Source organism: Planobispora rosea (assembly GCF_014648175.1).
Taxonomy (GTDB): domain Bacteria; phylum Actinomycetota; class Actinomycetes; order Streptosporangiales; family Streptosporangiaceae; genus Planobispora; species Planobispora rosea.
Genome location: NZ_BMQP01000023.1, coordinates 57,014 through 138,233, shown reverse-complemented (window position 1 = coordinate 138,233; position 81,220 = coordinate 57,014). Strand labels below are relative to the sequence as shown.

The following is an 81,220-nucleotide window of genomic DNA, read 5'->3' as shown; positions in this document are numbered from 1 at the left end:
CTCCAAGGCGATCTTGCGTGAGGCGGGGTACGTGGGCGCGGGCACGTGTGAGTTCCTGGTCGGCCAGGACGGCACGGTCTCCTTCCTGGAGGTCAACACCCGGCTGCAGGTCGAGCATCCGGTCACCGAGGAGGTCGCCGGGATCGACCTGGTCCGGGAGATGTTCCGGATCGCCGCCGGGGAGGAGCTCGGCTACGGCGATCCGGTGTTGCGCGGCCACTCGATCGAGTTCCGGATCAACGCCGAGGACGCCGGACGCGGCTTCCTGCCCGCCCCCGGGACCATCACGCGCATGACCACCCCCTCGGGGCCGGGTGTACGGCTGGACTCCGGCTACGAGACCGGGATGACCGTGCCGCAGTCGTTCGACTCGCTCGTGGCCAAGCTGATCGTGACCGGGGCCTCCCGGCGGCAGGCACTCGAGCGTTCCCGGCGGGCGCTGGCCGAGTTCGAGATCGAGGGAATGCCGACGGTCCTCCCCTTCCACCGGGTGGTCGTCGAGGACCCCGCCTTCGCCCCGGCCGCCGAGGGCGAGCCGTTCTCCGTGCACACCCGGTGGATCGAGACCGAGTTCGACAACACCATCGCGCCGTACGCCGGGGAGGCCGGCGCCGCCGACGAGCCCGCCGCGCGCGAGCGGATCACGGTCGAGGTGGGCGGCAAGCGGCTGGAGGTCGTGCTCCCCGCCGAACTCGGCGCGGCGGGTGCGAGCCGTACCACCACGGCGGCGGCTCCCCGGCGGCGCGGCGGCGGGACGGCGAAGAAGGCGGCGGCCAGCGGGGACGCGCTGGTCAGCCCGATGCAGGGCACGATCGTGAAGGTCGTCGCCGGCGACGGGGACACCGTCGCGGCCGGGGACACCGTCGTCGTGCTGGAGGCGATGAAGATGGAGCAGCCGCTGGCCGCGCACAAGGCCGGCACGGTCACCGGGCTGACGGCGGTCGTCGGCCAGACCGTCACCGCCGGGGCCACGATCTGCGACATCAAGGACGCCTGACGGCGGCCGGGTACGCGTTGTCGTTCCGCGGCCTCTCCCGTTGTCCCGCGGTCTCCCGCCAGGAGGACCGGTGAGGGCCCCCCGAGGGGCCGCGGAACGACCCCTGGGAGCTCCGTGAAGGAGCCTTCAGACGATCACAGGTGTTCATCGGTTCCCCACCGTGCGCAGACGTGTCCCGTGCCGTACCCGCCAGAGCAAAAGACGTCCATTCCGAATGGATGAATGTTTCCGGGGATGTTCCACCCCAATGGTCAAGCTCAGCACCAAATCCAGGGGTGAAGGGGATACGGTCGGGTAAGAGGGAACTCCGATGTCCACTCATTCGTCCTAATCGGGCGAAGGAGGCTTTCTGCCGTGACCACCATACAAACCATGCCAGGTCGTCTCGGTGCCGCGGTCGCCGCGCTGATCGCCGGGGTGCTGGCCGTCTTCCTGATCGCTCCTGTCCTCCCTGCCCACGCCGCGGCGCCACCCGACCCCGGGAAGATCGCGTCACAGTTGGAGAGCGGGGGCCGCTTCTACGCTGATTCCGCCGCCGGTGCGCCCGCCGCCTCGTTGGACGCCATGCGCTCGGCCGTTCAGCGCGCTTCCAATGTCTACGTGGCGGTGCTGCCGTCAGAATCGATCCAGAATCAGTCCGAGGCCCGGACCTTCCTCAAGGCGTTGAATCGCGAGATCGACGGCAAGGACGTCGTGGCGGTGGTCAACGGCAGGGAACAGCTGCTCTACAGCACCGACGTCCCCGGTCTGAACCTGGACCGGGTCTTCCGGCAGGCCGAGAGAGAGTCGTCCGGCATGACTGAGGGTGTCGTCAACTTCGTGCGGCTGGCCGACGCCGCCGTCGACACCCCCGGCGGCGCGGCAGCGCCGAGCTCCGGTTCCTCCGGCGGTGGCGGTCTCGGCGTGCTGGTCGGCATCCTGGTGCTGGCTCTGGCGGGCGGCACCGGCATCTTCCTCTACTCCCGCAAGAAGCGGAAGGACCGCGAGGCCCGCGAGGCCGCCGAACTGGCCGCGGTCAAGAAGACCGTGGACGAGGACGTCACCAAGCTCGGCGAGGAGATCACCGCGCTGGACATGGACGTCAGGATGATGGCCGACGGCGGCGACCACCAGGACGACTGGACCCGTGCGCTCGACGCCTACGAGCGGGCCAAGGCGGAACTCGACGCGGTCAGGCGCCCCGACGATCTCCGGGGCGTGACCACCGCGCTGGAGGAGGGACGCTACGCCCTGGCCTGTGTGAAGGCCCGCGTCAACCGCGAGCCGCTGCCCGAGCGCCGTTCCCCGTGCTTCTTCAACCCCCAGCACGGGCCATCGGTCCGCGACGTGCGCTGGGCCCCGCCCGGCGGTGCGGTGCGCGACGTCCCGGCCTGCGCGGCCGACGCCGAGGCCGTCGAACGCGGCTTCGAGCCGCAGACGCGCCAGGTCATGGTCAACGGCGGTTACCGTCCCTACTACGAGGCGGGCCCCGCCTACCAGCCCTACGCCTACGGCTACTACGGCGGCTTCGGCGACGTCATGACCGGCATGCTCGTCGGCACCATGCTCGGCAGCATGATGGGCGGCTGGGGCATGGGCGGCTACGGCATGGGCTACGGCGCCGGCTATCAGGAAGGCATGTCCGACGCCGGTGGCGACATGGGCATGGGCGGCGGAGACTTCGGCGGAGGCGGCTGGGGCGACTTCGGCGGCGGAGACTTCGGTGGAGGCGGTGACTTCGGCGGAGGCGACTGGTAGTCACCGGTAATCGCATAGTCGCGAGGTACGGCGGGGCCGTACGGATTCCTCAGCCAGAATCCGTACGGCCTCAAACTTTTCCGTCGCCTCCCGGCAATTATCCCTACTCGGACAACCGATTCACTCGGTACAGCGGGAAACGGTGGACCGGTGTGTGTGACGGTGCGACGATGACGATCGGTTCGTCGATCACCCGGTGACGCGTGGGGAGGCGGATGGTGCCCGATTCCGGTCGGCTGAACGCGAGTGACCCACGGCAGATCGGCGCATACCGGCTGCTGGGAGTGCTGGGCGAGGGCGGTCAGGGCACGGTCTATCTCGGCGAGTCCCCCTCCGGGCAGCGGGTCGCCGTCAAGGTTCTGCACGGCCGGATGGCCGGTGAGGCCGCCGCCCGCGAACGGTTCGAGCGGGAGGCCGACCTCGCCCGCCGGGTGGCGGTGTTCTGCACCGCCCAGGTGCTGGAGGCCGGGATCAGCGACGGCCGCCCCTACCTGGTGAGCGAGTACGTCCCCGGACCGTCGCTGCAGCAGTTGGTCACCGCCGGAGGCTCCGTACCGGCAGCGGACTGGAGCGCCTGGCGGTCACCACCGCGACCGCGCTGGAGGCGATCCACCGGGTCGGGATCGTGCACCGCGACTTCAAACCGTCCAACGTCATCATGGGGCCGGAAGGCCCGGTGGTGATCGACTTCGGCATCGCCCGCATCCTGGAGGCCGGCGTCACCAGCTCGGCACTGGTCGGCAGCCCCGGGTACATGGCCCCCGAGCAGCTCTCCGACCAACCGGCCGGCCCGGCCTCCGACATGTTCTCCTGGGCCGCCACCATGGTGTACGCCGCGACCGGGCACGCGGCCTTCACCGGGCAACATCCGGCGGCGGTGATGAACGTCGTGCTCCGCGGCCTGCCGGATCTGACCGGGGTGCCGGACGGGCTCCGCCCCCTGCTGGAGGCGTGCCTCGCCAAGGATCCCGCCGCCCGGCCCACGGCGGGGCAGGTGCTGGCCACCCTGACCGGCCACGGCACCGTTCCCGTCCCCCGTGACGCGGACGGGTCACGGGCGGCGGAACACGACGTTCCCGGCCCGGCGATCGCGCGCGGTTCGTTCCGGCAGGCTCCGTACGGCCACCGGTCCGCCGAGCCCTCACGAGGTCAGGAATCCGCCGCGACGATCCCCGCCCGCGGCGGTGACGTGACCAGATACGGCTTCCCTGGGGACCACGGCTCGGACTCCTCCGGGGATCGCGGCTCGGGCTCCTCCGAGGGCCGTGGCTCGGACTTCGCCGGGGGCCACGGCTCGGATCCGCCCGTGCAACCGGCCTTCCCGCCTCCTCCGGTGCCGCGCCGCCGACGCCGGTTCCTCTGGCCCGCCGTCGTCGCGGCGGTGTTCGCGGCCGGAGTCGCCGTGGCCTTCGTGTTCCCCTCACGCGTTCCGTTCCTCGGCCCCGGCTCCGCCACGACACCGTCCATCGCGACCCCTTCGGTGACGCCGTCCACCGGTACGGGTTCCTCCCGCGCGCTGTACACCGGGCACGCCCGGGCGGTCAACGCGGTGGCGGTGACGGAACTCGACGGCAAGCCGGTCGCCGTCACAGGGAGTGGCCAATACGAGCGTGAAAGTGCCGTATGGGTGTGGGACCTGACCACAAGGGCTCCCGTCGGCCAGCCGTTCAGGGGCCACACCGATGTGGTGGGGTCAATAGCAGTCACGCAGGTCGACAGCCGTCCGATCGCCATCTCCGGCAGCAATGACAAGACCGTGCGGATCTGGGACCTGGCCACGCGGGAAGAGATCGCCCCGCCGCTGACCGGTCATGCCCGCGGGATCCACGCGATGGCGCTGACGGAGCTGAACGGCGAGCCGGTCATCGTCACCGGCGGCGGGGACGGCCAGATACGCGTCTGGGACCTTCCGGCCTCCCTCAAGCGCGACTGACCCCCAGCGAACCTTGCTCGCCGTACGACGGCGCCGGAAACGACCGCACACCACCCCGCCGTACCGGCGCCATCGAAAGCGCCGGTAGTGCGGGGCGGAAGCCGGTGGCGATCACGGGGAGCCGGAGTCGGCGCCGGGGGCAGAGGCGGGGCGGTCAAGGGAGGCCGGGGCGGGTGCTGGCGCAGGCCGTCAGGCAGGGTCGGGGCGGGTGCTGCCGCGGGTGGTCAGGCGGGGTTCCAGGAGGGTGCCCTCGGGTACGGCGCGGCCTTCGAGCTTGTCCATCAGCAGCCGTACCGCCTCGCGACCGACGTCCTCGGCCGGGACGAGCACGGAGGTGAGCGGAGGGCTGGAGCGTTCCGCGATGTCGTCCGGGCAGATCGCCACCACCGCGACGTCCTCCGGGACCCGCCTGCCGTACAGGCGCAGCGCCCCGAGCACGTGGTTGACCGCCGTCTCGTTGTGCACCACCAGCGCGGTCAGGTCCGGGTTGTGCTCCAGCAGACCGCCCACGGTCGCCGCCACCTCCTCGAAGGTCTCCTCGCAGGGCAGCGCGACGCCGGTCAGGCCGTACCGGTCCACGGCCTCGGTGAAGCCCTCCCAGGTACGGCGGGCGAAACCGGTACCGCGCTCGTAGACCACCGAGGGGGCGCCGAGCAGCGCCAGTTTCCGGTGCCCGAGTCCGGCCAGGTGCTCGACGCAGAGGGCGCCCGCCCGGGTGAAGTCGAGGTCCACGCAGGTCAGGCCGGAGGGGTCGGCGGGGAACCCGATGAGCACGCTCGGTTCGGCCAGCTCGCGCAGGAACGGCACCCTGTCGTCGTGGAGTTCCACGTCCATGAGCACCAGCCCGTCCACCAGCGCGCTGGCCGCGGCCCGGCGGAGGCCGTCGGATCCCTCGTCGGCGGTGAGCAGCAGCACGTCGTGGTCGTACCGCCGGGCGGCGGTCACCACCGACGTGGCGAACTGCATCAGCACCGGCACGTGCATCCCGGCGCGCAGGGGCAGCACCAGCGCGATCACGTTCGCCCGTCTGCTGGCCAGCGCCCTGGCTCCGGCGTTGGGGTGGTAGCCGAGCATCTGGACACTGTCGAGCACCCGGCGCCGGGTGTCGGCGGAGATGGCCCGCTTCCCGCTGAGCACGTACGACACGGTGCTCACCGCCACCCCCGCGTGCCGGGCGACCTCGGCGATCGTCACGGCCCGGCCGCTCATGCACCACCCTCCACGGGCTCGAAGGCGAGGCGGGAGACGGTGATTCCGGCGTTCTCGAACACCAGATAAAGATCGTGGACGCCGTGCGCCTCCGCAAGCACGGCGCGGACACGGTCGAGGTCGTACCGGCCCGCGCGGGGGACGGGGAAGGTCGCGGCGGCCTGGCCGTACAGCGGGTCGTCCAGCCGAAGGGTGAGCACCCCGCCCTCGGTGCTGGTGGCCTCGATCGCGCAGGCCGCGGCGCCGGACCCGAGGTCGACCTCGCGGAACAGGATCCACGCGCCGTCCACGGCGGACCGCACGGCGTCGCCGGAGACCTTGGCGGCGTCCACCAGCGTCACCCCGTCGTACTCGTCGTGGTTGACCGCCGGGATCGGGCCGGTCCGGGCGCCGCGCGGCGGGATGCGTTCGCCGGAGACGTGGAACGGCGCGCACAGTCGGATGTCGCGGGCGGAGCGGCCGACCATGACCTTGTGCGGCGCGTCCTCGACCACGAACCGGTCGCGGGTCACGTCCCAGAAGGCCAGCTCGCGCACGTCGACGGTCCAGGTGACCGTCTCGCTCTCCCCGGGCGCCAGCCGTACCTTGGTGAAGCCGCGCAGGCGGCGCAGCGGCTGCTTGACCCGGGAGCGCTGCTGGTGGGTGTAGAGCTGGACGACCTCCACGCCGGGCCGGGAGCCGGTGTTGGTCACGGTGGCCGAGACGGTGACCGCGCCGCCCCCTCCGGTGCCGCCCCCTCCGGTGCCGTCCGCTCCGGTACCCCCCTCTCCGGAGCCGCCGTCGTCCACGGTGACGGTCAGCCCGGAGTAGTCGAAGGTCGTGTAGGACAGGCCGTGGCCGAAGGGGTGCAGCGGCATGCCCCGGTAGTACTGGTAGGTGGCGTCGGCGGCGATGATGTCGTAGTCGAGCAGGTCGGGCAGCTCGCACGCCGAGCGGTACCACGTCTGGGTGAGGCGCCCCTCGGGGTCGGCGTCGCCGAAGAGCACGTCGGCGAGGGCGTGGCCGTACTCCTGGCCGCCGTGCGAGGACCACAGCACCGCGGGCAGTCCCTCGGCGGTCCAGGCCATCGGGTACCCGCTGCTGATCACCATGACGGTCCGGGGGTTGGCCTCCCGCACCGCCCTGACCACGGCCTCCTGCGCCGGGGGCAGCGCGATGTCGAGCCGGTCCTCGGTCTCGCGCCCGTTGACCAGCGGGTGGTCCCCCACCACGACGATCGCCACGTCGGCGGTCGCCGCCAGGGCCGCGGCGTTCTCCGCGCCGCTCGCGACCACCTCCATGCCCAGCCAGACCGCGCGGTCGGCGTCGTCCACCAGCCGGAAGACACCCCGGAAGACGCCCCGGGAAGCGCCGTCGTCCGTCCCGGCGCCCGGCTGATGACCGTCCGCCCCGGGGTCCGGGGCGGCCAGCCCGATGTAGCGCCCGGTGGAGATGTGCCGGAGCGCGACCGTGCCGCGCGGCCGGTCCTCCATCCGGAACGTCTGGCGGACCTCCCAGCCGTTCGGGCCCGGCTGGTCGTTGACCAGTACGCCGTCCTCGCCGATCGACAGGTAGCGGCCGGTCGTCACCGCCCGCAGCGCGTAGGACCCGCCGCCCCAGTCGAACAGGTCGAACAGGTCCGGCTCCGTCCCGACCGCGAGCGGTCCTCCGCCGGGGTCCGCGACGACGTGTCCGCTGTACCCGCTCTCCTGGCCGTTCTCCACGGAGAACGAGATCCGGTCCACGGCCTCACAGAACACGGTCTCGCACCGCTCGGCGATCCCGGCGCGGGCGGTGACGGCGTACGGCAGCGTGCCGGAGTACCAGTCCTCCATGAGGGTGTCGCCCAGCTGTCCGATGACCGCCACCCGCCGTACACCGGAGAGCGGGAGGATTCCGTCGTTCTCCAGGAGCACGATCGAGCGGCGGGCGGCCTCGCGGGCCAGCGCCTGGTGCTCGGGGCAGTTGACGACGGCCTCGGTGATGTCGTCGTACGGCGTGGCGGGGTCGAACTCGCCGAGCCGGAACCGGATGGACAGCGCGTGCCGCACCGCCGCGTCCACGTCCGCCTCCGTCAGCAGGCCGCGCTCCAGCGCCCGGCGGATGTGCCCGAGCGTCGCCTCGGTGCGGTCGTCGTCCTGGGTGAAGCTGTCCAACCCCGCCCTGATCGCGTGGGCGTAGGCCTCGGCGTCGTCGTCGTAGTAGGCCTGCAGGCCGGTGAGGTTGCCGGGGGCGTAGGCGTCGCTGACCACGAGGATGTCGTCGGGGGCCCAGCCCCGGAGCACCTCCCCGATCAGCGGGCTGAGGTGCGCCGGGCGGCCGTTGACGAGGTTGTAGGAGGGCATCACGGCCACGGCCGCGCCCTGCTCCAGGGCGGGCCGGTAGGCGGGCAGCTCGTACTCGTGCAGGACCCGGGGCGGCAGGTTGCTGGAGGTGACGCAGCGGTCGGTCTCGTTGTTGTAGCCGAGGAAGTGCTTGAGGGTCGGTGCGGTCTTCAGAATCCTGGGGTCGCTCCCGCGGAGGCCGGAGGCGTACGCCGCCGCCATGACGCCGGTCAGCCACGGGTCCTCGGAGTAGCCCTCCTCGTTCCGGCCCCAGCGGGGGTCGCGCAGCGGGTTGACCACCGGGGCCCACACGTTCCGCCCGGCCCCGGAGGGGTCCTTGTGGTGGAAGGCGAGGACCTCGTCGCCCGTCGCCTCCCCCACCCTCCGGACCAGGTCGGGGTCCCACGTGCTGGCCAGGCCGATCGCCTGCGGGAAGACCGTGGCCGGGCCGAGCCAGGCCAGGCCGTGCAGGGCCTCGGTGCCGGTACGGAACGCCTCCACGCCCAGCCGCTCGATCGGAGCCTGGTACTGGTGGAGCAGCCCGATCTTCTCCTCCGGCGTCAGCCTGTCCCTCAGGTCGGCGATGCGGTCGGGGAGTGGGAGCCGCGGGTCGCGGAACGGTTCGTTCATGGGGGGGACCATCCCTCTGGATGAGCGCTGGGTGAGCGTCGAAGCGCTTCGACAACGGGGCGAGAGAACGCGCCTCTGTCGAAGCGCTTCGATAGTCGGTCCAGGAAAACTCCGCCCGTTACGCGCAGGTTTCAAGCGGAGTTTTCCTGAAGGGTGCCCGGATGTGAGATCCGGGTCAAGGGGTGCGGGGAAAATCGCGGATCATTCTTCGGTCCCGGGCCGTCCGCGGGAACCCCGGCGGAGACGCGGGAGAGGGGCGCCGGGAGATCACGAGGAGAGGGGCACCGGGAATCACGGGGAGAGCGGCACCGGGAGATCACGAGGAGAGCGGCGTCAGGAGACGCGGGGCAGGCGGCCCGAGTCGACCGAGTCGAGCACCCGGGCGGCGCCGCCCAGGGCCGCCGCGCCGTATCCGAGGCCGGAGGCGACGACCTGGCAGCCGCCGGAGTCCGGGGCGATGGTCCGCCCGCTCATCTCCGCGGCGACCGCGGGCAGCAGCCACGGCGCCAGCGGCACGTAGTAGCCGCCGAGGATGACCACCTCGGGGTTGAGCAGGTTGGCGATCACGGAGACGCCCTTGCCCAGGTGGCGGCCGACCCCGGCGAGCAGGTCGAGGGTGCGGTCGTCGCCGGAGCGGGCCAGCCGTACCACCTCCTCCAGCTCGATCTCGACCTCGGCCGGGGAGAGCGCCGAGTGCTGGAGAACCGCGCCGATCCCGGCGACGGCCTCCAGGCAGCCGAGCCGCCCGCAGCGGCACTCGGCGCCGAGCGGGTCGAGCTGGATGTGGCCGATCTCTCCGCTGTATCCCCGGGCTCCCCGGCGCAGCCGCCCGTCCAGGATGACCCCGGCGCCGACCCCGATCTCCCCGGTGAGGTAGACCAGGTTGGCCGTGCCCGCCTGGGGGCCGAAGCGGTGCTCGGCCAGGGCGGCGAGGTTGGCGTCGTTGTCGATCTGGACGGGGAAGCCCGGGTCGCGCAGCGCCTTGGCGAGGTCGCCGGACAGGTCCACGTCGCGCCAGCCGAGGTTGGGCGCGATGAGCACGGTGCCGTCCGTGCCGACCAGTCCGGGGACGCCCACGGTCAGCCCGAGGACCTGGCGCTCCTCCTTGGCCATCCGCCCCGTCACCCGGCGCACGAGCGCCGCGACGGCGGCGACGGCCTGGTTGACCGTGCTGGTCGTGCCGGGGAAGGAGCGCCGCCAGGACAGCAGCCGCTCACCCGACAGGTCCACCGCGACCGCGGTGACGTAGTCGACGTTGATCTCGACCCCGATCGCGGCGTACGGCGAGCCGTCGAGCACCAGCATCGTGGCCGGGCGGCCGACGCGGTTCTCGGTCAGCCCGGTCTCGCGGACCAGGCGGCGATCGATAAGGTCGGCGACCAGACTCGATACGGTCGCCTTGTTGAGCCCGGTGGAGGCCGCGATGTCCGCACGGGAACACGGTGCGTGCTCCCGCACGAACCTCAGCACCACGGCGAGGTTGGTCGCCCGCACGTCGGCGAAGTCGGCCGGCTGCGGGTTCGTCGTAGATGTGATCAAGGTCAGTCCCGTCCTGATCGGCCCAGGTGATGTCCGCGGACGCCCCCGGCTGGCCCCATCATGCCCCACCCGCCCCGGTACCCGCGATCGACGGACCCTTGTGGCGGGAGTCGCCCTCGACTAATTTGTTTGGTCAAAAGACGAACTAACTCTATCGCGAGCCGTCCTCAACCGACACCCCCGATCCAAGACCTACGAAGGGAACGCGCCGTGAACAACTCCCCCGAGGGCGCGACCACCAGCCGCCGGGGCTTCCTCGGCCTGGTCGGACTCAGCGCGGTCGCCGTCGCGAGCGGCGGCCTGCTGGCCGGCTGCTCCACCCCGGCCGGCCCCCGGCCCGGTTCCGGCGGCGCCACCGCGGCCGCCCTCGACAAGCTGACCTCGCTGACGCCGGCCCACGTCCCCTACGCGGGCGTCACCCCCGACATCGTCGGGCAGAACGGCGCACCCGGAGGCTTCACCAAATACCCCGCCTCCCTCGTCGACGCGATCACCGCCAAACCCGGCAAGGGCGGCCACTACAAGGCCATGACCCCGCTGTGGGGCCCGCTCCCGCCGCCGCTGGGCAAGAACTCCTACTTCGAGGCCGTCAACGCCGACCTCGGCGCGACCATCGAGTTCAACATCCTCGACGGTATGACGATCATCGAGAAGATGAACGCGGTCATCGCCGGCGGCGACGTCGTCGACATCACGATGATCCCGAGCTGGACCGTCAACCAGATCCCCCAGTTCGGCGAGGCCGTGGACCAGCTCTTCGAGGACCTCACCCCCCACCTGCAGGGCGACGCCGTCAAGAAGTACCCGATGCTGGCCAACATCGCCACCGACGCCTGGAAGTGGGGGGTCTTCAACGGCAAGCTGATCGGCATCCCCGGCAGCTACACCTTCCCGATGGGCCTGATCCTCCTCTACCGCAAGGACCTCTTCGACGCAGGCGGCTGGACCGCCCCCAAGACCGCCGACGAACTGCTCGCCCTGGGCAAGGAGATCACCGACCCCAAGAAGAAGCGCTGGGCCTTCGGCGACATCAAGCTGATGACCTACCAGCTCTTCCGCGCTCCCAAGGAGTGGGCCCTGTCCGGCGGCAAGCTGGTCCACCGGTACGAGACACCGGAGTTCGAGGCCGCGGTCGCCTTCATGCGCAAGCTCTACGAGGGCAAGCTGATCCACCCCGACATCGTCGGCAGCAAGGGCGCCAACGCCAAGGAGCTGTTCAAGTCCGGCCAGATCCTCATCACCCAGGACGGCTTCGGCGGCTGGAAGGAGATGCTGGAGCAGATGCTCCCGACCAAGCCCGACTTCTGGATCGAGGGACTGCCGCACTTCGGCCACGACGGCGGCGCTCCCGGCTACCACAAGAACGAGGAGCCGGGGCAGTACACCTTCATCAAGAAGGGCCTGGGCAAGGAGAAGGTCGAGGAGATCCTGTCCCTGCTGAACTACCTGGCCGCGCCGTTCGGCACGCAGGAGAACATGCTGTCCGTCTACGGCGTCGAGGGCAAGCACTACACCAAGACCGACGCCGGGGCCCCCAAGCGGACCGACCTCGGCCTCAAGGAGGCCCCGCCGACCTACTTCTTCCTCAGCGGCCGGCCCGACGCGATCACCGAGAGCGAGCTCCCCAGGTACGTGGAGACCGCGGCCACCTGGTACAACGAGGCCGCCAAGCACTGGGCGCCCAATCCGCACGAGGGCATCCGCATCCAGCGGCCCGCCAAGTACGCCGCCCTGGAGCAGCCCACCGAGGACAAGATCCAGGACGTCGTCCGCGGCCGCCGCCCGCTCAGCGAGCTGAAGCAGGTCGTCGAGGAGTGGCGCAAGGACGGCGGCGACGAGAGCCGCGAGTTCTACATGAAGGTGCTGCAGGACAACGGCCGTGCCTGAGAACCGCACCGACGACGTCCCGGCGGGCGACCTGTCCTCGCCCGCCGGGTCGGGAACCACCACCCCGCTCGCCTCGGCCACGCAGCCCGCTCCGACCACGCGGTCCGCTCCGGCCACGCAGTCCGCTCCGGCCACGCAGTCCGCCTCGGCTGCGCAGCCCCGGCCCGCCGCGCCGGTCGCCGCCCGCCGTACCGGTGGCGGGCTCCGCGGCGGCGGCGGCAAGTCCCGCACCGGCGGCAAGCCCCGCGCCCCGATACGGCAGCGGCTGCTGCGCGACTGGCAGCTGCTGCTGATGGCCCTGCCCGCGGTCGGGCTGCTGGCGCTGTTCCACTACGTCCCGCTGCTCGGCAACGTCATCGCCTTCCAGGACTACTCCCCCCACGTCGGGATCGCGGAGAGCCCCTGGATCGGCTTGACCAACTTCCAGTGGCTGCTCACCGACCAGAGCTTCTGGGACGCCACGCTGAACACGCTCACCATCACGGCGTTCCAGCTGGTGTTCTACTTCCCGATCCCGGTCTTCCTGGCGATCCTGCTCGACAGCGTGATGAGCCCCCGGATCCGGTTGTTCGTCCAGAGCATCGTCTACATGCCGCACTTCTTCTCCTGGGTGCTGGTCGTCACGCTGTTCCAGCAGATCCTGGGCGGCGCGGGCCTGATCTCCCAGTTGCTCCGGGCCAACGGCTACGACGGCATCGACATCATGACCAACCCGGACACCTTCCTGCTGCTGGTGACGGCGGAGTCGGTGTGGAAGGACGCCGGCTGGGGGACGATCATCTTCCTGGCCGCGCTGGCGGCGATCAACCCGAACCTCTACGAGGCGGCGGCGGTGGACGGCGCCGGCCGGTGGCGGCGGATGTGGCACATCACCCTGCCCGGGCTGCGCCCGGTCATCGTGCTGCTGTTGATCCTCCGCCTCGGCGACGCGCTCAACGTCGGCTTCGAGCAGTTCTTCCTCCAGCGTGACGCGGTGGGCCGGGAGGCCGCCGAGGTGCTGGACACGTTCATCTTCTGGCGCACGCTCGTCACCGGGGAGTGGAGCTACGGCGCCGCGGCCGGCCTGGTCAAGGGCGTGGTCGGCCTGGTCCTCATCCTCGTGGCCAACAAGGTCGCCCACCGGTTCGGCGAACAGGGAATCTACAAACGATCATGAGTACACGTCCCGTCTGGGAGGAGCGGCCCAGCCTGCCGGGCAGGCTGGCCAAGGGCCTGACCCTGTCCTTCATCGCGCTCATCGTCCTCTTCCCGATCTACATCGTGACGCTCACGAGCCTGTCCCCCGCCGACGCGGTGAACGAGGCCGGCGGCCTGGTGGTGGTGCCCGACGGGTTCTCCCTCGCCGCCTACCGGGAGCTGTTCTCCGGCGGCGTGGTCACCCAGTCCGTGCTGGTGAGCCTCGGCATCACCGCGGTGGGCACGGCGGTGAGCCTGGTCTGCACGGTGCTCGCAGCCTACGGCCTGTCCCGGCCGGGCTCGCTGTTCCACCGGCCGCTGCTGTTCATGATCCTGCTGACGTTCCTGTTCACGCCGGGCATGATCCCCAGCTACCTGCTGGTCAAGTCGCTCGGCCTGATCGACAGCTACTGGTCGCTGATCCTGCCGGGCGCGATCAACGCGTTCAACCTCGTGGTGATGCGGGCCTTCTTCATGAACATCCCGGAGGAGGTGCCGGACAGCGCCCGCATCGACGGGGCGAGCGAGTTCCGCATCCTGACCCGGATCGTGCTGCCCATGTCCAGGGGCGTCATCGCGGTCATCGGCCTGTTCTACGCCGTGGGCTACTGGAACGCCTTCTTCAACGCGATCCTGTACCTGAACGACAACGCCAAGTGGCCGCTCCAGCTGGTGATGCGGCAGTACGTCCAGCAGGGCCAGTCGCTCACCCTCGGCGCCGCGGTGGACACCTCGTCCGGCGGCGCGCTCCCGCCCAACCTGGCGATCCAGATGGCCATCGTGGTGCTCGCACTGCTGCCCGTGCTGTTCATCTACCCGTTCGTCCAGCGCCACTTCACCAAGGGCGTCATCATCGGCGCCGTCAAGGGCTGAACTCCCGATGACCTGCGCACCCGCCTTACGCTTTCCCTCGCCACCCAATGGTGCCAATGTACAATGTGTTTATAGTTAACCAACAAAGGAGGGCGGACATGAGCGTCACCCAGATCGACATCGACGACGAGGCCCTCGCCGAGGCCATGCGCATGCTCGGGACCACGACGAAGAAGGACACCGTGAATGCGGCGCTGCGGGAATACGTCGCCCGCGTCAAGCGCATCGAGGCCTTGGAGAAGCTCTCCGCCCGGGCGGCACGCGGGGAGTTCGACGAGGCCGTCGCGGCCCACGAGAAGGCAAAGCAGGCGCGGAAGGACGCCTTCTCTTGAGGGGTTACCTCATCGACGCCTCCGCGCTGTGGTACCTGCTCCGCACGCCGGAAACACAGGAAGCCTGGACGGACCGGATCACCTCCAGAGCTCTGAACATCTGCGAACCCACCCGGACTGAATTCCTCTACTCGGCGACCGGCCCCGATCATCGGGATGAGCTGGAGACGGAGCTGAACGATCTATGTCGGCTCGCCACCGTTCCCAAGACCGCATGGCGTTGGGTTGAGCAGGCACAGTACAAACTCACCCTGAAGGGGCAACATCGCTCAGCAGGAGCAATCGACCTCCTGCTCTGCGCCACCGCCGTCCACCACGGACTCACGTTGCTTCATGTCGACAACGACTTCGTCACGGTCTCGGCGGTCATGACCGAGCTCCAGCAGCGCGACATTCGCATCCCCTGAGTCATCTCAGAGCGCCTGCACGCGCGGCGGTCATTCCTCCTCGGGGGCGCGGGCGGCGCGTTCGCGGGCGAGTTCGGCCCTCAGTTCCCGGACCTGCTGCTGGAGCTCGAAGATCCGGCGGACGGCGGCCAGGCTCATGCCCTCGCCGATGAGCCGGACGGCGTCCTGGACCGCGCCGATCTCGTGGCGGCTGTAGCGGCGCTGCCCGCCGGAGGAGCGGGAGGGACGCACGACGTCGTGTTCGTCGAGGCGGCGCAGGAACGCCTGCTGGACCTGGAGCATCTCGGCCACCTGGCCCACGGAGTACAGCGCCGCGTGCTCGTCGTCGAACGGCAGGCGGGCCATCGTTCCTCCCTCTCTGACGATCCTTCACCGAAGACGACGAGGTGGGCGCCGCGTTTCCCGGCGCCCACCTCACTGTCGTCCCCTCAGGCCTTGATGGATCTCTGCTCGGCCTTCTGGATCTCGATCTTACGGGGCCTGGCCTTCTCGATCACCGGGATGCGGACCGCGAGAACCCCGTTGGAGTAGGCGGCGTCGATCTTCTCGCTGTCGAGGTGCTCGGACAGGTAGACGCGGCGGGTGAAGGTGCCCATCTGGCGCTCGCGGACGAACAGCCGGTCCTCCTGGCCGTACTCCTCCTCGCGGCGGGCGCTCACCGACAGGACGCCGCGGTCGACGGTCACCTCGATGCTCTCGGGGTCGATGCCGGGCAGGTCGAACTTGAGGAGGACGTCGTCCTTGCGGCGGACGCCGTCCAGAGGCATGGCGGCACCCGTGTTGCCTTCACGCCACCCGAGGGTCTGACGCGCGAGCCGGTCGAACTGACGGTCGAACTCCTGGACGAAGGGGTCGATCGACGTCAGCAGCATGGAGAACCACCTCCGTATGTACAGGCAGGTTTCCTCAGGTCTGCCTTCTCGAAAACCTCTTACTGAAGTTATAAGTTATCGGCAGCCGCGGATGCAAGTCTTCACCGGAAAAATCTTGTACGGCCGCGCCCCGCGTTCCCGTACGGACCCGCCCCTTCCCGTACAGACCCATCAGTTCCTGTATGAGCAGGTACGGACACGTACGGCCCGCACTCCGCAGCTGCGGGGTGCGGGCCGTACGGAGGACGACGTCACGGGGTCAGGACGAGATCCCTGATCCGCAGGTCGCCCCTGGCCACCAGGTAGACGTCGTGCCTGCCGGAGGTCCGGGCGAGGGCGGCGGTGGCGGTGGACCACCGGTAGATCCCGCCGGTGGCGGGCACCGCGACCGTGCCGACGAGCCTGCCGGTCGGTGAGCCCAGGCGGACCTCCACCGACGCGGCGGTGTCCGTGGCGACGCCGAGGGTCACCCCGGTCACGCCCCGGCCGAGGTCGGCGCCGGAGAAGGCGATCCACTCACCGGGGGCCGCCTCGACCGCGTCCCCGCTCGCCTTGGTCTCGTCGACCAGCTCCACCCCGGCGTAGTCGTCGAAGTCGGCGGCCCGGACGGTCCGGGTCAGGTCGCGTGCGGGGATGCGCTCGCCGTCCACCCGGATCGTCGTGCGCTGACGGATGTGGTCGGAGGCCGAACCGACGAGCACGTCGTGGGTGGACGTCTCGACCGCGAAACGGTTGCGGGTCACGTCCCACAGCGCCAGGTCGGCGGTCTTCACCCGGAACGTCACCGTCTTCGACGCGCCCGGGGCGAGGCTCACCCGCTCGAACCCGCGCAGCTGCCTGACCGGCTGCTTCACCCGGGAGGAGTGCTGGCGGGTGTAGAGCTGCACGACCTCGTCGCCGGCGCGCGATCCGGTGTTGGTCACCTTCACGCTCACCCGGTGGCCGTCGCCGTCGCGTACCGCGCGCAGCCCCTGGTAGCCGAAGGTGGTGTAGCTCAGGCCGTGGCCGAAGGCGTACAGCGGCTCGTCGGTGGAGTAGAGATACGTCGAGCCGGTCTTGATGATGTCGTAGTCGAGGATGTCCGGCAGCTCGGTCCCGGCGCGGGGCCAGGTCTGGGTGAGGCGGCCGGCCGGGTTGGCGGTGCCGTACAGGATGTCGGCCAGGGCGTGGCCGGTCTCGGCGCCCGCGTGGGTGGTCCACAGGATCGCCGGGACCTTCTCCGCCAGGCGGTCGATCGTCGTCGGGTAGCTGTTCTCCAGGACCACCACGGTGCGGGGGTTGGCCGCGTGCACGGCCTCGACCAGGGCCCGCTGGCCCTCGGCGAGGTTCAGGTCCGTGCGGTCGTGGGCCTCGCGGCCGTTGATGAACGGCATGCTGCCGACCACGACCACCGCCACGTCGGCGCTCTTGGCCGCCGCGACCGCCTCGTCGATCCCGCTGCGCACCGTCTCCTTGGTGAAGCGGGTGGCGTTCTCGGCGGTGGTGAGCGAGAGGGCGCCGTCGGCGGCGGCCCTGACGTAGACGTCCGGGCCGAACCACGGCTCGGCGGTCTCGTAGCCCGCGTAGCGCAGCAGCGTCGCCCCGTCGGCCTGGGCCTCCAGTTTGAACTGCTCCTGCACGAACCAGCCGGCGGGCTGGTCCTGGGTGTTGGCCAGGGTGGACCAGTTGGCGCGGCTGACGTACTTGCCGTTGGCGACGCTGCGCAGCGTCACGATGCCCGCGCCCCAGTCGAAGACGTCGAACTGCTCGGCCTGTCCCGCCGTGGTCGCCGAGAGCCTCAGGTCGCCGCCCGCGCCGGCCTGGGCGGTGAGGTACCTCCCGTCGGCCTTGAGCGCGATCCGGTCGACGCCCTCGGTGCCGACCGTGCCCGCGGCCCGCTCCCTGATCCCGTCGAGCGGGGTGACCTGGTACGGCAGTTTGCCGGAGTACCAGTCCGTGTAGAGGGTGTCCGCCAGCGGGCCGACGACCGCGACCTTCTCCGTGGCGTCCAGCGGGAGAGCCGGGGGCTCGTTCCCGGATCGGGAGTTCTTCAGGAGCACCATCGCCTCGGTGGCGGCGCGCCGGTTCAGCGCGCGGTGCCCGGGGCTGTCCACCACCGCCTTGGTGATCTTCCCGTACGGCCCGCCGTCCGGATCGAACTCGCCCAGCCGGAAGCGCACGCTGAGGATGTTGCGCACCGTCCGGTCGATGTCGGCCTCGGTGAGCAGGCCTTGGTCGAGGGCGGCGTTGACCGAGGCGACGGTCGGGGCGCCGTTGGTGTCGTCCACCGTGAAGCTGTCCACCCCCGCCTTGACCATCGCCGCGGCGGCCTCGGGCTTGGTGGCGAAGTAGCGCTGGGAGCCGGTCAGGTTGTTGGGACCTCCGGCGTCGGAGACGGTGAACAGGGTCCGGTCCGTCCAGGTCCGCACGCTCGCGTTGAGGTCGGTGACCGTGGCGGGGCGGCCGTTGACGAGGTTGTAGGCGGTCATCACGCCGGTGGCGGCGTCGGCCGAGATCGCGGTCCTGAACGCCGGGATCTCGTACTCGTTCATGACCCGGGGCCGCAGGCTGGAGTTGGCGGTGTCCCGGCGGACCTCGTTGTTGTTGGCCATGTAGTGCTTGAGCACCGGGGCGGTCTTGAGGTGGTCGGGATCGTCGCCCTGCAGGCCCCGGCCGTACGCCGTGGAGATCGCCCCGGTGAGCAGCGGGTCCTCGGAGTAACCCTCCTCGTTGCGGCCCCAGCGCGGGTCGCGCAGCAGGTTGACCACGGGCGCCCAGAGCTGCAGGCCCCACACCCGCGGGTTCTCGGAGTGGTATCCGCGGGCCTCGTCGCCGACGGCGGAGCCGATCCTCTTGACCAGGTCCGGGTTCCAGGTGCTGGCCAGACCGACGGCCTGCGGGAAGACCGTGCCCCGGGCGGTGACGACGTTGCCGCGGTTGTCGATGTCGGTGGACCAGGCGACACCGTGCAGCGCCTCGGTGCCGGTTTTGAACAGCCCGATGCCGAGCCGGTCCACGGCGGGCTGGTACTGGTGCAGCCAGGAGACCTTCTCGGCCAGGGTCAACCGGCCGAGCAGGTCGTCGATCCGCTGCTGGAGCGGGAGTGAGGGGTCGCGGAAGGGGTACTCGGCCTGGGCCTGGGCCTGGGCCTGGGCCTGGGCCTGGGCCGGGGCCGCGCACAGCCCCAGAGCCAGGGCCAGTGCGGCGGCGGCCGCCGCGGGTGTGCGAAGGGGCATCGCTCGACGTCCTTACTTGATCGCTCCCACGGTCACGCCGCGGGTCAGGGTGCGCTGGAAGATCAGGAAGAAGACGACCGCCGGGAGCACGCCGAGCAGCGCCGAGGCGCTGGACATGGTGGCGTCCATCATCTTGTCGCCCTGCAGGACACCCAGCGCGACGGGGACGGTCTGGTTCTCGTTGGAGATCAGGAAGATCAGCGGGAGGAAGAACTCGTTCCAGGTCCAGATGAAGAAGAAGATCAGCAGTACGGAGAGCGTCGGGCGGCTGACCGGGACCACGATCCGCCACAGCGCCCGCCACTTCCCGGCCCCGTCGATCGCGGCGGCCTCCAGGATCTCGTGCGGGAACCGGCCGAGCACCGAGGCGAGCAGGTAGGTCCCGAACGCGCTCTGGATCACCGTGAAGATGATGATCATGCTGAGCCGGGTGTCGTAGAGGCCGGCCTCCTTGGCCAGGTAGTACAGCGGGTAGACCAGCGCCTCCTGCGGGAGCGTGTTGGCCACCAGGAAGACGACCATGATCCAGACACGGCCGCGTACCCGGCCGACGCCGAGCGCGTAGGCGTTGAGGACCGACAGGACCACCGCGAGCACCGCCACCGAGCCGCTGATCAGCAGGCTGTTCCAGAGCTTGCCGCCGAAGTCGACCCGGTTCCAGAACTCGACGATCCCGTCGAAGTGGAGCCCGTCGGGCAGGCTCAGCGGCCCGTTGGCGGAGTAGTCCTCCGGGGACCGCACGGCGTTGAGGGTGACGACGGCGAACGGCACCAGCATCACGACGGCCAGCACGGCCAGCGAGATCAGGACCGAGTACTTCCGGATCATGATTGCCTGTCCTCGTTGTCCTGGATCCGCAGGAAGAGCGCCGTGACCATGATGATCAGCAGGGTGAGCACGGTGGCGATGGCGGCGCCGTACCCGACGTTGGCCTTCTCGAAGAAGTTCTGGTAGCTGAAGTACGACGGCACGAGCGTGGCCCCACCGGGGCCGCCGCGGGTCAGCACGAAGATCGGGCCGAACACCTTGAGCGCCGCGATCGTGCAGGTCAGCAGGACGACGTAGATCTCCGGCCGGATCTGCGGGATCGTGATGTGCACGAACCGCCGCCACCATGACGCCCCGTCCATCTCCGCGGCCTCGTACAGCGCGGGGTCCACCCGCTGCAGGCCCGCCATGAAGATGACGACGGGATACCCGATCTGGAACCAGACCATGATCATCATCACGCTCGGCAGCGCCCAGCCGGGGTCGCCCAGCCAGCTGCGCGGTTCCGCGCCGAACAATCCGAGGAAGGCGTTGAGCGCGCCGAACCGGGGGTGCATGATCCACCCCCAGACGATGCCGGCGACCGCGACCGGCAGCACCTGCGGCAGGTAGTAGGCGGCCCGCAGCACGCTGGCCGTGCGGGGGCCGAACTTCTTGCCCACGTAGTCGAAGAGCGTCGACGCCAGGACCAGCCCGATGATCGTGGGGATGATCGCCATCGCCACGATCAGCGCGACGTTGTTGCGGAACGACGCCCAGAACCGCTCGTCGGCGAAGAGCCGCGTGTAGTTGTCGATGCCCAGCCACCGCGGGTCGCCGATCCCCCGCCACCGGGTGAAGGAGATCCCGATGTTCATCAGGAACGGCACCACGATCACCGCGGTGAACAGCACCGCGCTGGGCAGCAGGAACACCCAGTAGCCACCGGTACGGCGACGCCGGGGGCGCGGCTCCGGCTCGCGGACCGCCTTCGGCCGCGCGGCCGGAGCGTGCACTGCCATCTGTCTCTCCGGGATGTCAGCCGCCGATGTCGGCGAGGTTCTCCTCGTACGGCGCCGCGATCTCGTCGAGCACCTGGGCGGGCGTCCTGCTGCCGTTGATCAGGTTCTGCACCCCGGCGACCAGCACGTCGTAGTAGCCCGGCGCGGGCCAGTCGGGGTAGAACGCCAGCCCGTCGCCGGACGAGAGCTTCGTGAAGTTCTCGATCAGTTCCTTGCTCTTCGGGTCGGTGATCGCGGCGGGGTCGGCCGCCACCGGGACGCCGCCGGAGTTGCCGAGCAGGTTCTGGATCTCCTTCTTCATCGTGATGTCGATGAAGTCGTAGGCCAGGTCCTTGTTCTTGGCGTTCTCCGGGACCACCCAGATGTTCCCGCTCGACCCGGCGCTCATGGTGTTGCCCGGCCACAGGAACGAGCCCCACTCGAAGTCCTTGATCTCGGAGGCGAACCGGCCGTACCACCACGAGCCGGTGACCACGATCGGGTACTTGCCGCCCATGAACGACACGCCCATGTCCTCGGCCTTGATGGCCGCCGAGTCCTTGGCGATGTAGCCCTTCTTCACCCAGTCGGCCATGGTCTCGGCCGCGTAGGTGAACTCGGGTCCGCGGAAGTCGACCTTGCCCTTGTAGAGCTGGAAGCTGTCCACCCACGGGCGCTGCGCCTTGGACAGGGCGAGCTGGTAGAAGATCTGCTGGGCCGGGTACTCGGCGCCGCCGACCGCCAGCGGGGTCACCCCGGCCTCGACGAAGGTGTCCATGGCGGCGGTGAACTCGTCGAAGGTCTTCGGGACCTCGACCTTGTGCTTGGTGAACAGGTCCTTGTTGTAGTAGACCATCACGTACTCGGCGTAGTTCGGGATGCCGAACCACTTGCCGGCGCCCATGATGCCCCGGTCGTCATACTTCGCGGTGGTCTGCAGCGACGGACTGAGCAGCTTGTCCCAGCCGCGCTTGGCCACCTCGGGCGTCAGGTCGGTCAGCAGCCCCTGCTGGGAGAGCAGACCCGCGGTGGCGTTGCCCTTGTTGTACTCCATCACGTCCGGCGCCTCGTCCGAGTTGAGGATCATGCCGGCCGACTGGCGGATCTGCTCGAACGCCTTCTCCTCGAACTGGACTCTGACCCCGGGGTGCGAGGCCTCGAACTGCTTGATCGCCTCGGCCCAGGCCTTGCCCATCGCGCCGTCGGCGCTCTCGTAGTGCCAGAGCTTCAGCACGCGGGGACCGTCGGAGGCGGCGGGCTTGCCCGCCTCCGGCTCGCTGTTCCCGCAGGCGGCCAGGGCCGCGAGCGCGGCCGCCGTGACCAGCGCGACCGCGCCGGTTCTCACCTTGGACATCGTTCTCTCTTCTCCTGTGGGATCCCCCGAGATTTCCTGCGGGCGCCGGGAGTCCTCCCCGGGCGCCGGGAGGCGCGGCTACCGGCCGCCGACCCGCTCGACGCCGGTGATCCGCGCCGGTCCGTCCGCCCGGATTCCGCCGGCGGTCACGGTGACGGTGGTGTCGCCGTCGACGTCGGAGATCACGGCGGTGCCGGTGGCGGTGCCGTACCCGATGAGGGTGATCTCCCCGAACGGGCCGTCGCCGACGGTCTCGCCGGGCTCGGTGAGGACCGGGATGAGCGCGCCGTGCCGGACGAACAGCGGGATCTCCTCCAGCGGCGCCGAGACCGTGACGTACCGCCCGCCCGCGTGCACCTCGCCGGTCCAGTGGTCCACCCAGTCCCCGGCCGGGAGGTAGACCCTCCGGGTCCCGTCCGGCGAGATCATCGGGGCCACCAGCAGGTCGCGGCCGAGCAGGTACTCCAGGTCGGCCTGCCAGGCGACCGGGTCGTCCGGGTAGTCCACGCACAGGGCCCGCATCATCGGCGCGCCGGTCCGGGCGGCCTCGACGGCGGCGGTGTAGAGGTACGGCATGAGCCGGTAGCGCAGCTTCAGCGCGGCCACCGCCTCGGCCTCCACCTCGGGGAACTCCCACGGCTCCCGACTGGTGGTGCCGTGCAGCCGCAGCAGCGGGGAGAGGGCGCCGAACTGGGTCCAGCGGACGTACAGGTCGTCGGTCGGGCGACCGGTGAACCCGCCCGCGTCGTGGCTCCAGAACGGGATGCCGGACAGGCCGTGGGCGAGGCCGCCGCGCAGCGTGCTGCCCATCGCGGGATAGCCGGTGTAGGTGTCGCCGCTCCACTGGGCCGAGTGCCGCTGCCCGCCGAGGAAGGACGAGCGCGCCCAGACCATGCCGTGCCCGGCGACCTCGCGGGTCACCTCCGAGACCACGTCGTTGAAGAGCAGCGTGTAGACGTTGTGCAGGTCGGTGCCGGTCATCCCGTTGAAGGCGACGGCGTCGTGCGGGACGCCCTCGGCGAAGTCGGTCTTGAAGACCTGCACGCCCTGCTCCAGCAGCGGGCGGAGCAGCCCGCGGAACCACTCGGCGGCGTCCGGGTTGGTGAAGTCGACGATGCCGCAGGCCGGGTAGGAGCCGTGCCAGGAGTCGGCCACGTAGACCTCGCCATCCGGCTTCTTCAGGAAATATCCGGCTTCGGCGGCGGCGGGGAAGGCCGGGCTCAGGTGGGAGATGTACGGGTTCATCCAGAGGCAGACCTTGAAGCCCATCTCCTTCAGCTCGGCCAGCATGCCGGCCGGGTCGGGGAAGTTGCCCTCGTCCCAGCGCAGGTCGGACCAGTGCCCGTCGGTCTGCCAGTAGGTGTCCAGGTGGAGCACGTCGCACGGGATGCCGCGCTCGCGGATGGTCCGCGCCCGGTTCATCACCCGCTCCTGGGTGTCCACGAAGAACCCGGAGGAGATCCAGGTGCCGAACGCCCACTTCGGCGGGAGGAGGGGGCGGCAGGTCAGCCGGTCGAACCGGTCGAGGATCTCCGGTGGGGTCGGCCCGGCGATCACGTAGTAGTCGATCAGGTCGTCCGGGACGACGATCTGCACGCAGCTGTGGGTGGTCTGGCAGACGTCGAACTCCACCGGCGCCCCGCTGTCGACCAGCACGCCGTACCCCCGGCTGGACAGGTAGAACGGCACGTTCTTGTAGGCGCGCTGGGACTCGGCCCCGAAGGCGTCGAAGTTCCACATCAGCGGCCGCTGGCCGCGCTTGTTCAGCGGGGTGAAGGACTCGCCGAAGCCGGTGAACGCCTCGTCGGCGGGGGCGGCGAAGCTCTCGTGGTAACCGGCCACCGCGCCGCCGGCCAGGGAGCGGCCGAACGGGAGCGTGCGCAGCCGGCCGCTGATGTCGGTGTGGCCGGGGTCCTGCTCCAGGAGCGTCACCCCGGAGGCGTCGGTGAAGCGCAGGTGCCACGGGGACAGGGTGATCTCCGCCCGGATCGGGCCCGCGTCGACGAGGATCGTCCCGGGCGCGCCACCGCTCCCGTCCGGACCGCCACCCGCGCCGAGCGCGCTCCCGCTCACGCTCACGCTCACCCCGAGCACGTCACCGCCGCCGTCCCCGGCCGGGCCCCGGTGCTCCACCCGCGCCCCGGCGAAGGCGCCCGGGGTGACCATGGAGATGGCCCGCGCCGAACGGGTCCGCGCGTCGGCGTCCTGGCCGAGCCGGACCCGGATCACCCCCTCGCCCGCCACGCCCACCTGGACCACCAGCGTCTCACCGGCCGAGGTCGAGGCCTTCAACGTCACTCCGGCCTCGTCGGCCGCCACCGGCTCCGCCGAGGTCAGCGCAGACAGACCGCCCTCGCCGTGCGCGCGCACGGGCAGTTCCGGCGGGTCGGCGACGAAGTACTCATGCGCGATCAGAGGGGGACGGTAGGGCATGGGGGCTCCAGCGCTCAGACTTTCTGTTCCCGAGTTAGTTTTGCGTCCAAACCAACAAACGTCAATGGCACCGTCTCTCCCGGAAGCACCCGGGCCCGCTGCGCACCCCAGGTGACCAGGAGCGGCGTCCAGGCCGTGATCACGGCCTCCGCCCGGCCCGGTTCCCAGGTCAGGCGTTCGACCCTGCCGCCGCGCACGACCAGCCCGTGCGCCTCGCCGTACGGCCACTCCCGCGGCAGGGCGGGCAGCAGGTCCAGCCGGCCGTACCCGGAGGCCGGGAGCGAGGACCGCACGAGCATGGCGGCCACCACCGCGGGCAGCCCGCCGCAGACGTCCACGTTGAAGATCGCGTCCCGGTTGTGGGTGGAGACCAGGTTCTCCTCGCGCCAGTAGCGGGTGGCCAGCAGCGTCACCGTCTCGTACGCCTCCTCGGCCAGCCCGAGCGCCGCCGCCGCCAGCCCGAGCTGGACGAGCCCGAACGCCATCTCGTCGCTGTCCGATCCCCGCCACCACTCCAGCCGCCGCCGGACCGCGAGCGCCGCTGCGGCCTCCAGCCGGGGATCGGCGAAGGCCGGGTCCCGCTCGTACCAGAGGGGATACAGGTGGGAGGCGTGCCGGTGAGCATGGTTGTCCGCACCGGGACCCGCCGGACCGTCCGCGCCGGGCCCCCCCGCGTCGCCCGTACGGAAGCCCGTCGCGCCGATCCACTCGGCCAGCTCCCCGGTCGGCGCGATCCGGTAGTCCGGGAGCCGGTCCAGGAGCCGCCGCCACCGGGCATGGTCCGTCCCGAGGAGTCCGCCCGCGTGGACGAGGTTGCGCAGCACGTCCCGGGCGACCGCGACGTCCATCGTCGCGTTGACGCACGCCTGGGAGTCGCCCCCGGCGGGAGTGTTCTCCGGCGAGTAGGACGGGACGAAGTCACCGTTCCCCGCCAGGAAGTCCTCATAGAACAGGGCCGTCTCGACCATGAACGGCCAGGCCCGGTCCCGGAGGAAGGCCAGGTCCCCGGTGTGGGCGTAGTAGTCGTAGTAGAGCCTGGCCAGCCAGCCCGCCCCGGCCGTCCAGAAGGTCAGGCACCAGACCGGCCCGAAGTGGTTGTGCAGGCCGTGCGTCGACATGTGGGCGGGGACCAGGATCCCGCGGCAGCCGTACAGCCTGCGGGCGTTCTCCCTGAAGTCCGCCAGCTTGGCCTCCAGCAGGTCGAACACCGGCGTCATCAGCTCCGGCGCCCCGGTCACCGCCAGCCCCGCCACCGCCGAGGCCAGGTTCCCGTCCAGGGTGAAACCGCTGCACCAGGGCGGGCTGTAGGTCCCGCTCCACACTCCCTGCAGGGTCGGCGGCAGCTGCCCCGAACTGCAGATCACCGCGTACCGCCCCGCCTCGACCAGCCGTGTGACCGCCTCCTCCGCGTCCACCCGCACCACGCTCCCCACGACCCCCACGCCCCCCGCCTCCGTACGGCGGCCCAGGCGGATGGAGGAACGGGCGAACAGTTCGCCGTGGACGGCCGCGTGCTCGCGCAGCAGGACGTCGAAATCGGGAAGGACCTCGTCGATCGGGCCCGGTCCGCTGCCGTGGATCACCGTCCGGGCGAGGACGAGCGCCTCACCGTCGATCACGAGACCGTCGGCGCGCGGCTCGGACCCGCCGACGACCCGGCACTCGACCGTGTATCCCCTGATCGCCCCGGGCCACGGCGCGGTGAACTCCGCCTCAAGGAGGAGACGGCCTGGGCCGGTGCTCCGGGCGAACCGGATGGGAACCGGCGGCTCCTCCTCGATCGGAGCCAGCCTCAGCGACCCCCCGGCTCCCGAGTAGCGGATCACCACCACGTCGGCCGGACGGGAGACGAACACCTCCTGCCGCGCCTCCCCCCACTCCTGGGTCACCAGACCCGTCGCGAAGTCACACGCTCTGCGGTAGTCCCCGGACGCGGAGAGGGGAACGAAGGCGAGGGTGGCGGAGGGGACGAGGGGGTCGATCCAGCGGGTGGTCGCGTAGCCGGGGTGTTCCCCGGCGGCGAGTTCGACGACCCGTTCGGCCGCCTCCCGCGGGCGCCCGCCGTACAGCGACGCCCGCAGCCCGGGCAGGGCGGAGGCGGTGGACGGGGGCGGCAGCGGTTCGGTGACCGGCAGGAACAGGCGCTCGTGGGAGAACGTCACCCGCAGGTCTCCCGGCCCGCGGTCCAGACCGCCCGGCCCGCCGGGACCGCCGTAGACGAGGGCTCCCTGGCGGCCGTTGCCGGTGATCAGCGCCTTCTCCCAGTCCCCGGTCGCGTGCCTTGAGACGAATCCGTGATCCATGGATAATTAGTTTAGATATCGTACTAACAAAGGAACCAGAGTGCGCTGGCCGAAAGGGCTCGACGGGTTGTGTTACGGCGGGGACTACAACCCCGAGCAGTGGCCGGAGGAGGTGTGGCACGAGGACGTCCGCCTGATGCGCGAGGCCGGGGTCAACCTGGTCAGTCTCGGCGTGTTCTCCTGGGCGCGGCTCGAACCGGCCGAGGGCGTCCACGACTTCGGCTGGCTGGACCGCGTCCTGGACCTGCTCCACGACGGCGGGATCAGGGTCAACCTGGCCACCCCCACCGCCTCCCCTCCCCCCTGGTTCTCCCTCGCCCATCCCGACGCGCTCACCGTCACCGCCGGCGGGTCCCGGCTCACCCACGGCAGCCGCGACACCTACTGCGTCGCCGCCCCGCCGTACCGCGCCGCCTCCGTCCGCATCGCCCGCGCGCTGGCCGAGCGCTACGCGGACCACCCCGCGCTGGCCATGTGGCACGTGCACAACGAGTACGGCACCTGGTGCCACTGCGACCACGTCGCCGCCGCCTTCCGCGCCTGGCTCCGGCGCCGGCACGGCGCCCTGGAGGCGCTCAACGACGCCTGGACCACTGCGTTCTGGAGCCAGCACTACTCGGCGTGGGAGCAGGTCATGCCGCCCCGCGCCACCCAGTACCTGCCCAATCCCTCCCAGGTCCTCGACTTCCGCCGCTTCCTCTCCGACGAGATGCTCGACCACTTCCGCGAGCAGAAGGCGATCCTGCGTGAGCTGACCCCCGACGTCCCCGTCACCACGAACTTCGTCTTCGGCGACTGGGTCCCGGTCGACCAGTGGAAGTGGGCGCAGGAGGTCGATCTCGTCGCGATCGACCACTACCCGGGCGAGAACCCCCCGGAGGAGACGGCCTTCGCCGCCGACCTCGCGCGCGGCTGGGCGCGGGGCAGGCCCTGGCTGCTGATGGAGCAGGCGGTGGTGACCTACACCGGCCCCCGGATGGTGGCCAAGCGGCCCGGGGAGATCACCCGGCTGAGCCTGTCGCACGTCGCCCGGGGCTCGCGCGGGGTGATGTTCTTCCAGTGGCGGGCCTCGCGGGGCGGGGCCGAGCTCTGGCACAACGGGATGGTCCCGCACGCCGGGCCGGACTCGCGGATCTTCCGCGAGATCCGCGACCTCGGCGCGCTCCTGCCCACGCTCGCCGAGGCCTGCGAGGCGCCGGTCACCGCGACGGCCGCGATCCTGTGGGACACCGAGGCGGGCTGGGCGCTCCAGTCGCCCGGCTTCCCCTCCACGGAGGTGAACTACCTGGATGCCGTACGGCAGGCGCACCGGGTGCTCTACCGGCACGGCGTCACCGCGGACATGGTCCACCCCTCGGCGGACCTGTCCTCCTACGACCTGGTGATCGTCCCCAGTCTCTATCTCGTCTCCGACGAGACCGCCGCCGGTCTGCGCCGCTACGCGGAGACCGGCCCGGGAACCCTCCTGGTCTCCTTCCTCAGCGGGATCGCCGACGAGCACGCGCGGATCCGGCTCGGCGGCTACCCCGGAGCCCTGCGCGACCTGCTCGGCATCCGGGTGGAGGAGTTCCACCCGATCGGCGACCCGGTGACCCTGGACACCGGTGACACCGCCTCCGTCTGGACCGAGCACGTCCACCTGGCGGGGGCCGAGGCCCTGGCGCGCTACCCGGACGGCACCCCCGCGATCACCCGCCACGGCCGGGCCCTCTACCTGTCCACCCGGCTCGACGACGACGCCTACGCCCGTCTGCTCGGGCTCGGCCCCGCCGTCACGGTCGAGACGGTACGGCGCGGCGACCGGCTGTTCGTCATCAACCACGGCGACGAGGAACGGGAGATCCCCGGTAGTCTGCTGCTGCCCCCCGGAGGCTACGCGGTGGTCGGGATTCCCGGTGGCTCCCCGGCGATCCCCCCGTCCGAGACGATGTAGCCGACGTTCAAGTCAGTGTCCAGCCGGATGAAATGATCTGCTGGCACGCTCGGGGCTGCTCGTGAAGGAGGCAACCCGTGCGTCGTCCCACTCCCCTGACGTTCATCCCGCTGACCCTGGCCACCGCGGCCTTCGCCCTGTCGGCGCTGGCCGCCGCGCCCGCCCACGCCGCGACGGCGCCGGCCGCGACCGGCAAGGCCGCAGCGGGGCCCTGCAAGCCCGGTGAGGGTCCCGACCTGCGGGGCCGGGACTTCACCAAGGGCGCCCAGCTCCCCGACAACCTGCGCTGCGCCGACCTGACGGGGGCGAAGCTGGACGACATCGAGTTCGTCCAGGAGGACATGACCGGGGCGGTCCTGCGCGGGGCCTCGCTCAAGCGGACCCGGTTCACCCAGGCCACGCTGAAGTACGCCGATCTGCGCGAGGCCGACTTCACCGAGGCCGACCTCGGGCAGGCGCGCTTCCACCACGCCGACCTGCGCAAGGCGATCATGGTCGACGCCGAGGCGGGGCAGGCCGAGTTCCCGTACGCGAACCTGACGGGCGCCGACCTGACCCGCGCCGTGCTCACCCAGGCCAACTTCACCAGCGCCAAGCTCATCGACGCCGACCTCACCGACAGCACCCCCGGTCAGCTCAAGGGACGCAAGGCCGACTTCACCCGCGCCAAGCTCCACGAGGCCAAGATGGGCCAGGCGAACCTGCAGAACGCCACGTTCAAGGACGCCGACCTGACCGAGGTCGTGTTCACCCAGGCGGAGCTGGACGGGGTCGACTTCACCGGGGCGACGGTCCAGGACGCCGACTTCACCCAGGCCGACGACGCGAACCTGGCGGGCGCCAAGGGCAGCCCGAAGGGCATCGAGCTGCCCGAGCTGCCGGACCCGTCGCCGGCCGGGACGGACCCCGGAACCGAGCCCGCGTCGGCCGATCTGCCGGACGAGAAGGGCGGCTTCTCCGTGGGGCTCGTCATGGTCGTGCTCAGCGCGGTGGGCCTGGCGCTCACCGTGGTGGCCTGGGGCGTCAGCGCCCAGCGGCGGGCCAGGGGGCAGGCGCGGTTCGCCCTCATGCGGCGCGGCGCCGAGGAGGACATCACCCGGCTCGGCGAGGAGATCGACCAGCTCGACTACGAGTTCCAGGTCAGCGGGCACAGCGGCATGACGGCCGACCAGGACTGGCGGCTGGCCATCGACGCCTACGAGGCCGCCAAGAACGCCCTGGTCATGGCCAGGCGCGAGCAGGAGCTGCACGGTGTGGCGCGGGCCATCCAGGACGGCAGGAACGCGCTGACCCGCCTGCGCGCCCGGGTGCGCTGAAGTCCCCGTGTGGCGCCCCAGCTCACCGGGGGTCCGAGGATTGTTACCCATACGTAACTTCTTCCTCCGTTACCAGCGGTAACACCGCGGGATACCGTCGGGTCACTTTTCCCGCACGCGTACCGGCCGCCATCGGCCGGCAAGGACGTGAGGAGACGGCCCGTGAACCACTCCCGCACCCCGCCACGCGCCTCCACCGCCATCACCGCCATCACCGCCGTCGTCACCGCCTCGGCGGTGGTGCTCGCCGGAACCGCCCCCGCCCACGCCGCCGGTCCTGCGACCCCCGCCGCTCACACCACCGCCGTCACCGCCGAATCCTCCGGGACGGCCTCCGGCGCGACCGCGCCCTCCATCCGGTTCGTCACCATCTCCGGCCACGGCGGCACGAAGCTCGCGGCCAACGTCGTCGCCCCCGGCGGCCGGGACGGCGGGCGCCGCCTTCCCCTCGTCGTCCTGCCCACCAGCTGGTCCGTGCCGCAGGTCGAGTATCTCGTCCAGGCGCAGAAACTGGCCTCCGCCGGTTACGTCGTGGTGAGTTACAACTCGCGCGGTTTCTGGCAGTCCGGCGGGAGGATCGAGGTCGCCGGTCCGCGGGACGTCGCCGACGCCTCGAAGGTCATCGACTGGGCGCTGCGGCACACGCCCGCCGACCCCCGGAAGATCGGCATGGCGGGCATCTCCTACGGCGCCGGCATCAGCCTGCTCGCCTCCGCCTTCGACCGCCGCATCAAGGCCGTCGTCGCGATGAGCGGCTGGGCGGACCTCGTCGACTCCATCTACAGCGGACGGACCCAGCACTCCCAGGCCTCGGCCCTCCTCGTCGGCAGCGGTTACCTCACCGGCCGCCCCAGCGCGGACCTCCAGCGGTACATGGAGGCCTTCTTCACCTCGGACCTGAGCCGGGAGTCCGAGATGATCGCGTGGGGGCGGAAGCGCTCTCCCAGCACCTACGTGTCCAGGATCAACGCCAACGGCGCCGCGATCATGCTGGGCAACGCCTGGGGCGACTCGATCTTCCCGCCCAACCAGTACGCCGACTTCTACGACAGGCTCACCGTCCCCAAACGCCTGGAGCTCCGCCCGGGCGACCACGCGACCCCCGAGGCGACCGGCCTGCTGGGGCTCCCGAACGACGTGTGGCGGAACTGCCGCCGCTGGCTCGACCACCATCTCAAGGGCGCGGACAACGGCATCGACCGGGAGCAGCCCGTACGGCTCACGCCTCGCACCGGCGGCCGCGGCGAGGGGTATCCCAGCTGGCGGGCCGTACCGTCCGGGACCCGGAAGATCCCACTCGCCGGCACCCGGCGGATCTCCGCCGGCCTCGACTCGGGGGCGAACGGCGGGCTGATCTTCCTCTCCAGCGCCCTCGACCAGTTCGCCAAGGCCCCGCCGGAGGTCGCGGTCCCCCTGCTCCCGCGCGCCCACACCGCCGTCTGGCAGTCGCGGCCGTACCCGGGCAGGCAGCGCGTGCGCGGCACGGTCACGCTGCGCACCACGGTGACGAGCACCCGGGCCCGCGGCACGGTCATCGCCCACCTCTACGACGTCGGCCCGCTCGGCAGGGGGAAACTGATCACCCACGCGCCGTTCACCTTCCACGGCAAGCGCCCCGGCAGGCCGTTCCCCGTCCACCTGGAGCTGTTCTCCACGGCCTACGACGTCCCCGCCGGTCACCGGCTGGCCCTGGTCGTCGACACCGTCGACTCGCTCTACATCGAGCACAACCCGGACGGGGCCAGGCTCACCTTCTCCTCCCCGGCGGGGAACCCCTCGTACGTCTCGGTCCCCCTGCGCCGCCCGTAACGCTCAGCTCCGCCGGCGCGCTGCCGATGTGACCCGTTGTCAGCTGTGGGCAACGGAGGGGGACGGAGACATCATGCTCCTGGTGGTTCCGCTGTTCGGCCTGTCCGCCATGATCGCCGCCTCCGTGGCCGCCATGGGCTGGGCCCGGCGGCGCCAGGCACCGCTGTTCGGCCTGCTGTCGTTCTTCTCCGCGGGTGTCGCGCTGTGGGCGATCTCCGATGTGATCTCCTTCCTGGTCGGCGACCCCGGCAAGGCGCTGCTGTGGGGCAGCGTCCTGCTCCCGGCGGAGTCCGTCGTCACCGCCGGGTTCTTCTGCCTGGCGGCGACGGTGGCCGACCGCGCCTGGCGGGTCTCGTGGCGCACGGTGGCGCCGCTCCTGATCGAGCCCACGACCTTGATCGTCCTGCTCGCCACCAACCCGTGGCACCGGTTGTTCATCCCCGGAGTCGCCAGAGGGGCCTGGCAGGGCGAGCTCATCCTCCAGCTCGGACCGCTCTACTGGCCGCACGTCGTCTACGGCTACGTCCTGGTGCTCATCTCCCTGGTCCGGGTGGCCCGGGCCCGGCGCCGGGTCCCGCGCGAGCAGCGCTGGATCTACAACTGGACGCTCACCACCGCGCTGCCGCCGATGCTGATCAACCTGGTCGGCCTCCCGCTGGAGAACCAGTACTCGGACATGACGTCCGTCGGGTTCGCCATCACGGTGATCATCGCCTACCGGATGGTGGCGCACCCGACCCTGCCCGAGCAGATCCCGGTGGCACGCCAGCAGGTGTTCGACACGCTCTCCGACGCGGTCATCGTGACCGACCAGCACGGCCGGGTCCTGGACCACAACCCCGCCGCCCGCCGGCTGGTGGAGCGGATCCGCCCGGCCGCGGCGCACCCGCCCGCCGGACCTCGGGCCTCCCACGCCGAACCTCAGGCGTCCCACGCCGGACCTCGGGCCTCCGACGGCGGAACGCAGCCCTCCGCCGCCGAGCCGCGGGCGTCCTTCACCGGATCGTCGATCACCGAGGTGTTCGGCGCGGACCTGCCGCTGCGGGAGACGGCCCAGACCGAACAGTCCCTGCTCGACGTGGGCGGCAGCGGCCTCGACCTGCACCTGCGGATCAGCCCGCTGCACGACCGCAGGGGCGGCTGCATCGGCTGGGCCCTGGCGGCGCACGACGTCACCGAGGCCAACCGGCTCCGCCGGGAGATCGAGGCGGCCAACGCGCTCCTGCGCGAGCAGGTTCTCCGGGACGCGCTGACCGGCCTGTACAACCGCAGGTACCTGATGGACACGCTGCCGGACATGCTGGACGGGGCCGTCGCCTCCGGCGCCCCGCTGAGCCTGGCCGTCGTCGACATCGACCACTTCAAGCAGGTCAACGACACCTACGGCCACGCCGCCGGCGACGCCGTCCTGATCCGCGTCGGCCAGGCGCTCAGCGCCGGCGTCCGGCACGACGACATCGTCGCCCGGATGGGCGGGGAGGAGTTCGTGATCGTCCTGCCCGGCATGAGCGCCGAGGCGGCCCGTACCCGCCTGAACGAGATCCGCGAGGCGGTGGCGGAGGCCCGGACCCGGGCCGGTGAGCACCGGCTCTCGGTCACGGTCAGCATCGGCTTCGCGACCTTCCCCGCCGTCCGGACCGTCACCGAGCTGGTCGACAGCGCCGACGAGGCCCTCTACGCCGCCAAGGGGCTGGGCCGCGACCGCGTCGAGCAGGCCGTGACGCCCGCCCCCGGCGGCACCGTCGTCCCGTTCGGGGCGGACGAGCGCCGGACGGCGTGACCCGGCGCCCGGCGGCGGGCACCGGGGACGGACGCGTCAGATGCCGGTGGGCGTCATCGGCTGCATGAGCCGGCGGGCGGCCTCGGTGATGGAGCCCGACAGGGACGGGTAGACCGCGAAGGTGTGGGCGAGCTGGTCCACGGTGAGACGCTGCTGCACGGCCACCGAGACGGCCAGGATCAGCTCGGAGGCGCGCGGGGCGACCACGACGCCGCCCAGGATGATGCCGGTGTGCGGGCGGCAGAACAGCTTCACGAAGCCGTCGTGGAAGCCCTGCATCTTCGCGCGGGCGTTCGTGGCGAGCGGGAGCTTGACCACGTTGGCGTCGATCTCCCCGGACTCGATCGCCTTCTGCGCGATGCCCACGGCGGCGATCTCGGGGTCGGTGAAGATGTTGGAGGCGACGGTGGCCAGGCGGAGCGGCTGCACGGCCTCGCCCAGGGCGTGCCAGACGGCGATGCGGCCCTGCATGGCGGCGACCGAGGCGAGCATCAGCACACCGGTGCAGTCACCGGCCGCGTAGACGCCGGGCGCGGAGGTGCGGGAGACCTTGTCCACCTGGACGAACCCGCCCCGGTCGAGGGTGACCCCGGCCTCCTCCAGGCCGATCCCGGCGGTGTTGGGGACCATGCCGACGGTCATCAGGCAGTGGCTGCCCTCGGCGGTACGGCCGTCCTCCAGGGTGACGACCACGCCGTGGGGGGTGCGCTTGACCGACTCGGCGCGGGAGCGGCCCATGACGTTCATCCCGCGGCGCCGGTAGACCTCCTCCAGGACCTCGGCGGCGTCGGCGTCCTCGTTCGGCATCATCCGGTCACGCGAGGAGACCAGGGTGACCTCGGAACCCAGCGAACGGTAGGCGCCGGCGAACTCGGCGCCGGTGACGCCGGAGCCGACCACGATGAGGTGCTCGGGCAGCTCCTCCAGGTCGTACATCTGCCGCCAGGTGAGGATGCGCTCCCCGTCGGGCTCGGCGGCCGGCAGGATGCGCGGGGTCGCGCCGGTGGCCACGATGACCACGTCGGCCCGGATCGTCCGGTCGCCCGCCCGGACCACCTGCGGGTCCACCAGCCGCCCGGGAGCCCGGACCACCTCGACGCCCTCGGCGGCGAGCCGCGCCGCGATGTCGGCGGACTGCGCCTGCGCCAGCTCCTTCACCCGCCGGTTCACCAGCGGCAGGTCGGCGACGGGGGTCCCGGCGTCGCCGTCGGGGCCTCCGGAGTAGTGCAGGCCCAGGGTGGCGGCGTCCAGCAGCGCCTGTTTGCGCACGGAGGTCGCGATCAGGGTCTTGGAGGGCACGCAGTCGGTGAGCACGCAGGCCCCGCCGGGGCCTTCCCGCTCGACCACGGTGACCTGTGCACCGAGTTGCGCGGCCACCAGCGCCGCCTCGTATCCGCCGGGCCCGCCACCGATGATCACGATCCTTGTCACTACCCCATTGTCCCGCATCCCGGGAGCGGTCCGCCGCCAGGTCCCGTGGAACACACCCGTGATCTCGGCCGACGGGTGAGTTTTCGGTTGATCGTGGATTAGGCTTGGATGCCGTGCCTGTCTACGCCGCCTACGGCAGCAACATGGACCCCAAGCTGATGGCCCAGCGGGCCCCGCACTCCCCCATGCGGGGGACGGGATGGCTCCAGGGCTGGCGCCTGACGTTCGGCGGGGACGACCTCGGCTGGGGAGGCGCGCTCGCCACCATCGTCGAGGACCCCGCCGAGGAGGTCTTCGTCGTCCTCTACGACGTCCCCGAGTGGGACGAGACCTCCCTGGACCAGTGGGAGGCCGCCACGCGCGGGCTCTACCACAAGGTGCGCCTGCGGGTGCAGACCCTGGACGGCGAGATCGTGGCCTGGTTCTACGTGCTCGACGGCTACGAGGGCGGCCTGCCCTCGGCGCTCTACCTCGGCACCCTGGCCGACGCCGCCGAGAGCGCCGGAGCCCCCGACGACTACGTCAAGGCCCTGCGCATCCGCCCCTGCACGTCCCTGGGCGGGCAGGGCCTCGACTGAGCCCGGGCCGGGGCCGGGACCCGGTCAAGAACCCGGATCGGGGCCTGTCCCTGGCGTGATCCGCAGGCCCCGGCGAGTAATCTCGGTGGGATGACCAATGACCCATATGCACTCGCCACGGACGCCGCGGTCGCGCTGAAGGGCGCGACCGGGATCGATTCCTTCGATGTCGCGCTGGTGATGGGATCGGGCTGGGTCCCGGCCGCCGACGCGCTCGGCGAGACCGTCGCCGAGATCCCGGTGACCGACCTGCCCGGTTTCACGCCCGCCGCCGTGGCCGGTCACGCGGGCCGGATCCGTGCCGTGCGGACCGGTTCCGGCAAGAACGCGCTGATCTTCCTCGGCCGCACCCACCTGTACGAGGGGCGGGGGGTCGAGCCGGTCGTGCACGGGGTACGGACCGCGATCAAGGCGGGAGTGGGCACGGTCGTGCTGACCAACGCCGCAGGCGGCCTGCGCCCGGAGACCCAGAAGGTCGGCGAGGCGATCCTGATCAGCGACCACATCAACCTGACCGGCGCCAACCCGCTCACCGGGGCCACCTTCATCGACCTCACCGAGGTCTACTCGCGGCGGTTGCGCGCCCTGGTCCGCGAGGTGGAGCCGGCCATGGCCGAGGGCGTCTACATCGCCTTCCGCGGCCCGACCTACGAGACCCCGGCCGAGATCCAGATGTGCCGGACCATCGGCGGCGACATGGTCGGCATGTCCACCGTGCTGGAGGCCGTCGCGGCCCGCGAGGGCGGGGCGGAGGTCCTCGGCATCTCCCTGGTCACCAACCCCGGGGCCGGTCTGGTCGGCGAGCCGCTGAACCACCAGGAGGTGCTGGAGGTCGGCCGCGCCACGGCCACCCGGATGGGCGCCCTCCTCGCCCAGGTCGTCAACAAGCTGTAGGCGGAGCGATCATGAGCAGCGATCTCGTACGGCTCGCGCGGGCCTGGCTGGACCAGGACCCGGACCCGGAGACCCGGGGCGAGCTGGAGGCACTCCTGTCCGGCGGCGACGAGGCGGCGCTGCGCGACCGGTTCCGGGCCAAGCTGGAGTTCGGCACGGCGGGGCTCCGCGGTGAGCTCGGCGCCGGTCCCAACCGGATGAACCGGGTCACCGTCATGCGCGCCGCCGCCGGCCTGGCCGCGGTCCTCGGCCCGGGGCGGCACGTCGTCATCGGCTACGACGCGCGGCACAACTCCGACGTCTTCGCCCGCGACACCGCCGCCGTGCTCACCGGCGCGGGGCTGCGCGCCTCGGTGCTGCCCGCGCCGCTGCCCACCCCCGTGCTCGCCTTCGCCGTCCGCCACCTGGGGGCGGACGCGGGCGTGACCGTCACCGCCAGCCACAACCCGCCCCGCGACAACGGTTACAAGGTCTACTGGGGCGACGGCTCCCAGATCGTGCCGCCGATCGACGTGGAGATCTCCACGGCCATCGACGCCGTCGGCCCGGTCTCGGAGCTGCCCCTCGGCTCGCCGGACGATCCCGCCTGGACCGAGCTGGGCGAGGAGATCACGGCGGCCTACCTGGAGGCGGTGACCGCCCTCCCGCTCGGTGACGCCCGCGACCTGCGGGTGGCCTACACCCCGCTGCACGGCGTCGGCGGCGCCACGCTCGCCGCCGCCTTCCGCGCCGCCGGATTCGACGCCCCCGAGGTGGTCGAGGCCCAGGCCGCCCCGGACCCGGATTTCCCGACCGTCGCCTTCCCCAATCCCGAGGAGCCCGGCGCGATGGACCTCGCGCTGGAGCTGGCCGGACGGATCGGCGCGGACCTGGTCCTGGCCAACGACCCGGACGCGGACCGCTGCGCGGTGGGCGTGCCGCTGCCCGGGGGCGGCCACCGGATGCTCACCGGTGACGAGGTCGGCGCCCTGCTGGGCGAGCACGTGATCCGGCACACCTCCGGCGAGCGCCTGGTGGCCACCACCATCGTCTCGTCGTCCCTGCTCGGCAGGATCGCCGCCGAGTACGGCGTGCGCTACGCCGAGACCCTCACCGGCTTCAAGTGGATCATGAAGGCGGGTTCCGGGCCGGACGGGCACGGTGGGGCCGGGGCCCGCCTGGTCTACGGCTACGAGGAGGCCCTGGGCTACAGCGTCGGCTCGGACGCGGGCCTGCCCGTCCACGACAAGGACGGCATCGGCGCGGCCCTCACCGTCGCCGGCATCGCCGCCGGGGCCAAGCGGGACGGCCGCACCCTGCTCGACCTCCTCGACGACCAGGCCCGCCGGTACGGCCTGCACGCCACCTCCCAGCTCTCGGTCCGGGTGAGCGACCTCTCCCTGATCGCCGGCGCCATGGCCCGCCTGCGCGCCGCCCCGCCGGCGGAGCTGGGCGGGCGGAAGGTCGAGTCGGCAGAGGACCTGAGCCTCGGCGCGGGGGGCCTGCCGCCCACCGACGGCCTGCGTTACCTGCTGTCCGGCGGCACCCGCGTCGTGGTCCGGCCCTCGGGCACCGAGCCCAAGCTCAAGTGCTATCTGGAGGTCGTGGTCCCGGTGACCGGTGACGTCGCCGACGCGCGGGCGCGTGCCGTACGGGACCTGGAGGCGTTGAAGCTGGATCTGGCGGCCGCGCTGGACCTCCAGGGCGTCTGAGGGACGGTTCCCGCGCCGGAGGGGCCCGGTCCGGACCGTCCCAAGCATGGGACAACCACGACCGATGGTTTCATCCGTGATGGTCTCGCGGCTGACAGTCTCATGGATGAGACTGTTGGAGGGCGATGGACCGTTTCTTGGAAAGGGCCCCTGAGCTGGAGAGACTCCAGCGGGCCCTGGCCCGGGTGGAGTCGGGCGGGCGGGGCGGCCGGCCGGGACGGGCCGTCCTGCTGCGGGGCCGCCGCCGCGTCGGCAAGTCCAGGCTGGTGGAGGAGTTCGTCCGGCGGTCGGACGTGCCGCACCTGTTCTACTCCGTCATCCCCGGGTCGCCGGACCGGCAACGCCGGGAGTTCCTGGAGGCGGCTGCCGCCTCCACGCTGCCCGGCGCCCCGTCTCTCGCCGGCCGGACGGCCGGGTCCTGGGAGGAGGCGCTGCGGCTCGTGGCGGAGGCCGTCCCCCGGGACTCCCCCGGCGTCATCGTCGTGGACGAGTTCCCCAGCCTGCTCGCGAGCGACCCCGGCGTCGAAGGCGTCCTGCAGCTGGTGTTCGCCCGGGAACTGTCCCGCCGCCCCGTCCTGCTCATCCTCGTCGGGTCGGACGCCGCGACGATGGAGGCGGTCAACCAGCCCGGCAGGCCTTTCTACATGCGGGCCGCCGAGATGGTGCTCCACCCGCTCACGCCCGCCGATCTGGCCTCGGTCCTGGAGCTGCCCGCGGCCGAGGCCGTCGACGCCCACCTGGTCTCCGGCGGCCTGCCGATGATCTGCGCGCGCTGGCCCCGGGGCCTCGCCGTCCGGGACCACCTCCGCCCGGCCCTGGCCGACCCGGCGTCCGCGCTGCTGGTGACCGGCGAACGCGCCCTCTCCGCGGAGCTGGCGCCGGACACGCAGGCCCGGACCGTCCTGGAGGCCGTCGCCTCGGGGGCGCGCACCCACTCCGCGATCGGCCGCGCCGTACCCGAGGTGCCCAGGGCCTCGCTCAACCGCGCGTTGCAGTCCCTGGTGGAGCGGCGCCTCCTCGTCGCCGAGCTGCCCCTGTCCGTCCGGCCCTCGCGCGAGACCCGCTACCGGCTCGCGGACACGCACCTGTGGTTCTGGCTCGCCTTCGCCGGTCCCCGGCTCCCGGAGATCGAGCGGGGCCGGGGCGACCTGGCCCTGACCCGCGTGCTCCGGTCGTGGGAGGCGTGGCGGAGCGCCGCCGTGGTGCCCCTGGTCCGGGAGTCCCTGCGGCGGATGGACGGACTGCCGCGCGGGACCGGGGCGGTCGGCGGCTACTGGACCCGCGCCGGCGGCCCGGAGATCGACGTCGTCGGGACGGACCGCGAGCCGGTCGGCGAGAGGATCACCATGACCGGCGCGGTCGCGTGGCGGGAGGACCGGCCGTTCGACCGGCGCGACCTGGACGCGCTCATCGTCCGCCGGTCCAAGCTGCCGGGCGCCGACGCCGGGGTCCCCCTGTTCGCCGTCTCCCGGAGCGGCTCGGCGACCGCGGAGGTGACCCTGGTCACCCCCGAGGACCTCGTGGCGGCCTGGCGCCCCCGTGACGCCTGACGCCTGACGTCGACGCCTGACGCGGAACGGCCGGGGAGCCGCGGCGGCGACTCGCGGGACGTCTCTCAGGAGACGACGACGGCCGCCACCACCAGGGCGATCGCGGCGCCCAGCACGGCCAGGGCGAGCGGCGCCCAGGTGACCCGCATGGCGCCCGGACCCGGCGCCACCCCGGGTCCGGAGCCGGGGCCGGAACCGGGCACGGCTCCGGCGTCCGCCGGGGTTCCCGATGCCCGGCCGGGACCTCTCGCCGCACGCTTGGCGGCCTCGGCCCGCTCGGTGATCTGCTCGGCCACCCAGTCGGTGTGCGTCCTGCCCGCCAGGGCCTCGGCCGCGGCCTGCTCCGCCGCGGTCCGGACGGGCTCGGTGGCGAGCCCGCGTGCGGAGGCGGGCCGCTGTGCGCGCCGTACGGCCGACGCCCGCTCCCTGGAGGTGGTCTGCGGCGTCCAGCACCGCACGGCACGGCCGCCGGACGAGATCGTGATCGCGTGCGAGACCGTGACGTCGTCCACCGCCGTCCAGGGGACGGAGACGTTCCTGAATGGGTTGCGGACCAGCACGCCCTCCTCGGTGAGGACGATCGCGGGGCGCAGGCAGGTGACGACGACCACCGCCGTCAGCACCCCCAGGACCGCCGCCGCGACCAGCGACGGCGGCCCGCTGTAACGGACGACCAGGTCGACCGCGTTGAACGCGGCGAACGCCACCCACACCCAGCCGAGGATCAGTGCGAACTTCGACCGGAAGACCTGTTTCACCGGATCACCCCATCCGCCGGCCGGCCCGCCCCGGCTCGCGCGGGCTCGCTCACCCCTGCCACTTCAGCTGCGCGAAGCCGGGCTTGATGACCCCGTTGATGAGCGCCAGCCGCTCGTCGAACGGGAGGAACGCCGACTTCATCGCGTTGATGGTGAACCACTGCATGTCGTCCCAGCCGTAGCCGAACGCCTCCGAGAGCTTGGCGAACTCCTCCGAGACCGTGGTCGCGCTCATCAGGCGGTTGTCGGTGTTGACCGTCACCCGGAAGTTCAGTCGGCGCAGCAGGCCGATCGGGTGCTCGGCGATGGACGGCGCCGCGCCGGTCTGCAGGTTCGACGTCGGGCACATCTCCAGGGGGATGCGCTTGTCCCGGACGTAGGCCGCCAGGCGGCCGAGCTTGGCCTCGCCGTTCGCGGACACCGCGATGTCGTCGATGATCCGGACGCCGTGGCCGAGCCGGTCGGCGCCGCACCACTGGATCGCCTGCCAGATCGACGGCAGGCCGAAGGCCTCGCCGGCGTGGATGGTGAAGTGGGCGTTCTCCCGCTGGAGGTACTCGAAGGCGTCGAGGTGGCGCGTGGGCGGATAACCCGCCTCGGCCCCGGCGATGTCGAACCCGGCGACGCCGACGTCGCGGTAGCGGACCGCGAGCTCGGCGATCTCCATGGACCTCGCCTGGTGGCGCATCGCCGTCAGCAGGGTGCCCACCCGGATGCCGCGGCCCTCCGACCCGATCCTGAACCCCTCCAGGACGGCCTCGATGACCTCTTCGAGGCTCAGGCCCGCGGAGGTGTGCTGCTCGGGTGCGTAACGCACCTCGGCGTAGACCACCCCGTCGGCCGCGAGGTCCTCGGCGCACTCGGCGGCGACCCGGATCAGCGACTCGCGCGTCTGCATGACGCCGACCGTGTGGTCGAAGGTCTCCAGGTAACGCTCCAGCGAGCCGGAGTCGGAGGCCTCCTGGAACCAGGTCCGCAGGGAGCCCGGGTCCGTCGTGGGCAGCTTGTCGTAGCCGGTCTCGCGAGCCAGGTCGACGATGGTCTCGGGCCGCAGACCACCGTCGAGGTGATCGTGGAGCAAGACCTTGGGAGCCCGGCGGATCTCCTCAAGAGTGGGTAGCTGACTCATTTCGTAATCCTACTGCTCCGGGCCTGATCAGCCGTCTCGTGTGAGATGTGGTGATTCCGCGAGCCGCCCGGCGGCCGGGCGTCCCGGGACGGGGACTATTCTTCGCGGTTGACCGTCTCCGGAGAGAAGGCCGGCAGGCAGACCGCGACGTACTCGGCGCCCTCGGGACCGCAGCTGTAACGGACCTTCTCCCCGGGCTCGCTCACGAACGCCTGCCCGGCGTGGACCTCGGTGCTTCCCTCCGCGTGCTCCACCACAACCGTGCCCGCCAGCACCAGGGTGTACTCGGCGAACTGCGGCGTCTGGGCGGGCTCGTCCCATCCGGCCGGGGCCTTCATGTGCGCGATCGAGATCTGCGCGTCACCGCTGTTGACCCGGCCGACGTACTCCTCGATGACCTTGCCGCCGGGGACCGGGATCCGTGTCGCGCTGTCGATTTTCCGTACCATCAGCCCATTCTGTCACCGGCCCCGGCGGCGGTCTCAGTTGGCCACGTCGATGACCAGCCGGTTCGGCTGCTTCTGCTCCAGCACGCGGAAGCCGGCCTTGCGGTCCAGCACGATGCCGACGCCCACCACGGCCTCGAAGTCGCCGGTCCTGACGACGTTGCGCACGTTGCCCAGGTCGGCCTGGAAGATCGGCCCGCCGGTCCAGGTGGGCTTGCCCGACTCGGTGTGCGCGTTGGCCGGGGTGATCGTCACCTGGAGGTAGGCGCCGCCGGTGACGTCGATGGGCTCTCCGGAGCCGTCCTGGACGAGCTCGGGGACCCACTCGACCCGGTATCCCGGGAGGCTCCCCTTGAAGTCGACCACCACGCGGTCGAACCCCCGGTGCCGGGCGAACCGCACGCCGGTGACGAGGGGCGGGGCGTCGGGGCTCCGCTCGACCTCGACCCCCTTGGTGCTCGTCGGCGGCTTCAGCCGGGTCGCCGCGGACGGATCGGACCCCGCCGGGGAGGCGGAGGCGGGCGGAGAGCCGGCCGGGGCCCGCGACGGGGAGTCGTCCCGCGGGGGCACCGTCCCGGTGACCGCCGCGGGCGGGGCGTCCGAGGGAACGGCCTGGCTCGTCCCGCTGCCGCACCCGGCCAGCAGGACGAGCGGGACGACCAGGGAGAGAGCGGCGCGGGAACGGTTCATCGTATGCCTCCTACCTGGTAGGACGCCTGACGACCCGGAATGGTTCAGCCCCGTCCGGCCGGATCGCGGAAGCCGCCGCCGTGGGGCCCCGGAATCCCACGGCGGCGGGGCTCGCGCCTCCGGCGGATCCCAGGTGTCCGCCGGAGACGCGAGGGCTCTCGGAGGGTGGTCTCAGACGGCCTCCAGGACCTTCTCCTCCTCTACCGCGGCGGCCCGCCGGGACCCGCGCAGCCCGGTGAGGGCGATGACGAGGCCGAGCACGCCCAGGACGGCGGAGACCGTGATCGCGGAGCGGAAGCCGTCGAGCGGGTCGGCGCTCGTGCTGGAGGTCAGCACCGCCGTCACGATCGCCAGCACGACCGCGCCGCCGACCTGGCCGGAGGTGTTGAGCAGGCCGGAGGCCAGGCCCTGCTCGTCGTCCACGACACCGTTGGTGGCCTGGATGTTGAGCGAGGGGAAGGACAGCGCGAAGGCGACGCCCAGCAGGACCATGCCGGGGATGACCAGCGTGGCCAGGCTGGGATGGGCGTCGATCTGCAGGAAGAACACGTATCCCCCGGCCAGGGCCGCCGAACCGATCGCGATCAGCCGTCCGGTGCCGAAGCGGTCGGCCAGGCCGCCCATCTTGGTGGAGGTCACCGCCACCAGCAGACCGGCGGGCAGGAAGGCCAGTGCGGTCTCCAAGGCGGACCAGTGCAGGAAGTTCTGGAAGTACTGCATGGCGACGAACTGGAATCCGACGTAGGAGCCGAACAGGATCACCAGGCCGAGGTTGGCGCGGACGATCGGGCCCGAGCGCAGGATGCCGAGCCGTACCAGCGGGTGCTTCACCTTCCGCTCGGCCAGCACGAACAGGGCCAGCAGCACGGCGGCGCCGATCAGCGAGCCGACGGTGCGGGCCGAGCCCCAGCCCGCCTCGGGGGCCTCCACCACGGCGAAGACCAGCAGCAGCATCGAGGCGGTGATGGTCACGGCGCCGATGAGGTCGTAGCCGCCCGGGGCCCGCTCCTCCCGGTTCTTGGGCAGGAACTTCAGGGCCGCGACCAGGGCGATGATCGCCACGGGCGCGGGCATGAGGAACGTCCAGCGCCAGCCGAGGCTGGTGAGCAGGCCGGACAGGACCAGGCCCAGGGAGAAGCCGCTGGCGCCGGAGGCGGTGAAGATGCTGAGGGCCCGATTGCGGGCCGGGCCCTCGGCGAAGGTGGTGGTGATGATCGACAGGGCGGCGGGGGCGGTGAAGGCGGCGCTGATGCCCTTGACGAACCGGGCCGCGATCAGCAGGGTGCCGTCGCTGACCAGACCGCCCAGGAGGGAGGCCACGGCGAAGACCGCCAGCGCGACCAGGAAGACCCTGCGCCGCCCGAGCAGGTCGGCGGTCCGGCCCCCGAGCAGGAGCAGACCGCCGTATCCGAGCACGTAGCCGCTGACCACCCACTGGAGGGCGGAGGTGGACAGACCGAGGTCCGCCTGGATGGACGGCAGGGCGACGCCCACCATCGAGACGTCCAGCGCGTCAAGGAAGACCACTGCGCACAGCACCGTGAGCGCCGCCCAGAGACGGCCGTTCCAGCGCTCGTCGTGCATGCGCTCATCGTGTGTCGAGGAGATCATGTCGTCAGACAATACATGCACACGCATCTAATGCAAAGGCATTTAATTCGAATGCATCTAATGTTCACGCATGGTACGATCCGCCGCATGAGCGAGGAGTCCGCCGTCCAGGCCTGGCGCGAGGTGCTGGCCAGGCACGCCTCGATCTCCTGCGCCCTGGAGCGGGAGCTCTCCGACAAGCACGATCTCGGCGTGAGCGAGTTCGAGGTCCTGGAGCGCATGGTGGAGCGCGACCAGGAGAAGTACCGCGCCCAGGAGATCGCCGACGCCGTGCATCTCAGCCAGAGCGCGTGCTCCCGGGTGATCGCCCGCCTGGAGAAGGCCGGTCTGGTGCGCCGCGGGATGTGCGAGGCCGACCGGCGGGGCATCTACGTGGTCATCACCGAGGAGGGCCGGGCCCGCCACGCGGAGGCGCGGCCCACCCACCGCGCGGTGGTCCTGCGCGCCTTCTCTCCCGACGCTCCCCCGCTTCCGCCCTGCCCCCTCCCCGGCGAGGCGCCGGTCCCGGAGACGGCCGACGCCCTCTGAACGCGCGCGTTCCCGGCCGCCCGCCGTACGGCGGGCGGCCGGGAACGCGGATCAGGCGGTGATGCGGTCGATCACCAGGGGGAGCATGTCCTGGTCGCCGGAGTCCCCGACCGCGTAGGCGCCCTCCAGCGCGGCCAGCGCCCGCTCGAAGCGGGAGGTCTCGTCGGCGTGCAGGGTCATCAGCGGCTGGCCCTCGCGGACCAGGTCGCCCGGCTTGGCGTGCAGCATGATGCCGGCGCCGAAGGACACCGGGTCCTCCTTGCGCTCCCGGCCGGCCCCCAGCCGCCAGGCGGCCAGGCCCACGCCGTACGCGTCGAGCCTGGTCAGCACGCCCGACGAGGGCGCGGTGATCTCCATGGTCTCGGCGGCCCGGGGCAGCAGGGCGTCCGGGTCACCGCCCTGAGCGGTGATCATCCGGCGCCAGGCGTCCATCGCCGAGCCGTCCTTCAGCGCCTCCTCCGGATCCTTGCCCCCGGTCACGCCCGCCGCCTGGAGCATCTCGCGCGCCAGCCGCACGGTCAGCTCGACCACGTCCGCGGGCCCGCCGCCGGCGAGCACCTCCACGGACTCGGTCACCTCCAGCGCGTTGCCCACCGCGCAGCCCAGCGGGCGGTCCATCGCGGTGAGCAGGGCGACGGTGGTCACCCCGGCGTCGGTGCCCAGCTCGACCATGGTCGTGGCCAGCTCGCGGGCCCGGTCCACGGTCTTCATGAACGCCCCGGAACCGACCTTCACGTCCAGGACCAGCGCGCCGGTGCCCTCCGCGATCTTCTTGGACATGATCGAGGAGGCGATCAGCGGGATCGACTCGACCGTGCCGGTCACGTCCCGCAGCGCGTAGAGCTTCTTGTCGGCCGGGGCGAGACCGTCGCCCGCCGCGCAGATGACCGCGCCGGCCCTGCCCAGCACGTCGAGCATCTCGTCGTTGGAGAGCGAGGCCCGCCAGCCCGGGATGGACTCCAGCTTGTCCAGCGTGCCGCCGGTGTGGCCCAGGCCGCGCCCCGACAGCTGCGGGACGTAGCCGCCGCACGCGGCGACCAGCGGGGCCAGCGGCAGGGTGATCTTGTCGCCGACGCCGCCGGTGGAGTGCTTGTCGGTGGTACGGCCCGGCAGCGCGGACCAGTCCATCCGCGACCCGGAGCGGATCATCGCCTGGGTCCACTCGGCGATCTCCCGCCGGGTCATCCCGTTGAGCAGGATCGCCATCGCGAGCGCGGACATCTGCTCGTCGGCGACCACACCCCCGGTGTAGGCGTCGATCACCCAGTCGATCTGCTCCCGGGACAGCTCGCGGCCGTCCCGCTTGGTGACGATGACGTCGATGGCATCCATGATCAGGTCCCCCGGCTCAGATCATCGGGACCGAAGGCGTACGGCAGGATCTCCGCCATCGGCTTCGGCCCGTCCACGGTCTCCACGAGCAGGTCGTTCCCGCCGAACTCGAACAGCAGCTGGCGGCAGCGCCCGCACGGCATGAGCAGCTCCTCGTGCCCGTCCACGCAGGTGAACGCGACCAGGCGGCCGCCCCCGCCCGCCTGGAGCGCGGAGACCAGCCCGCACTCGGCGCACAGGCCGACCCCGTAGGAGGCGTTCTCCACGTTGCAGCCGGACACGATCCGCCCGTCGTCCACCAGCGCGGCGGCGCCCACCGGGAACTTGGAGTACGGCGCGTAGGCGTTGCCCATCGCCCGTACGGCCTCGGCACGCAGCGCGTCCCAGTCGATGTCGGTGGCGTCCGTCATTTCGCCTGGCCCTTCCGGTACGGCAGGCCGTCGGCGGCCGGCATCCGCAGACGCTGGGCGGCCAGCGACAGCACCAGCAACGTGGTGATGTGCGGGGTGACCGAGGTGAACTGCGCCGGGATGCTGTCGGTCAGGGCGAAGAGCACGAACACGATGACCGCCGCGGAGCCGGTGATGATCGCCGCCTGGGTGCGCTGCTGCCGTACGAGCTGGTAGACCGCCACGGCGGCGATCAGGATCGCCACGAGCAGCAGGAGCGCGTGCACGGACTCGCCGCCCCGGCGCAGCTGGAGCGCGTCGGTGTAACCGAACAGCCCCGCGCCGGCCGCCAGGCCGCCCGGCCGCCAGTTACCGAAGATCATGGCCGCGAGACCGATGAAGCCGCGCCCGCCGGTCTGGCCCTCCCGGTAGGCGCTGGAGGCCACCAGCGACAGGAACGCCCCGCCCAGACCCGCGAGCGCGCCGGAGACGACGACCGCCACGTACTTGTAGGTGTAGACGTTGACGCCGAGCGACTCGGCCGCGACCGGCCGTTCGCCGCAGGAGCGCAGCCGCAGGCCGAAGGCCGTCCGCCAGAGCACGTAGAACGTCAGCGGGACCAGCAGGATCGCCAGGATGGTGAAGAGCGAGACATTGGTCAGCAGACCCCGGAGGATCCCGGCCAGGTCGGACACCAGGAACCAGTGCCTGGCCTCCAGATCGGCCAGCGGCCCGCCGATGCCCGGCACGCTCACGACCCCGGGCTTGGGCACGGGCGGCGACTGGGTGTCGCCGCCGCCCGGCATCTCGGCGAAGGTCACCTTGGACAGGAAGACGGTGATGCCCCCGCCCAGGATGTTGATCGCGACGCCGGAGATGATGTGGTCGACGCCGAAGCTCACGGTGGCCACCGCGTGCAGCAGGCCGCCGATCAGGCCGCCGACCGCACCGGCGAGCACGCCCGCCCACGGGTTGGCGAACTGGATCGCGCCCCAGGCGCCGGCCCAGGTGCCCAGGATCATCATGCCTTCCAGGCCGATGTTGACCACGCCGGCCCGCTCCGACCACAGGCCGCCCAGGCCCGCCAGGCCGATCGGCACCGCCAGCGCGACGGCCGCGTTGATCGCGCCCGCCGAGGTGAGGTCCTCGGCGCCGGTGAAGAACCGGGTGACCGAGAGCAGCAGGACCAGCGCGCCCAGGCCGATCAGCAGGAGCCGCCAGGTGAGCTTGAACTTCCCGGCGGTCGCGACCGGCTCCACCGGAACCTGGCCCGTCTTCAGGCCGCTTGCGCTCATACCGACGCTCCTTCAGCTCGCGGCGGGGTCCCGCTCGCCAGTTCCCTGCTCACCCGGCGCTGCTCCGCCGTGATCTGGTAACGGTGGACCAGCTCGTAGGCGATGATCACCGAGAGCACGATCGTGCCCTGCATGATCTGGACGATCTCGGGGGCGATCTCGTGGATCTGGAGGATCTCCGACGAGGTGCCCAGGAAGGCCCAGAGCAGGGCGCCGAAGGCGATGCCCACCGGGTGGTTGCGGCCCAGCAGCGCGATGGCGATGCCGGTGAAGCCCAGCCCGGTGGGAAAGTCCAGGCTGTAGGTGTAGGACGCGCCGAGCAGCTGCGGCATGCCGATCAGGCCCGCCGCCGCGCCGGACATGATCATCGCGATCAGGACCATCTTCTTGACGTTCACGCCGCTGGCGACCGCGGCCGACTCCGAGCGGCCGGTGGCCCGCAGGTCGAAGCCGAAACGCGTCCGGTTGAGCAGCACGTGGTAGCCGACGCCCACGACGACCGCGAGGATGATCAGGCCGAACACCTTGTACTCGGTGCCCGGGATGATCGCCATACCGGGCACCTGCCCGGACTCGGGGATCGGCTTGGTGCCGATGTTGTTGCCGACCTGGACCGCCAGGCGCTCCCGGTTGAGCAGCCACGAGCCGAGGCTGGTGGCGATGGCGTTCAGCATGATCGTCGAGATGACCTCGCTGACCCCGCGCTTGACCTTGAGCAGCGCCGCGATCGAGGCCCAGCCCGCGCCGACCAGCATCGCCACGAAGATGATCAGGGCGACGTGCAGCGGGCCGGGCAGGACGACCGCCCCGCCCACCGCGGCGGCGATCAGCGCCGCCAGGCGGTACTGGCCGTCGACGCCGATGTTGAACAGGTTCATCCGGAACCCGATCGCCACCGCGATCGCGGCCAGGTAGAAGGTCGTCGCGGAGTTCAGCATCAGCCCGATCGAGCGCGGCTGCGTGCCGTAGTCGATCATGACGCCCAGCGTCTCCAGCGGCGGGTCACCGCTGACCAGCAGGACGATCGAAGTGACCGCCCCGGCGAAGACGACGGCCAGGACCGGCGCGGCGAGCGAGAGCAGGCCGCTCAGCCGTACCCGTCCGAGCAGGCGGTCGGTGAAGGTCGACTCTGCGGAATTCATGCGATGGCTCCGGGGGCTCCGGGGGCTCCGGGTACGGCGTGCGCCGCGGGGATGTTCATGCGGCCTCTCCAGCGCCGGTCATCGCCGAGCCGAGCTGCTCGGGGGTGACGTTCTGCGGGTCCACGTCGGCGACGATGCGTCCGCGGAGGATCACCTTCAGGGTGTCGGACAGGCCGATGAGCTCGTCCAGGTCGGCCGAGATCAGCAGGACGGCCAGGCCGGCGGCGCGGGCCGCGCGCAGGTGGTCCCAGATCGCAGCCTGGGCGCCGACGTCCACGCCGCGGGTGGGGTGCGAGGCGATGAGGAACACCGGGTCCCCGCTCATCTCCCGGCCGACGATCAACTTCTGCTGGTTGCCGCCGGACAGGGCGGCGGCGTCCACCTCGATGCCGGGGGTGCGCACGTCGTACTGCTCGACGATGCGCTGGGTGTCCCGGCGGGCTCCGGCGCGGTCGATCCACGGGCCCTTGACGTTGGGCCTGCGGGTCTGGTGGCCGAGGATGCGGTTCTCCCAGAGCGGGGCCTCCAGCAGCAGTCCGTGCCGGTGCCGGTCCTCGGGGATGTAACCGATCCCGGCCTCGCGGCGGCGCAAGGTGGACCAGGTGGAGATGTCCTCCTGACCCAGCCGGATCTCCCCGTCGGCGGGGCGCATGCCCATGATGGCCTCGACGAGCTCGGCCTGGCCGTTGCCCTCGACGCCGGCGATGCCGAGCACCTCGCCCTTGCGGATGTCGAAGCTGACGCCGTCCACGACGCAGCGCTCGCCCGGCGAGTGCACCGACAGGTTCCGCACCGACAGCGCCACCACGTCGGTGACGGTGGACTCGCGCGTCTCCGGGCTGGGCAGCTCGCTGCCGACCATGAGCTCGGCCAGCTGGCGGGCGGTGACGTCCCTGGGATTCACGCTCGCCACGGTGGTGCCGCGCCGGATGACGGTGATGGCGTCGGCGACCGAGAGGACCTCGTCCAGCTTGTGCGAGATGAAGATGATCGTCAGGCCCTCGCGGACCAGCTCGCGCAGGTTGCCGAAGAGCTCGTCGACCTCCTGCGGGACGAGGACCGCGGTCGGCTCGTCGAGGATGAGGATGCGTGCGCCCCGGTAGAGGACCTTGAGGATCTCCACCCGCTGCCGTGCGCCGACGCCCAGGTCCTCGACCAGGACGTCGGGGTCGACGCCCAGGCTGTAGGTGTCGGAGATCTCTTTGATCTTCTTGCGCGCGGAGCCGAAGTCGAGGGCGATGCCGCCCTTGCGGGGCTCGCTGCCGAGGACCACGTTCTCCAGGACGGTGAGGTTGTCGGCCAGCATGAAGTGCTGGTGGACCATGCCGATGCCGGCGGCGATGGCGTCCGAGGGAGAGCGGAAGTGCACGCCGTTCCCGTTGATGCGGATCTCGCCCTCGTCGGGACGCTGCATGCCGTACAGGATCTTCATGAGGGTGGACTTGCCCGCGCCGTTCTCACCGACGATGGCGTGCACGTGCCCCTGCCGGACGGACATGGCGATGTCGCGGTTGGCCACGACGCCGGGGAACCGTTTGGTGATCCCCGTGAGCTCGACGGCCGGTGTCGAGGTGCTGATGACGGCCCCCTCCATGCGGATGGCCACGGTTACGTGAGTGAATGAGAGCGAAGGGCCCGGAGGACGCGCCGCCGGGCCCTTCACCGAATATCAGGTCAGGAGGTCTTGTCCGGCACGGTGATCTCGCCGGAGACGATCTTCTGCTTGTACTCGTCGAGCTTGGTCTTGATGTCGTCGACCTGGCCGCCGGTGGTGGAGTAGTCGACACCGCCCGCCTTGAGGTCGTAGACCTTCGGCCCGGAGGCCACGCTGCCGTCGGAGACGCTCTTGAGGAAGTCGAAGACCGCCACGTCGACCTTCTTGATCATCGAGGTCATGATGACGTCCCGCACGCCCTCGGCGGCAGTCTTGGCCTGGTCGGAGTCGACGCCGATGGCCTTGCCGTTCGCGGCCTTGGCGGCCTCGAACACACCGCCGCCGGAACCGCCCGCGGCGTGGTAGACCACGTCGGCGCCCGCGTCGAACATGCCCTCGGCCGCGGTCTTGCCCTTGGCCGGGTCGTTGAAGCCGCTGAACTCCGGCGGCTCCGACAGATAGGTGCTCTCGATCTTGATGTCGGGCTTGACGGCCTTGGCGCCGGCCTCGAAACCCGCCTCGAACTTGTCGATCAGCGGCACGCGCACGCCGCCGACGAAACCGACGTGGTTCTTCTCCGACTTCAGCGCCGCGGCGGCGCCGACCAGGAAGGAACCCTCGTGCTCGGCGAAGAGCAGGTTGGTGATGTTGGCGGCCTTGGCCTCGGCGTCGTCCACGATCGCGAACTTGACGTCGGGGAACTCGGCGGCGACCTTCGCCAGCGGCTTGGAGTAGGCGAAGCCCACGGCGATGATCGGGTTGAAGCCGCCCTGGGCGAGCAGGCGGAGCCGCTCCTCCTTGGCCGCCTCGGTCTCACCGCTCCCGGCCTCCAGCTCCTTGGCCTCGGCCAGTCCCAGCTCGGTCTTGGCCTTGTCGAGACCGGCGGCGGCGGCGTCGTTGAACGACTGGTCACCGCGGCCACCGATGTCGTAGGCCAGGCCGACCTTCGTCGTGCCGCCGCCCGGGGCGGCGCTGGTCGCGCCGGTGCCCGGAGACGCCGTCGTGGTCGGCTCCTCGCTGCCCCCGCACGCGGCGGCGCCCATGAGCATGGTGCCGGCCAGTGCGGACGCGGCCAGCCTGCCGAATCGGTTGTGAAGCAAGATGGACTCCCTTCGCGTTGTCAGTGCACGCGCGAAGAGACGCACGGCAACTCTGCACGGAAGATAGTTGTTCGGTGAGTACTGACCAAACCGGCGCACAGCTCCGCAATAGGTCCGTTACTCAGCTCACGCCACCTTGTGACACACGGAGGCGGCCGACGCTACCAGCGGGTAGGATCGACCGCCCCCGAGAACGGCCCGGGAGGGCGCCGACTCACGCCGGCCACCAGTCCACGCCTGTCCTACAGACGGCGACTACCTCATTACGCGATGCACTTTTTAGTCACTACGTGACCGTTCCGGCGTAAGGGGAAATCCAGTCGCCGGTGCTAGTTGTCCAAATTCGCCATCACGGCGGGCTCGCCCGTCACGGTCCGCTGCCCCTCCCACAGGGCCGTCAGCGCGGTCGCCACCATGAACCGCACGCCCATGCCGATGCAGGCCTCGTCGACGTCGAAGGTGCCCTGGTGGATGTCGCCCGCGTGCGCCTCGCCCGGGGTGCGCGTGCCGAGCCGGGCGAACGCCCCGGGGACGGACTCGAGATACCAGCCGAAGTCCTCGCCGCCCAGGCTCTGCTGGGTGGGCACCGAGGAGCCCTCACCGAGCACGCCCTCCGCCGCCTCGATCAGCATCTGCACGCTGACCTCTTCGTTGACCACCGGCGGCACCCCGCGGGCGTAGTCCATCTGCGCCTCGACGCCGTACGCCCCGGCGACCGACTCCAGCAGCGCCTTGATCATGTCGGGGGCCGCGTGCCACGCCTCCTCGTCCAGGCAGCGCACGGTGCCCTCGGCGACGCCGTCGTCGGGGATCGCGTTGGCCGCGGAGCCCGCCTCGACCCGTCCCCAGACCAGGCTGAGCGACGAGCGCGGGTCCACCCGGCGGGAGAGCGCGGCGGGCAGCTCGGTGAGGATCTTCGCCAGCGCGAAGACCAGGTCCGCGGTGAGGTGCGGCCGGGCGGTGTGCCCGCCGGGGCCGCTGACCCGCACGGTGACCCGGTCGCAGGCGGAGGTGATCGGGCCGGTCTTGAGCCCGACCTTGCCGACGTCCACCCGGGGGTCGCAGTGCAGGCCGAAGATGCGGTCCACGCCGCTGAGGCCGCCGGCCGCCATGACCTCCAGCGCCCCGCCGGGGACCTCCTCGGCGGGCTGGAAGATCAGCCGGACCCGGCCGGGGAGCAGCCCGGCCTCCGCCTGGCGGGCGAGGAACATGGACGCGCCGAGCAGGATCGTGGTGTGCACGTCGTGGCCGCAGGCGTGGCACACGCCGGGCACCGTCGAGCTGTAGGGCACGTCCTTCTCGTCGGGCACGGGGAGTGCGTCGATGTCGGCGCGTAGCGCCACGGTCGGCCCGTCCCCGCTGCCGACCTCGCAGATCACGCCGGTGCCGCGCGGCAGCACCGCCGGAACGAGCCCGATCGCCCCCAGACGCTCGGCGATGCGCTGCGTCGTGCGGTATTCGGCGAACCCGAGCTCGGGGTTCATGTGCAGGTCACGGCGGAAACTGATCAGCTCCCGCTCGAACCCGGCGAGGAACGCGTCGAGCTCCCCTCGGAGATTACGCCCCCGCATCGGTCACCGTCCCATCCGCGCCGGTAGTTGGAAATATTCGACGCATGTGCCACTGCCCAGAATCGCCTGATCCATGAGCCAGGCCCATGAGACAGCCTCAGCCCAGAAAAGCGATCACCGCACCGGGGCCGGAGTGGGTGTCACGGGCCGTGCCTGTGCGGATGACGACGCGCCGGCACGGAACCGGCGGGCCGAGGTGCGACCGCCGACGCGTCGACGTATGCCATTGACTTTATCTCTCTTCCAGTGGCGCTGACCGACATCTCAGCCAAATGTTTTGTCGCCCCATGCCCCTCTTCTGCCTCTTCTGACCCATGGGGACCACCGGCGATGGCCTGGAGTGACTAAGAGGTGCTAGCCATACCGAGGCCGTACCCGGTCTCCCCCAACCGGCCACTGACCGCTCCGCGGCGGTTGAAACCTCGCTGAACTGGCAATTTACGTGACTTCAGGTGCTACTCATCGCACCCGACGGAGTGATGCACGCCGAAAGAATGCGTGGTTCACTCCGCATATGATCACTACTATCCCATTTGGGGAGAAGCACTCCAGGTTGAGCATCTTCGAACCGAACGAGGGAACCCTGGTGGTCATCCCTTCCCTCTCGCTCCCCCAGGACGAACTGCGGCGGATAACCGGCGCACGCTGCTACGAGGAGCGGTTGCTCTTCCTCCTGCTCACCCTGAAGCGGCCCGGAGTGAAGGTCGTCTACCTCACCTCCACCCCGGTGGACCCGGCGATTGTGGATTACTACCTTGACTTCCTCGACGACCCCGCGGAGGCGCGCACCCGCCTAAAAATGATCACTTTGGGTGATCGGAGCCTCCGCCCGCTCACCGAGAAGATCCTCCACGGTCCCGGTACGCTCACCCGCATCCGGCAGGCCCTGGACGGCACGGCGGACGCCTGGCTGGTCCCCTTCGTGGTCAGCCAGGCCGAGGAACGGCTCTCCGTGATGCTCGGGCTGCCGATCTACGGTCCCGCCACCGCCCTGGCCCACCTCGGCTCCAAGAGCGGCGGCCGGATGGTCGCCGAGGAGGCCAAGGTCCCGCTGGCCCGCGGCTTCGCCGACCTGCGGTCGCTGACCGAGGTGGAGCACGCGGCCCGCGCCCTGGCCCCGCTGAGCCACGGCGGCAGGATGATGGTGAAGCTCAACAACAGCTACTCCGGCCTGGGCAACGCCATCGTGATCAAGGACGACCGGCCGCTCACCGCCTGCCACACCAGCTTCTCCGCCGCCGACGAGGACTGGACGACCTTCGCCGAGAAGATCGCCGAACGGGGGGCTGTGATCGAGGAGTTCATCGACCAGCGGCCCCTGTACTCCCCCAGCGCCCTGGCGAGGATCACCCCCGGCGGCCTCTACGACGTGGTGGCCACGCACGAACAGGTCCTCGGCGGGCCGAACGGCGACGTCTACCAGGGCTGCGTCTTCCCCGCCCGGCCGGAGTACCGGGCCGAGGTGGGCGAGTGCGCCGAGCGGATCGCCGGCGTCCTGGCGGGCCGGGGCGCGGTGGGGCTGTTCGGGATGGACTTCTTCGCCCTCAAGACCGACGGCGGCTACCGGGCCCTGCTGTGCGAGATCAACCTGCGCATCGGCGGCACCACCCACCCGTTCGGCGCCGCGCTGCTGACCACCGGCGCCGTCTACGATCCCGGCACCGGGACGCTCAGATGCGGCGACCAGTCGAAGTACTACGTCGCGACGGACAACTGCGCCGCGGGCTGCCTGCGGGGCCGTACGCCGGGGGAGATCGTCGCGCGGATCCGCGCCGAAGGGCTCGGCTTCGACCGCGAGACCCGCACCGGGAACGTGCTGCACCTGCTCGGCGCGCTCCCGGAGTACGGCAAGCTCGGCTTCACCAGCATCGGGAACTCCGCGGAGGAGGCGGCCGAGCTACACCGGCGAACGCTCCGATTCCTCTGCCCCGCCCTGTAGGCCGTGCGGACTCCCAGAGGCCCGCGGGGCTTGCGGAGGCCGTGCGGCCTGCGGAGACCGTGCGGGCCGCGGAGGCCACGAAGCCTGTGAGCCCCGCAGCCCGCGCAGGCCGATCACCGCGAGCACGATCGCGAGGCCGATGTTGACCGCGATCAGGATGCCGTGGACGACGTAGAAAGATCGCGGATGACCGTCCGCGAGATTGAACCCAAGGTTGACCCACTCAAAGATCATGAAGCCGGCAAGGGCCAGTAGAAATCCGGCGATCTTTCGTGACATTTGCATTATGTCGGTATCCCGTCGCGTGCTCCGCCCCTGGTGAGGGGATGTGCAAACACATGCGAATCGGTACGAAGCTACCCTGAGATCACTATGGGGACGAAACACACCGCACCCATCGTGGTGCTGCTCGCGGCGACCACCTTCCTCGGTGCTCCCGCCCACGCCGGCGTTCCCGCGCCCGCCAGCGCTCCCGCCGCTCCCACGACCGTCGGCGGCCTCGCGCCCGCCGAGCCTGTGGGCGGCGGACGACTCGGCGAGCGGGGGCTCATCCTCCCCACCGAGATCAAGGCTCCGCCCAAGACCTCCGCGAAGGCATACGTGATCGCGGACGCCGGCACCGGAGAGATTCTCGCCGCCAAGCATCCGCACGGACGCTACCGCCCGGCGAGCACTCTCAAGGCCCTGACCGCCCTGACGCTCATCCCGAAGCTCGACAAGACCATGAAGGTCCGGCCGAGCAGGAACGCCGTCAACCAGGAGGGCAGCGCGGTCGGACTGGTGAACAGGCCCATCTACACGGTGGAGGACCTGTTCAAGGCGCTGATGCTGGTCTCGGGCAACGACTCGGCGATGGCTCTGGCCGAGGCCAACGGCGGCCTCGACAAGACGCTCGCGGACATGAACACCGAGGCCCGGCGGATCCAGGCGTTCGACACGGTGGCCAAGACGCCCAGCGGCCTGGACAAGCCCGGCCAGAGCAGTTCGGCCTACGACCTCGCATTGATCGCGCGGGCCGGGCTCGCCAACGCTGATTTCCGACGATATGTCAGCCTCAAGACCGACAAGTTCCCTGCGCCCAAGGGCTACTACGAGATCGGCAACCACAACAAGCTGCTGTGGCGCTACAAGGGCATGATCGGCGTCAAGAACGGCTGGACCTCCAAGGCCCAGGCCAGTTTCGTCGGCGCGGCCCGGCGGAACGGGCACACGATCATCGTGTCGATCATGCGGCACGACGGATACTTCTGGGAGGACGTCGCCGGCCTGCTCGACTGGGGCTTCACCGCCCGCGGCAAGGTCACCCCGGTCGGCCACCTCGTGGACCCGGCCCCCGAACCGGCTCCGCTGCCGTCCGAGGCCGCCGACGCGGCGGCAGCCCCCCGCGGACCGGCACCGGCCGCCGCCGACGCGGCAGCCACCAAGACCACGGAGCGATCCACCTCCCTGGCCCCCTACCTGGTCGGCGCCGCCGCCCTCGGCGGCCTCGCCTGGCTCGGCTACGGCCTGCGCCGCCGCTTCCGCTAGGTCGCGCCCACGGCCCGGGTCGGGCCGGTAGGCACGCACCCGGGCCGAGAGCCCGGCGCCGTACCGGGTGCGGACCGCAGCGACGCCAGCCTCCTCCGCGAAGATCAAAGCATGACGGACAAGGCGAAGCGCACCGCCCCCGACCGGATCACGGGACGGGCGTCATGGGACCGGTGATCACTGCGATGACGGTGGTTCCGGGGGCGAATGCCCTGCGTTCCGCCAGGCTGAGGATGCCCCACATCATCTTCGCGGTGTAGGTCGGGTCGAGCGGCATGCCGTGCCGGTCGGCGAAGTCGGTGATGAACGTGTCGAGTTCGCGGTTGCGTCTGGCGTAGCCGCCCGCGTGAAAATCGCAGTCGATGGTCCAGTTGCCCGACGGCCGGCCGTAGGCGGCGATCTGGAGTCCGGTGACGTCTCCGCGGAGGAATTCTCCGCCGCGCAGGACCGAGAATCCCAAGGCCCGGGGGCCGGGGCCCAGCCCGGCGGCGATGCCCGCGAGGGTGCCCCCGGTGCCGACGGGGCAGCAGATGACGTCGAACGGCACGTCGATCTCCGTCGGCAGTTCGGCGCAGCCGTGTACGGCCAGCGCGTTGCTGCCGCCTTCGGGCAGCAGGTAGAAGCGGCCGAACTCCTTCCGGAGGCCCTCGACGACGGACGGTGAGTTCTTGGCGCGATAGGTGGTGCGGTCCAGATAGGTCAGCCGCATCCCGTGCTCGGCGGCGAAGGTCAGCGTGTCGTTGAGCGGCAGGTGCTCCTCTCCGCGGATGACGCCGATGGTCGTGAAACCGAAGCGGGCACCGGCTGCGGCCACGGCCCGCACGTGATTGGAGTAGGCGCCGCCGAAGGTCAGCAGTGTGTCGTGACCCAGTTCGGCGGCGCACACCAGGTTGTGCCTCAGCTTGCGCCACTTGTTGCCCGGCAGGAGCGGATGGATGAGATCGTCGCGCTTCAGGATCAGGCGCACGCCTGGGCGGGCGAGCCGGGCGTCGTGCAGCTCCGTCAGGGGCGAGGAGAGCGCCTGGTGGAGCTCGCTCCGGTTCTGCCGCGGTCGGTTCATGGTCCCCAGCATGCCGGTCCGGTGGGTGCCCCGGTAGGTGCCGGAGTCTCTCCCCGGGGCGGTACGGCGATCCCGGTGGTCACGGCTTCGCCTGCGGCGCGGCGAGGCCATGGCCCGGCTCGAGGACGTCGTGCTCGATCCGTCATCCAGCCCCGCTCCCTCGGTTCCCGGCCGCCAGGCGACGGCGACCAGCCCTGAGCGGTCCCGCGTTCGCGCTTCAGCGGCGGTGAGCCCACCGAAGCGCGACGCTCCGGACCGGGGTGCCCGCCGTACCGGCGCGGCACGTCGTACGGGATCAGGCGTTGCCGGTTCCGGGCACGGGGGTGGGTTCGGGGGGAGGGCCGAAGGAGGCGGTGGCGGTCCAGGCGGCGGCGTACATGATGATCCGGGCGGAGAAGTTGATCCAGACCAGGAGACCCACCATCACCGCGAACACCCCGTACACGGGGTTGCCGAGGGTGAACGAGAGCAGGAACGCGGCGACCTGCTTGAGCAGGGCGAAGGCGATCGCACCCAGCAGGGCGCCGCGGATCAGGACCCGGAACGGCTGGGTGGAGCGTCCCAGCCAGCCCAGCAGGATCAGGAAGACCACGGTGTCGGCGGCCACGCTGACCGCCAGGCCGGCGAGCCAGACCGTGCCGGTGCCGAGGAACGACTTCGACAGGCCCAGCCATCCGGCGACGGTCTCGCTGGCCTGGGTGGCGAAGCCGCCGATCACCACCGAGGTGATCATCGTGATGCCGACCAGGAGCAGCGCGGACAGGTCGCGGAGCTTGCCGAGGGCGAAGCTCAGCGGAGGGTCGGTGGTCATGGACATCTGCCGCAGGGCCCCGCGCAGGACGTCGATCGCGCCGAGGCCGGAGTAGAGGAGGCCGATGAGGCCGATGATCCCGGCGGTGGCCTTGGATTCGGCGATCTGGTCGATCGGGAGCTTGCCGGCCAGGCCGGGGAGGTAGCCGTTGATGGCCGCCCGCAGGGTGTCGTCGGCCTCCGGTGTGACGGACAGGAAGAACCCGACCGCCGCGAAGGACAGCACGATGATCGGGAAGAAGGACAGGAAGGCGAAGTAGGTCACCGCTCCGGCCAGCCGGTCGCCGAACTGGAGCTGGTAGCGCTGCACGGTCCTGAGCAGGTGGTCGAACCAGGGCCACCGCACCCGGTCGGTCTCGATCCGGGTGTGGCGCCACACCCGGAACGCCTCGACGCGCTCCTCCAGTCCCGACACCTGCCACCGCCTCCCCGGGCGCCACTGTGCGCGACGATTCCGGTACCCGGCGGCATTGTCGGCAAACAGGAGGAATCCCTGCTGGGCAGAGGATTCCGAGGGGGATCAGAGGGAGGGCAGGAAGCCCGCGTGGTCGCGGACCTTCTCCATGGTCTCGGCGGCCACCGCACGGGCCTTGACGGCTCCGGCGGCGAGCATCTTGTCGAGCGCGGCCTCGTCGGCGAGGAGCTTCTCCGTCCGCTCCCGGATCGGCGTGAAGGTCTCGACCACGACCTCGGCGACCTCCTTCTTGAAGGTGCCGTAGCCCTGGCCGACGTAACGCGCCTCCAGCTCGGGGATCGGCGTGCCGGTCAGCGCGGACTGGATGCGCAGGAGGTTGGCGATGCCGGGCTTGTTCTCCTCGTCGAACACGATCTCGGAGCCGGTGTCGGTGACGGCGCGCATGACCTTCTTGCGCAGCGGTCCGGGCTGCTCCAGCAGGTCGAGGATGCCACCGGGCGAGGAGGACGACTTCGACATCTTGGCCGTCGGGTCCTGCAGGTCGGTGATCTTCTCGACGCCCTTGACGATGTGCGGCTCGGGCAGCGTGAAGGTCTCGCCGAAGCGGTGGTTGAAGCGCTGGGCCAGGTCGCGGGTGAGCTCCAGGTGCTGCTTCTGGTCGGCTCCGACCGGGACCTTGTTCGCCTGGTAGAGCAGGATGTCGGCGGCCTGGAGGATCGGGTAGGTGAACAGGCCGACCCCGGCCGAGCTCTCGCCGTACCGGGCCGACTTGTCCTTGAACTGCGTCATCCGGCCGGCCTCGCCCATGCCGGTGAGGCAGATCAGGATCCAGGCCAGCTCGGTGTGCTCGCGCACGTGGCTCTGGACGAAGACGGTGGAGCGCTCGGGGTCCAGGCCGGCGGCGAAGAGCTGGGCCGCGGCGACCCGGGAACGGCGGCGCAGGGCCTCGGGCTGGTAGTCCACCGTGATCGCGTGCAGGTCGACGACGCAGTAGAAGGCGTCGTAGCCCTCCTGCATGGAGACGTACTGCCGCACCGCGCCCAGGTAGTTGCCCAGGTGGAAGGAGTCTGCGGTGGGCTGGATGCCGGACAGAACACGGGGACTCGCCATAACACGCAATTCTGTCAGCTGTCCGGAGTGGTCGGTCCCTCCTCCGTGGAAGACGCGCCGGGCGCGGCCGAGGAGGCGGGGTCAGAGGAGCCGGTGTCAGAGGAGCCGGCGCCGGAGGCGCCGGGCTCCCGGGCGGCCCGCGCGCCTTCCTCGACCGGCTCCTCCGGGCGGCGTTTGATGCGGACCCTGGAGATCCTGCGGCCGTCCAGCTCCGTGACGGACATCTCGAAGCCGGGGATCTCCACCCGCTCCCCCAGGACCGGCAGGTGGCCCAGGGCGGCCATCACGAACCCGCCGAGGGTCTCGTAGGGGCCGTCGGGCAGCCGGATGCCGGTCTCGTCGATCACTTCACCGAGGTTGCTCAGTCCGTCGAGCTCGACCTCTCCGGCGGGCAGGACGACATGCTTGTCCTCGATGTCGTGCTCATCACGGATGTCGCCGATGAGCTCCTCGACCAGGTCCTCCAGGGTGACGATCCCTGCGGTGCCGCCGTACTCGTCCACCACGATCGCCAGGTGGTGCCCCTCGTCGCGCATCTCCGACAGCGTGGTCAGCACCTGCTTGCTGGTGGGCACCAGCTTGACCGGCCGGATCGGCACCACCTCGCTGATCGGTTCGACGGACCCGGTGAGGACCGGGTCGAGCAGGTCGCGGATGTGGACGAAGCCGATGACGTCGTCGTAGGTGTCGCGGTAGACCGGGAAGCGGGAGTGCGGCATGGCCGCGGCCAGCACGGCGGCCTCGGCGAGCAGGGTGTCGGCGGACATGAACTCCACCTCGGTGCGGGGCAGCATCACCTCGCGCAGCTGCCGCTTGCCGGCCGCGAAGACCTCGGCGATCAGGCTGCGCTCGTCCTCGGTGAGCTCCTGGTGGCCGACCACCATGTCCCGGAGCTCTTCGGTGGAGATCTCCTCCCGGTCGGCCTCGGGGTTCCCGCCGAGCAGCTTGACCACGCCGTCGGTGGACTTCGACAGCGCCCAGATGATCGGCCGGGAGAGCGCGGCCAGCCGGTCCAGGAACGGCGCCACCAGGAGCGAGAGCCCTTCGGCCCGCTGCCGGGCCAGCCGCTTGGGCACCAGCTCGCCCAGGACCAGCGAGAAGTAGGAGATCACCAGGGTCACCGCCACCAGCGAGAGCGGGTCGGCGACGGCGCCCGGCACTCCCCAGCCGGCCAGCAGGGGGACCAGGTCTTTGGCGAGGGTGTCGGCGCCGAACGCGGCCGACAGCATGGTGGCCACGGTGACGCCGATCTGCACGGCCGACAGGAAGCGGTTGGGATCGCGGGCGAGCCTGGCCGCCCTGGTCCCCCTGCGTCCCCGGGTGCTGAGCCTGCGGACCTGGCTCTCCCGGAGGGAGACCAGGGCCATCTCCGCTCCGGCGAAGAACCCGCCGATCAGAACGAAGAGCAGGACCAGCGAGATGTTAGCCAGGACACTGTTCACCGGAGCGTCTCCGTCATGGCCGTCGCCCGTTCTGACCGGGATCGATAGGTGGTGGGCTGACAGCATATGCTGGCAGTAGCCTTACAGAAGTAAACATCTATCAACACGAACCAACAGGAGGGCTTGTGAAGCTGCTGGTCACCGGGGGTGCCGGCTATATCGGAAGCGTCGTGGCCGCCCAGCTCGTCGAGGCGGGCCACCAGGTCACGGTCCTGGACGACCTGTCCACCGGCCACGCGGACGCGGTGCCGGAGGGGGCGCGCTTCGTCGAGGCGTCGATCACCGAGGCCGCCGCCGTACTGGACGGGATGGACGGCGTGCTGCACTTCGCGGCCAAGTCCCTGGTAGGTGAGTCCGTGCAGAAGCCGGCGCTCTACTGGGAGCACAACCTGGGCGGCACCCTCGCCCTGCTGGACGCCATGCGCGCCGCCGGCGTCGGGCGCGTCGTGTTCTCCTCCACCGCCGCCACGTACGGCGAGCCGGAGCGCTCCCCGATCGTGGAGACCGACCCGACCCGCCCGACCAACCCCTACGGCGCGTCCAAGCTCGCGGTCGACACCGCGCTCGGCGCGTTCGCCGGGCTGTACGGCCTTGCCGCGGTGAGCCTGCGCTACTTCAACGTGGGAGGCGCCTACACCGCCGCCGACGGCCGCGTCTACCGCGAGCGCCACACCGTGGAGACCCATCTGATCCCCAACGTCCTGGCCGTGCCGCTCGGGCAGCGCGAGGCGGTCAGCGTGTTCGGCACGGACTACCCCACTCCCGACGGGACGTGCGTGCGCGACTACATCCACGTGGCCGACCTGGCCCGCGCGCACCTGCTCGCGCTGGACGCCTGCGCCCCGGGCGAGCACAAGATCTACAACCTGGGCAGCGGGACCGGCTTCTCGGTCCAGGAGGTCCTGTCGGTCTGCCGCGAGGTCACCGGGCACGAGATCCCCGCGGTCGTCGCCGAGCGCCGCCCCGGCGATCCGGCGGTGCTGGTGGCCTCCTCGGAGAAGATCAAGAGCGAGCTCGGCTGGAAGCCGGAGCACCCGTCCCTGCGGGACATCGTCGCCGACGCCTGGGACGCGGTGCCGCGCTGAGCGCGGCAGGGTCCCGGCGCCCACGCGCGGGCCTCAGCGCATCAGCAGGCGGGCCACGTTGTTGCGCGGCCGGCGGTCTCCCAGGTGAGCGGAGTAGACGGCCGCCTCCGCGCGCACCGTCCGGCCGTTCGTGCGGAAGGAGAGCCGGAGCCTGACCCGCTCGCCGGAGCCCACGGCGCGCAGCGCGCAGCCGACGTAGACGGGGTAGGGGCGGCAGCGCGCGCCCCGGGCCGCCACGAAGCGCGCCCGCCCGGCCCGGAAGAGGACCAGTGCGTCGCGGACGGTCCTCGGCCCCCGGTTGTGGACGGTCGCGTCCATGGTGACGGTCCGGCCGGCGCGTGAGCTGTCCGTCAGCCGGATGCCCAGGTCCGCGCCCTCGGCCACCGGGGTGAGCAGTCGCGCCGAGTCGTTCGCGGCGTTGTCGTCCACCACCTCGGAGGTGATCGAGGCGGTGGCGGTCAGCGGGCCGCGCGCCCCGGGCCGGACCACCCCCGTGATCGTCACCCCCCCGGTGCTCCCGGCCGGGACGTCGGCGTCCGAGGCGCAGACCACCACGCGGGGGCCCGGACCCGGCCGGCACTCGGCCACGTCGGCGTTGAAAATCTTCACCCCGGCCGGGAGGCGTACGGTGAGCACGGGCAGCACCGCGTCACCCGGGCCCGCGTTGCGCACGTCCACCCGGTAGAGCAGCGGCTGTCCCGGCTGCGCGCGCTTCGGCGACGCCTCCAGCCGCACGGACAGATCCGCCCCGCCCCAGTCCGGCTGCCGTGGCTCCGCCAGCACCGCCGTACCGGGCAGCATGGCGAGAACAACACTGATCAATCCAGCGGCGAGTCGCGCCGCACCACGCGTCATGAACACCGATCCCCCGACCTTCAGAGGTCATTGAACGCGCAGATCGCCCCTTCCCGCCCGACCGACACGCCGTTAACCGCACTCTCCGCGTTCACGCCGTATGGCGCCGGAGCGCACCCCGTACGGCAAAAGCCCCCCGCCCGCCGGAACTCCGGCGGGCGGGGGGCCAGGGGGCCAGGGGGCCAGGGGGCCGAGTCCGGGATCCCGGACGGGGACCACCGGTCAGATCAGGCCGAGCTGGCGGACCGCGTCGCGCTCCTCCTCCAGCTCGCGCACCGAGGCGTCGATGCGCTCGCGGGAGAAGGCGTCGATCTCCAGACCCTGGATGATCTCCCACTTGCCGTCGCGGGAGGCGACGGGGAAGGAGGAGATGATCCCCTCGGGCACGCCGTACGAGCCGTCGGACGGGATGGCGGCGGAGGTCCACTCGGTGCCGTTGACCCAGTCGTAGACGTGGTCGATCGCGGCGTTGGCGGCGGAGGCGGCCGAGGACGCGCCCCGGGCCTCGATGATCGCGGCGCCGCGCTTGGCCACGGTCGGGATGAAGGTGTCGCGCAGCCAGCCCTCGTCCACCAGCTCAGCGGCGATCTTGCCGCCGACCTCGGCGTGGAACAGGTCGGGGTACTGCGTGGCGGAGTGGTTGCCCCAGATCGTCATCTTCTTGATCTCGGTGACCGGGACCTGGAGCTTGGCGGCGAGCTGGGAGAGCGCGCGGTTGTGGTCCAGGCGGGTCATCGCGGTGAAGCGCTCGGCCGGGACGTCCGGCGCGTGCTGCTGGGCGATCAGCGCGTTGGTGTTGGCGGGGTTGCCCACGACCAGGACGCGGATGTCGCCGGCCGCGTGGTCGTTGATGGCCTTGCCCTGCGGGCCGAAGATGCCGCCGTTGGCCTCCAGCAGGTCACCGCGCTCCATGCCGGCCTTGCGCGGCATGGCGCCGACCAGCAGCGCGACGTTGGCGCCGTCGAACGCGACGTTCGGGTCGTCGGTGATCTCGATGCCGCTCAGCAGCGGGAACGCGCAGTCGTCGAGCTCCATCGCGGTGCCCTCGGCGGCCTTGACGGCCTGCGGGATCTCCAGCAGGCTCAGCTTGACCGGGACGTCAGCGCCCAGCAACTGGCCCGACGCGATGCGGAAAAGCAGCGCGTAGCCGATCTGACCGGCGGCGCCGGTGACGGTGACCTTTACGGGAGTCTGGGCCATGACCTTCCCCCACTCGAAGCGTGAATTCTGACGGACGGGATGTTACCCCTCGGCCTGCGGCGGTCTCCCGGCGAGTGCCCCGATCCGCCCTCCGGGCAGCGCGAGGAGCGCCAGGAGGGCGAGCAGGGCCCCGGTGACGGCGAGCCAGGGGACGACCGTGGCCGTCGCCGCGGCGTGCGCCGCCTGCGGGCCGTGGATCGGAGCCCGGTCCCCGATGACGGAAGCGTAGAGGGATCCGGCCAGGGCCAGGGCGACCGAACCGCCGATCTGCCGGAAGAAGGTGAGGTTCGCGCTGGCGGTGCCGGCGAACCGGGGCGGGACCGAGAACTGGACCGCCACGGTGAGCCCGGACAACATGGGCCCCAGGCCCAGGCCGAGCAGCGCCATCCAGGCGGCGAGGGCCACGCCGGAGGTGCCGGTCGTGAGCCCGGAGCACAGCAGCGCCCCGACGGCGATCAGGAACGGCCCGGCCACCAGCCACGGCTTGTAGCGCCGGGTCTTCGAGATGAGCACGCCGGTGACCATGCTTCCGGCGACCATGCCGAGCATGAGCGGGTAGATCCGCAGGCCGGAGTCCGTCGCGCTGAGCCCCAGGGACTCCTGGAAGTAACGCGGCAGGAAGACCACGCCGGCGTAGAGGCAGGCCGCGGTCAGGAACGAGGCCGCGTTCGCCAGGGCGTAGGTCCGGTCGCGGAACAGCTCCAGCGGGATGATCGGCGCTGAGGCGCGCCGTTCGACCCGGATGAACACCGCCAGCAGGACGGCCGCCGCCGCGATCGGCCACAGCACCGGGCCGCTGGTCCACGAGTGGTCGTCCAGGCCCTTCTCGGTGAGGCCGACGAGCAGGGCGCCGATCGCCGCCGTGAACACGGCGATGCCCGCGTAGTCGGGGCGGGTGCCGCGGCCCTGCCCCGCCGTGTGCGGCAGCCGCGCCACGACGACCGCGACGACGGCCAGGCCGATCGGCACGTTGACCAGGAACGCCCAGCGCCAGCCGGCCGTGTCGGTGAACAGCCCGCCGAGGAACGGTCCGGCGATGTAGCTCAGCGCCATCACACCGCCGAGGGCGCCCTGCACCCGTCCGCTCCTGTCGGGCGGGAACAGGTCCATCACCAGGGCCAGCGAGAGCGGGAGGAGGGCGCCCGCGCCGAGCCCCTGCACCGCTCGGAAGGCGATGAGCTGGCCCATGTCCTGGGCCGCCCCGCACAGCACCGAGCCGAGCAGGAACAGCGCGACGCCGACGAGCAGCAGCGGCTTGCGGCCGTAGATGTCGGACAGCCTGCCGTACAGCGGGACGGTGATCGTCGAGGTCAGCAGGTAGGACGTCACGACCCAGGTGTAGAGGCCGGCGCCGCCGAGGTCCTGGACGATCCGGGGCAGGGCGGTGCCGACGATCGTCTGGTCGAGCATCGCCAGGAACATCCCGCCGAGTACGGCGAGCAGGAGCAACCCGTTGCCGGTGCGGGTCTGCGGGGGAGGGGTGGAAACGTCGATAGCCACATGTCGATATTTACGTGTTGATTTCAACATGTCAATCCGCACCTAAGATGGAGGCATGTCCCTGCGCATGGCACTGCTCGGCCTGCTGACCATCTCGGGCCCGGCGAGCGGTTACGACCTCACGAAGCTCTTCGAGAGCTCGATCAACCACGCCTGGCAGGCCCGGCACAGCCAGATCTATCCGGAGCTCAACAAGATGACCGCCGACGGCCTGGTGACCGTCGAGGAAGAAGGACCCCGGGGCCGCAAGACCTACGCCGTCACCGAGGAGGGGTCCCGGCTGCTGCGCGAATGGCTGCTCGCGGGAGAGCCGTCCCGGCTGGCCCGCCACGAGGAGTCGCTGCGTGCCTTCCTGGTGCCCGCGCTGGAGCCTGAGGAGGCCGTGGCGCTGCTGCGGGAGCAGGCCCGCGGCTACGACGCCAGGCTGGCCGAGCTGGAGGCGCTCGGAGCGGCCAAGTCCCTGGAGCGGGAGAGGCGCACCGCGGGTTTCGGCAGGTACGCCCTGGACCTGGGGCTGCGCCACATGCGGATGATGCGGGACTGGGCCCGCGACACCGCCGACGAGATCGAGCGGTCTAGCCGCAGTCGGCCATAGCGGGCAGCTCGTCCTCGCGGGTGGTGAAGTCGACGTTGGAGAAGTGCTTGTCGAGCAGCTGCCTGACGGTGCCGTTCTCGTAGAGGTCCGCGATCACGCCCTGGATCGCCTTGCAGGCGCGCTCGTCGCCCTCGCGCAGGGCCACGGCGTAGCGCTCGTCGGTGAGTTCGAGCCCGACGACCTCGTAGCGGGTGGACTCCCGGTTGGCGTATCCGGCCAGCAGGAGGTCGTCGCCCGGCACCGCGTCGACCTCCCCGGCCCGGAGCTTGTCCATGCACTGGGCGTAGTTCTCGGCCGGGACCAGCTCCAGGTCGCCGTCCACCTCCCGGCTCACCCGGTCCGTCGAGCCGCTGCCCCTCGGCTGGCACAGCCGCTTGCCCCGGAGGTCGGCCGCGGCGCCGATCGCGGCGCCGTCCTTGACGAGCACGTCGACGTGGGCCAGGTAGTACGGCCCGGCGAAGGTGACCTTGTCCTGGTCGTTGATGGAGTAGGTGGAGACGACCATGTCGACGCCGCCGCTCGCCAGCAGGCCGGGCCGTTCCTCCCGGGCGGTCTCCCGGAAGGTGATGTTGGCCGCGGGGACGTCGAGCGCCTTGGCGATCTCGGTGGCGAGGTCCACCTCGAACCCGCTCCACGTTCCGTCGGTGTTCCTCAGGGCGATGCCCGGCAGGAAGTTGCGCATCCCGACGGTGAGCTTCTTCGTCTTCGCGGCTCTGTCCACCAGCGAGGCGGACTTCGGCGGGGTGGACTCCGTACCGGGCGTGACCGTGGACCCCGGATCGGCCAGGAACGGCGGCCGCCAGCCGGTGGCGTAGACGGCCGAGGCGCTCCCGAGCAACGCGACGACGATGGCCACCGCGGCCCAGACCGCCCGGCGCGAACGCCCGGGCGGGGCGGGGTCGGCGGGCGGCACCGGGGTCTCCCAGCTCGGCGGCCCGAATCTCCCGCCGCCCTGCCAGTCGTGGGCCGGGGCGTCCGGGCGGGTGGGGTACGGCGCGCGGACGCCGGTGGACGGGTCCGGAGTCCCCGAGCCCGGACCGGTGCGGGTTCCCCCGGTTCCCCCGGTTCCCGCCCGGTCCGTGCCGGCCGGGGCGCCGGTGTGCGAGTCGGGCACGGTCGGGACGCCGGTGCGCGAGTCGGGGACGGTCGGGGCCGGGAGGGACACGCCGGTGTGCGGGTCCGGGACACCCGGCAGCGGCGGGCGCGGGCCGGTGCGCTGGGGGATGCGCATGGGATTGGTCACGTCCCCCGGTTCCGGGACGGCGACCTGCGCTCCCTGGGTGAGCACCGCCGGGGAGACGCTCGTGGCGTCGGAGCGGCCGAGCAGCCGGAGCAGGAGCTGGTCGGCGGAGGGCCGCTCGGCGGGGTTCTTGGCCAGCGCCGCGCTGACCACGCTCCGCAGCGGCTCCGGCATGGAACTGACGTCCACCTCGTGGTTGAGGATGCGGTTCAGCACCACGGCGATCGAGCCGCCGGCGAAGGACATCTCGCCCGTCGCGGCGAACGCGATGGTCGCGCCCCAGGCGAAGATGTCGGTGTACGGGCCGACGTCGTCGCCGGAGATCTGCTCCGGGGCCATGTAGGCGGGGGTGCCGATGGCCCGGCTGGTGATCGTGCCGGTGGAGTCGATGATGCGGGCGATGCCGAAGTCGACGACCCGCGGGCCGTCGGCGGCCATGAGCACGTTGTCGGGCTTGAAGTCGCGGTGCACGATCGAGGCGTGGTGGATCGCGGTGAGCGCGGTGGCCGTGCCGACCGCCAGCCGCTGCAGCGCGGCGCCCCGGATCGGGCCGTCGGCCTCGACGACCTCCCTCAGGGACCTGCCCTCGATGTACTCGCTGGCGATGTACGGGGTGTCGCCCTCCAGGTCCACGTGGACCACGCCCGCTGTGCAGAACGAGGCGACCCGCTGGGCCGCCCGCGCCTCCCGGGCGAAGCGGGAGCGGGCGCTCGCGTCACCGCTGAACTTCACGTGCAGGAGCTTGATCGCCACTCGCTCCCCGGCGCTGTCCTCCCCGAGGTAGACGATTCCCTGGCCGCCCTCACCGATGCGCCCGACGACGCGGAACGGCCCGAGCTGGCGCGGCTCCCCCGCTCCCAGCGGCTCGATCTGCGACATCTTCGTCCCCACGGTCTCGTCAAACTCCGACCAGCCAAACTTTACGACCCGTCGGCGACTTGACCCTACGCGTTACCGCGACGTGACCCTGTTGCCGTTCTGACGCGCCCCTTCTCCCTCACGGGACACCCCTTGGAGCCCCGTCCGGCACTGAACTCTCAATAACGACAATCACTATGATTTGGCGCTCTAGCCGCTTAGCTCGCTACGGTTGAGATCCCCGACCAAGCGGAGCAATGGCCTATGCGGCGATATATCGGTTTTCGCGAGTTCGTTCAGCGCGATCAGCGGTCCCTCGTCGGTACCGGCCTGCTCCTGACCGGCAGCCATGAGCAGGCCATCCGGCTGACGCTGCAGGCCCTGCGCACCGTCGGCACGGCCTGGCCTCCCGCCGCCTGGGAGAGCCCCGGCGAGCACGCCCACATCGCGCTCTACCGGGCCTTCCTGCGCCGGCCCAGCGCCGCGGGGGCCACCGCGCTGGTGCAGCTCCCGCCCCGGCGCCGCCTCATCGTCGTGGCCTGCCTCCACCACGGCCGGTCCCCCGCCGAACTGGCCGACATCCTGGGCCTGCCCGTCGAGACCGTGGAGTCGGAACTGGCCGAGGGGGTCGAGACCCTCACCAAGGGCGACCGCAAGCGGCTGGTCAACCGGTTCGCCATGCAGGCGGGCGAGGCGTCCGTCCCCGACCTCTCGACCCGTTCCCTGGCGACCCTGCGCCGCCGGGGCAGGCGCAGGGCCCTGCTGACGGCGGTCGTCCTCGTGCTGATGGTCGGCCTGATCATCGCCCTCACCCCGCAGGGTCAGGCCTGGATCCCCGCCCTGGCCGCGGGGGAGGGCGGCCCTCAGGCCTCGGCCATGACGCGGGAGACCGCCGCCTCCGCCCCGGGCCCGAGCGCCGCTCCCACGCCGTGGCAGGCGCCGCGCACGTCCTATGTGATCCACCACGCGGTCCCCGGCGAGTGCGCGGGCGCACGTCCCGCGACACCGTGGGCCGGGAAGGTCCTCTGCTCGGGCTGGAAGATGACGCTGATCTCCAACCACCCGCCGGAGGAGCAGTCCGATCTCGCCGGGGTGACCTGTGAGCCGCTCCCCTGCCGGACCACGCTGAACGTCCCCGACGCCGTCCAGGAACTGGGACGCAGCGGCACCCGTTCCTGGGAGCTCGGCGTCGCCGTCAGCCGCGACGGCCGACGCGTCGCCTACCTCAGCGCGGCGGAACTCAGGTACGTCGCCCACGACCTGCCGGCCGGGACGAAGCGGTACCTGTCTCCGGCTCTCACCTCGGACGACATCGAGCACGGCCCGTCCGTCGACGTCTCCCCGGACGGCCGCAGCTTCACCGTGGACCTGGCCTCCGGCCGGCTCCGGACCGACTTCACCACCGGCGCGACGGCCACCCTGTCCGCCGCGGAGCAGACGCCCGCCGAGAAGGCCGAGGACTGGCTCCGCGACGAGTACCCCTTCTGGGCGAGCTCCCCCACCGGCAAGTACGCCGCCGCCACGGTACCGGGAGAGGCCAAGAGCGACACCCTCCACATCGTGGACGCCGCCTCGCGGCGGGTCTTCAAGCGCCTGTCCCTGCCCGCGCTCGGGGAGCCCGTCACCGGCGACGTCGTCGACTGGCTGAACGCCCGCGAGGTCGTCGTCATGCTGACCGGCCAGACCAGCCGGGACCTCCTGGGCTTCTACCGGATCGACGCGGTCAACGGCCAGGCCCACCGTGTGCCCGGCCTCCCCGCCGACAAGCGGGTGGTCATCGGCACCGTCACGGCTCCGTGACGTCATCCCGGCGCGGCGTCGCGACCGTCCGGCCGGTGTCGCGCCGCCCCGGCGATGCCGGGACGGCCGTGCGCGGCATCACCGCCCCGAGCGCTCCGCCATGTGCTCCGCGTGTTCACAGGCGGATGCGACCGGCGTGGTGCTCCACAGACTGTCTTCCTCCGCGAGGGGGACTTCCACCTCCGCGGTTCCCCACCATCGCTCGACCCGGACCCGGAGGCCGATCGTCTCCACCGCCGTCCCGCAGTCGGTGACGGCGTAGTCAATCATCACCGGCAGTTCCTCCCCCGCCCCGAGGACTCTGGGGAAGCCCCGTCCGTCCCGGGCGGTGACGGAGGACGGGGCCAGCCCCCGGCCGTGCGCCGTCAGGGCCTCGACCGTGACCGGCAGGAAACCGTCGTTGACGACGGTCCTCTCCTCCTGGACGAGGAGAGGATCGGACCATTCCGAGCCGCTGTCAGGGATCTTCTCCTGGTGCCCCCCGGTGGAGGCCGAGAACCTCGGGACCGGTACGCCCGCCTGCCAGAGGAGGAGACCCATGGCGACGAGGACCAGACCCGCGCAGCCCGCCACCGTGAAACGGCGCCGGTCCCGCCGGGTGAGCGTCCCCGCCCCGGAGTCCCGGATTTCCGGAATCTGGACGGAAGTCACAGTAGGCCCCCTTATAAATCAATATTTGATCATGCTAGATTCCCGGTTCGGACGGAAGGGGGACCGTGCTGCCCATCGCTCTCGTTCTCGCCCCGATCGCCCTGATTCTCGTCCCGGCCGTCACCGACCAGGTCGAGCCGGGGCAGATCAAGCGGTTCGTCCGCCGCCAGGGCCTCGTGCCGACCCCCGCCAACGGTGACCTCATCCTGACCTACCTGCGGGTCACCCGCCGCTGGCGGGCCCTCGGCCTGATCTTCGGGGCGCTCGTCGCCCTCGCGTCCGAACCCCTCTTCACGATCCGCCTGCTCTTCCCGGTCCTCGGCTGGTTCGCCGGCGCGCTGGTCGCGGAGGTACGGCTGGCACGGGCCCGACCGGCCGGGCGGAAGGATATCGGCGTGCGGCTGGTCCCTCCGGCGGTGACGTGGCTGTGGGGCGTGAGCGCGGTGGTCGCGGGGGCGCTGGCCGTCTCCGGGCTGGCCCGGTTCCTGCTGGTCGGCGCGGACGCGGCCACCCCGCTGTGGGCCCTGGCCGCGGCGGCCACCGTACCGGCCGTGACACTCCTGACCCGAGGGTTGCGGACGCGGCCGCTGCCCCTCGGACCGGCCGGCCGGGACGCGCTGGAGGCCGCCGCGCGGTCCCGGTCCACGCACGTGCCGCTGGACGGCCCGGTCGCGGCGGAGATCGCCGCGCGATCCCGGTCGGCGCACGTGCTGCTGACCGGAGGGTCCGTGGCCGCGCTGTGGTGCGGGCTGGGGACCCTGGGGACGGAGCCGGAGCACCTGCCGGACGGCCTCGTGAGGATGCTCGTCCTCGCCGGCTGGGTCGTGCTGCCCCTCGTCGCCCTGGCCCTGGGCACCCGGTCGTGGCGGCCCGTCCCGCGCCCGGCACCGGGGCGCCGGCCGGCGGTCGCCGCCGCCGTCACGGCCGTCTCGGTGGCCGTCGCGCTGGGCGCCGCCCTCACCTGGTCCGCCACCGTCCCGAGTCCGGCCGGGAAGCCCGTCGCCTGGTCCGCAGGTGACGAGGTGAACATCTCGTCCCAGCCGATCGCGTACGCGACGCTGCCGAAGTGCGGCGCCCGCCGGACCGTCCGGGACTGCGCGGCGTGGGACCTGCTCCCGGCGGACCGGCCGGGCTACCCCATCTGGTTTCCCCAGGCCGCCGCGTTCGCCGGACGGTGGGGGCCGCTGCGGCGCCCCGCGCCGTTCGCGCTCAGCGGCGACGGCTTCCACGTCGTCTACCTGCACGCCCGGACCCGGCGGATGGTCCACCACGACCTGCGCACCGGTGCCCGCCGCGACCTCACCGGCCCGCTGCCCGACACGGACCTCCCGATGCCGGTGCTCTCGTACGACGGCCGGTACGTCACCCTCACCCCCGCGACCGGGCCGGGCACGACCCGCCTCGTCGACACCGGCGACGGGCGGAGCGTGGAGGTGCCGGGGCTCGCCCGGGTGCTCGGCGTCGGCCCGCGAGGCCTCGCGGCGGTCACCGTACCCGAGGCGGACAAGCCCGAACTGGTCACGGTGGACCTGCGCGGCACCGTACGCACGAGAACGCCCTTCGACCCCGCGTCGGTCACCAGCCCCTTCCCGGACGGGCGACGCCTGCTGGTCCTCACCGAGGGCGGGGCGGCGGTGACGGTGGACCCGGCCACCGGGAGGACCGTGCGCCGGGTGAAGATCAAGCTCAAGCTGACCCCGTACGGCGACCCCCCGGAGTTCCTCGGCTGGAGCGGGGACGGCCGCTTCCTGGCCAGGCTCTCGCCCGAAGAGCCCGGCGACGGCGAACTCCGCCTGGTCGACCCCGCCACGGGCAGGGTCGCCGAGCCTCGGGACTCCGGTCCCGTCGAGGACGCCAGGAAGACCGTGATCGGGAAGGTGTCCGCGGAGTGACGGCCTCTCCGGGCCCGAACCTGGTGGCCGGGGAAAAGGGGGAGGACCGGTTACCGACGAGTAGGACCGCGTGTTAGATTTCCGGTCCCGGTGGAGGAGGCCCCGTGCTCCCGAGCGTGATCGTCGGCGTGGCCCTGCTCAGCCTGCTCGCCCCGCTCCGGGAAGGCCGCGCTCCGGCCGGTGATCCCCCGCCGGAGGCCTGGAGACCCCCGCCGCTCCCGGTCACCGTCAGCTACGCCTGGCGGGACGTTTGTGTCTACCGCGGTCCGCAGAGCCGTTTCCCCCAGCGTCCGCTGGCCTGCCCCGCCTGGCGGCTGGCCGTGTGGACGCGGGGCACCGCCCGGGTGGGCACTCCGATGGGGGAGAGCGGGCGGCTCCAGCAGATCGTCATCCCCGACGCCCCGGGGGCACTACGCGACGATCAAGGCGAGCTCCCGTTCAACGCCCATTTCGGGCTCCCCTTCGCGGTGAGTCCCGACGGTCGCCGGATCGCCTACTTCAGCGCGGTCGAAAGCCGCTTCGTCGCCCATGACCTGCCCGGCGGCAGAAGGGTCCGGCTGGCTCCGCGGACCGAGGTCCCCGCGTACGACCAGGAGTTCTTCGACCTGGACGTCTCCGCCGACGGCCGGTTCTTCTCCACCGCCTTCCTGAAGGGGCGGCCGCGGATCCGCCTCACCGACTTCACGACCGGCAGGACCCGGGTGCTCAAAGACGTCTGCGAGGTGCTCAGCCTGGGACGGGACGCCCGCCGGATCATCGGTGTCCCCTGTTCCGGGAGCCCGTACGACAGGTACGGCGTCCGCTTCACCGTGGCGGTGTTCGACGGCCAGGGCGTGCGGATCGGCGGGCTGCCCCGGCGGTTCTGGAAGCGGACCGGCGAGATCCTGCCGGACGGCGGGCGCATAGCCGAGTCGTACCACGGGAAGCCGTCCGGTCCCGGCGGCCTCCCGCCCGGAGCCTGCTCCCCCCGTTCCCTCGTCGTCGAGAGCCCGGTACCGGGCCGGGTCCGGAGAGTCGTCCGCCTGCCCTGCTTCACCGGCGCACTACGGTGGGGGGCGGTGGTCGGCGACCGGATGCTGCTGGAGCATTCCCGTTCCGGGAAACGGGAGATGTACCAGGTCGACCTCTCCACCGGCGTGACCCGCCAGGTGATCGATCCGGTGCCGCTGGGCATCCCGCTCCACATCGTTGTCGGCACCCCGCCGACGGGTCCGGTGGTCCCTCCGGAGGTGTCCCCCGCCTCGTGACCGCGGGCTCCCCGGCCGGGGAGCCGTGGGAAAGGCCGCCGGAAAAGGCCGCCGGAAAAGGCGGAGGGCCGCCCCGGAGGGCGGCCCCGCGTGCTCGGACGACCGTGGTCAGGCCATCTTCTTCTTGAGGTTCTCGTCCAGGGCCCCCAGGAAATCCTGGGTGGTCAGCCACTCGGCGTCGCCGCCGACGAGGAGGGCGAGGTCCTTGGTCATCTGACCGCCCTCGACGGTCTCGATGCAGACCTGCTCCAGCTTCTCGGCGAACTCGATCACCGCGGGGGTGTTGTCGAGCTTGCCGCGGTGCGCCAGGCCCCGGGTCCACGCGAAGATCGAGGCGATCGGGTTCGTGGAGGTCGGCTTGCCCTGCTGGTGCTGGCGGTAGTGACGGGTCACGGTGCCGTGGGCGGCCTCGGCCTCGACGGTGCGGCCGTCGGGGGTCATCAGGACCGAGGTCATCAGGCCGAGCGAGCCGAAGCCCTGGGCCACGGTGTCGGACTGGACGTCGCCGTCGTAGTTCTTGCAGGCCCAGACGTAGCCGCCCTCCCACTTGAGCGCCGCGGCGACCATGTCGTCGATCAGGCGGTGCTCGTAGGTCAGGCCGGCGGCCTCGAAGTCCTTCTTGAACTCGGTCTCGTACACCTCGGCGAAGATGTCCTTGAACCGGCCGTCGTAGGCCTTCAGGATCGTGTTCTTCGTGGAGAGGTAGACCGGGTAGTTGCGGGCCAGGCCGTACCGCATGGAGGCGCGGGCGAAGTCGCGGATGGACTCGTCCAGGTTGTACATGGCCATGGCGACGCCGCCGCCCGGGAAGTCGTAGACGTCGAGCTCGATCGGCTCCGAGCCGTCCTTCGGGGTGAAGGTGAGGGTCAGCGTGCCCTCGCCCGGCACCTTGAGGTCGGTGGCGCGGTACTGGTCGCCGAAGGCGTGACGGCCGACGACGATCGGCTTGGTCCAGCCGGGCACGAGCCGCGGCACGTTGGACATGATGATCGGCTCACGGAAGATGACTCCGCCGAGGATGTTACGGATGGTCCCGTTCGGGGACTTCCACATCTTCTTGAGGCCGAACTCCTCGACGCGGGCCTCGTCCGGAGTGATGGTGGCGCACTTGACGCCGACGCCGTACTGCTTGATGGCGTTGGCGGCGTCGATCGTCACCTGGTCGTCAGTGGCGTCGCGGTGCTCGATCCCGAGGTCGTAGTACTTCAGGTCGACGTCGAGGTAGGGAAGGATCAGCTGGTCCTTGATGAACTGCCAGATGATCCGGGTCATCTCGTCGCCGTCGAGCTCGACGACGGGGCCCTCTACCTTGATCTTGGGCATGCGTGTGGTTCCCCTTCTTAACGAACAACCAGCCAGTCAGTCCTTTTGAGGCTCACTGGCCGTGAGGCTATCGGACGGGCGCCCACAGCCTGCGGGCCACCCGGTCATCCGACTTATATGGGCATGTCTTTACACCGGCATGAGGTCCGGGAACCGCAGGACGAGGGAACCGCCCATGAGGGCCAGGCCCAGGAGTCCGAGCGTCACGGCGTCGGTCGGCCTCTTGCGTACGGCCATCCGCCCGCCCCCTCCGGCCAGCCGGATGAGCGCGCTCAGCGCGATGAGGGCGCCCAGCGCGAAACCGGCCCAGTAGAGGTGGTCCGGGTTCGGCGCCAGGGCGGCGTATGCCACGGCGAGGACCGCACCCGCCAGCACCAGCGGGTACGGTCCCCAGCGATCGTTGTCTGTGCTCATCACCGCTCGTCGATCGGCTTCCACTTCTGGTCGCGCTCGCCGATGTACTCGCTGTCCGGACGGATCAGCCGGTTGTCGGCGTGCTGCTCGATGACGTGCGCGGTCCATCCTGACATGCGGCTGACCGAGAAGACCGGGGTGAACAGGTCGGTCGGGATGCCGAGGTAGTGGTAGACCGTCGCGGCGTAGAAGTCCACGTTGGGGTAGAGGCCCTTCGTCTCGAAGACGACCTCCTCCATCTCCTTGGACATCCGGTAGTAGGTGTCGTCGCCGGAGGCCTCCGCCAGCTCCTGCGACATCCGGCGCAGGTGCGTGGCGCGCGGGTCCTCGGTCTTGTAGACCCGGTGCCCGAAGCCCATGATCTTCTCTCCGGCGGAGAGCCGGTCACGCACGGACTGGGCCACGCCGGCCGGGTCGAGCGACTCCAGGGTGCGCATGACCTGCTCGTTGGCGCCGCCGTGGAGCGGGCCCTTGAGGGTGCCGATCGCGGCGACGATGGCCGAGTGCATGTCCGACAGGGTCGCGGCGCAGACGCGGGCGGCGAACGTCGAGGCGTTCATCGTGTGGTCGGCGTGCAGGACCAGGCAGGCGTCGAAGATCTCCACCGCGCGGGGATCCGGGGCGCGGCCGGTGATCTGGAGCAGGAAGTTCGCCGCGATGCTGAGCTCGGGATCCGGGCCGGGAATCGTGCTCCCGGTCCTGACCGCGTGGTAGCGGGCGACCAGCAGCGGCTGCTGCGCGGTCAGCCGGGCGGCCTTGCGCAGGTTGGCGTCCGGGCTGTTGGAGTCCTTGTCCGGATCGTCACCGCCGGCGAGGGAGACGAGGGTGCGCAGCGCCTCCATCGGGGCCTGCTTCTCCGCGACCTCCGGGATGTTCGCCTCGACGAGGGGGCCGAGGGTGCGTCCCCGGACCAGTTCCTCCCCGTAGGAGGCCAGCTGCTCCCGGTTCGGGAGCCTGCCGCACTGCAGAAGGTGGGCGGTCTCTTCGAAAGTGGTGCGGCCGGCCAGGTCATGGATGTCATAGCCGCGGTAGAAGAGGCGTCCGGCCTTGCCGTCGATGTCGCTGAGCGCCGTGGACGCGGCGACGACATCGGCGAGGCCCTTGGTGGGTTTGTCCGCCATGAGTGTTTCCTCCGCTTATCTTCGCCCGAAGTCTACCCGCGAGCAGGTGAAGCCTCTCAGAGAGGTCCAGACCAATTTCACGAAGGATTCTGCTTCTGGCAAAGGCGATTCCCCATCCCCTCGTTTGGGTAAGCCGGAGCTGTAGTAATAGTTACGGCGGGCTACCTGGGGAGGAACTGCCGTGGAGGGGCCGTTCATACGCATCGAGGACACCGGCGAGGTGGTCCCGTTGCGCCCCGAGATCACGACGGTCGGACGCGGCCGAGGAGTCGACATCCGCCTCACCGACCCGAGTGTGTCCCGGTTGCACGCGGAATTCGTCCGGCGCGGACCCTACGTGTACGTCGTTGACCTGGGCCTGTCCCGCAACGGCACACGGGTGAACGGCAGGCCGATCGCCCGGAGGGTCCTCGACGACGGCGACGTCGTCTCCTTCGGCGCCGCCCGGGGCAGGATCGGCGGAGTCCCCCGCGAGGACTTCGTCCCCGAGGTCGAGCTCCGCCGCGCCGCGGCTCCGGAACTGACCCGGCGGGAGGTCGACGTGCTCACGTCGCTGTGCCGGCCGGCGCTGTCGGACGAGGCGTTCGTCGCACCGGCGACCGCGCGCGAGATCGCCGACGACCTGGTGGTGACCGAGGCCGCGGTCAAGCAGCACCTGCTCCGTCTCTACCAGAAGTTCCGGATCCCGGAGGGCACCAACCGGCGCACCAGGCTGGCCAACGAGGTCGTCGCCCTGGGGCTGGTCAGGCCCACCCCGGTGGTGCCGCCGCAGCGCGCGGCCGGCGCTCCGGAACCGCAGCCGACCTCGGTGAGCCGTAGAGCGTCCTGACCTCCCGTGGAGCGTCCTGACGCTCCACGGGGCGGGCCGGGCGGTGTGCGGGGCGGGCTCACGCCCGTTCGGCGGCCTCGACCACGTTGGCCAGGAGCAGGGCCCGGGTCATCGGGCCCACACCGCCGGGGTTGGGGGTGAGGAAGCCCGCGACGTCCGCAACACCGGGAGCGACGTCGCCGGCGATCTTCCCCTCGACCCGGGAGACGCCGACGTCGAGCACCGCCGCGCCGGGCTTCACCATGTCCGCGGTGATCAGGTGCGGCACGCCCGCGGCGGCGACGACGACGTCGGCACGGCGGGTGTGCGCGGCCAGGTCCTGGGTGCCGGTGTGGCAGAGGGTCACGGTGGCGTTCTCGCTGCGGCGGGTGAGCAGCAGGCCGAGCGAGCGGCCCACGGTGATGCCGCGGCCGACCACGACGACCTCGGCGCCCTTGATCGGCACACCGTACTCCTGCAGGAGGAGGACGATGCCGTGCGGGGTGCAGGGCAGCGGGGCGTCGACCATGTGGACCAGGCGTCCCAGGTTGACCGGGTGCAGGCCGTCGGCATCCTTGGCCGGGTCCATGCGCTCCAGGACCGCCTGCGTGTCCAGGTGCCTGGGCAGCGGGAGCTGGACGATGTAACCGGTGCACTCCGGCATGGCGTTGAGCTCGTCGATGACCTCTTCCAGCTCCGCCTGGGTGGCGTTGGCGGGCAGGTCCCGGCGGATGGAGGCGATGCCGACCTCGGCGCAGTCACGGTGCTTGCCCGCGACGTAGATCTGGCTGCCCGGATCGTCGCCCACGAGGACCGTGCCGAGACCGGGGGTGATCCCCCGCTCCTTCAGCACGGCCACCCGGGCCGTGAGGTCTGCCTTGATCTTGGCCGCGGTGGCCTTGCCGTCCAGAATCTGCGCGCTCATGAGACCAACCCTCTCATGAGATCATCGGCGTCCGGCGACTCACCGCCCCCGCCGGGCCGTCCGCGTCCGGCCCGTCCCGCCGGAGCCCCGGAGGACTTCCCGCGGCCTCAGCCTCGACCTCGACCTCAGCCTCGACCGGCCTCCCGCGCCTCACGGGCCTCGATGATCCGGCGCGTGAAGGGAATGACCTCCACGAGCTTCCCGCTCAGATACGCCGAGGCGAGAGCGAGCACCACCAGCGCGATCGGGCTCTGCCAGAGACCACCGATGATCACCATGATGGGCAGGATGAGGTCGAGCATGGGCATAGGAGATCTCCAGCAGGCGAGAAGAAGGAACGCTCAAGGCTAATCACAGGTCAAAGGCAATCAAACCCGAATAACCTGCTCATTTCGCCACTCTCTTGTCACCTGTCCCAGTGTCCCGTCCGGTGGCGGCCGGAGAATCGGGACGTCTTCCAGGGAAGGGGCGATGTGGAGCGACACCAGAAGTATCGGCTGGACCGTCCCCGAGCGTAGGGCTTCGGCGAAAGTTCCAGGGAATCCGTCGCATCGCGCCGCGGAAACCCGTACGGCCGCCGCGGGATGCGACGGCCGTACCGCGTCTGCCGGGGCCCGGCGGCCCCGGGGACCCCTCCCGCGGGGCGGGAGGGCGCCTCAGTGGAAGAAGTGGCGGGTGCCGGTGAAGTAGAGCGTGATCCCGGCGGCCTCGGCCGCGGCGATCACCTCCTCGTCCCGGATCGAGCCGCCCGGCTCCACGACCGCCTTCACGCCCGCGTCGATGAGGATCTTCAGGCCGTCGGCGAACGGGAAGAACGCGTCGGAGGCCCCGACCGAACCCTTGGCGCGGTCGCCCGCGCGGGCGACCGCGAGCTGGGCCGAATCCACCCGGTTGACCTGCCCCATGCCCACGCCGACGCTCGCCCCGTCGGAGGCGAGCAGGATCGCGTTGGACTTCACCGAGCGGCACGCCTTCCAGGCGAAGGCCAGGTCGGCGAGGACCTCGGGGGAGGCCGCGGGACCGGCCTTGAGCTCCCAGGTGCCGGGCGCGTCGCCGGGGGCGTCCACCCGGTCGGCCGTCTGCACCAGCAGGCCGCCGTCGATCCGGCGGAACTCGGCCGCGTTGGCCGGGCCCTGCGGGCAGGCCAGCAGCCGGATGTTCTTCTTCCCGGTCAGTACGGCCAGCGCCCCGTCGCTGAACCCGGTGGCCACCACGACCTCGGTGAACACCTCGGCGATCTGCCGGGCCAGCTCCTCGGTGACCTCGCCGTTGACGGCGATCACCCCGCCGTAGGCCGAGACCGGGTCGCAGGCGTGCGCCTTGCGGTGCGCCTCGGCCACGTCGGCGCCGACCGCGATACCGCACGGGTTCTGGTGCTTGATGATGGCCACGGCGGGCTCGGCGAAGTCCCAGGCGGCCCGCCAGGCGGCGTCGGCGTCGAGGTAGTTGTTGTAGGACATCTCCTTGCCGTGCAGCTGCTCGGCCCCGGCCAGCCCGCCGGTGCCCGCGCTGTAGAGGGCGGCGCGCTGGTGCGGGTTCTCGCCGTAGCGCAGCGGCGTCGCCAGTTCCCAGGAGGCGCCCATGAAGACCGGCCAGGCGTCGCCCTCCGCCGCGTACACGTTGGCGAACCAGGAGGCCACCGCGGTGTCGTAGGCGGCGGTGTGGGCGTAGGCGGCGGCGGCCAGGCGGCGGCGCTCGGTGACGGTGAAGCCGCCCTCGGCGACCGCGGCGAGCACCTCGCCGTACGATCCGGGGTTCACCACGACCGCCACGGTTCCGTGGTTCTTGGCGGCGGCGCGGATCATCGCCGGGCCGCCGATGTCGATCT

66 protein-coding genes (1 of these 66 only partly in view) are annotated in these 81,220 nt (G+C 71.3%); 26 read left to right on the top strand and 40 right to left on the bottom strand.

The genetic code is table 11. The features are described 5' to 3' along the window. The 4 genes from IEZ08_RS22910 to IEZ08_RS22895 form a co-directional block, all read left to right on the top strand. A partial coding sequence (locus tag IEZ08_RS22910; RefSeq protein ID WP_308426625.1) for an ATP-binding protein occupies positions 1-997 on the top strand: 997 nt, incomplete at its 5' end. A 372-nt stretch (positions 998-1,369) separates the two neighbouring features. Next, positions 1,370-2,734 (top strand): hypothetical protein, encoded by a 1,365-nt coding sequence (locus IEZ08_RS22905; protein WP_068921356.1) that lies wholly within the window; start codon positions 1,370-1,372, stop codon positions 2,732-2,734. Positions 2,735-2,949: 215 nt separating this feature from the next. Continuing rightward, positions 2,950-3,417 carry a protein kinase gene (locus tag IEZ08_RS22900; RefSeq protein ID WP_189242858.1) on the top strand — a complete coding sequence of 156 codons (468 nt, stop codon included), beginning with the start codon at positions 2,950-2,952 and terminating at the stop codon, positions 3,415-3,417. Beyond that, positions 3,300-4,667: a protein kinase domain-containing protein gene (locus tag IEZ08_RS22895; protein ID WP_373294376.1), complete on the top strand. Its 1,368-nt coding sequence runs from the start codon at positions 3,300-3,302 to the stop codon at positions 4,665-4,667. The genes IEZ08_RS22900 and IEZ08_RS22895 overlap by 118 nt, the downstream gene beginning before the upstream one ends. 189 nt (positions 4,668-4,856) lie before the next feature. Here the strand turns inward: IEZ08_RS22895 and IEZ08_RS22890 are convergent, their stop codons facing one another. From IEZ08_RS22890 to IEZ08_RS22880, 3 genes are all read right to left on the bottom strand, one after another. After that, positions 4,857-5,876, bottom strand: a complete 1,020-nt coding sequence (locus tag IEZ08_RS22890; protein ID WP_068921353.1) for a LacI family DNA-binding transcriptional regulator — start codon at positions 5,874-5,876, stop codon at positions 4,857-4,859. Then, positions 5,873-8,809 (bottom strand): glycoside hydrolase family 3 protein, encoded by a 2,937-nt coding sequence (locus IEZ08_RS22885; protein WP_189242856.1) that lies wholly within the window; start codon positions 8,807-8,809, stop codon positions 5,873-5,875. Before IEZ08_RS22885 ends, IEZ08_RS22890 begins: the two co-directional genes overlap by 4 nt. A gap of 333 nt (positions 8,810-9,142) precedes the next feature. Next, on the bottom strand, positions 9,143-10,348 hold the full coding sequence (locus IEZ08_RS22880; protein ID WP_068921351.1) for an ROK family transcriptional regulator: 1,206 nt from the start codon (positions 10,346-10,348) through the stop codon (positions 9,143-9,145). A 210-nt stretch (positions 10,349-10,558) separates the two neighbouring features. Between IEZ08_RS22880 and IEZ08_RS22875 the strand changes: the two genes are divergently transcribed. The 5 genes from IEZ08_RS22875 to IEZ08_RS22855 all read left to right on the top strand — a co-directional run bounded on the left by IEZ08_RS22875 (position 10,559) and on the right by IEZ08_RS22855 (position 15,023). Continuing rightward, the gene (locus IEZ08_RS22875; protein WP_229803421.1) at positions 10,559-12,235 is read left to right on the top strand and encodes a type 2 periplasmic-binding domain-containing protein; all 1,677 of its coding nucleotides are present in this window, start codon (positions 10,559-10,561) and stop codon (positions 12,233-12,235) included. Further along, the gene (locus IEZ08_RS22870; protein WP_229803419.1) at positions 12,228-13,391 is read left to right on the top strand and encodes an ABC transporter permease; all 1,164 of its coding nucleotides are present in this window, start codon (positions 12,228-12,230) and stop codon (positions 13,389-13,391) included. Before IEZ08_RS22875 ends, IEZ08_RS22870 begins: the two co-directional genes overlap by 8 nt. Then, positions 13,388-14,284, top strand: a complete 897-nt coding sequence (locus tag IEZ08_RS22865) for a carbohydrate ABC transporter permease (protein ID WP_068921349.1) — start codon at positions 13,388-13,390, stop codon at positions 14,282-14,284. Before IEZ08_RS22870 ends, IEZ08_RS22865 begins: the two co-directional genes overlap by 4 nt. Before the next feature lie 98 nt (positions 14,285-14,382). Continuing rightward, positions 14,383-14,616: a type II toxin-antitoxin system VapB family antitoxin gene (locus IEZ08_RS22860; protein ID WP_068921348.1), complete on the top strand. Its 234-nt coding sequence runs from the start codon at positions 14,383-14,385 to the stop codon at positions 14,614-14,616. Continuing rightward, positions 14,613-15,023: a PIN domain-containing protein gene (locus tag IEZ08_RS22855; RefSeq protein ID WP_068921347.1), complete on the top strand. Its 411-nt coding sequence runs from the start codon at positions 14,613-14,615 to the stop codon at positions 15,021-15,023. Before IEZ08_RS22860 ends, IEZ08_RS22855 begins: the two co-directional genes overlap by 4 nt. A 30-nt stretch (positions 15,024-15,053) precedes the next feature. Here IEZ08_RS22855 and IEZ08_RS22850 read toward each other — a convergent pair whose 3' ends face one another. From IEZ08_RS22850 to IEZ08_RS40320, 8 genes are all read right to left on the bottom strand, one after another. Then, entirely contained in the window at positions 15,054-15,368 is a 315-nt protein-coding gene (locus IEZ08_RS22850; protein WP_068921346.1) for a MerR family transcriptional regulator, read from the bottom strand. 83 nt (positions 15,369-15,451) lie between these two features. Further along, positions 15,452-15,895 carry an Hsp20/alpha crystallin family protein gene (locus IEZ08_RS22845; protein ID WP_068921345.1) on the bottom strand — a complete coding sequence of 148 codons (444 nt, stop codon included), beginning with the start codon at positions 15,893-15,895 and terminating at the stop codon, positions 15,452-15,454. Between the two features lie 251 nt (positions 15,896-16,146). After that, on the bottom strand, positions 16,147-19,110 hold the full coding sequence (locus IEZ08_RS22840; RefSeq protein ID WP_189242854.1) for a glycoside hydrolase family 3 protein: 2,964 nt from the start codon (positions 19,108-19,110) through the stop codon (positions 16,147-16,149). Positions 19,111-19,122: 12 nt separating this feature from the next. Next, positions 19,123-19,938 carry a carbohydrate ABC transporter permease gene (locus IEZ08_RS22835; RefSeq protein WP_068921343.1) on the bottom strand — a complete coding sequence of 272 codons (816 nt, stop codon included), beginning with the start codon at positions 19,936-19,938 and terminating at the stop codon, positions 19,123-19,125. Beyond that, positions 19,935-20,879 (bottom strand): carbohydrate ABC transporter permease, encoded by a 945-nt coding sequence (locus IEZ08_RS22830; protein ID WP_068921342.1) that lies wholly within the window; start codon positions 20,877-20,879, stop codon positions 19,935-19,937. The genes IEZ08_RS22835 and IEZ08_RS22830 overlap by 4 nt, the downstream gene beginning before the upstream one ends. A gap of 16 nt (positions 20,880-20,895) precedes the next feature. Further along, on the bottom strand, positions 20,896-22,212 hold the full coding sequence (locus tag IEZ08_RS22825; RefSeq protein WP_068921341.1) for an ABC transporter substrate-binding protein: 1,317 nt from the start codon (positions 22,210-22,212) through the stop codon (positions 20,896-20,898). A 78-nt stretch (positions 22,213-22,290) separates the two neighbouring features. Further along, complete coding sequence (locus tag IEZ08_RS22820; protein WP_068921340.1) at positions 22,291-24,645, bottom strand: TIM-barrel domain-containing protein; 2,355 nt, start codon at positions 24,643-24,645, stop codon at positions 22,291-22,293. Between the two features lie 14 nt (positions 24,646-24,659). Next, positions 24,660-26,948 (bottom strand): glycosyl hydrolase family 95 catalytic domain-containing protein, encoded by a 2,289-nt coding sequence (locus IEZ08_RS40320; protein ID WP_189242853.1) that lies wholly within the window; start codon positions 26,946-26,948, stop codon positions 24,660-24,662. A gap of 40 nt (positions 26,949-26,988) precedes the next feature. Here IEZ08_RS40320 and IEZ08_RS22810 point away from each other — a divergent pair, with 40 nt between their 5' ends. From IEZ08_RS22810 to IEZ08_RS22795, 4 genes are all read left to right on the top strand, one after another. Next, complete coding sequence (locus tag IEZ08_RS22810; protein WP_189242852.1) at positions 26,989-28,881, top strand: beta-galactosidase; 1,893 nt, start codon at positions 26,989-26,991, stop codon at positions 28,879-28,881. A gap of 77 nt (positions 28,882-28,958) precedes the next feature. After that, entirely contained in the window at positions 28,959-30,197 is a 1,239-nt protein-coding gene (locus IEZ08_RS22805) for a pentapeptide repeat-containing protein (protein ID WP_189242851.1), read from the top strand. A 162-nt stretch (positions 30,198-30,359) separates the two neighbouring features. Beyond that, entirely contained in the window at positions 30,360-32,006 is a 1,647-nt protein-coding gene (locus tag IEZ08_RS22800; RefSeq protein ID WP_189242850.1) for an alpha/beta fold hydrolase, read from the top strand. Between the two features lie 73 nt (positions 32,007-32,079). After that, entirely contained in the window at positions 32,080-33,786 is a 1,707-nt protein-coding gene (locus IEZ08_RS22795) for a histidine kinase N-terminal 7TM domain-containing diguanylate cyclase (RefSeq protein WP_068921336.1), read from the top strand. A 36-nt stretch (positions 33,787-33,822) separates the two neighbouring features. Here the strand turns inward: IEZ08_RS22795 and IEZ08_RS22790 are convergent, their stop codons facing one another. Next, complete coding sequence (locus tag IEZ08_RS22790) at positions 33,823-35,217, bottom strand: NAD(P)H-quinone dehydrogenase (RefSeq protein WP_068921335.1); 1,395 nt, start codon at positions 35,215-35,217, stop codon at positions 33,823-33,825. Between the two features lie 113 nt (positions 35,218-35,330). On the opposite strand from IEZ08_RS22790, the gene IEZ08_RS22785 reads away from it, so the two are divergent. The 4 genes from IEZ08_RS22785 to IEZ08_RS22770 all read left to right on the top strand — a co-directional run bounded on the left by IEZ08_RS22785 (position 35,331) and on the right by IEZ08_RS22770 (position 39,930). Then, positions 35,331-35,795 (top strand): gamma-glutamylcyclotransferase family protein, encoded by a 465-nt coding sequence (locus IEZ08_RS22785; RefSeq protein ID WP_068928377.1) that lies wholly within the window; start codon positions 35,331-35,333, stop codon positions 35,793-35,795. 90 nt (positions 35,796-35,885) lie between these two features. Next, the gene (locus tag IEZ08_RS22780; RefSeq protein WP_068921334.1) at positions 35,886-36,689 is read left to right on the top strand and encodes a purine-nucleoside phosphorylase; all 804 of its coding nucleotides are present in this window, start codon (positions 35,886-35,888) and stop codon (positions 36,687-36,689) included. An 11-nt stretch (positions 36,690-36,700) separates the two neighbouring features. Next, a complete protein-coding gene (locus IEZ08_RS22775) occupies positions 36,701-38,380 on the top strand; it encodes a phospho-sugar mutase (protein WP_068921333.1) in 1,680 nt (559 codons plus the stop codon). A 137-nt stretch (positions 38,381-38,517) separates the two neighbouring features. Beyond that, a complete protein-coding gene (locus IEZ08_RS22770; RefSeq protein WP_229803416.1) occupies positions 38,518-39,930 on the top strand; it encodes an ATP-binding protein in 1,413 nt (470 codons plus the stop codon). A 65-nt stretch (positions 39,931-39,995) separates the two neighbouring features. Here the strand turns inward: IEZ08_RS22770 and IEZ08_RS22765 are convergent, their stop codons facing one another. The 5 genes from IEZ08_RS22765 to IEZ08_RS22745 all read right to left on the bottom strand — a co-directional run bounded on the left by IEZ08_RS22765 (position 39,996) and on the right by IEZ08_RS22745 (position 44,564). Next, a complete protein-coding gene (locus tag IEZ08_RS22765; protein WP_068921332.1) occupies positions 39,996-40,688 on the bottom strand; it encodes a PH domain-containing protein in 693 nt (230 codons plus the stop codon). Between the two features lie 49 nt (positions 40,689-40,737). After that, positions 40,738-41,817 carry an adenosine deaminase gene (locus IEZ08_RS22760; RefSeq protein ID WP_068921331.1) on the bottom strand — a complete coding sequence of 360 codons (1,080 nt, stop codon included), beginning with the start codon at positions 41,815-41,817 and terminating at the stop codon, positions 40,738-40,740. Positions 41,818-41,912: 95 nt separating this feature from the next. Beyond that, positions 41,913-42,266, bottom strand: a complete 354-nt coding sequence (locus tag IEZ08_RS22755) for a cupin domain-containing protein (RefSeq protein ID WP_189242848.1) — start codon at positions 42,264-42,266, stop codon at positions 41,913-41,915. A 33-nt stretch (positions 42,267-42,299) separates the two neighbouring features. After that, positions 42,300-42,953: an AMIN-like domain-containing (lipo)protein gene (locus IEZ08_RS22750; protein WP_189242847.1), complete on the bottom strand. Its 654-nt coding sequence runs from the start codon at positions 42,951-42,953 to the stop codon at positions 42,300-42,302. Positions 42,954-43,124: 171 nt separating this feature from the next. Then, positions 43,125-44,564: an MFS transporter gene (locus IEZ08_RS22745; protein ID WP_229803414.1), complete on the bottom strand. Its 1,440-nt coding sequence runs from the start codon at positions 44,562-44,564 to the stop codon at positions 43,125-43,127. A gap of 87 nt (positions 44,565-44,651) precedes the next feature. Here IEZ08_RS22745 and IEZ08_RS22740 point away from each other — a divergent pair, with 87 nt between their 5' ends. Next, entirely contained in the window at positions 44,652-45,092 is a 441-nt protein-coding gene (locus IEZ08_RS22740) for a MarR family winged helix-turn-helix transcriptional regulator (protein ID WP_229803412.1), read from the top strand. A gap of 51 nt (positions 45,093-45,143) precedes the next feature. Here IEZ08_RS22740 and IEZ08_RS22735 read toward each other — a convergent pair whose 3' ends face one another. From IEZ08_RS22735 to IEZ08_RS22705, 7 genes are all read right to left on the bottom strand, one after another. Beyond that, the gene (locus IEZ08_RS22735) at positions 45,144-46,424 is read right to left on the bottom strand and encodes a thymidine phosphorylase (RefSeq protein ID WP_068921326.1); all 1,281 of its coding nucleotides are present in this window, start codon (positions 46,422-46,424) and stop codon (positions 45,144-45,146) included. A 2-nt stretch (positions 46,425-46,426) separates the two neighbouring features. Beyond that, a complete protein-coding gene (locus IEZ08_RS22730; RefSeq protein ID WP_068921325.1) occupies positions 46,427-46,834 on the bottom strand; it encodes a cytidine deaminase in 408 nt (135 codons plus the stop codon). Further along, positions 46,831-48,108, bottom strand: coding sequence for an ABC transporter permease (locus IEZ08_RS22725; protein WP_068921324.1), 1,278 nt, complete (start codon positions 48,106-48,108; stop codon positions 46,831-46,833). The genes IEZ08_RS22730 and IEZ08_RS22725 overlap by 4 nt, the downstream gene beginning before the upstream one ends. Next, the gene (locus IEZ08_RS22720) at positions 48,105-49,250 is read right to left on the bottom strand and encodes an ABC transporter permease (protein WP_068921323.1); all 1,146 of its coding nucleotides are present in this window, start codon (positions 49,248-49,250) and stop codon (positions 48,105-48,107) included. Before IEZ08_RS22720 ends, IEZ08_RS22725 begins: the two co-directional genes overlap by 4 nt. Before the next feature lie 55 nt (positions 49,251-49,305). After that, complete coding sequence (locus IEZ08_RS22715; RefSeq protein ID WP_068928375.1) at positions 49,306-50,844, bottom strand: ABC transporter ATP-binding protein; 1,539 nt, start codon at positions 50,842-50,844, stop codon at positions 49,306-49,308. A gap of 80 nt (positions 50,845-50,924) precedes the next feature. After that, complete coding sequence (locus IEZ08_RS22710; RefSeq protein ID WP_203863450.1) at positions 50,925-52,004, bottom strand: BMP family lipoprotein; 1,080 nt, start codon at positions 52,002-52,004, stop codon at positions 50,925-50,927. Between the two features lie 329 nt (positions 52,005-52,333). Continuing rightward, positions 52,334-53,575, bottom strand: a complete 1,242-nt coding sequence (locus IEZ08_RS22705; RefSeq protein WP_189242845.1) for a M20 family metallopeptidase — start codon at positions 53,573-53,575, stop codon at positions 52,334-52,336. 553 nt (positions 53,576-54,128) lie between these two features. Here IEZ08_RS22705 and IEZ08_RS22700 point away from each other — a divergent pair. Further along, positions 54,129-55,514, top strand: coding sequence for a peptide ligase PGM1-related protein (locus tag IEZ08_RS22700; protein ID WP_229803410.1), 1,386 nt, complete (start codon positions 54,129-54,131; stop codon positions 55,512-55,514). Here IEZ08_RS22700 and IEZ08_RS39735 read toward each other — a convergent pair. Beyond that, positions 55,473-55,793, bottom strand: a complete 321-nt coding sequence (locus IEZ08_RS39735) for an SCO4848 family membrane protein (RefSeq protein ID WP_229803408.1) — start codon at positions 55,791-55,793, stop codon at positions 55,473-55,475. The genes IEZ08_RS22700 and IEZ08_RS39735 overlap by 42 nt on opposite strands. A 93-nt stretch (positions 55,794-55,886) precedes the next feature. Between IEZ08_RS39735 and IEZ08_RS22690 the strand changes: the two genes are divergently transcribed. After that, positions 55,887-57,041: a D-alanyl-D-alanine carboxypeptidase family protein gene (locus tag IEZ08_RS22690; RefSeq protein WP_189242844.1), complete on the top strand. Its 1,155-nt coding sequence runs from the start codon at positions 55,887-55,889 to the stop codon at positions 57,039-57,041. 148 nt (positions 57,042-57,189) lie between these two features. On the opposite strand, the gene IEZ08_RS22685 is transcribed toward IEZ08_RS22690, so the two are convergent. The 4 genes from IEZ08_RS22685 to IEZ08_RS22670 all read right to left on the bottom strand — a co-directional run bounded on the left by IEZ08_RS22685 (position 57,190) and on the right by IEZ08_RS22670 (position 61,878). Next, positions 57,190-58,101: a 1-aminocyclopropane-1-carboxylate deaminase/D-cysteine desulfhydrase gene (locus tag IEZ08_RS22685; protein WP_189242843.1), complete on the bottom strand. Its 912-nt coding sequence runs from the start codon at positions 58,099-58,101 to the stop codon at positions 57,190-57,192. A gap of 295 nt (positions 58,102-58,396) precedes the next feature. Further along, positions 58,397-59,326 (bottom strand): YihY/virulence factor BrkB family protein, encoded by a 930-nt coding sequence (locus IEZ08_RS22680; RefSeq protein WP_068921319.1) that lies wholly within the window; start codon positions 59,324-59,326, stop codon positions 58,397-58,399. Positions 59,327-59,431: 105 nt separating this feature from the next. Then, positions 59,432-60,436 carry a tryptophan--tRNA ligase gene (trpS, locus tag IEZ08_RS22675; RefSeq protein ID WP_068921318.1) on the bottom strand — a complete coding sequence of 335 codons (1,005 nt, stop codon included), beginning with the start codon at positions 60,434-60,436 and terminating at the stop codon, positions 59,432-59,434. A gap of 14 nt (positions 60,437-60,450) precedes the next feature. Continuing rightward, a complete protein-coding gene (locus tag IEZ08_RS22670; RefSeq protein WP_141703573.1) occupies positions 60,451-61,878 on the bottom strand; it encodes a hemolysin family protein in 1,428 nt (475 codons plus the stop codon). 125 nt (positions 61,879-62,003) lie between these two features. On the opposite strand from IEZ08_RS22670, the gene galE reads away from it, so the two are divergent. Further along, positions 62,004-62,963, top strand: coding sequence for a UDP-glucose 4-epimerase GalE (gene galE / locus IEZ08_RS22665; protein WP_068921317.1), 960 nt, complete (start codon positions 62,004-62,006; stop codon positions 62,961-62,963). Between the two features lie 33 nt (positions 62,964-62,996). Here galE and IEZ08_RS22660 read toward each other — a convergent pair whose 3' ends face one another. From IEZ08_RS22660 to IEZ08_RS22650, 3 genes are all read right to left on the bottom strand, one after another. Next, positions 62,997-63,818 carry a DUF11 domain-containing protein gene (locus IEZ08_RS22660; protein WP_141703571.1) on the bottom strand — a complete coding sequence of 274 codons (822 nt, stop codon included), beginning with the start codon at positions 63,816-63,818 and terminating at the stop codon, positions 62,997-62,999. A gap of 222 nt (positions 63,819-64,040) precedes the next feature. After that, positions 64,041-65,018: a malate dehydrogenase gene (locus tag IEZ08_RS22655; RefSeq protein ID WP_068921315.1), complete on the bottom strand. Its 978-nt coding sequence runs from the start codon at positions 65,016-65,018 to the stop codon at positions 64,041-64,043. Positions 65,019-65,060: 42 nt separating this feature from the next. After that, positions 65,061-66,518 (bottom strand): MDR family MFS transporter, encoded by a 1,458-nt coding sequence (locus IEZ08_RS22650; protein ID WP_189242842.1) that lies wholly within the window; start codon positions 66,516-66,518, stop codon positions 65,061-65,063. A 55-nt stretch (positions 66,519-66,573) separates the two neighbouring features. On the opposite strand from IEZ08_RS22650, the gene IEZ08_RS22645 reads away from it, so the two are divergent. Next, positions 66,574-67,113 carry a PadR family transcriptional regulator gene (locus tag IEZ08_RS22645; RefSeq protein WP_189242841.1) on the top strand — a complete coding sequence of 180 codons (540 nt, stop codon included), beginning with the start codon at positions 66,574-66,576 and terminating at the stop codon, positions 67,111-67,113. Here the strand turns inward: IEZ08_RS22645 and IEZ08_RS22640 are convergent. Further along, on the bottom strand, positions 67,094-69,232 hold the full coding sequence (locus tag IEZ08_RS22640; RefSeq protein WP_068921312.1) for a bifunctional serine/threonine-protein kinase/glutamate ABC transporter substrate-binding protein: 2,139 nt from the start codon (positions 69,230-69,232) through the stop codon (positions 67,094-67,096). The genes IEZ08_RS22645 and IEZ08_RS22640 overlap by 20 nt on opposite strands. A gap of 243 nt (positions 69,233-69,475) precedes the next feature. Between IEZ08_RS22640 and IEZ08_RS22635 the strand changes: the two genes are divergently transcribed. Next, complete coding sequence (locus IEZ08_RS22635; RefSeq protein ID WP_068921311.1) at positions 69,476-71,011, top strand: RNA polymerase sigma factor; 1,536 nt, start codon at positions 69,476-69,478, stop codon at positions 71,009-71,011. A 78-nt stretch (positions 71,012-71,089) separates the two neighbouring features. On the opposite strand, the gene IEZ08_RS22630 is transcribed toward IEZ08_RS22635, so the two are convergent. Further along, positions 71,090-71,662, bottom strand: coding sequence for a hypothetical protein (locus IEZ08_RS22630; RefSeq protein WP_068921310.1), 573 nt, complete (start codon positions 71,660-71,662; stop codon positions 71,090-71,092). Between the two features lie 65 nt (positions 71,663-71,727). Here IEZ08_RS22630 and IEZ08_RS22625 point away from each other — a divergent pair, with 65 nt between their 5' ends. Both IEZ08_RS22625 and IEZ08_RS22620 read left to right on the top strand, forming a co-directional pair. Beyond that, on the top strand, positions 71,728-73,554 hold the full coding sequence (locus IEZ08_RS22625; protein WP_189242840.1) for a hypothetical protein: 1,827 nt from the start codon (positions 71,728-71,730) through the stop codon (positions 73,552-73,554). Between the two features lie 104 nt (positions 73,555-73,658). Continuing rightward, complete coding sequence (locus IEZ08_RS22620) at positions 73,659-74,801, top strand: TolB-like translocation protein (RefSeq protein ID WP_189242839.1); 1,143 nt, start codon at positions 73,659-73,661, stop codon at positions 74,799-74,801. A gap of 108 nt (positions 74,802-74,909) precedes the next feature. Here IEZ08_RS22620 and IEZ08_RS22615 read toward each other — a convergent pair whose 3' ends face one another. The 3 genes from IEZ08_RS22615 to IEZ08_RS22605 all read right to left on the bottom strand — a co-directional run bounded on the left by IEZ08_RS22615 (position 74,910) and on the right by IEZ08_RS22605 (position 77,659). Further along, positions 74,910-76,124, bottom strand: a complete 1,215-nt coding sequence (locus tag IEZ08_RS22615; RefSeq protein ID WP_068921307.1) for an NADP-dependent isocitrate dehydrogenase — start codon at positions 76,122-76,124, stop codon at positions 74,910-74,912. A gap of 129 nt (positions 76,125-76,253) precedes the next feature. Beyond that, positions 76,254-76,538: a DUF3017 domain-containing protein gene (locus IEZ08_RS22610; protein WP_068921306.1), complete on the bottom strand. Its 285-nt coding sequence runs from the start codon at positions 76,536-76,538 to the stop codon at positions 76,254-76,256. After that, entirely contained in the window at positions 76,538-77,659 is a 1,122-nt protein-coding gene (locus tag IEZ08_RS22605) for a citrate/2-methylcitrate synthase (RefSeq protein WP_068921305.1), read from the bottom strand. Before IEZ08_RS22605 ends, IEZ08_RS22610 begins: the two co-directional genes overlap by 1 nt. Before the next feature lie 181 nt (positions 77,660-77,840). Between IEZ08_RS22605 and IEZ08_RS22600 the strand changes: the two genes are divergently transcribed. Further along, positions 77,841-78,488: an FHA domain-containing protein gene (locus tag IEZ08_RS22600; protein WP_068921304.1), complete on the top strand. Its 648-nt coding sequence runs from the start codon at positions 77,841-77,843 to the stop codon at positions 78,486-78,488. Between the two features lie 58 nt (positions 78,489-78,546). Here the strand turns inward: IEZ08_RS22600 and IEZ08_RS22595 are convergent, their stop codons facing one another. From IEZ08_RS22595 to purH, 3 genes are all read right to left on the bottom strand, one after another. Next, entirely contained in the window at positions 78,547-79,392 is an 846-nt protein-coding gene (locus tag IEZ08_RS22595) for a bifunctional methylenetetrahydrofolate dehydrogenase/methenyltetrahydrofolate cyclohydrolase (RefSeq protein WP_068921303.1), read from the bottom strand. 125 nt (positions 79,393-79,517) lie between these two features. Next, on the bottom strand, positions 79,518-79,694 hold the full coding sequence (locus tag IEZ08_RS22590; RefSeq protein WP_229803406.1) for a hypothetical protein: 177 nt from the start codon (positions 79,692-79,694) through the stop codon (positions 79,518-79,520). Positions 79,695-80,048: 354 nt separating this feature from the next. Continuing rightward, on the bottom strand, positions 80,049-81,220 hold the 3' portion of the coding sequence (gene purH, locus IEZ08_RS22585) for a bifunctional phosphoribosylaminoimidazolecarboxamide formyltransferase/IMP cyclohydrolase (RefSeq protein ID WP_068921301.1). It continues 373 nt past the right edge of the window; the window shows 1,172 of its 1,545 coding nt (coding positions 374-1,545); its start codon lies off the right edge, out of view; its stop codon occupies positions 80,049-80,051.

Coding starts and splice junctions, on each gene's coding strand:
- IEZ08_RS22820 (WP_068921340.1), bottom strand. CDS start 24,645: ATGCCCTACCGTCCCCCTCTGATCGCGCATGAGTACTTCGTCGCCGAC.
- IEZ08_RS22655 (WP_068921315.1), bottom strand. CDS start 65,018: ATGGCCCAGACTCCCGTAAAGGTCACCGTCACCGGCGCCGCCGGTCAG.
- IEZ08_RS22755 (WP_189242848.1), bottom strand. CDS start 42,266: ATGGTACGGAAAATCGACAGCGCGACACGGATCCCGGTCCCCGGCGGC.
- IEZ08_RS22640 (WP_068921312.1), bottom strand. CDS start 69,232: ATGTCGCAGATCGAGCCGCTGGGAGCGGGGGAGCCGCGCCAGCTCGGG.
- IEZ08_RS22645 (WP_189242841.1), top strand. CDS start 66,574: ATGTCCCTGCGCATGGCACTGCTCGGCCTGCTGACCATCTCGGGCCCG.
- IEZ08_RS22690 (WP_189242844.1), top strand. CDS start 55,887: ATGGGGACGAAACACACCGCACCCATCGTGGTGCTGCTCGCGGCGACC.
- IEZ08_RS22890 (WP_068921353.1), bottom strand. CDS start 5,876: ATGAGCGGCCGGGCCGTGACGATCGCCGAGGTCGCCCGGCACGCGGGG.
- IEZ08_RS22745 (WP_229803414.1), bottom strand. CDS start 44,564: ATGATCTCCTCGACACACGATGAGCGCATGCACGACGAGCGCTGGAAC.
- IEZ08_RS22715 (WP_068928375.1), bottom strand. CDS start 50,844: ATGGAGGGGGCCGTCATCAGCACCTCGACACCGGCCGTCGAGCTCACG.
- IEZ08_RS22660 (WP_141703571.1), bottom strand. CDS start 63,818: ATGACGCGTGGTGCGGCGCGACTCGCCGCTGGATTGATCAGTGTTGTT.
- IEZ08_RS22740 (WP_229803412.1), top strand. CDS start 44,652: ATGAGCGAGGAGTCCGCCGTCCAGGCCTGGCGCGAGGTGCTGGCCAGG.
- IEZ08_RS22595 (WP_068921303.1), bottom strand. CDS start 79,392: ATGAGCGCGCAGATTCTGGACGGCAAGGCCACCGCGGCCAAGATCAAG.
- IEZ08_RS22730 (WP_068921325.1), bottom strand. CDS start 46,834: ATGACGGACGCCACCGACATCGACTGGGACGCGCTGCGTGCCGAGGCC.
- IEZ08_RS22705 (WP_189242845.1), bottom strand. CDS start 53,575: ATGCGGGGGCGTAATCTCCGAGGGGAGCTCGACGCGTTCCTCGCCGGG.
- IEZ08_RS22865 (WP_068921349.1), top strand. CDS start 13,388: ATGAGTACACGTCCCGTCTGGGAGGAGCGGCCCAGCCTGCCGGGCAGG.
- IEZ08_RS22735 (WP_068921326.1), bottom strand. CDS start 46,424: ATGGATGCCATCGACGTCATCGTCACCAAGCGGGACGGCCGCGAGCTG.
- IEZ08_RS22610 (WP_068921306.1), bottom strand. CDS start 76,538: ATGAGCACAGACAACGATCGCTGGGGACCGTACCCGCTGGTGCTGGCG.
- IEZ08_RS22605 (WP_068921305.1), bottom strand. CDS start 77,659: ATGGCGGACAAACCCACCAAGGGCCTCGCCGATGTCGTCGCCGCGTCC.
- IEZ08_RS22850 (WP_068921346.1), bottom strand. CDS start 15,368: ATGGCCCGCCTGCCGTTCGACGACGAGCACGCGGCGCTGTACTCCGTG.
- IEZ08_RS22635 (WP_068921311.1), top strand. CDS start 69,476: ATGCGGCGATATATCGGTTTTCGCGAGTTCGTTCAGCGCGATCAGCGG.
- IEZ08_RS22780 (WP_068921334.1), top strand. CDS start 35,886: ATGACCAATGACCCATATGCACTCGCCACGGACGCCGCGGTCGCGCTG.
- IEZ08_RS22905 (WP_068921356.1), top strand. CDS start 1,370: ATGCCAGGTCGTCTCGGTGCCGCGGTCGCCGCGCTGATCGCCGGGGTG.
- IEZ08_RS22685 (WP_189242843.1), bottom strand. CDS start 58,101: ATGAACCGACCGCGGCAGAACCGGAGCGAGCTCCACCAGGCGCTCTCC.
- IEZ08_RS22750 (WP_189242847.1), bottom strand. CDS start 42,953: ATGAACCGTTCCCGCGCCGCTCTCTCCCTGGTCGTCCCGCTCGTCCTG.
- IEZ08_RS22830 (WP_068921342.1), bottom strand. CDS start 20,879: ATGGCAGTGCACGCTCCGGCCGCGCGGCCGAAGGCGGTCCGCGAGCCG.
- IEZ08_RS22860 (WP_068921348.1), top strand. CDS start 14,383: ATGAGCGTCACCCAGATCGACATCGACGACGAGGCCCTCGCCGAGGCC.
- IEZ08_RS22760 (WP_068921331.1), bottom strand. CDS start 41,817: ATGAGTCAGCTACCCACTCTTGAGGAGATCCGCCGGGCTCCCAAGGTC.
- IEZ08_RS22775 (WP_068921333.1), top strand. CDS start 36,701: ATGAGCAGCGATCTCGTACGGCTCGCGCGGGCCTGGCTGGACCAGGAC.
- IEZ08_RS22885 (WP_189242856.1), bottom strand. CDS start 8,809: ATGAACGAACCGTTCCGCGACCCGCGGCTCCCACTCCCCGACCGCATC.
- IEZ08_RS22615 (WP_068921307.1), bottom strand. CDS start 76,124: ATGCCCAAGATCAAGGTAGAGGGCCCCGTCGTCGAGCTCGACGGCGAC.
- IEZ08_RS40320 (WP_189242853.1), bottom strand. CDS start 26,948: ATGGATCACGGATTCGTCTCAAGGCACGCGACCGGGGACTGGGAGAAG.
- IEZ08_RS22590 (WP_229803406.1), bottom strand. CDS start 79,694: ATGCTCGACCTCATCCTGCCCATCATGGTGATCATCGGTGGTCTCTGG.
- IEZ08_RS22825 (WP_068921341.1), bottom strand. CDS start 22,212: ATGTCCAAGGTGAGAACCGGCGCGGTCGCGCTGGTCACGGCGGCCGCG.
- trpS (WP_068921318.1), bottom strand. CDS start 60,436: ATGGCGAGTCCCCGTGTTCTGTCCGGCATCCAGCCCACCGCAGACTCC.
- IEZ08_RS22725 (WP_068921324.1), bottom strand. CDS start 48,108: ATGAGCGCAAGCGGCCTGAAGACGGGCCAGGTTCCGGTGGAGCCGGTC.
- IEZ08_RS22840 (WP_189242854.1), bottom strand. CDS start 19,110: ATGCCCCTTCGCACACCCGCGGCGGCCGCCGCCGCACTGGCCCTGGCT.
- IEZ08_RS22845 (WP_068921345.1), bottom strand. CDS start 15,895: ATGCTGCTGACGTCGATCGACCCCTTCGTCCAGGAGTTCGACCGTCAG.
- IEZ08_RS22835 (WP_068921343.1), bottom strand. CDS start 19,938: ATGATCCGGAAGTACTCGGTCCTGATCTCGCTGGCCGTGCTGGCCGTC.
- IEZ08_RS22900 (WP_189242858.1), top strand. CDS start 2,950: ATGGTGCCCGATTCCGGTCGGCTGAACGCGAGTGACCCACGGCAGATC.
- IEZ08_RS22795 (WP_068921336.1), top strand. CDS start 32,080: ATGCTCCTGGTGGTTCCGCTGTTCGGCCTGTCCGCCATGATCGCCGCC.
- IEZ08_RS22720 (WP_068921323.1), bottom strand. CDS start 49,250: ATGAATTCCGCAGAGTCGACCTTCACCGACCGCCTGCTCGGACGGGTA.
- IEZ08_RS39735 (WP_229803408.1), bottom strand. CDS start 55,793: ATGTCACGAAAGATCGCCGGATTTCTACTGGCCCTTGCCGGCTTCATG.